Here is a 115,343-nt window from a genome sequence, read left to right on the forward strand (position 1 = left end):
GCCGGGCATGCGGAACGCCCAGACGTCGTTGATCAGGTCGGCGCCCGCGTTCAACGCGCTCCGCATCACTTCCGGCTTGTAGGTATCGACCGACAACGGCACGTTCGCGCCACGCAGTTGCTCGACGAGCGGTATCACGCGCTCGAGCTCTTCGTCGAGCGGCACCGGCGGCGCGCCAGGACGCGTCGATTCCCCGCCGATATCGATAATGTCCGCGCCCGCGAGCATCATGCGCTCGGCCTGGCGCAGCGCATCGCCGCGCATCGCGTACAAGCCGCCATCGGAGAAGGAATCGGGAGTGACGTTCAGGATGCCCATAACCAACGGGCGTTCAAACGTCAGCTTGAAGCGGCCGCACTGCAGCGGCTCTGGAAGGGGTACGGAAGAAGAATCGACTTTCGACACGTAGCAATGCTTCACTTTGAACGGATAAATGCAAAACGGGCCGGTGTGTAGCACACCGGCCCGCACTTTCTACTGGCTACCTATCAGGCCGGCGCGGTCGCGCTGCCCGGCTTGACTTCGGTGCCTGCGCTGCCGCCCGACGAGGCGTCGCTAGCGGACGGCGGCGAGCTCTTGGGCGAACGCGGCGGCCGGCCTGCCATGATGTCGTTGATCTGATCTGCGTCGATCGTCTCCCACTCCATCAGTGCGGCGGTCATCGCTTCGACCTTGTCGCGGTTTTCTTCCAGCAGGCGACGCGCGAGATTGTACTGCTCGTCCAGCACGCGACGGATTTCCGCGTCGACCTTCTGTTGCGTCGCTTCCGAAATGGTTCGCGTGAACCCGCGGCCGAACGGCGAAGCGTCGTTTTCGTCGTCGACATAGACCATCGGTCCCAGCGCATCCGTCATACCGAAGCGGGCAACCATCGCGCGAGCCGTCTGGGTCGCCTTGTTGAAGTCGTCCGATGCACCGGTGCTGATCAGGTTCAGGAACAGCTCTTCCGCGACGCGGCCACCGAACAGGATGGCAAGACGGTCGAGCAGATAGTCCTTCGAGTATGTTTCGTTGTCATGCTCCGGCAACTGCCACGTGACTCCCAGCGCACGGCCGCGCGGAATGATCGTGACCTTGTGCACCGGATCAGCTTTCGGCAACAGCTTCGCGATCACCGCGTGACCCGATTCGTGATACGCGGTCGCACGCTTCGATTCTTCGCGGATGACGGCCGACTTGCGCTCGGGACCCATGAAGATCTTGTCCTTCGCGTCCTCGAAGTCCGTCATTTCGACGATGCGCTTGCCGCGCCGCGCCGCAAAAAGTGCTGCTTCGTTGACGAGGTTCGCGAGATCGGCGCCCGAGAAACCCGGCGTGCCGCGCGCGATCACTGCCGCATCGACGTCGTTCGAAATCGGTACCTTGCGCAGGTGCACCTTCATGATGTGCTCGCGGCCGCGGATATCGGGCAGACCGACGTACACCTGACGGTCGAAGCGGCCCGGACGCAACAGCGCCTTGTCGAGTACGTCAGAGCGGTTCGTCGCGGCGATCACGATGACACCCGAGTTCGCCTCGAAGCCGTCCATTTCGACGAGCATCTGGTTCAGCGTCTGTTCACGCTCGTCGTTACCGCCGCCCATGCCGGCGCCGCGATGACGGCCGACTGCGTCGATTTCGTCGATGAACACGATACACGGCGCGTGCTTCTTGGCCTGCTCGAACATGTCGCGCACGCGAGCCGCGCCGACGCCGACGAACATTTCCACGAAATCCGAACCCGAAATGCTGAAGAACGGCACCTTCGCCTCGCCGGCGATAGCGCGCGCGAGCAGCGTCTTACCGGTCCCCGGCGGGCCAACGAGCAGCACACCGCGCGGAATACGACCGCCCAGCTTCTGGAATTTCTGCGGATCGCGCAGGAAGTCGACGAGTTCCGACACTTCTTCCTTGGCTTCGTCGCAACCGGCGACATCGGTGAAATTGATCGCGTTGTTGTTCTCGTCGATCAGCCGCGCGCGCGACTTGCCAAACGAGAAGGCGCCGCCTTTGCCGCCCCCCTGCATCTGTCGCATCATGTAGAACCAGAAACCGATGATCAGGATCGTCGGCCCGAGGTAATACAGCACGGACATCAGTGCATTGGGTTCGTCGTCAGCCTTGCCGCTCACCTGTACGCCATACTTCATCAGATCGCCGACCATCCAGATGTCACCGGGCGACACGATCTGGTACTTCTGGCCGTCTGCTGGAGTGACCGTGAGGTTCCGCCCCTGGACAATGACGTTCTTGACTTTGCCGTTCTTCGCGTCGTCCATGAACTGCGAATAGGAAACGCCTTCCTGGACACGGGGCTTGTCGAACTGCTTGAACACCGTAAACAGCACCAGTGCGATTACCAACCACACTGCTGCTTTCGAAAACATATTGTTGTTCAAAGCACCACTCCTTCACTTAGACGGGCGCCTACATTTGCCTTGCGGCACCACGAAAGCATTCTAATCCAGTCCGCAGACCCCTGCCATAGCGTTTCACTACCACGGAAATAGGGTAGCGGGCCAGCTTAACGCCAGTCTCTGACGCATCGGCCTCATTATTGGCAGAAATGGAACCGGCTCGCCGTACCCCTATGCGGGACGCTTCAAATGCTTACCCAAAATAAATGTTTCTGACGATTTATCCCGCGACGCCTTCGGCTTGCGGGCCGCCACCACCTTGAATTGGCGCTTGAACTTTTCGACAATCTGACTATATCCGCTGCCGTGAAAGCATTTGACTAAAAGGGCACCATCCGGCTTCAAGTGGCTTTGTGCGAATTCGAGCGCGAGATCGCATAAATGCTCGATCCGCGCCGCATCCGCGATCGCCACACCGGACAGGTTGGGTGCCATATCCGAAATTACAAGGTCTACCTGGCGCGCACCGACCAATTCTTCGAGCTGGACCAGCACCGAGTCTTCGCGGAAATCGCCTTGGATGAAGTGCACGTCGGCTACCGGCTCCATCGGCAGAATGTCCAAAGCGATGATCGTGCCGTCGATGCCACCTTCGCGCTCCGCATTGCGCTGCGAGCCGCCGGCAAGCTTGTTACGCGCGTACTGGCTCCAGCTGCCCGGCGAGGAACCGAGATCGACAATCACCTGCCCCGGGCGGATCAGCTTGTCCTGCTCATCGATTTCCTTGAGCTTGTAGGCCGCGCGGGCACGATAACCTTCCCGCTGCGCCATTTTGACGTACGGATCGTTGATGTGGTCGTGCAGCCACGCGGTATTGAACTTGTTTTTTGCCATTAAAAATTGAACTATTGCTGCGTCGGGTCGCGCTTTAGGGGATAATACGCGGTTAATTCGCGCGGCCACCGCCAGACTGGCGGCCATCCGCGATTCTGTTGTTCTGACGCGCGCCTGCTGAATCAAGCCGCCCGAATCGCTTGGCGATCGGACGAAAAACGCAGGAGCCGCCATTTTAGTCGAGTCTTCCACTTTCCATGCCAGCCCTCAAAGTCTCCTCCGACCAACGCGCCGAGTTGCGCTCCCAGGCACATGCGCTCAAACCGGTCGTGCTCGTCGGGGCCGAAGGCCTGACCGACGCTGTGCTCGCCGAAATCAAAGTACACCTCGCTGCGCATCAGCTGATCAAAATCCGCGTGTTCGGTGATGAGCGCGAAGAGCGCCTCGCCATCTACGAAGGAATCTGCGACACGCTGAACGCGGCACCGATCCAGCATATCGGCAAGCTGCTCGTGATCTGGAAGCCAGAAGCGGCACAGCCGGCGGCAAAAGCGAAGCGCGGCGCGTTGCCGAGCGCCCGGGAGGCGGCAGCCGAAGGAGCCCGGCCGGCCAAGGGACGCGCACCGCGCATCGTCAAGGTGGTCAAGCCGACCGACGTGCCGATGCGCAAGCCCCGAGCGAAAGCAGTGCTGGTGCGCGGCAACGAACGCGTGACGCAGGGCGGCAACATCAAGCGCGCGAAGAAGCGTCAAACCAGCGCGAAGCGTTCGCATCAATCGAAGTAAGAGAACACGCGGCCAAGGTGCGGACCGGCTCCGCACCGCGCGTTTGTGCGCAGGGCCCGAAGCAGCGCAGCGCGCATGAACCGTAGCAGATCACCGGAATCGCGACGATTCGTCGCAACATGAAGTTCATCGCGGGCATCGGCATCGACCGGCGGACATAGCGCCGCGTCACACCACCGGCCACTCGCAAGCTTCAGCCGGCCACCTTCCCCGTGACCGCGCGCGCGCCCTCTTCGTCGGCCGCAGTGCCGACATGCGCCGGCAGTAGCCAAACGAGCGCAACACCTAGCACGCTCTCGATCAGATAGAACAGACTCGACACGTCATGCAGGATGCCGAAGCGCGTCGCATAAACGGAATGTCCGACGTCGCCGCCCGCCTCGAGCGCGGCGACGCGCATCGCGTTCATGAACGGCTGCAACGCGAAATAGCCGATCAGCACGCATACGAGCATACCGGCGAGCAGCCAACGCAAGCGGCGATACGCGCCACTACCGCGCCGCACGAGCAGATTGGCAAGACCGAGCAGGAGGATGCCGCACACGACGCCGATCACACCCTGAATCCGAAACAGCTGCGCGGCAATGGCACCCGCCGTCATGCGGTCGAGCGACGTGAACAGCACGGGCGCAACGGCATAGCCGATAGTCAACAGACTACCGACCCACACCACCGTCAACAGGCGGAAAAAACGATGCGGCATCAGAGACACCGGCGCCATCCTCAGATGTAGCTGACCGCGATGATTTCGTATTCGCGGATGCCGCCCGGTGCCTGCACCGACGCGACGTCGCCTTCCGACTTGCCGATCAGCGCACGCGCGATCGGCGAGCTGATCGAGATCAGGCCGTGGTCGATGTCCGCCTCGTCGTCGCCGACGATCTGATATTTGACGGATGCGCCCGACTCGAGGTCTTCGAGCTCGAGCGTCGCGCCGAACACCACGCGGCCGTCCGCTTCCACTTGCGACGGATCGATCACCTGCGCGCCCGCAAGCTTCGACTCGATTTCGGCGATGCGGCCTTCGATGAAGCCCTGCTTTTCCTTCGCAGCGTCGTATTCAGCGTTTTCCGACAGATCGCCCTGGGCGCGCGCTTCCGCGATCGAGTTGATCACGGCCGGACGCTCGACCGATTTCAAGCGCTGCAATTCATCGCGCAGCATGTCTGCTCCGCGCTTCGTCAATGGAATAGTGCTCATAAACAACTCTGGAGGCAAAAAACGGCCATAAAAAAAATCACCGCGGTTAAGTGCATTCCGCGAAAGCCGCCGCCCATGGACAGACCCGGGCCGCAGCACCTGCGGAACGCCGCTTAACCGCGGCACTTACATCTTGGACAGGTATCGAAGCCTTAGTTTAGGCGAGCGTGGAGTCCTTGTAAATCATAGACTTCCAGGTTCTTCAGATAACGAAGACCCTCCACCGCCGCGCGTGCGCCCGACATCGTCGTGTAGTAGGTAACCTTGTTCGCCTGCGCGCTCATACGAATCGAACGCGAGTCGGCAATCGCCGCGCGCGTTTCGTCGACGGTCGTAAAGACGAGTGCGATCTCGCCGTTCTTGATCATATCGACGATGTGCGGACGGCCGTCCTTCACCTTGTTGACGACCTTGACCGGCACGCCGGCCGCTTCGATCGCGGCAGCCGTGCCCTTGGTCGCGACGATCGGGTAGCCGAGTTCGTGCAGCATGCGCGCGACTTCGACCGCCTTCGGCTTGTCGGCGTCCATCACGGTCAGCAGCACCGTGCCCGACTCCGGCAGACGCGAACCCGCCGCGAGCTGCGACTTGAACAGCGCTTCGCCGAACGTCTGGCCCACGCCCATCACTTCGCCGGTCGAACGCATTTCAGGTCCGAGCACCGGGTCGACCGTCGGGAATTTGACGAACGGGAATACCGCTTCCTTCACGCTGAAGTACGGCGGCTCGACTTCCTTCGTCACGTCTTGCGCGGCAAGCTTCTGGCCGACCATCGCGCGCGCCGCGATCTTCGCGAGCGGCAGGCTGGTCGCCTTCGACACGTACGGCACCGTGCGCGACGCACGTGGGTTCACTTCGAGCACGTAGATGATGTCGTCCTTCGAGCCGTCAGCCGCATTCGTGGCGGAAGGCACCTGCTGGATCGCGAACTGCACGTTCATCAGGCCGATCACGTTCAGAGCCTTCGCCATCGCGGCGGTCTGGCGCTTCAGTTCGGCAACCGTCTCCTTCGACAGCGAATACGGCGGCAGCGAACAGGCCGAGTCGCCCGAGTGCACGCCCGCCTGTTCGATGTGCTCCATCACACCGCCGATAAACACGGCATCGCCATCGGAAATGCAATCCACGTCGCATTCGATCGCGTCGTTCAGGAAGCGGTCGAGCAGCACCGGCGAATCGTTCGACACCTTGACGGCCTCGCGCATATAGCGTTCGAGGTCGCGCGGCTCGTGGACGATTTCCATCGCGCGGCCGCCCAACACGTACGACGGACGCACGACGAGCGGATAGCCGATTTCGTCGGCGAGCTTCAGCGCTTCGTCTTCGGTGCGCGCTGTGCGGTTCGGCGGCTGACGCAGACCGAGGTCTTGCAACAGCTTCTGGAAACGCTCGCGGTCTTCGGCCGCGTCGATCATGTCCGGCGACGTGCCAATGATCGGCACGCCGTTCGCTTCGAGATCGAGCGCGAGCTTCAGCGGCGTCTGGCCGCCGTATTGCACGATCACGCCGACCGGCTTTTCTTTGTCGACGATTTCGAGCACGTCTTCGAGCGTCAGCGATTCGAAGTACAGACGGTCGGAGGTGTCGTAGTCGGTCGACACGGTTTCCGGGTTACAGTTGACCATGATCGTTTCATAGCCGTCTTCGCGCATCGCGAGCGCGGCGTGCACGCAGCAGTAGTCGAACTCGATACCCTGGCCGATCCGGTTCGGGCCGCCGCCCAGCACCATGATCTTCTTGTTGTTCGTCGGATTCGCTTCGCACTCTTCCTCGTAGGTCGAGTACATGTACGCGGTTTTGGTTGCGAACTCAGCCGCACAAGTGTCGACGCGCTTGTACACCGGACGCACGTTCAGTTCGATACGACGCGCGCGCACGTCCGCCGGCTTCGCGCCGAGCAGCTTCGCAAGGCGACGATCCGAGAAACCACTCTGCTTCAGATACTTCAGCTCATCCTTCGACAGGCTCGCGAGCGTGCGACCGGCCAGCGCCTTTTCCTTCAGCACGATCTGTTCGATCTGTGCGAGGAACCACGGGTCGATCGCGGTCTCTTCGAAGATTTCCTGTGCGCTCATGCCGGCACGGAACGCGTCGCCGACATACCAGATGCGGTCCGGACCGGCTTCGCCGATCTGGCGGATGATCTCGTCGCGATTGGCGGTCTTCTCGTCGAGACCGTCGACGCCGACTTCGAGGCCGCGCAGCGCTTTCTGGAACGACTCCTGGAACGTGCGGCCGATCGCCATCACTTCGCCGACCGACTTCATCTGCGTGGTCAGGCGCGAATCGGCTTCGCGGAATTTCTCGAACGCGAAACGCGGGATCTTCGTGACGACGTAGTCGATCGTCGGTTCGAACGATGCCGGGGTCTGGCCGCCGGTGATTTCGTTCTTGAGTTCATCGAGCGTGTAGCCGACCGCGAGCTTCGCCGCGACCTTCGCGATCGGGAAGCCGGTTGCCTTCGACGCCAGCGCCGACGAACGCGACACACGCGGGTTCATTTCGATCACGATCATCCGGCCGTCTTTCGGATTGATCGAGAACTGCACGTTCGAGCCGCCCGTGTCGACGCCGATCTCGCGCAGCACCGCCAGCGACGCGTTACGCAGGATCTGATATTCCTTGTCGGTCAGCGTCTGCGCCGGTGCGACCGTGATCGAGTCGCCGGTATGGATGCCCATCGGGTCGAGGTTTTCGATCGAGCAGACGATGATGCAGTTATCCGCCTTGTCGCGGACCACTTCCATCTCATACTCTTTCCAGCCGAGCAGCGACTCTTCGATCAGCAGTTCGCGCGTCGGCGACAGGTCGAGACCGCGCTTGCAGATCTCTTCGAATTCGTCGCGGTTGTACGCGATACCGCCGCCCGAGCCGCCCAGCGTGAACGACGGACGGATCACGACCGGATAGCCGCCGCTGCCGGTTTCCGCAGCGATCTTCGCCTGCACCGCGAGCGCTTCTTCCATCGAATGCGCGGTGCCCGACTTGGCCGAACCGAGGCCGATCCTGGTCATCGCGTCCTTGAACTTCTGGCGGTCTTCCGCCTTGTCGATCGCTTCGGGTGACGCGCCGATCAGCTCGACGTTGTACTTCGCCAGCACGCCGTGCGCGTGCAGATCGAGCGCGCAGTTCAGCGCGGTCTGGCCGCCCATCGTCGGCAGGATCGCGTCCGGGCGCTCCTTCGCGATGATGCGCTCGACCACTTCCCACGTGATCGGCTCGATGTAGGTCACGTCGGCCGTGTTCGGGTCGGTCATGATCGTCGCCGGATTGCTGTTGACGAGAATGACCTTGTAGCCTTCCTCACGCAGCGCCTTGCATGCCTGCGCGCCCGAGTAATCGAACTCGCACGCCTGGCCGATGATGATCGGACCCGCGCCGATGATGAGGATGCTCTTGATGTCTGTCCGCTTGGGCATAACGCTCTCGCTAATGTATTCCTGAATTCTTTCCGTCGGCGCGCGCCGTTTTCACGTTGCGCGCGCTGTTTGCTGCGCGCCCGCCGCATCGTGCCGCGGGCCGCAGCGGCCGCCGCGAGCCGCTTTCGTTTCCGTCTCCGGCTGGCTTGTGCGGCCGGCCTTTACTGCTTCAAGCCGCTGCGCTGTTGCCGCTCTTCTGCGCGTCCATCAACGCGGTGAAGCGGTCGAACAGATACGCGATGTCGTGCGGACCGGGCGACGCTTCCGGGTGGCCCTGGAAGCAGAATGCCGGCTTGTCGGTCAGCGCGAAGCCTTGCAGCGTGCCGTCGAACAGCGATACGTGGGTCACGCGCGCGTTCGCGGGCAGCGTATCGGCATCGACCGCGAAGCCGTGGTTCTGCGACGTGATCACCACGCGGCCGTCTTCGAGATCCTTGACCGGGTGGTTCGCGCCGTGGTGGCCGGTCTTCATCTTCATGGTCCTCGCGCCGACCGCGAGGCCCATGATCTGGTGGCCAAGGCAAATGCCGAAGGTCGGAATGCCGCGCTCGATGAACTCCCTGGTCGCGGCGATCGCGTAGTCGCACGGCTCCGGGTCGCCGGGGCCATTCGACAGGAATACGCCGTCCGGGTTGAGCGCGAGCGCGTCAGCGGCGCTCGCTTGCGCCGGCAGCACGGTGACATGGCAGCCACGCTCGGCCAGCATGCGCAGGATGTTCTGCTTGACGCCGTAATCGAATGCGACCACGCGGTACTTCGGCGCCTTCTGCTCGCCGTAGCCCGTGCCGAGACGCCATTCGGTTTTGGTCCACTCGTAGGTTTGCTGGGTCGATACGACCTTCGCGAGGTCCATGCCGGCGAGGCCCGGGAACGAGCGCGCGAGCTCGATGGCCTTTGCTTCGTCGTCGGAACCAGCGAGGATCGCGCCGTTTTGCGCGCCCTTGTCGCGCAGCAGGCGGGTCAGCTTGCGAGTATCGATGCCGGCGATGGCGACCACGCCTTCGTCCTGCAGATATTGCGGGAGCGTACGCTCCATGCGGAAGTTCGACGCGAGAACCGGCAGATCACGGATGATCAGGCCGGCGGCATGGACTTTCGTCGCCTCGACGTCTTCGGCGTTCACGCCGACGTTGCCGATATGCGGATACGTGAGGGTCACGATCTGGCGCGCGTAGCTCGGGTCAGTCAGGATTTCCTGATAGCCGGTGATGGCGGTGTTGAACACGACTTCACCGATGGTATGCCCGGGGGCCCCGATCGAATAACCACGAAAGACCGTGCCGTCGGCGAGCGCGAGAAGAGCGGGAGAAAATGACGGCAACACGGGAGACTCCTTGGGGGAACACCCTGTTGCCACCTGTCTATCCGATTTCGAGCCGCAGCGGAACACATTCTCGATGCGCGCGCAGACTCGCTCGCGAGCTGCCGGTAACGATGCAAGGGGCGCGATGAGTCCATTGTGTGGACGACTCGGCTGGGTGCGGGGCCCTTCTTGCTACGCCAATGGCGCGCGGCGGATGAACGGTATGGGGGAGGTAGGCGCTAGGGTGCGGGTTGATAAGCTCAAACCTTGAAATTATAGCCTGAAACCGCCCTTCCTTCCAAATCTGAGATAGGACGCGGACTTGGGCCGGCGTGCCGTGCGGCCGTTCAGGCCTCCTGCTCCGCTCGCATCTCGCCCGACCGGGCAAGCTGCCGACCCGGCAATACGTACCAGATTGCGCTCAGCACCTGCAGTCCGACAAGGATTTCCCACGCGCTCAGATGCGCGACCGCCGGATAATGCCCGCCGCTCGACGGCCAGTGAGACAGCACCGCGCCAACGCCGATCTGAAAACCGAAGATCAGCAGAAAAATAATCAGCGTCAGCGTCGTGTTGACCCGGCCGATCATTTGCGGCGGGAAATGTCGCGCCATCACCGCGTAGCTCAGAATGCCGGTGCCACCGAAAATTCCGTACGCGGCCCACAACAGGCTCGCCGGCAGCGGCGCATTGAACATGATCAGCATCTGCGTCAGCACGTATAAGGCCATGCCGATGCCGCAGAACGCGTACAGCGAGAGGCCGCGCCGCTCGAGGCTACGCGCCGCCGCGCCGAAACCGACGCACCCCGCCATCATCGCGAAGCCGAGAATCGACACGAGCGCCGCCGCCTGGTGCGGCTCGAAGCCTTGTACGTCGCGCAGCCATGCTCCAACCCACAACGACTGCATTGCGTAGAAAACGCCCTGCGTAACGACCGAGAACGACGCGATTTTCCAGAATGCCGTGCTGCGCAGGATGTGCCACGTGCCCTTGAACTGCGCGACGAGGCTCGTCTGGCGATGCGTTTCGCGTGCGTCCGGCGCGAGCGTCCATTGCGCAAGCGCGACCACCACCGTCAGCACCCCGAGCCCGACGCAGACCGCGCGCCAACTGGAGAAGCCCAGCACCCACGTGAGCGGCGAACCGACCATCACGCCGCCGAAACCGCCGACGGCCATCACGAGTCCGTTCATCAACGGCAGACGCGCCACCGGAAAATGCTGCGCGAGCGCCTTGAACGCGGCGCCGAGGCACACCGACACGCCGACGCCGATCAACAGCCGTCCGACCATCATCATGCCGAGACTGTGCGCGGCGCCGAACGCCCAGATACCCAGCGCAGCGAACAGCAGCGTGACGGCCGTCACCCGACGCGCGCCGAAGTGGTCGAGCAGCACGCCAGCGGGGATCTGCGCGCCCGCGAAACCAAGGAAATACAGACTCGTCAGCACACCCAGATCGGCGGCTGACAGACCGAGATCGCGCGTGATGAACGGCGCGAAACCAAGATTGACGCCGCGAAACACGTAAGAGACGAAGTAGCCGGCGGAAAAAAGCAGGAAGACACGCAGTTGGGTCGACGACATAAATCAGGAAGAAAACCTGGCAATGGACCTAATGAACCTGACCCGAGGTTCGCACGGATCAGGACAGAACGGCGTCCCGCGGCCAACGCGGCCGAAGCACGAACAATAAATTAAATACGGCAAACCCGCAGGAATCGTCGGCGCAATGAAAAACGCCGTCACCCTGAGGTGACGGCGTTGGATGAACACGGTGCGTGATCGGAGCGCAATCCATGCGCTGCCCCCGCAACGCATGTGGTCACTACCGTGAGAGCCGCTATTGGTCTATTTACCCTTCTTCTTCGCGTTGGCCACGGTCTTCGGGCGGCTCTCAGCCGCGGCCTTCGACGCCTTGCCGGGCACCGGGGCCGACACCTTCTCGACCTTGCCCTTGCTGGCGGGCGCCGCCGCTTTGTCACCCTTGCCGCCCGGCGCGGAGACCTTGACGATGGCAGAGTGGCCGCGCCCTTTCTTTTTATCGTAGCGCGAATCGCCGCGAGTGTCTGCGGCATGGACTCCGATCTTCTGCACACTGCCGCCTTGCACATCGGCGGCGATCTTTTCCGGACCCGGCTCGCTCGGTACCGGCTTGCCGACCGGCACGTGCAGCACGACCACCTGGCCGCGCGAAACCTGATCGCGATGTGTCTTGTTCCACGCCTTCAACTGACCGACCGACACGCCGTAGCGCAGCGCGATGGCGGCCATCGACTGATTGCGGCGCACGCGGATCAGCATCTTGCGCGTGTCGGGCACGTCGGGTTCCATCGCGAGCACCGCGCTTTCGGCGATGTCGGCGCTGATGTCCTCGTCGTCGTCCGAGCCGCGCGGCACGACAATCGTCGAGCCCGGCTTCAGGCGCATGCCGACCGGAATCTTGTTCACTTCCATCAGCGTGTCTGCGTCGACGCCGATCTTCTGTGCGATCGCCGCGGGTGTCGCCCGTGCGTCGACGGTGTAGGTGGTCCAGGAAGACAGCGAGCCCGAGTACGTTTTCAGATTGCGCTCGAACGCGGACGCGTTGTCGAAAGGCAACAGAATCTGCGGTTGCGTCGCACCGAGAATCACCGGCTTCCTGAACGACGGGTTCAGCGAGCGGAACTCGTCGGTCGACATGTTGGCAAGCCTTGCGGCGACGTCGACATCGATATCGTGCGAGGTTGTGACCGTCACGAAGTATGGGTGGTTCGGAATCGTCGGCAGCGTGAGCCCGTACATCTGCGGGTTCGTCACGAGGTTCTTGACCGCCTGCAGCTTCGGCACGTAGTTGCGCGTTTCGTTCGGCATACGCAGGCTTAGGTAGTCGGTCGGCAGACCCGCCGCCTCGTTGCGCGCGATCGCGCGCTGCACGTTGCCCTCACCCCAGTTATACGCGGCGAGCGCGAGTTGCCAGTCGCCGAACATATCGTGCAGCTTCGACAGGTAGTCGAGCGCGGCGCTGGTCGACGCGAGCACGTCGCGGCGCTCGTCCTGCCACATGTTCTGCTTTAGGTTGTAGGTACGGCCCGTGCCCGGCATGAACTGCCACATGCCCGCCGCCTTGGCGACCGACAAAGCCTGCGGACTATACGCGGACTCGATGAACGGCAGCAGCGCGAGCTCGGTCGGCATATGGCGCGACTCGAGTTCCTCGACGATGTGATACAGGTATTTCTGCGAGCGCTCGGTCATGCGCTGCACATAATCGGGACGTTGCACATACCAGTTGAGCTGCATGTCGACGAGGTCGCTCTGCAGATCCGGCATCTGGAAGCCACGGCGAATGCGGCCCCACAGATCGGCGTCCTGGCTCGTCAACTGATTGACGGAGCTCTGGTCGACATTGATGGTTTCTTTAGCGGTGGCGTTCTTGCGAAGGGCGTCGGCTACGGCTTGCTGGCTGGCGGGGTTATTGGCGGTATTCGTCGTCGGTCCCTGACTCGCGCATGCGGCGAGTGTCAGGACCAATAACGCGCTTAAGATAAATCGCATGAACGTCTCGGTTTCCACAAGGGCTGGAATTTGCAGCCGATAGTACGAAACGTCAACGTTTCCGTCAATTGGAAAATCAAGAAAAAAATCAACCAAATCTGGGGCTTGGCGAATTTTTCCGATTCATCGCGTGAAGAACTGCCGAATGCGCTCCGGATCAACGGAAGCGGTTCTTCCATTCGCGCATCAATGTGAAGGCCTTCAGCCTGTCAGACACTGTTTCGTGCAATTGTGCTTCGAGGTTCGACTGGATCGCCGGCTCGTCTGCGCGAAGGAACGGATTGACCGCGCGCTCGTGCGCGATCGTGGTCGGCAGCGTCGGCTGGTGGCGGGCGCGCAGCTCATTCGCCTTGTCGCGCCACGCCTGCAGTTCGGCGTTGTGCGGCTCGCAAGCGAGCGCGAAGCGGATGTTCGACAGCGTGTATTCGTGAGCGCAATGCACTTCCGTTGCGCCGGGCAGCGCGGCGAGCGCATCGAGCGAGTTCAGCATCTGTTGCGGTGTACCTTCGAAAAGGCGCCCGCAACCGCACGCGAACAGCGTGTCGCCGCAAAACACGTGCGGGGTGCCGCCCGTATCGGCCGCCTGGAAATAGGCAATGTGTCCGCTCGTGTGACCGGGCACGTCGAGCACGCTGAATTCGAGTGCGGGTGCCGCGATCGTCACGTGATCGCCGCTTTTGAGACGATGCGTCAGGCGCGCGATCGCTTCGCTGGCGGGGCCGTAGACCGGCACGTCCTGGCCGTTCAGCAGATCGGCCACCCCGCCGACGTGGTCTTGATGATGGTGCGTGAGTAAAATAGCGCTCAGCCGCCAGCCTCGTTGTGCCAGACAGGCGCGCACAGGGGCGGCTTCGCCCGGATCGACGACGACCGCGTGGCGTCCGTCGGCAATGACCCAGATGTAATTGTCTTCAAACGCCGGGACCGGCACGTACTCGAGCGCATTCATAGGCGACGCATTTTTAATATGACTGACCGAGCGATTATAGACTGGCCCGCCTGGACCGATTCGCCGCCAGGCCGCTACGTGCTCGACTGGGAGCAAACCCAGCTCGATCGCGTGGTGTCGGACGTGTTCGGCTATCATGCGCTGCAACTCGGCCTGCCCCAGCTCGACGCGCTGCGCGAGAACCGCATGCCGTGCCGCGGCCTCGTGCTCGACGCGGCGAGCGGCGCGAGCGCGCCGTACACGTATCCCCCTCCGGCACCTCGTGGCAGCGTCAGTGGGATCAGCGGCGCGGGCAACCGCGGCGACGATCCCGCCAACGCGGCGCCAGGCGCGCCAGGGCTGCATGCGCCGGCCGGGCGCAGCGCAGTCTGGTGCGACCTGCTCGATCTGCCGTTCGAAGCGCAAAGCGTCGATCTGCTCGTGATGCCGCATACGCTCGAATTCACCAGCGACCCGCATCGGCTGCTGCGCGAAGCCGAACGCGTGCTGGTGCCCGAAGGCCAACTGATCATCCTCGGCTTCAACTCGTTGTCGCTGTGGGGCGTACGGCAGTCGATCGGCAAAATGACAGGCCGCCCGTTCGTGCCTTCGGCCGTCGACCTGATCGCGTTCACGCGTCTGAAGGACTGGATCAAGCTGCTCGGCTTCGACCTTGAACGCGGGCGCTTCGGCTGCTATCGTCCGCCGCTCGCGAGCGATCAATGGCTCGCACGCTACGGCTTCATGGAAGCCGCCGGCGACCGCTGGTGGCCGATTTTCGGCGCCACCTACATGATCAAAGCGATCAAGCGCGTGCGCGGCATGCGTCTTGTCGGGCCGCTCAAAGTGAAAAAGCCCGTGCTCGCGGCAGGCCTCGCGCCCGCCGCCACCCCGAACACACGTAACCACACCGAATGACTCCGGATCACATCGACATCTATACCGACGGCGCCTGCAAGGGCAATCCCGGCCCTGGCGGCTGGGGTGCATTGCTGCGCTTCGGCAGCCAGGAAAAAGAACTGTTCGGCGGCGAGGCCAACACGACCAACAATCGCATGGAGCTGATGGGCGTGATTTCCGCGCTCGAGGCGTTGAAGCGCCCCTGCAAGGTGATCGTGCACACCGATTCGCAGTACGTGCAGAAAGGCATCAGCGAGTGGATTCACGGCTGGAAGAAGAAAGGCTGGGTCACCGCGGCGAAGCAGCCGGTCAAGAACGCCGATTTATGGAAGCGGCTCGATGCGCTCGTCGCGCAGCACCAAGTCGAATGGCGCTGGGTGCGCGGTCACAACGGCCACCCGGAAAACGAGCGCGCCGATCAGTTGGCCAATCGCGGCGTGGCGTCGCTCGCCGAGATGTAAAAGGCGTGCGCGCATCGGCCAACGACGCGCGCCGCCCTCTTCGCTTTTTTTCTGCACTTTTTTCGAAGCAGGCTATTCCGACATGCGTCAACTGATCCTCGACACCGAAACTACCGGCCTGAATGCCCGCGGCGGCGACCGGATTCTCGAACTCGGTTGCGTCGAGCTGGTGAACCGCCGGCTGACCGGCAACAACCTGCACTTCTATATCAACCCAGAGCGCGACAGCGATCCGGGCGCGCTCGCGGTGCACGGCCTCACGACGGAATTTCTGAGCGACAAGCCGAAGTTCGCGGAGATCATCGACCAGTTCCGCGACTTCATCCAGGGTGCGGACCTGATCATCCACAACGCGCCATTCGACATCGGCTTTCTCGACGCCGAGTTCGCGCTGCTCGGACTGCCGCCGGTGAGCACGCACTGCGGCGAGATCATCGACACGCTCGCGCAGGCCAAGCAGATGTTCCCCGGCAAGCGCAACTCGCTCGATGCGCTGTGCGACCGCTTCGGCATCAGCAATGCGCACCGTACGCTGCACGGCGCGCTGCTCGACTCGGAATTGCTCGCCGAGGTCTATCTGGCGATGACGCGGGGCCAGGAAAGCCTCGTCATCGACATGCTCGGCGAAGCGCAGGCCGGCGGCGATACAGATGCGCCGCGTGTCGCGCTCGACTCGCTGGAATTGGTCGTGATCGCCGCGAGTGACGACGAAAGCGCCGCGCACGAAGCCGTGCTCGACGATCTCGACAAGGCGATCAAAGGCGCGAGCGTATGGCGTCTTGAACCCGCGCCAGCAACTGATGAGCAAACTGCTTAAAAAAGACTAGACGAACTCCAAATTCCCTGACATAATTTCAATCTCTTCGGGTGGTTAGCTCAGCGGTAGAGCACTGCCTTCACACGGCAGGGGTCACTGGTTCGATCCCAGTACTACCCACCAGATTCTTGGTGTGTCGATCACCGAAGACAAAAGGGCTTACGCAGCAATGCGTAAGCCCTTTTTCTATTTGCCGCAAAACAATCCCGTGCGCAGCACGAGATTCCACTGGCTGTAGAACCACGTCGTTCCGTAGGTTGGCGAGCGCCCCGCACTGTTGCTATAGTCAGCGGACGGGCATTCACCCGGTCCGGCTCCGTCCGGTTTCTCCATCTTGAACCATCTCAGGGAGGCGCCACATGTTCGCAGTGCATCGCGCGCTCCCTCGCATGGTCCCACGCCCGTCAGCCCGTCCGCCACGAGCGATGCGGCCTTAAAAGCCGCAGCCTCGTAGCTGATGCGCAGTCCGCCTCGACAGGCGCGCCGCGTTCACTTCAGACAGTCCCTGCGCGCATTCCGGCTTCCGCTGGCTGTCTACCTTTTTCGCTTCTGACTGGAACCTCGGCGCGCTCGTGCGTCGCCGGGTCGAAAGCAAATGGCCAACAAAAAACTCGACTTTCGCGGACAAGCCTTCAAGGATGTCCTCGGCTTCACCTTCCGTCACTGGGCACAGCAGCCGTGGCGCATCGTCGTGATTGCGACGCTCGCGCTGTTCACGGCAGGCGCGGACATTCTGACGCCGGTCTTCGCCGGACGTCTCGTCGACGCGATCGCGGCCGGCCCGGCGTCGTCGGCGCCCGTCTGGCATCACGCGCTCGAGGCCTTCGGCGTGCTCGCCGCGCTCGGGCTCACCGCGACGCTGTTGCGCCAGGGCGTGTACTTCAACATCATCCGCTTCACGCTGAAGATGATGAGCGAGATCGCCGCGGGTGCGTTTCATCGCGTGCAGCGCTTCTCGACCGACTGGCACGCGAACAGCTTCGCCGGCTCGACCGTGCGCAAGATCACGCGCGGCATGTGGGCGCTCGACCTGCTGAACGACACGCTGCTGATTGCGCTCTTGCCATCGCTGGTGATGCTGGTCGGCGCGACTCTGCTGCTCGGCTCGCGCTGGCCGATGATGGGCGTCGTCGTCGGCATCGGCTCGCTGCTGTACATCGGCGTGACCGTGACGGTGTCGCTGGGCTTTGTCGCGCCGTCCGCGCGTCTGGCGAACGCGTGGGACACGCGCATGGGCGGCGCGCTCGCCGATGCGGTCAGCTGCAACGGCGTCGTCAAGGCATTCGGCGCGGAAGCGCGCGAGGAAGCGCGCCTCGGGTACGTGATCGGCAAATGGCGGCAGCGCACGCGGCGCACGTGGGTGCGCGGCACGCTCAACGGCGGCCTCCAGGGCGGTATGCTGGCCGCGATCCAGGCTGCGATTCTCGGCGTGGCGCTGCTGCTGTGGGCGCGCGGTGAAGCGAGCGTCGGCGACATCACCTTCGCGTTGACGATGTTCTTCATGCTGCAAGGCTATCTGCGCGACATCGGCATGCACATCCGCAACCTGCAGCGCTCGGTCAACGACATGGAGGAACTGGTGTCGCTCGAAAGCCAGCCGCTCGGCATCGAGGATCGTCCCGGCGCCGGCCCGATCGCGATCCGCAACGGCGAAATCCGCTTCGAGCATGTGTCGTTTCACTATGGCGCGCACAGCCGGCCGCTCTACGACGACTTCTCGATCCGCATCGCGCCGGGCGAGCGCGTCGGGCTGGTCGGTCATTCCGGCTCGGGCAAGACGACCTTCATCAAGCTGATCCAGCGCCTTCACGACATTTCAGGCGGGCGGATCACGATCGACGGCCAGGACATCGCGCAGGTCCAGCAGGCGTCGCTGCGCAGCCAGATCGCGATCGTCCAGCAGGAGCCGGTGTTGTTTCACCGCTCGCTTGCCGAGAACATCGCGTATGGACGGCCCGGCGCGAGCCGCGTCGACATCGAACGCGCCGCGCGGCTCGCCAGCGCGCACGACTTCATCGCCGCGCTGCCGAACGGCTACGACACGCTGGTCGGCGAACGCGGCATCAAGCTATCGGGCGGCGAGCGTCAACGCGTCGCAATCGCGCGGGCGTTTCTTGCCGACGCGCCGATCCTGATTCTCGACGAAGCCACGTCGAGCCTCGACAGCGAAAGCGAAGTGCTGATCCAGCGGGCGATGGAGCGGCTGATGCAGGGGCGCACCACGCTGGTGGTCGCGCACCGGTTGTCGACGGTGCGCGCGCTCGACCGGCTGCTCGTGCTGGACAAGGGCAAGGTGATCGAGGAAGGCAGCCACGACGCGCTGATCAAACGCGACAACGGCTTGTACCGTCGTTTGTTCGAGCGTCAGGCGCTGGAGTTGATCAAGGGTCTCGGCGAGCCGGAACTCGTGCGCGAGTCGGCAGAGGTAAAAACCGACCGGGTCGACGATTCCGGCTTGCTGGTCGGCTAGCGTCGCAATGAAAAGAAGGCCCGCCCCGCTACACGGCGCCGGCGGGCAGCCCGATGCCGCGTGCCATTCCGGTCGCCGCAAACACCATCAGAACCAGCAGCACCGTCTGGATCACGCTGAAATGCGCGTAGGAACGCGCCTTCTTCAGATTCGGCGCCGCGCCGCTGCGGATCGACGCGCGCCAGCGCATCAGGCCGAGCATCGTGGGCACTTCGAGGATCAGGATCAGCACCAGCAACGTCATCTTCACGTGAAAGAGCGGCTCGTGCAGGTAGTAGTCGGCGCCCTTCTCATAGCCCCCGAACACGCGCATCAAGCCGGTCACGATCAGCACCAGCGCGGCGATGCCCCAGCGCGAATCGGCGCGAAACACCGAACGCAACGCGGCGGGCACTGACGCGCGACGCAGCGACCACGTGCGTCTGAGAATCGACGCAAGCGCAAAGCCATAAGCAAGCAGATGAAGGGCGGCAATCAACCAGCGAACCAGCATAGCGACTCCTGCGAAAGGCGCGATACGATCGATGAGTGTTCCACTCGCCCGCCTGCAAGCCGGGCGACTTGATTGCATTATCGACGAAGCTTCGCTTCGGGATGCGTGCAATGGCCACGCGATGTGACCGATAGCACAAAACGTGCTGCGCTACACCTGGCGCAGCGTCGTGTCGAGCGCGCGGGCGGCGACGCGATCGCCTTCAGTTGTCAGCGCGGCGCGGAAAACGGTCTGCCGGTTATGCCCCGCGGCGGCCGGCGAATCCCACAGCAACTCGACCTTCGGACGAACGCCGAACGTGCTGCGCGCCAGCGAGGGCGCCGCGACCGACGGCATCGGCGCTGCCGACGCCCCAGCCTCGCCCGCCGCGCCGAACACGACTGCGGGCGTGGGTGCCGGCGTCGCGCGCGCATCGGAACCGCTCGCCCAGCGCACCGACAATTCGCGCGCATCGTATTGCCCCACCTTGCGCCGCTCGGCCCACACCACGACGGTACGCGTCACCGGATCGAGCGACACCGCATAGCGGCCGATCGCAAAGCGCCGCGCCGCCACATTGGTGCGCCACAACGGCAGCGGCCGGCAGATCCACAAGACGATCGCATACAGCACCGGCGCCGCGACGAGCCAGCCGTTGGTGGCCGCGACCGCCTGCATCGCGCGACGCCAGCCCGCGGTCGCGACGAACGCGCCGACCGACCACAGCGCAAACAGAAAGCCGAGGAACGCAAACAGGCGCAGCGCCTGACGCAGCCATTGCGGGAGCGGATGGAATGGACGCTCGGCGACGGCGCGCGCGCCCGGCAGGAAGATCAGCAGGAACAGAAAGACGAGATTGATACATGCCCACGGTGATGACGCCATCGCGGTCAGCGCGGTGGTCAGCCTCATCTCGGACATCGAGAAAAGCCAGCGGGCGGCGAGCACGAGACCGATGGCGCGCAACGTAAAAATCGTTCCGGCGCCGGGCGCGGCGTTCGCGCGCGTCTCTTTCGTTCTCGCCAAGGCATCCTCCTGTCGTCGGCGGCACCGCAGCCCAATTTGCGGCACGGCAATTATAGGGATATTACCGAGCCTGGCTCGTTCGCGCCGCGCGGAAACCCGCATTTTCAGCTGTGCACCGACGAAAAACGCGGCGCGCATGCAACAACGCCCCGCCGACGACGTGCCGGCGGGGCGTTCAGAGCAGCAAAAGAAGCGTGGTTCCTGCTGCCAGCGTCTCATCTACCGCGAAACAACCGCGGCAAATCAACCGCCAATCAGCCCGCGTTGACTTCGCGCAGCGCCGTGCGATGCTTGCTGCGCAGCAGGTCTTCGTAGACGGCGACGTAGTTCTTCGCCATCACCTTCGACGTGAAACGTGCTTCGAACGCCTTGCGCACACCGGCGCGCGGCAGCGTGTGCAGACGCTTGAGCGCAGCGACCGCGCTGATTTCGTCTTCGACGACGAAACCCGACACGCCGTTCTCGATCACTTCCGGCACCGAACCGCGATTGAACGCGATCACCGGCGTACCGCAAGCCATCGCCTCGATCATCACCAGGCCGAACGGCTCCGGCCAGTCGATCGGGAACACCAGCGCATGCGCGTTGCCGAGGAACTCACGCTTTTCGGCTTCGCCGATTTCGCCGATGTACTCGACATGCGGGAGCGCCATCAGCGGCTTGATCACTTCTTCGTAATAGGCACGGTCGGCCTTGTCGATCTTGGCGGCCACCTTGAGCTTCATGCCTGCCTGGCCGGCGATGCGGATCGCGCGGTCGAGACCCTTCTCCGGCGAGACGCGGCCGAGGAATGCGAGGTAGCCCGGTTCGACGTCGGGGATCGGCGTGAGCACGTTTTCCGGCAGACCGTGGTAGACGGTTTGCAGCCAGTTCGCCTGTTGCAGCGGGATGCGCTGGTTGTCGGAAATCGACACGACCGGCACGTCCTTGAACGTATTGAAGATGGGCTGCAGTTCCGGCAGATCGAGACGGCCGTGCATCGTGGTCAAAAACGGCACCGGCTGACGCGCGAACAGCGAGAACGGGTAGTAGTCGATGTGGAAATGCAGCACGTCGAATTCGTCCGCGCGGCGGCGCACTTCTTCGAGCAGCAGCATGTGCGGCGCCATCACGTCGCGGATCGTCGGGTCGAGGCGCAGCGCCTGCGGCCAGAAGGCTTCGAGCTTCGCCGAGGTTTGCGAATCACCGCTTGCAAACAGCGTGACGTCGTGGCCCTGCTCGACCAGCGCCTCGGTCAGATTGGAGACCACACGTTCCGTACCACCGTACAGCTTGGGAGGAACCGCCTCGTGCAGCGGAGCGATTTGAGCGATTCGCATATTGACGAACTCCTAGTAAAAAATCAGGCAAAAGTACTGCAATTGGAAAAAGCGACTCGCTTGCTCGCCAGGGCAGTCTGGCCGGAGATCCCGGCGCGGGCCTGATTCTTTTGAGAAATCCTGCGATGGATCGCTTGGGTAACGAGCCCAGACAAGTGGATCAGCGTCTGCGCATGTGCGAGTAAACGCGCATGAGGCACCTACGTTGACAAACTGTCAGAAAATTTGCCGGGGCTAACGAGCATGCATTATCGATGCCTGAATTGTTGCCGCACCCCAACATTTCAAAGTCTTTACGTTGTTACAAACGCGAAACACTTTGCAAACCCTTGTTTTCAAAGACAGTTCTACAGTATCGACGAAGGTTCAGCGAGGCACGGCGTATCGAGTCGGTGAGTTCTCGCGCATCAAGCGTTGCCGGTAGAAATTGCAAAATTGCCACGGCCCGCTTGAATGCAAACTGTAAGTATATCTCGAAATTTTCCGCAATCTGCCTGCATGGCCCGTCGGCTGGTGTGTCGAGACGACGCAGATCGCGGAGGTCCATCGCGAAATCAGTCGCGTCAAAGCCCGGATACACAGGGCGCAATCGCCTTTGCATGTTTACAATGCGAAGCATCGGCTTCACGGAGAGCCATGCTTGTCCGTGTGGTCCGCGCTTTGCATGCACAACCCGCAACACATCGATCTCAGCTCAATTGGAACACTTGACCATTGCCCAGCGAAACGCCCAGAACGCAAAGCTCGCGAGCTATGCGCACCGGCCGCTTGCGTTTCTCTTCCGCTTTATCCGCCGCCATCCGGTCGCGCACGCGATCGTGTTGTGCAGCGTGTTTGCGGCCGTGGGCTGTGCACTCGCTTCGCAATACGCGATCAAACATCTGATCGACGTGCTCGCCGGTGGCCGCCATCATCCCGGGCCGCTGTGGGGCGCGTTCGCGATCCTCGTCGGGCTGATCGCAGCGGACAACCTGTTATGGCGAGTCGGCGGCTGGTTCGCCGCGCACACCTTCGTCGCCGTGACGGGCGATTTGCGGCGTGACCTATTCCAGTATCTGAGCGGCCATTCGCCGACCTACTACGCCGAAAAGCAGCCCGGCATGCTGGCAAGCCGGATCACCGCGACCTCGAACGCCGTCTACACCGCCGAAAACACCACCGCGTGGAACGTGCTGCCGCCGTGCATCGCGGTGCTCGGCGCGATCGTGATGATCATCTCGGTGAACCCGCTGATGGCCGGCGGCCTGATGCTGTGCTCAGCGATCCTGGCCGTTGTGCTCTACAAGCTCGCGGGCCGCGGCTCCGCGCGTCACCATAATTTCGCGACCAAGGCGGCATCGGTCGACGGCGAGCTCGTCGACGTGATCAGCAACATGGGCCTCGTGCGCGCGTTCGGCATGACACTGCGCGAACAGCGGCGGTTTGCGTCGACGGTCAAGGCGGAAATGGACGCGCGCCAGCAAAGCCTGCTGTATCTGGAAAAGCTGCGTTTGCTGCACGCCGTGATCACCGCGCTGCTGTCGGCCGGCCTGCTCGGCTGGGCGCTGTGGCTGTGGGACCAGGGCCGCGCGACCTCGGGCGACATCGTGCTCGTCAGCTCGCTCGGTTTCACGATCCTGCACGGCACGCGCGATCTCGCGGTTGCGCTCGTCGACGTCACACAGCACGTCGCGCGACTTGCGGAGGCGGTGCGCACGCTGCTCGAACCGCACGGCATGCCCGATCGCGACGACGCGACCGAACTCGTGCCGCAGGGCGGCCGCGTCACGTTCGACGGCGTCACGTTCGCGTATCCGCGCCGCCGGCCGATTCTCGATCACTTCGACCTCAATATCGAGCCGGGCCAGCGCGTCGGCCTGATCGGCAAGTCGGGCGCCGGTAAATCGACGGTGCTCGCGCTGTTGCAGCGTTTCTACGAAACCCAGGGCGGCGCGATCAAGATCGACGGCCAGGACATCGCGTCGATCACGCAGGACAGCCTGCGTCACGCGATCGCGCTGGTGCCCCAGGACATTTCGCTGTTCCATCGCACGGTGTACGAGAACATCGCGTACGGCCGCCCCGAGGCGAGCCGCGAGGAAGTGCTCGCCGCGGCGCGCGAGGCGCGTTGCGCGGACTTTATCGAAGCGATGCCGGAAGGCTACGACACGATCGTCGGCGACCGCGGCGTGAAACTGTCGGGCGGCCAGCGCCAGCGCATCGCGATCGCGCGCGCAATTCTGAAAAACGCGCCGATCCTGCTGCTCGACGAAGCCACGTCGGCGCTCGACAGCGCGTCCGAGGAAGCGATCCAGAAGGCGCTCGACCGGCTAATGGTGGGCCGCACCGTGATCGCGATCGCGCATCGTCTGTCGACGCTGAACAATTTCGACCGGATCATCGTCATGAGCGCCGGCAAGGTCATCGACGACGGTTCGCCCGAAGAACTGCGTCAGCGTCCGGGCCTCTATCGCGACCTGCTCGCGAAGCAGTATGGCAAGGGCCAGACGCTGCATATCGGCGGCAAGAAGGTCGACGAGCAGCACGTAGCCTGACGCCACGCAGAGTCCAGGCGCGCTGCGCGTCGCATGCAAAAAGCCGCTCCAAGGAGCGGCTTTTTGCTATCTGGCTTTGCGGCTGGCTTAGCCGGTCACGCTCTCGCGCGCCGCCCTCTTCCGCCCGGCGCGAGCCGCACCCGTGGCCGCGGGCGCCTTCCCGCTTCTAGCGCGCTTCGCGCCACCGAGGCCCGCCAGATCGCGCATGAAGTTATCGCGCCACACCGACACGTTGTTCTCGCGCAGCTGCGCCATCATGTCGCGATAGCGCGCCTGGCGCTCGGCGAGCGGCATGTCGAGCGCCTGCGCCAGCGCTTCGGCCATGCCGTCGATGTCGACCGGATTGACGATCAGCGCACCATCGAGCTCCTGCGCCGCGCCGGCGAAGCGCGACAGCACCAGCACGCCGGGATTTTCCGGATCCTGCGCCGACACGTATTCCTTCGCCACGAGATTCATGCCGTCGCGCAGCGGCGTCACATAGCCGACGTGCGCGGTACGGAACAGCGCCGCCAGCACCGAGCGCTCGTACTGCTTGTGGATATACAGAATCGGCGTCCAGTCCAGCTCGGCGAAGCGGCCGTTGATCCGTCCCGACTCGCCTTCGAGTTGCAGCCGGATGTCCTGATACGCGTGCAAGTCGGCGCGCGTCGGCGGCGCGATCTGCAGGAACGACACCTTGTTGCGCTGCGCGGCCGTATGCTCGAGCAGGCGCTCGAACGCGCGGAATCGCTCGACCAGCCCCTTCGAATAATCGAGCCGGTCGACGCTCATGATCAGCTTGCGCGAATGTAGCGTCGCCTTCATCGTGCGCACCGGCTTGCCGCGCTCGCCCGCCTTCGCGAGCTCGGCGATCTCGTCCGGATAGACGCCGATCGGATATGCCGACGCGCGCAGCGTGCGGCCGAACGCATGCACGGTGAGCGGACCTTTCGGCGACGCGTCGATCGAGCCGCCCGCCTCGTTGATCACGTAATCGCAGAACGCACGCAGATCGGGGCCGGTCTGGAAGCCGAGCAGGTCGAACGAACACAGCGCCTCGACGAGCTCGCGATGCGGCGGCACCGTCAGCAGCACTTGCGCGGCCGGAAACGGAATGTGCAGGAAAAAGCCGATGCGGTTCTTCACGCCTGCCGAGCGCAGCGCCTGCGCGAACGGGATCAGATGATAGTCGTGCACCCAGATCACGTCGTCTTCGCGCAGGAGCGGCACGAGTTGCTGCGCGAGCCACGCGTTGACGCGGCAGTAGCCTTCGAAGTCGTGCCGGTCGTAATGCAGCAGGTCGGATCGATAGTGGAACGCGGGCCACAGCGTCGCGTTCGAGAAACCGCGATAGTACTGGTCGTAATCCCGGCGCATCAACGGGACGGTCGCGAAGGTGACCGGACCGCGCTCCTCGAGCTTGATTTGCGGCTGGCCGGAGCTGAGTACGTCGCCGCTCCAGCCGAACCACATGCCCCCGGTCTCCTTCAGCGCGTCGTACACGCCGACCGCCAGACCGCCCGCCGCCGGGCCGCCCTCCGAAATGGGCGCCACCCGGTTCGAAACAATGATCAGTCGGCTCATGAAGCGCGATTCCCGATGCAGTATGTTGTTTTCGTTGAACGAGGCGCCGGCGTCATGCGCCGCGCGCCGCCGCGACAATCGTTTCGAGCCAGTCGAGCAGTGACGACACCGACTCGACGCGCGTGCGCGCCATCGTTTCGCCCGCGCCAACCTTGATCGACAGACCGCCACGTTCGTTGACGACCGCGAAGCCCTTCTCGTCGGTCAGATCGTCGCCGGCGAACACAGGCGTGCGGCCGGTGAACGGCAGCTCGTCGAGGAACGCGCGCGTCGCGCGACCCTTGTCGACGTCCTTCGGCTTGATCTCGTAGACCATCTTGCCGGGCTGCAGTACGTACGACGTGGGGTAATCGGCGACGAGCCGCTCGGTTACCTCGCGCGCGACCGGCTCGCGGTCCGGCGCATTGCGGTAGTGCAGCGCGAGCGCCGCGCCCTTGATCTCGAGCAGCATGCCCGGGTGCTCGTTGACGACCTGCGCGAGCACCTGCTCCATGCGCAACAGGCGCTGGTCGTGAAAGCCGATGCGCTGCGTGTCGCCATTCGCATCGCGCCGCTCGGCGCCGTGCAGACCGGCGACCGGCAAATCGGGCATGCCGAGAAAACTGTCGATGCTGTCGATGCCGCGCCCCGACACCACCGCGACCGCGCCATTCGTCAGACTGCGCAGTTCGCGCAGCAGGTCGATCACGCGCGGCTGCACGAGCACGCCGTCCGGCGTGGGGGCGAGTTCGACGAGCGTGCCATCGAAGTCGAAGAAAAATGCCGTCTCGCTTGGAGACAGAACAGCCGGAAGTGCTTGCATTGCCTGGGTTCGCCTTTCAGCCATCTGGGGCCGGAAAAGTGTGCGCATCTTACCGCGCATCGGTCAATTTTTCGAGAAAGTAAGCCGGGACTCAAGCGCGGCGGGCCGTTTGCCCGCTCGCTCGCGGTGATTGCATTCAGAAGCGCAACGATCGAACTTCACCAGACTTTCAGCCTGCTGCGTCAAATTGCCTCGCAAATCGTACGCCCGGCGCGCCGCGCGACGCTGGCGCCAATTTTGCGTTACAGTCGCTGCCACACGGACCGTCGGCGTGACGGACATCGTTGCACGCTGTCGCTCAATCGCGTGTCGCGCGCGAATCTCGCGCGGCATGACCGGGCGACGGTGCGCCTTCTTGCTCCATCGATTCGCGTTGCCTGCTCTTCAATCGAGTCATTGAACCCTGCTTTGTTCCCGATCTTCGCGCCCCGGCGCCCGCAGCCAAAGCTGTCCCGCTCACGACGCGACCGGCCCATGCCCCGGTCGAAGCGCCGGGTGGCACGCCGGTTTGCGGCGGCAGCGGCGTTGGGTACGCTGGTCGCGCTCGCCACACTGACCGGTTGCACGCAGCGCGCCGAGCCGTGGCGGTTGACGAATGTGACCGGGCACCTCCCGGATCTGGACTTTAGGTTGACCGACGACACCGGCCGGCCCGTCGACGCCGCTTCGTTCAAGGGCCGCACGTCGCTGGTCTACTTCGGCTACACGCATTGCCCGGACGTCTGCCCCGAAACGATGGGACGTCTGGTGCAGGTGCTGGGCAAGCTCGGCCCCGAGGCGCAGAAAGTGCGCATCCTGTTCATCACCGTCGATCCCGCGCGCGACACGCCGCGGGCCTTGCACGACTATGTCGGTGCGTTCGACGCAAAGCACGCCGAAGGGCTGACCGGCACCGACTGGCAGATCGAGTCGCTGGCGAAGCGCTATCGTGTTGCGTATCAGATGGAAAAGCGCGACCCGAACGGCAACTACGAGGTCACGCACAGCTCCGCCGTCTATGTGTTCGACAGCCAGGGCCGCGCGCGCCTGCTCGCCACCGATCACGACACGCCCGATGCGATTGCGCAGGATCTGCGCCGCATCATCGATGACCAATCCTGATTCTTCTTTTGATCCCACTCCATTCCATCATGACGATCAAGCTCAAACCATTCGCTTCCCTCGCCGGCGCGCTCGTGCTGTCTTTCGGCGTCGCGTCGACCGCGCACGCGGCCGATGCTCACGCGATCAGCATCAAGGACGCGTGGGTTCGCTGGCTGCCGAACAACCTGCCCGCGGCCGGCTATGCGACGCTCGTCAATACGAGCGACAAGCCGATCGACCTCGTTGACGTATCGAGCGACGACTACGGCGACGCTATGCTGCATCAAACCGTATCGAACGGTTCGACTCAGAAGATGGTGATGATCGACAAGCTGACGGTGCCCGCGCATGGTCAGGTCGCGATCACGCCGGGCGGCTATCACCTGATGCTCGAGGACGCGAAGCACAAGGTCGCGCCGGGCGACACCGTGCATCTGACGCTGAAGTTCTCCGACGGCGAAACGCTGAGCGCGCCGTTCGCGGTCAAAGCGCCGGGCCAGGCCAAGTAGGCGGCAACACGGGCCGCCGCCACCGCACACGCGATCGCCATGAACCTGCTCTACTGGCTCGACCCCTGGGAGTTTTCGCCGACGGTCGTGATCGGCTTGCTGATTCCCGCGATCCTGTTCGTGCGCGGCGCGCGCAAGGCGCGGCTGTCGGTCGCGCGGCGTCTGTCGTTCTGGTTCGGGCTGGTCGCGCTGTATGTCGTGCTGCATACGCGGCTCGATTATTTCTTCGAGCATGAGTTTTTCATGCATCGATTGCAGCATCTGGTGCTGCATCACCTCGGGCCGTTCTTCATTGCGCTGTCGTATCCGGGCGCGGCGTTGCGCGCGGGAATTCCACCGCGCTGGCGACAACGCTTCGTGCGGCCCGCGCTGCAAACTCCGCTCGTGCGCGGGGTGCTCGACGTGGTCATGCACCCGGTCGTGGCGGTCACGCTATTCGTCGGGCTGATCTATTTCTGGCTGCTGTCGCCGATCCATTTCGTCGCGATGCTCGACTGGCGGATCTATCGCGTAATGAACTGGAGCATGGCGATCGACGGCCTGCTGTTCTGGTGGCTCGTGCTCGATCCGCGTCCGGCGCCGCCCGCGCGTCTGTCGCCGGGCAAGCGCGTGCTCGTCGTGATCGCGGCGATTCCGCCACAGATCATCCTCGGCGCGTTCATCTTCTTTACGCCGCACGAGCTGTATCCGATCTATTCGATTTGCGGCCGCGCGTTCACATGGCTGAGCCCAATGCGCGATCAGCAGATCGGCGGGCTGTTGCTATGGATTCCGGGTTCGATGATGAGCGTGGTCGGCGCGCTGATCGCGCTGCGTCACTGGATGCGGCTGTCGGCGCGCGGACGCCTGCGCGCCGAGCGTCGTGTGAAAGCGGCGCGCGGGCTCACGCATGCGGCGTCGACGACCGCGCACGGAAATCGCTGACCCGCGCGCGTTCAGAGCGAGCGCATCCACACATGCGGGATGCCGTCTTCGTCGTGAATCTCCGAGACCGGCTCGAAGCCGAACCCACCGTAAAAGCCTTGCAGATGCGCCTGCGCGTGCAGACGGATTGGGGTACCGGGCCACTGCGCGCGGATATGCGCGAGCGCGCGATCGAGCATCGCATTACCGAGACCGATGCCGCGAAACAACGCGGTGGTCAACACCCGGCCGATGCGTACGTCGGCATCCGTCGCATCGGGCAACAACACGCGCAGATAGCCGGCCAACGGCGGCAGCGCCGCTTCGCCACCGGTGCCATACGCAAGCAGATGCCAGGCTTCGACGTCGAGCCCATCGATATCGCCATACACGCAGCTCTGTTCGACGACGAACACCGCGCTGCGGGCGGCCAGCATCTCATACACTTCGACGCTCGTGAGGTCCGCAAACGGCTTCCAACGCCATTCGAGTTGGGCGAGCCGCGCGGCGGCGGTGTGCTGCAAATCAGTCATCGGTAGGTTTCAGGGTCAGTGCGCGACAGCGCGGGCAACGATCCGCAATTATGCCGCGCGTGCCTGTGTTGGGCCACCGCGCGGGTCGCCGGGAGATTGGCCGAGAGTCGGCCACCCGTCAGTGCCGTTGCGCGGAGCGCGCCTTCGACGCCTGCTTGTGGCTATACATCGCCGCATCGGCCGCGGCGAGCAGTTCGGCGACCGTGCCGTGGCGCGTCGGCTCGTACGTCACCTGGCCGACGCTGAAGTGGATCTGATAGCCGCGCAGCAGCTCTGCATTGCGCTGATCGAGGAGGTCCTCGAGACGCTGCGTCACCTCATGCGTCTCAGCGTGGCTCGCGCCGGTCAGCAGCGCGACGAACTCGTCGCCGCCGAGCCGTCCGATCACGTCGCTTTCGCGCAGCGCGGTACGCAGCACCTCGGCGAAGGTTTGCAGCGCGCGGTCGCCCTCGGCGTGTCCGAGCGTGTCGTTGATCTGCTTGAAGTCGTTCAGATCGAAGAACAGCAGTGAGGCCGGCTTGTCCATGCGCCTACAAACGTTCAGCGCATGTTGCGCGAGCACTTCGAAACCGCGCCGGTTCGACAGCAGCGTCAGGTCGTCGAGCGTGGCCAGCTGGATCGCGGCTAGCTCCTGTTCGGCCATGCGCGTGAGGTCGCGCAGCAACGCGCGATCTTCGTCATCGAGCATCCGCGGCTTCGTGTCGAGCAGGCACAGCGTGCCGACCTTGCCACCGTTCGCAACCTGCAGCGGACAGCCTGCGTAAAAGCGGATGTGCGGCTCGTCGGTGACGAACGGATTGTCGTTGAAGCGCGGGTCGGCGAGCGTGTCGGGCACCATGAAAATATCGTCGCCGAGAATGGCGTGCGCGCAAAACGACACGTCGCGCGAGGTCTCGCTCGCCGCGAGGCCGACGCACGATTTGAACCACTGCCGGTTCGCATCGACGAGACTGACGACGGCAATCGGTACGCCGAACAGCCGTCGCGCGAGGCGGGTCAGGCGATCGAAGCGCTCTTCCGGCGGCGTGTCGAGAATATGCAGTGCGTGCAATCCGTCGAGACGGGCGCTTTCAGTGCTGGGGGTCGGAGGGACAAGCATGAAGTGAGGTCGGCGGGCGTCGGATGTTCCAGGTGGTAAGAATTAGTGTATAGCGGCATTGCGACGCGTGGAATTGAGGGAACGGCGAGTCGTTCGGGCGATCGGCACGGCTGTGTACAGTCGCGAAATCCGCGCAAGCGCTCAGGACACCGCTTGCACCGGCCGCGCGAGACAATCAGGCAGATTCTCGGGGCCACACAGATGCAGCGCGCCGACGACCACCAGCGTGCGCTCGCGCACGTCCGGCAATTCGTTCAGCCGTGCGGCCCATGCACGATTGCGGACGTCGAGGATCGCCTGACGGATGCCGGGCAGATTGAACATCGGCGATTCGACGGCGATCTGCTGAATAGCATGCAGATCGCCCTCCAGCCACGCCGCGTGCATCCGTTCGAGCGTACGCTGCGGCTCGCCGCGATCGGCCATCAGCATGTCGAGCGCGGCGGCAATGGCTTCGAGTGGAATCGATTCGAGCGTGGCTGCGACGTCGTGCGCGGACTCGAGATAGCGATACGGCTTCGCCTGCCCGATCGCCGAGCGCAACATGCGCGGCTCGACACCCTCGACGACCTGCTGCAGCAGCGTCGGCGCGACGATCAGCGCGGCCCACGGTCGCAGTGTTTCAAGTGGCGCGAGCAGACCATCGGTTGGCCATAGCGCCTGGAGTTGCGTCCAGGCTTCGTCGCGCATCATGGGCCGCAGTTGTGCGGCATCGGGGTGTGCGTCGGCTTTTAGAAACGGCAGGATCGTCGCTGGATCGGACTCGAATACGAGCGTGTCAGCCCAATCGAACGCCTCGGCGACCCACGGCGGCGTTCGACGGCTCGTCGCGGGAAACAGATGCATCGAACCGAGCAAGCGGATCCGGGTGCCAGTGAGTTGGAAATACATGCGGCTTCAATGAGACCAGGCGATGACGATGCTGTGATTCTATCGTCCGATCCGGATGCGGCGCGCGGGCGTAGGTTGTCCCGTTTCCGCGTGCCGGACACGATGTTAATCGGGATGCGCTGCTCACGCGTGAGCCGAAATCAAACGGGACGATAGAGATGCGGTCGCGCATCAAACGCCTGAACACGGATTATTGCCCGCGTTGTTGCAGGCCATTCGCGCATGGGCAGCCGACAGCATGCTCGGAGGTAGCACGACCGACTACCCTTGTATTACCAGTGAGGAACAGAAAAAAGAAAAGCCCCGACAAGTCGGGGCTTTCGCTTTACATCAAAGACTGGAGGCGCGAGCCGGAGTCGAACCGGCCTAAACGGCTTTGCAGGCCGCTGCATAACCGCTTTGCTATCGCGCCGCAAGCGGACTGGAACCTAGACACGGGTTCGCAGATTTATCTGGTGATCACCAGAAGAACCGAAGCTCTGGAAAGTTCAGAACGACCGGCCTTCCAAACAAAAAGGGAAGCGTTGCTTCCCCTGATGTATGGAGCGGGAGACGAGGCTCGAACTCGCGACCTCAACCTTGGCAAGGTTGCGCTCTACCAACTGAGCTACTCCCGCATTGAACTGCTTCACACCGCGCTGCTTTTTTTACTTCGCCAAACAACGCGATGCTTCGAAAACTGGAGCGGGAAACGAGGCTCGAACTCGCGACCTCAACCTTGGCAAGGTTGCGCTCTACCAACTGAGCTATTCCCGCGTCGTACTGCATTTACTGCTACTGCTTGACTGCGTCTCCGGTGTTTCGCGTTGCGTGCATCGGAGAAACGAGATTATGGAGAATCGACTGAAACGTGTCAACCCCTTTTGACCATCTGCTTTAAAGAAAATAATTCGCTCGTAGTGGCGCGGGGTTCGAACACACATTTGCGCCCCCCGCGCCTTTTATTCCACCATCACGCTACGCCACCGCGCTCGCGAATCTCCGGCCACGCGAGCTTCATGTAGTACAGCATCGACCAGATCGTCAGGAACGCGGCCAGATAGATCAGCCACAGGCCCCAAACGCGCGTGTCGACCGTCACGCCGCCGCCGAGGGGCAGCGGACCATAAAACAGCAGCATCGGAATCGCGACCATCTGACACGCGGTCTTGAACTTGCCGAGCGAATTCACCGCGACGCTCTTCGACGCGCCGATCTGCGCCATCCATTCGCGCAGCGCCGAGATCGCAATTTCGCGTCCGACGATCACGAGCGCGATCGCCGAATCGATCCGCGCGAGCTGCAGGAGTACGAGCAGCGCCGCGGTCACCATCAGCTTGTCGGCGACCGGATCGAGAAACGCGCCGAATGCCGAGGTCTGATTCCATTTACGGGCCAGAAAGCCGTCGAACCAGTCGGTGAGCGCCGCCAGGATGAAGATCGTCGCGGCCGCGAGATTGCGGTGCGCCGGGCTCATCATCATGTCAGGCAAATAGAACACACCGACGACGAGCGGAATCAGCACGATCCGCAGCCAGGTCAGAAATATCGGGAAATTAAACGGCATGGGGGCAGGCGCAGCGTCTGACGAGTGAGTTGCAATTGTGCCGTGTCACAAGGCCTGCCACAAGCAAGCGGCCCGGGCATGGCCAGGTGGGAACGGCAAGCGGGCCGCACCCGGCGCGTCGTCGCTGACCCTGCGCCAGCCGGCGCATCCGCTGCGCGACGCGCCAGCTCCGGCGAGCCGTCGTGCCGATAACAGCGCAACGCGGCCCGTCGATTCAATGCAGTTGCCGGTAGATCTGCTCGGCAAGCGCCTGCGAAATACCTTCGACGCTCGCGAGATCCTCGACGCTCGCCGCCACCACACCGCGCAAGCCGCCAAAGCGCGCCAGCAGGCGCTGGCGCCGCTTCGCCCCCACGCCTTCGAGTTCTTCGAGCCGCGAGGTCTGGCGCGTCTTGCCGCGCTTGGCGCGCATCCCGGTGATCGCGAAGCGGTGCGCTTCGTCGCGGATCTGCGCGACCAGCATCAGCGCGGCGCTTTCCTTGCCGAGTTCGAGCGGCGTGCGGCCGTCCGCAAAAATCAGCGTCTCGAGACCGACCTTGCGCCCCTCCCCCTTCGCGACGCCGACCAGCATGCCGGTATCGAGCCCTAACTCCGTGAACACCTGCCGCGCGATCTCGACCTGCCCCTTGCCGCCGTCGATCAGCACGATGGTCGGCAGGACGCCGCCGGCCGCGGCCGGCTCGGCGGCATCGGCGGCGAGCGACGGATCGGCGGCCGCGTCGGTTTGCGATTCGGCGGCTTCGTCGCTCGCATTCGCGGCGGCTTGCGCGACCATCTTCTCGTAGCGGCGCGTGAGCACCTGGCGCATCGCGGCGTAATCGTCACCGGGCGTGATGCCGGTGATGTTGTAGCGCCGATACTCGGACGACTGCATCTTGTGATGGTGATAGACGACGCACGACGCCTGCGTCGCCTCGCCCATCGTGTGACTGATGTCGAAGCATTCGATGCGCAGATGCGCGAGGTCGTCGCACTCCATGCCGAGCGTGTCGGTCAGCGCGCGTGTGCGCGCCTGCTGCGAACCCTGCTCGGAGAGCAGCCGCGCGAGCGCGAGCCGCGCATTCTGCTCGGCCATCGCAAGCCACGCGCGCCGCTGTCCCTGCGGTTGGCGCAGCACGCTCACCTTGTGGCCCGCCTGCTCGATCAACACGTCGATGAGTTCGCGCGCCGGCGCGTGGCTGACCACCAGCACCGGCGGCACGCGATTGCCGAGGTAATGCTGCGCGATGAACGCTTCGAGCACCTCGGATTCGACGCCGCCGGGCGCGCGGCCTTTGCGGCCCTTTGCCGCCGGGCCGGATTCCGGGTTCGCGTCGGCGCCTTCGTCCACGCCTTCGTCGCTGATGGCGTCCGCGGTCGCTTCGGTAGCCTCGTCGAGCGCTTCTTCGTCACTACCATCGGTGTCTTCGTCTTCCGATGGCATGTCCTGCGCGATCGCGAGCGCATCGGCGGTGGCCCTCGCCGCTTCGGCCGACGGCGCGACCGCTCGCGCATCCACCGCTGCATCGTCCTGAACGCCGTCTTCTTCGAGCCCGCCTTCCTCCGCCGTCAACGCGCTCTCCACGTGCGTGGGAAAGTATGCCTTGTCGCCGAGATGCCGCCCGCCGCGCACCATCGCGAGATTTACGCACACGCGGCCGCCTAGCGCGACCACCGCGAGAATGTCGACGTCGCTATCGCTGCCGACTTCGATCGCCTGCTGATGCAGCACCGTCGACAGCGAGCTCATCTGATTGCGCACCGCCGCGGCCTGCTCGAATTTCAGCTCGCTCGCGAACGCATGCATCTTCTGCTCGAGCTCCTTCATCACCTCGCCCTGGCGGCCGAGCAGGAAGCGTGACGCGTTGGCGACGTCGCGCGCGTAGTCCTCTTCGCTGATATTCGCGACGCACGGCGCCGTGCAGCGGCCGATCTGATGCAGCAGACACGGCCGGGTGCGGTTGTTGAACACCGAGTCCTCGCAGGTGCGCAGCTGAAACACGCGCTGCAGTATCTGGATGCTCTCGCGCACCGCCCACGCGCTCGGGAACGGACCGAAGTACTGGTTCTTGCGATCGACCGAGCCGCGGTAATAGGCCATGCGCGGAAACTTGTGACCGGTCAGCTTCAAGTACGGGTACGACTTGTCGTCGCGAAACAGGATGTTGTACCGCGGCGTGAGCGCCTTGATCAGGTTGTTTTCGAGCAGCAGCGCCTCGGCCTCGGAACGCGTGACCGTCGTCTCGATGCGCGCAATGCGCGTGACCATCATCGCGATCCGCGGCGACAGCTGCGTCTTCGTGAAGTAGCTCGATACGCGCTTCTTAAGATCGCGCGCCTTGCCGACGTAGAGCACCACGCCGCTCGTGTCGTAATAGCGGTAGACGCCGGGCAGATGCGGCAGTTGGGCGAGCACTTTTTTTGGCTCGAAGGTGTCGGGGGCGTCGGTTGCTTCGGAGTCGGTCATGCGGGATCGATTGGGATGGGACTGTCTCGCGCTGCCTCGTCGTTTGCACCGATTGCGCCGATTTGCCGGCGAGTGGCCGGCATCGCGTGTCGTGCCATGCGGCCCGCGCGGCGGGCAAACGGCGCGCGCGATCGCGAGCGAGGCTTTAGAATCGCCAGTTTAGAACATTCCGCGTTCGTTCGAACCCGCTCCGGGTCGCCGGAGTCACCGAGCCAGCCGAGCCGCCATGTCAGCCGTCGCGTCCGATTCCGGATCACCCGCCACCCCCGCCGACCCGATCGCCTGCGATATCTTCTGCGCGGTGATCGACAACTTTGGCGACATCGGCGTGTGCTGGCGCCTCGCGCGCCAACTCGCGCACGAACATGGCTGGCAGGTGCGCGTGTTCGTCGACGATTTGCACGCGTTCAAGAAGCTGTGCCCGTCGCTCGTGCTCGAGCGTGCGCGGCAGACGCTCGACGGCATTATCATCGAGCATTGGCGCGAGCCGTCCCATGCGGGCGATACGCTCGAAGTCGCCGACGTCGTGATCGAGGCGTTCGGCTGCGAACTGCCGCCCGTCTATATCACGGCGATGGCCGAGCGAGCTCGCGCGCCGCTGTGGTTCAACCTCGAATATCTAAGCGCCGAGGACTGGATCGCCGATTTTCACTTGCGGCCGTCGCCGCATCCGCGCTACGCGCTCAGCAAGATCTTCTTTTTTCCCGGCCTCGGCCCCGGCACCGGTGGCGTCTTGAAGGAGCGCGGTCTCGACGCGGCGCGCGCCGCGTTCGAAGGCTCGCTGGCCGCGCGCACCGACTGGTGGCGCAACCTCACGGGCCACGCGCCCCCGCCCGCCGACGCGACGGTCGTGTCGCTGTTCGCATACGAAAACCCGGCGGTCGACAGTCTGCTCGAACAATGGCGCGACAGCGCAAGCCCGATCGTGCTGCTGGTGCCCGAAGGACGCATTTCCGGCGCGCTCGCGCGTTTTTTCGGCCTCCCGTCGTTTGCAGCGGGCACCCATGCGACGCGCGGCAACCTCAGCGCGCACGCACTCGCCTTCACCGAACAGCCGGGCTATGACGCACTGCTATGGGCGAGCGACATCAATTTCGTCCGCGGCGAGGATTCGTTCGTGCGCGCGCAGTGGGCCGCCAAGCCATTCGTCTGGCACATCTATCCGCAGGCCGACGACGCCCACCTGCCAAAGCTCGACGCCGCGCTCGCGCATTACACGCGCACACTGTCCAAGGACGCACGCGCCGCGCTCGGGCGTTTCTGGCACGCGTGGAACGGCACCGGTCAGCCGGACTGGGCGGAATTCCAGCGCCACTACCCCGCGCTTAAGCGGCGCGCCGCCGCCTGGGCGGTCGAACTCGCGCAAGTCGGCGATCTCGCCGGAAATCTGACCTCGTTCGCAAAAACTCAGTTAAAATAAGCGGTTATCCAACGGCCGACGACGCAAGCGCGGCCCGATTCGAGCAATAACCCCATGGTCAGCCTGTCTGACCGGTCCCGTCGAAAAACACCGCACGTGTCCCAATCTCCTGGTCGGGCACGCGAATGTCAAAAAAGGGACGTATGCTTGGGCGTGTTGCAGATCGGCGCCACTCGTGTACACGCCCGAACAGGGTAAAACTCAGGTAACGGACAGGTGGAAACGCCGAGGCATCACGCCGCGGAATTTCGCCGTGAGCCGGTCCCGTTTCACACGCATCCGGGCTGCGGTCGCTTCGAGCGGCGCGCGGCAGGCGGTGGGCGAAACGCCGAAGCCGCTTGGCACCTATGCCGTTGAGCAACAGTTAAGCTATTTATCTCGTACAGGACAGTTTTATGAAGACCGCACAGGAACTCCGCACCGGCAACGTCGTGATGATCGGCGCAGACGCAATGGTCGTGCAAAAGGCCGAATACAACAAATCGGGCCGTAACTCCGCCGTCGTCAAGATGAAGTTCAAGAACCTGCTGACCGGCGCAGGCATGGAAGCCGTGTACAAGGCGGACGACAAGTTCGACGTCGTCGTGCTCGAGCGCAAGGAAGTGACATACTCGTACTTCGCCGACCCGATGTACGTGTTCATGGACGCCGACTACAACCAGTACGAAGTCGAAGCCGAAATGATGGGCGACGCGATGAACTACCTCGAAGACGGCATGGCCTGCGAAGTCGTGTTCTACAACGAGAAGGCGATCTCAGTCGAACTGCCGACTACGCTGGTTCGCGAAATCATCTACACGGAACCGGCCGTCAAGGGCGACACGTCGTCGGGCAAGGTCCTGAAGAACGCCAAGCTGAACACCGGCTTCGAACTGCAAGTGCCGCTCTTCTGCAACATTGGCGACAAGATCGAAATCGATACGCGTACGCATGAGTACCGCAGCCGCGCTTAAGCGGCCGCCTGCGTCACCCCGCCAGCGCCGGCGCCCTGCCGGCCTGCACAAAAAGCGCTCAATATTTGGGCGCTTTTTCTTTTCTGTCGCGCCGTGTACGGTTGAGGAAAACTTTACCGGCAAATTTCTCAAAATTGCCATCGCGACATCCTGATTTCGCGTCGCACGCGCCGCAGGCCCTTGATCCATTTCGTCTAAGCTCTTTGGCACGATCCCTGCTAGGTGGAGAGAGTTACGCGAGTACCGCTCAATTTCCACTTGGGGAGACGCACGATGAACATCGCTGAAGGCAAATGGAGACAGATGCTCGGCAAGGCGAAGGCCGCATGGGGCGAACTGACTGACGACGAGCTGACCAAGGCCGAAGGCCGGGCCGACAGGCTCGCTGGTCTGATTCAGGAACGCTACGGCAAAACCCGTGAACAGGCGGAACTCGAAGTGCGCCGGTTTTTCGATAGCAACCGGGATTTCTGACAGGACCAGTGAAGGAACTACAGGCGCCGGCCCGCGCCGCTCAAGACGCAGTGCCGGCGGCTGTCGTTTTTTCACCGCCCAAGGACCGTTCGTTTAGCCCTGTCATCGAGCCCTCAAGAGCCCGCGGTGCGCGCCATCAGCGTTGGCGGCGCGCCGGGCATTCAACCCATCCATAAAATTGCGCTCGCCATGCCACACGCTCTGATTGTTGAAGACGATCCCAATAGCCTGTCCGGTCTGTCGGCAATCCTCGCCGCCGATGGCTTTTCAGTCGACACCGCGACCACGCTTGCCGAGGCCCGCGGCGCATTGACGCGCTTCATTCCCGACGTCGTGCTCGTCGACCTGAATCTGCCGGACGGCAGCGGCCTCGATCTGTTGCAGCATTTGCCCGCGCATCCGCCAGGCGGCGCGCTTCCGGTGATCGTGATGACCGGCAATGCGACCGTCGAGAGTGCGATCGAGGGCTTGCGGCACGGTATCTGGGACTATCTGCTGAAGCCGGTCAACATCCCGCGTCTGCGCAGCCTGCTCGCGCGCATTCCGCGGCCTTATGAGCTGACCGAGGAAGTCCAGGCGCTGCGCGCATCGCTGCGTCAGCTTGGACGCTTCGGTTCGATGCTCGGCCGCAGCAGCACCATTCAACACGTGTACGACACGATCGAGCGTCTCGCGCCGACCGAAGCGGCGGTACTGATCTCCGGCGAAGCCGGCACCGGCAAGGAGATCGCCGCGCGCACGCTGCACGACATGAGCCGCCGTCGCAAGGGCCCGTTCGTCACGTTCGATTGCCGCGGCGCGGCCGCCGGTGGCCTCAATCGCTCGCTGGACAGCATGCTGTTCGGCCACGAGCGCGGCGCGTTCGGCGGCGCCGAGCAGCGCGAGCCAGGCCTCTTCGAACAGGCGAGCGGCGGCACGCTGTTCATCAATGAAATCACCGAGCTGCCGCGCGCGCAGCAGGAAGCGCTGTTGCGCGCGCTCGATTCGCAGACCTTCATGCGCGTGGGCGGCACCAACCAGATCGTGACCGACTTCCGGCTGATCGCGTCGACGCGCAAGCCGCCGCGCGCGGCGGTCGCGGACGGCTCGCTGCATCAGGATCTCGCGCTGCGTCTCGAAGCCGCCGCGGTCAACCTGCCGCCGCTGCGCGAGCGCGGCGAAGATCCGGTGCTGATCGCCCAGGCAGTCGTCGACGAACTGAATGTGGAAGCGACCGCGCGCGGCACGGCCGAGGTCGCGAAGCAGGCGGGACCGAACTTCCTGCGCGAATGCCTTGCGTACGACTGGCCGGGCAACGTGCGAGAGCTGCAGGAACGCGTGCGGCGCGCGTACCAGGCATCGGGCGACGTCATCGAATCGTTGCGCGCCGACGAAGCCGGTACGGCCAATGGCCGAGATCTGAACGGCAGCCGCGTGCAGGTGACGGTCGGCACACCGCTCGCGGACGTCGAAGAAATGCTGATTCGCGCGACGCTCGACGCGGTCGGCGGCACGCGGCATCGCGCGGCGTCGTTGCTGGGAATCAGCCCGAAGACGCTGTACAACAAGTTGCAGCGCATGCGCTTGAACTGAGCGATGCTCGACGGCGGTTCGAACAAGTCGAAGCTGACAAAAAAAATGGCGCCTTGAATTGCTTCAAGGCGCCATTTCCGTTTATGCAAACGTACTGCGCACCAGCCTCTGCGCTTCGGCGTACCGTGGCTCGGCCATCAGCTTGCTCCACGTGAGCGCCTTGCCGCGCGGCCGCATACGCTTCAGCCGCCGCCGCGATTCCTTCGACGGCGTCACGCGCAGCGCGTCGAGCACCTTCTCCGCTTCGTCCGGCTGGTTGCAGATCAGCACCATGTCGCAGCCGGCCTCGAGCGCGGCTTGCGCGCCTTCGGTCAGCGTGCCGCCCTGGCGCGCGGCTTCCATGGACAGGTCGTCGCTGAAGATCGCCCCTTCGAAGCCCAGCTTGCCGCGCAGGATGTCCTGCAACCAGATGCGCGAGAAGCCGGCCGGTTTCGCATCGACCGCCGGATAGACCACGTGCGCGGGCAGCACCGCGCCCAGCGACAGACCGAGCCAGTCGTACGGCGCGACGTCGTTGCCGAGGATCTCGTCGAGCGGGCGTTCGTCGACGGGCATCGCGACGTGCGAATCGGCCTGCGCGAATCCGTGCCCCGGAAAATGCTTGCCGCAGTTGCTCATGCCGGCTAGCGCCAGACCATGGTTCAGGCTCTTCGCGAGCAGCGCGACCACCCGCGGGTCACGATGGAACGCGCGATCGCCGATCACCTGCGAGTGCCCATAGTCGAGATCGAGCACCGGCGTGAAGCTCATGTCGATACCGCACGCGCGCAGTTCCGCGGCGAGGATGTAGCCGACCGCGGTCGTCACCTTCGTCGCGTGCAGCACGTCCTGGTCCCACAGGGCGCCGAGCTTGCCCATCGACGGCAGCACCGTGAAGCCGTCGGTACGAAAGCGCTGCACGCGGCCGCCTTCGTGATCGACGGCGATCAGCAGATCCGGGCGAATCGTACGGATCGCATCGGTGAGCGCGACGAGTTGCGCGCGGCTCTCGTAGTGGCGCGCGAACAGGATCACGCCGCCGGTCATCGGGTGCGCGAGACGCCTTTTGTCATCGCGGTTCAGCGTTTTGCCGACCACGTCGAGCATCACCGGTCCGGGTGTGGTTTTCATCGAATTCCGCTGGAAAAGAGTCTGACGCAAAGACAAACGCGACCGTCAGCGGCCGCGTTCAACGTTTTTATTCGGTGGCGGAATGCGCGGACGAAGCCCGCGACGCCGACGCTGCAAACGAACCTTCCGTCTCGTCCGGCCGCTGCGTTTCGGCGATCACGAACGACACCGCGTAGTCGCGCTCGTCGCTGATCGTCACGCGCGCCGTGATACCGCGCGCGTCGAGCCAGTCGGCCAGTTCACCGGAGGCGACCACCATCGGCTCGCCGCTCGGGCGGTTCAGCGTCTGCAACGCGCGCCAGCTCATCGGCCAGTGCATGCCGAGGCCGATCGCCTTCGAGAACGCCTCTTTTGCCGAAAAGCGTGTCGCGAGAAACGCGAGACCGCGCGCCGCCGAACGGGCGTGGCGCGCGTGGTAGACGCGTAATTCGTCGGGACCGAGCACCTTCTCGGCGAAACGGCCATTGGTGCGAGTCATCACCGCGGCGACACGGCTTACCTGAACGATGTCGGTGCCGATTCCGTAGATTGCCATGCGTGCGTCCGTCGCGAGATTGGGTTACGCACGCGCGCCGAGACGCGCGGCGACCATGATCGCCTTCATCTCGCGCACCGCGTTATCCCAGCCCGCGAAGATCGCGTGCGCGACGATCGCATGGCCGATGTTGAGTTCGACGATGCCGTCGATAGCCGCGATCTGCTGCACGTTCGTGTAGTGCAGGCCGTGGCCTGCGTTCACCTTGAGGCCGAGCGTCGTGCCGAAGTCGACCGCGCGCACGATGCGCTCGTATTCGCGCTGCTGTTCGGCGGGATCGTGCGCTTCCGCGTAACGGCCGGTGTGCAGCTCGATCACCGGTGCGCCGGCTTCGTGCGCGGCGCGAATCTGCGTTTCGTCGGGATCGATGAACAGCGACACGCGCGAGTTGGCATCCGCCAGTTGCTTGCATGCGGCGCGCACCGCCTCGAACTGTCCGGCGACGTCGAGACCGCCTTCGGTCGTCAGCTCCGCGCGTTTTTCCGGCACGAGGCACACGTCGTGCGGCTGCACCTGGCACGCGATGTCGAGCATTTCGGCGGTGACCGCGCATTCGAGATTCATGCGCGTTTTCAGCAGCGGACGCAGCTTGTGCACGTCCGCGTCTACGATATGCCGGCGGTCTTCGCGCAGATGCAGCGTGATCGCATCGGCGCCGGCTTCCTCGGCCATCAGCGCGGCGCGGATCGGATCGGGATATGACGTGCCGCGCGCGTTGCGCAGCGTGGCGACGTGGTCGATATTCACGCCGAGGTCGATCACGGTCGGCGAAGTCAGGAAGAAGCTCATAAGTTCTGCAGGTCGATCAGGATCTGGCGGGTAGCAAGCGGCGCACCGCCGAGATAGGTGTTGAGCAGGAAGCGCATCAGCGTTTTGCTTTGCGCGACGGTCTGCGCTCGATGGTAATCGTCCTTTTCCATATCGAGCAAGGTCTGTCCCGCCACCACCGGCCATTGCGCGGGCCATTCGTCCGATGCCTCGCGCACGCCGCGCTCGGGATCGAACACGTAGCGGCCGTCGGCGAGCACGGCCTTGCGCGCGACCGTGCGGTCGAGCGCCATCGCGTAGCCGGTCTCGCGCAACAGCACGCGTTCGAACGAGCGCAGCACCTGCACCGGCGGCTCATCGTGCGCAAGACGCGTCAGCGTGACGACGTAGTGATGGAACAACTGCGGATGCGGGTCTTCGCGCGCGCAAAAGCGCACCAGCAATTCGTTGACGTAGAAACCGCACAGCAGCGCGTCGCCGGTCAGCGGCAGCATGCCGCCGACCCATTCGGCGCCGGTCAGCGTGCGCATTTCGGATTTGCCCGACCATGCGAGCGACAGAGGCTGGAACGTTTGCAGCACGCCGCGCAGCGCGGAGTGCGGGCGCTTTGCGCCCTTCGCGACGAGTGCGAGACGACCGTGATCGCGCGACAGCACGTCGATGATCAGGCTGGTCTCGCGATACGGGTAGCTATGCAGCACGAACGCGGGCTGCTCGGTGATCCGGTATTCGGATGTGGAGGTGCGCGGCGCGCGACGCGCCGGCGTTTTGCGCGGCTCGCCGTCGTCGACGGGCGCGCTTTTCGCGCCTTTTGCCTGAGCCGACGATTTCCTCGCGCTACGCGCGGGCCGCGACGGTTCGTGCTCCGGTTGGTCCGGAGCCTCGTCTGAATTGAGCGTCATCCACGCGTCATTCGTACCCATACGCACGAAGCCCGGCTTCGTTGTCGGCCCAGCCGCTCTTCACCTTGACGAAGGTCTCGAGATACACCGGCCCGTCGAACAGCTTCGCCATGTCGAGGCGCGCCTCGGTGCTGATCTGCTTCAGCTTCGCGCCCTTCTGGCCGATGATCATAGCCTTGTGCGTGTCGCGATCGACGAGAATCGTCGCGAAGATACGGCGCAGACGCCCTTCGGTTTCGAACTTGTCGATCAGCACGGTGCTGGTGTATGGCAGTTCGTCGCCGGTCCAGCGGAAGACCTTCTCGCGCAGAATTTCGGCGGCAAGGAAGCGCTCGCTGCGATCGGTCAGGTCGTCCTCGCCGTAGATCGGCTCGCCTTCCGGCAGGAACGGCTTGATGGTCGCCATCAGACGTTTGATGTCGTCGGTATTTTTCGCCGATAGCGGCACGATCTCGTTGAACTCGCGCAGCGTGCTCATCTGCTGCATGAACGGGAACAGCGAATCTTTATCCGACACGCGATCGAGCTTGTTCGCGATCAGCAGCGTCGGCACCTTCGCTGGGATCAGGTCGAGTACCTTCTGGTCATCGGGGCCGAAGCGGCCGGCTTCGATGACGAACAGGATCGCGTCGACCGAGGTCAGCGTCGACGTGACAGCGCGATTCAGCGAGCGGTTTAGCGCGCCGCTGTGCCTGGTCTGGAAACCGGGCGTGTCGACGAAGATGTACTGGGCGTCTTCGAGCGTGTTGATGCCGGTGATGCGATGACGCGTGGTCTGCGCCTTGCGCGACGTGATGCTGACTTTCTGGCCGACCAGCGCGTTCATCAGCGTGGACTTGCCAACGTTCGGGCGGCCGACGATCGCGACCATGCCGCAGCGAAAACCAGTGGGAGTGGGAGCGTTCATATTCGGACTACGGCAGGTTCAGGTCGGCGCGCGCGACGCGCACGCCGATGGCAATCAATGGCCCGCATCGGCGACGCGCGTTTGCACCGCGCCGGCAACGCCGGGTTCGTGTTCGGCAGGTGCCGGGGCCGCCGAGACAACCGACGCCGGCGCGGCGGAAACGCTCGATGAGACAGTGCCCGGCGCGGCCTCGCGGTTGCGCTGACGCTCTGCGCTGCGTGCGTGGGACGGTGCGTCGGCTTTGAGCTCGGGGGTTTTGTCCGCTGCGGGTTTTTCGGCCGACTTGTCGACAGGTTTCTCGCCTGCGTGGACCGAAACCTTGTCGGTTCTCTCCGCCTTTTCGGACCTCTCGGCGCGTTCCGGCTTGTCATGTCCGCTGTTCTCCACATGCGCGGCCCGGATGACAGCCAGCGGCGCACCGGCGGGACCCGGCGCGGCACGCTCGGCTGCAGGTCTTTCAACGGCTGATTTTTCCACGGCAGACTTGTCGGCGTGGCCTTCCGCCGCACCAGGCGCGCGCCCTTCGCCGCGAGCGCTCTTGCGATCCGGCGTGCGTAAATCCAGCGCGGCCTGTACCCCGGTCACGCCCGGCACGATTTCCTGCTCGGCGTTTTTCGCGGCGCGCGCGCTTTTCGAACGCTTCGGCTTCGCAACCACGGCGGGCGCCGCGGCCATGACTTCGTCGAGCGCCTTCTTTGCGGCCGCCTGCTCCGCCGCGCGACGGCTCGCACCCGAGCCGGACACCTTGACGTCGAGCTTTGGCACCGTGCATTCGACTTCGAATTGCTGATTGTGCGCCGCACCATGAGTAGCGACGACCGTATACGTAGGTAACGCAATCTTGTGGCCCTGCAGATACTCCTGCAGCAGCGTCTTTGCGTCCTTGCCGAGCGTACGGGGGTCGATGTGGTCGAGGATCGGCACGTAAAGGCGCTTGATGACCGTCTGGGCGGCGTCGAAGCCACCGTCGAGAAATATCGCACCGAGCACCGCCTCGAGCGTATCCGCGAGGATCGACGGCCGGCGGAAGCCGCCGCTGCGCAACTCGCCCTCACCGAGGCGCAGGCCTTCGGAGATATTGAGTGCCTGAGCAATCTCATAGAGGGACTGCTGTTTGACCAGATTGGCGCGCACACGCGACAGGTCGCCTTCGTCGAGTTTGCCGAAACGTTGGAACAAAAGCGCAGCCACCGCGCAATTCAGAACGGAGTCGCCGAGAAATTCGAGCCGTTCGTTATGCGTGGAGCTATGACTGCGGTGTGTTAAAGCCTGGCGCAGCAATTCCGCATTGCGAAATTCGTAGCGCAAACGGCTTTCCAACGGAGATAGAGGCATGGGCAGAGTATAACGCGGGCGCCTGACCCGGCGGAAACGCGGGGCGCCAGAGGAAAAAGCGTGGTGAAGCGACGTTACCGCGAGTTCTTAAAGTAGCATGACAACACGCCGCGACCGAGGTAACCCGTCGGTTATTCGCGCGGCGTGTGATCGCTCATGAGGTGGTCACGACGCGATCGATGCGCACGACTCACTGGAAGGAGCCGATGCGTCGCAGATCGCTGAAGTTCATCCAGATGAAAAATGCCCGGCCGACTATATTGCGTTCAGGCGCAAAACCCCAGTACCGGCTGTCCGCGCTGTTGTCGCGGTTATCGCCCATCATGAAGAAATTGCCCGGCGGCACTTTGCAGATCACGCCACGCGCGTTGTACTGGCAGTTGTCGCGATACGGAAAATCTTCGGCACCAACAATGAACGGCGGCACCGCCGGATTATTCAGAATCGCGTTCTTGCGGCCGTCGATATCTTCCTGGAACTGCTTCGCATAGCCGAGTCGCTCTTCGTCGAGATAATCGGGCAGCGGCGTTTCTGGCACCGGTTTGCCGTTGACGGTCAACTTCTTGTCCTGATACTCGACCACATCGCCCGGCAGACCAATCACGCGCTTGATGTAGTCGACCGATTCGTCTTTCGGATAACGGAACACCACCACGTCCCCGCGCTGGACCGGACGGCCCTGCGTGATCCTCGTGTTGGTGATCGGCAAACGAAGACCGTATTCGAATTTATTGACGAGGATGAAGTCGCCCACCAGCAGCGTCGGCACCATGGAGCCCGATGGGATCTTGAACGGCTCGACTACGAACGAGCGCACGACGAACACCACCAGAATCACCGGAAAGAAGCTCGCCGTATATTCAAGCCACCACGGCTGACGCAGTTTGTCGTCGCGCAAACGCGCGCGCGTTTGCGCGGCGTTTTCATCGGCGAAACGCTCGCCGATGCGTGCCTGCTGACGATCGAATTCGGCGACTGCGGCTTCCGCCTCGCGGCGCCGTTTCGGCAGGAAAACCAGTTTGTCCGCGACCCATGCGACACCCGTCAAAACGACGAGCACAAAAAGAATCAGCGCGAAATTCATAGGGTTCCGTTATTCAACTTATTTGTCTTCGACACGCAGAATAGCGAGGAAAGCCTCTTGCGGGATTTCGACCGAACCCACCTGCTTCATTCGCTTCTTGCCTGCCTTCTGCTTTTCAAGCAGCTTCTTCTTACGCGTAATATCACCGCCGTAGCATTTTGCCAGCACGTTCTTACGCAACGCTTTAATATTTTCGCGCGCGATAATGTTCGAACCGATCGTGGCTTGAACCGCGACGTCGTACATCTGACGCGGAATCAGCTCGCGCATTTTCGCTGCCACTTCGCGGCCGCGATACTGGCTTTGCGAACGATGCACGATCACCGACAGCGCATCGACCTTGTCGCCGTTGATCAGCATGTCGACCTTCACGACGTCCGACGCGCGGTATTCCTTGAACTCGTAATCCATCGACGCGTAACCGCGCGAAATCGACTTCAGACGGTCGAAGAAATCGAGCACAACTTCGCCCATCGGGATTTCGTACGTCAGCTGGACCTGACGGCCGTGATACTGCATGTTGATCTGGTTGCCGCGCTTCTGCGTACACAGCGTGATCACCGCGCCGACGTAGTCTTGCGGCATGTACAGGTTCACGGTGACGATCGGTTCGCGCACTTCCTCGATCTTCGATGGCTCCGGCATCTTGGCCGGATTCTCGACCATCAGGGTCGTGCCGTCGCGCTGCAGGACTTCGTAGACCACCGTCGGGGCCGTCGTGATCAGGTCCATGTCGAACTCACGTTCGAGACGTTCCTGCACGATTTCCATGTGCAACAAACCGAGGAAGCCGCAGCGGAACCCGAAACCGAGCGCCTGCGACACTTCCGGCTCGTACTGCAGCGACGCGTCGTTCAGCTTCAGCTTTTCGAGCGAGTCGCGCAGCGCATCGTACTGGTTCGCTTCGACCGGATAGAGACCTGCGAACACCTGCGGCTTCACTTCCTTGAAGCCCGGCAGCGGCTCGGCCGCCGGCTGGTTCACCAGCGTAACCGTGTCGCCGACCTTCGCCGCCGCGAGTTCCTTGATGCCGGCGATGATGAAGCCCACCTGCCCCGCCGACAGCGATTCGAGATTCTTCGACTTCGGCGTGAACACGCCGATATGTTCCACCGGATACTGCGCGCCGGTTGCCATCAGGCGGATCTTGTCCTTCGGACGTAGCGTGCCGTTGACGATGCGCACGAGCATCACGACGCCGACGTAGTTGTCGAACCACGAGTCGATGATCAGCGCTTGCAGCGGCGCTTCCGGATCGCCCTTCGGCGGCGGCACTTTCGCGATCAGCGCTTCGAGTACGTCTTCGACGCCGAGGCCCGTTTTCGCGCTGCAATGTGTCGCGTCGGTCGCGTCGATGCCAATCACGTCCTCGATTTCGGCGATCGCGTTTTCGGGGTTCGCCGCGGGCAGATCGATCTTGTTCAACACCGGCACCACTTCGACGCCGAGTTCAATAGCCGTGTAGCAGTTGGCGACGGTTTGCGCCTCCACGCCCTGGCTCGCGTCGACGACGAGCAGCGCGCCTTCGCACGCGGACAGCGAGCGGCTGACTTCGTACGAGAAGTCGACGTGCCCCGGGGTGTCGATCATGTTCAGGTTGTAGACGCGGCCGTCGCGCGCGCGATACGACAACGCGGCGGTTTGCGCCTTGATGGTAATGCCGCGCTCGCGTTCGAGATCCATCGAGTCGAGCACCTGAGCTTCCATCTCGCGGTCGGACAGACCGCCACAAATCTGGATGATGCGATCGGCGAGCGTCGACTTGCCATGGTCGATGTGCGCAATGATCGAGAAGTTACGAATATGATCCATTCAGTGCCGATCAAGCGAAAAGGCGCGCCCGGACAATAGCGGAGCACGCCTTGTAAGTAGGTGAAAAACCTATCTATTTTAGCCGAAAAGCCTCTCGGCCGGCGCATCTTGCATAGCGGCGGCCTCGAGACGGCGTAGAGGGTGCGAGAAATTTACCGTGCGCGTCGCAGCAAGTCGCGGCAAACACGCGCATGGATCGCGGGAATCACCATGCCGCGCGGATGCAAATCATGATGCCGCCGCGACACGCGACGCACGCGCGGCCAATGCTGCGCGCACTCGTGCTTCGTCGAGATGGTAGTGGCACAACTCGACGCCATCGCAAATCAGCACCGGCACCAATTCGTTGTAACGCGCTTCGAGCAACGGGTCGCTGTCGACGTCGATCACCGCCAGCTGCGCTCCGAACTCGGCCAGCAACGGCTCGAGCGCGGCGCGCATGTCCTCGCACAGATGGCACCACGCGCGCCCGAAGAGCGTGAGCGATGCCGTCTTCGTCATTTCTGCGGGCTGCGCGGACGGATCGGCACAAACTGTGTGTTGTCGCCGCGACGAACCAGCAGCGCGACCATCTTCTGCGAATCGAGGTGTGAGGTCAGCTCGTCGAACTGTTTCGCGCTCGTCACATCGGTATCGCCAACCCGCAGGATGATGTCGCCCTTTTGGAGCCCGAGACGGGCTGCCGGACCGTCGACCGCGTCGATCTGCACGCCGTTCGAAATCTTCAGCGCTTTCTGCTGATCGGCGGGAATGTCGCTGACCGCGATGCCGAGGGCGTTGGTCGCGCGCTGCTTCGGTGCCTGCGGTTTCTTCTGATCCGCCTTCGCGACCTTGTCCGGCTGCATTTCTGCGATCGTGATCGGCAGTTCGCGCGTCTGACCCTTGCGCCAGACCGAGATCGACGTCTTCGTGCCCGGCTTCGTATCGCCGACCATGCGCGGCAGGTCCGTCGCGGTGTCGACCGAATGACCGTTGAACTTCAGGATGATGTCGCCCGGCTGCACGCCGGCCTTGTCGGCCGGGCCGCCCGGCTCGACGCTGCTGACGAGCGCGCCCTGCGCCTTCGGCAAACCGAGCGAATCGGCGACGTCCTTCGTCACTTCACCGATCGCCACCGCGATGCGGCCGCGCACCACCTTGCCGGAACTTTTCAGCTGATCGGCCACGCGCATCGCTTCATCGATCGGAATCGCGAACGAAATGCCCATGAAACCGCCGGTGCGGCTATAAATCTGCGAATTGATGCCGATTACTTCGCCCTGCATGTTGATCAGCGGACCGCCCGAGTTGCCCGGATTGACGGCGACGTCGGTCTGAATGAACGGCAGATAGTCGCCGGTGTCGCGTCCCTTTGCGCTAACGATACCGGCCGTCACCGTGTTTTCGAGACCGAACGGCGAACCGATCGCGACGACCCATTCGCCGACGCGCACCTTGTTCGAATCGCCGATCGTGATGGTCGGCAGATTCGACGCGTTGATCTTCACGACCGCGACGTCGGTACGGTCGTCGACGCCGATCAGCTTCGCCTTGAATTCGCGCTTGTCGGTCAGCGTCACGTAGATCGTATCCGCGTCGTCGACCACGTGCGCGTTGGTCATCACGTAGCCGTCCGCCGACAGAATGAAGCCCGAGCCTACCCCACTGTTCTGTTCGGGGTCGGTGTTGTCCTGTGAATCCGGGCTACCGCCGCTGCCGCCGCCCCCTCCACCGCCGTTATCACCACCGCGCGGCGATTGTGGTGACTGCGGCAACGGAATCCCGAAGAAGCGCCGGAAGAACTCCGACATATCGCCGTCGTCCATACCCGGCGGCAGGCCGCCGCGGGAACTGCTGTTCGACACGCGCGTTGTCGTGCGAATGTTGACGACCGCCGGCCCGACCTTGTCGACGAGGTCAGTGAAGTCGGGCAGATTGGCAGCGGGAGTCGCCGATGCCATATGCGGCAAAAGCGGCAAACACGCCGCCACCACTACGGCCGCGAGGAATTTGCGCACCGAGAAAGTCGTCATATCGTAGCAAGCCGAGGGATTTCAGGATTCGGAAGGGTTACTTCGGAGCTTTGTATTCTATGGCAGACGCGAATTGCTGCAATGTGGTTTGGGGCACCTCACCGAGCAGGGTAATCCAGAAGTCACCCTGACGCTTGACCAGGACGTGCGTCGCGCCGCTATCGCCCGTGCCCTCTTTGCGCGTGTTGTTCTCGACCGGTTCGACGAAGACCGAAATCGCCGCGAGGCCGTCGGAAAAGACGGCCTGGTCGACCGGGATCGGCGGCTGCCCCGCTTCGCGCGACGCCATCGGACGGCGCAACTGACGGATGATATGGAAGCCCCGCACCGACGGATTGATTTGCCAACCCTGCGCGGCCATGTCGACCGGCTCGACTGGCGGACGCACGACTGTCCAGCCCGTAAGATTGCGGATGCCGTTGACGATGCCCGCCTTGTCGACCGGCACACCAATGCGGACCTGCGAAAACGACAGTTGCTCGAGCACCTGGCCGGTCGGGTCGAGCGTCTGCGCGCGCAGCAGCAGCCCGGTCTTTTTGTCGGCCCATAGCTTGTACGCGAACCGGTACGCGTCTTTCGGATCGAGTTCCATCACGAGACTGTCGACGCCCGCGACGCGGTCATCGCCCAGCATCTTCGGTTCGTAGACGGATAGTACCTGCTCGCCGTTCACGGACAGCAGCGCGGGGAATGAATCCTTGTTCTGCCGCTTTTCGAAGACCACGATACGCCGCTCCGGCAGGAACGTGTACATATCGTCGTTGTGGCGCAGCATTTTGCGCGGCTTGCCGTCGAGGCTTTCGAGCTGCTCGAACTCGCCGTCCGTATGCGTGGAGTAATGCGCGATGCGCGACGTCTGCACGAAATTGCCGCGCTGATAGACGAAGGCGCCCTCGTAGTTCTGCTGCTGGGCGGCCTGATGGATGCGGTCGAGCAGTTCCGCGGCCGTGCGACGGGCGACGACCGGATCGTCTTGAGCGAAGACCCGCGGTGTAGCGGACAACAACACGGCTGCGCAGAACAGAAATGCCGGCAACCGCCCCCAGATAGTCGTTTTATTGAACCGCGGAGTCTGCATCAAACTATTGGCCCTGCGTGGAAATTGAGGCAGCGCGAATCACCGGCATCGAGCCTGCCATCGCCGGTTGTTGCGCGAACTGCTGATGAGCTTCGAGGTATTGATCGAGGCTCACGTCGCGAATGATGTTGGAATCTTGGGCGGCCACCGAGGCCATGGCCACACGCTGCACCGGGTCGCCGTGCGATTGGAGCGATGCGAGCTGGGCACCCGGACCACCCGGCACGCCCTGCAACTGCGGCACGACGATCCAGGTCAGCGTAGCGGCCGCGGCGGCGACGGCAAAAGCCGGCACGACTCGCCGGCGCAACCCGAGCAGGCGGCGCGTGACCGATGCGGCCGCGGCGGCTGGCGCCAGCACATGCGGCTCGCTTTCGAGGCGCGCGGCAAAACCGCTCAGAAAGGCGCTGCTCCGTGCGGGGCTGACTACCAGATCGTCTGAACGTAGCGCGTCGCCGATCAGGTGGTAGCTCGACCAGGCGGCGCGATCATCGCCGTCTAGTTCCCCAAGAAACTTGTCCAGATTCAGATGCTCTTCGCCGAACAATTCACCGTCGACAAAAGCGGACAGACGCTCGCCGTGCGAACCCGCTTGCGATTGCATCGAGATCGACCCCATGATGCTCCCCATTCTTCCAAATACCCCGTAGTGACACCACTAATCCAGATATTGCACCGCTGCCCCGCCAAGCCGGCTGGATGTTCAGAAACGTCTACCAGCGCTTGCCTTCGGGTGTGTCAAGCAACGGCCGCAATTTTGCCGCAATGGCTTCGCGAGCGCGGAAAATTCGTGATCTGACTGTGCCAATTGGGCAACCCATCATCTCAGCGATTTCCTCGTAGCTCAAACCCTCAATCTCTCGAAGAGTAATGGCGGTGCGCAATTCTTCCGGCAAAACCGCCATCGCAGCATTGACCGTCTCGGCGATCTGCTTGCTCATCAACATCGACTCAGGCGTGTTGATATCCCTTAGTTGGTCGGCGTCGGAGAAAGTTTCAGCTTCTTCAGCATCCGCTTCGGTCGAGGTCGGCGCACGCCGGCCCTGGGTGGCAAGGTAGTTCTTCGCGGTGTTGACCGCAATCCGGTACAACCACGTATAAAACGCCGACTCGCCGCGGAACTGCGGCAACGCGCGATACGCCTTGATAAATGCATCCTGCGCGACGTCTTCTACCTCCGCGGGGTCCCGCACGAGACGCGAGATTAGCCGGAGAATCTTGCGGTGGTATTTGGAGACCAGAAGCTCGAACGCGGCCTTGTCGCCCTTCTGGACGCGCTCGACCAGCACCTGATCAATTTCTTTTTCGCTCACCTGATAAATCCGTTAACTATAGGGCGCATGGCGGGGGACCATTGTAGCGTCCCCCTCGTGAGGGCACGTTACTACGGTAACAGCGGTTACAGTCGTTACAGTCAGGCGCCGGCCGCACGCCGGCCCAGCACGGAAAGTTCGCGAAAGATATTGGGCGGCAGCGCGTCGGCGGCGAGCAGCAGGGAGCGGGCGCGGCCCGGCGGCGCACGCAAGAGGCCTCGCCTTCGACCACCCTCGGGCTCGAGCGCGAGCACCAGCAAACAGCTGCTCGACTGCGCGCAACCGACGACGCGACCTCGCGCGAGTAATTCACCCGCGTGATTCCAGGCGGAAATCTCGCCCATCGCGATATGTAGCGCGGCGGGCTGTGCCGCGTCATGCCTCGCCGCGCACAGTGCAAGCAGCGCTGCGACGGCGAGCGTCAACGGAGCGGCCTGCCACGCGCCCAAGCGCGGCGCGAGGCAGGTATAAACAGCTAACGTCGCAATCAGCACGAACGCCCCGGCCGCGGCACGCATTGCAACAGAGCGACGCAACGCAATCCGCTGCGTCGCCCTGCCCAACGTTGCCGGTGCGGGGGAAAGCGCCGGCGAAGCCGGCGTCGTGAACTGATGCGTCACCCGGTGATCAGGCGCGCTTGAACACCAGCGTGCCGTTCGTGCCGCCGAACCCGAACGAGTTCTTCAGCGCGACGTCGATCTTCATGTCCCGCGCGGTGTTCGCGCAGTAATCCAGATCGCAGGCCGGGTCCTGGTTGAAGATGTTGATGGTCGGAGGCGAAACCTGATGATGCACGGCGAGCACCGTGAACACCGACTCCAGACCGCCGGCGCCGCCCAGCAGGTGACCCGTCATCGACTTGGTCGAATTGACGACCATGTCCTTCGCGTGGTCGCCAAACGCCCGCTTTATGCCGGTCGTTTCCGCCAGATCGCCGAGCGGCGTGGACGTGCCGTGCGCGTTCAGGTAGTTAACCTGACCTACGTTGATGCCCGCGTTCTTCAGCGCTGCGAGCATGCAGCGGCGTGCGCCGTCGCCGTCTTCGAGCGGCGCGGTCATGTGATACGCGTCGCCGCTCATGCCGTAGCCGCCGATTTCCGCGTAGATCTTCGCGCCACGCGCCTTCGCGTGCTCGTATTCTTCGAGCACCATCACGCCCGCGCCTTCGCCGAGCACGAAGCCGTCGCGGTCTTTGTCCCACGGACGGCTAGCGGTTGCCGGATCGTCGTTGCGTTGCGACAGCGCACGAGCCGCCGCAAAACCGCCGATACCGAGCGGAGACACGGTCGATTCCGCGCCACCGGCAATCATCACGTCGGCGTCGCCGTATTCGATCAGGCGCGAAGCTTCGCCGATGCAGTGCAGGCCGGTCGTGCACGCGGTGACGATCGACAGATTCGGACCCTTGATGCCGAACTTGATCGACAGGTGGCCGGAGATCATGTTGATGATCGAAGCCGGCACGAAGAACGGCGAAATGCGACGCGGGCCGCGATTGAGCAATTCGGTTTGGGTGATTTCGATCATCGGCAGACCGCCGATGCCCGAACCGACCACCACGCCAATGCGCTCCGAATTCTCGTCGGTGACTTCGAGGCCGCTGTCCTGCATCGCCTGGATGCCCGCGGCCACGCCGTAGTGGATGAACGTATCCATGTGGCGCGCTTCCTTACCGGGGATGTAGTCCTCGATATTGAAGCCCTTCACCTCGCCGGCGAAACGAGTCGAGAAGTTCGACGCATCGAACTTCGTGATATTTGCAATCCCAGACTTGCCGGCGACCAGATTGGCCCAGCCATCGGCAACATTATTGCCAACAGGCGAAATCAGCCCCAGGCCTGTAACAACAACACGACGGCGGCTCACGGTAACCTCTTTTTCATAGATGACAAAAAGCAAAAGCCACAGCGGCCACAGGAATCGCCCTGTGTGCCCTGTGGCTGTTTAAGTCGGCAATCGCGCGGAAAGTTGCGCTGTCAACATCGCTGGCTCCTGCGTGGCAAGCGGCGCGGCGTATGGTGTGCCGATGGACACGCCCCATAGCGCCAACCCTGCTGGCGCCGGCAAGCGGCACGGCAGGGCGTCATGCGCGCTCCGTGCAGAAACGCAGGCGCGAATGACCTTAGGCCTTGACGTTCGCGCGAGCGTAGTCGATCGCTTGCTGAACGGTGGTGATCTTCTCGGCTTCTTCATCCGGAATTTCCATGCCGAATTCGTCTTCGAGGGCCATCACGAGCTCAACGGTGTCGAGCGAGTCGGCGCCGAGATCGTTCACGAACGACGCTTCGTTCTTGATTTCCGCTTCCGCAACGCCCAGTTGTTCCGCGACGATCTTCTTGACGCGCTGTTCGATATTGTCCATTACCCCTCCAAGGGAAAAGAAGTTCAAAAATACAGGTGCGCGCATTTTATCAGGTTTGACCCGGCAAAAAAGCGGCGCTTCGGGTTCCTGTCAACGCATGCGCCTCGTGCTTCTGCGAACGCATCAAGGCGCGGATAGTAACCGAATTTGCTTACTGCATGTACATGCCGCCGTTCACGTGCAGCGTCGTGCCGGTGATGTAGCCCGCTTGCGGCGACGCGAGGAACGCGACCGCGTGCGCGATGTCTTCCGGGCTGCCGAGACGCCCGAGCGGAATCTGCGTTTTCAGCACGGTCTGCTGCTCTTCGGGCAGCGCCTTGGTCATGTCAGTATCGATGAAACCAGGCGCCACGCAATTGACCGTGATGCCACGGCTGCCGATCTCGCGCGCGAGCGCGCGCGTCATGCCCGCGACGCCCGCCTTCGCGGCCGCGTAGTTGATCTGGCCAGGGTTGCCGGCCGAGCCGACCACCGACGTGATGTTGATGATCCGGCCGCCCTTCGCTTTCATCATCGGGCGCAGCACCGCACGCGACAGACGGAACACCGACTTCAGGTTGGTGTCGACCACCGCGTCCCAGTCGTCGTCCTTCATGCGCATCGCCAGTTGATCCTGCGTGATGCCGGCGTTGTTCACCAGCACGTTCAGCGCGCCGAATTCCTTGACCGTGCCGTCGATCAGCGCTTCGGCCGCGGCCGCGTCGTTGACGTCGAGCACCGCGCCGCGGCCGTTCACCCCGGCCGCCTTGAACGCCTCGGTGATGGCCGTCGCGCCGCTTTCGCTGGTTGCGGTGCCGATGACCGTCGCGCCCTGACGCGCGAGTTCCATCGCGATCGCACGGCCGATGCCGCGCGACGCGCCCGTCACGATTGCGATCTGCTTGTCGAGAGTCTTTTCCATCTGTCAGTCCGGATGCCCTTCAAGTAGGGCTGATTGATTCTTGTTGATTCGTCTGTCAAGGGATGTCGCGCCAGCGCGGCACTGCTCTGCCGATACTCGCTTGCGGAAGCGCGCTCAGCCTGCTGTAACGAGCTTCAGCGTTTCTTCGAGCGATGCCGGATCGAACACCGACGTGCCGACGAGACTGCCGTCGATGCGTTTGGTCAGGCCCGCAAGGACCTTGCCCGGGCCGCATTCGATCACGTGCGTGACGCCCTGCGCGGCCATTGCCTGCACGCATTCGACCCAGCGGACAGGACCAGCCGCCTGGCGCACCAGCGCGTCCTTGATTTTGGCCGGCTCGTTGACCACGGCGACGTCGACGTTGTTGATGACCGGAATCGACGGCACTTGCACATCGATGCTCGCGAGGTATTCGCGCAGTTGATCCGACGCCGGCTTGAGCAGCGACGAGTGGAACGGCGCCGACACCGGCAGCGACAGCGCGCGCTTCGCACCCTTCGCCTTCGCGACTTCGCAGGCTTTCTCGACCGCGGCCTTGTGGCCCGCGATCACGACTTGCGCCGGCGCATTGAAATTGACCGCTTCGACGACGCCCGCCACCGACGCTTCCGCGCAGACCGCGCGCACCGTGTCGTCGTCGAGGCCGAGAATCGCGGCCATGCCGCCCTCGCCCACCGGCACCGCGGTTTGCATCGCCTGCGCGCGGAAACGCACGAGCGGCACCGCGTCCCGGAACGCCAGCGCGCCGGCCGCGACGAGCGCCGTGTATTCGCCAAGGCTATGTCCGGCGACGATCGCCGGCGTCCGGCCGCCCGCCTGCTGCCACGCCCGATAGACAGCGTAGGCCGCGGTCAGCATGACCGGCTGGGTGTTGGTGGTGAGATTGAGATCTTCGGCGGGGCCTTCGGCAATCAACTTGCCGAGGTCCTGGTTGAGTGCGTCGGAGGCTTCCTGAACCGTCTCACGCACGACAGCATGATCGGCGAAAGCGTTGAGCATGCCGACTGCCTGCGAACCCTGCCCAGGAAAAACGAACGCGAATTTCATATCGTCCCCAAAATCTGTTTGATCGGATGTGACGGCCGGCTGCGACTGCCAGATGGCGCGCGGCATTACTCGGCCGCACGGTCGCCGCCAGCGACGCCCCGCGATGCGTCGTCGCGCTCAGTAGCGAATGACCGACGCGCCCCATGTGAAGCCGCCGCCGACGCCTTCGATCAGCACGTTCTGGCCGCGCTTGATGCGGCCGTCGCGCACCGCGACGTCGAGTGCAAGCGGAATGGATGCCGCCGACGTATTGCCGTGCTCGCCCACCGTGACGACCATGCGCTCCTGCGGCAGGCCGAGCTTGCGGCAGGTGCTTTGCATGATGCGGATATTGGCCTGATGCGGAATCAGCCAATCGATCTGCTCGGGCTTCAGTTCGGCTTTTTCCAATGCTTCGATTGCGACCCTCTCGAGCACGTTGACGGCAAGCTTGAACACCGCCTGACCGTCCATGTGCAGGAACGCGCTGCCGGCGACCACGCCGCCGTTCACGTTGCCCGGGGTGCACAAAATGTTCGAATGGCTGCCGTCCGCGTGCAGCGCGCTCGAGAGCACGCCAGGTTCGTCGGAGGCCTGCAGGATCACCGCGCCGGCGCCGTCGCCGAACAGCACGCAGGTGGTGCGGTCGTTGAAATCGAGAATGCGCGAGAAGGTTTCCGCGCCGACCACGAGGGCCGTGCGATGCTGGCCGGTGCGAATCAGGCTGTCCACCGTCGCGACCGCATAGGCGAAGCCGGAGCAGACCGCCTGCACATCGAACGCGGCGCCCTGATTCTTGATGCCGAGCTTGTTCTGCAGCAGACAGGCGGTGCTCGGGAACACGAAGTCCGGTGTAGAGGTGGCGACGACGATCAGGTCGATGGACTGCGGATCGATGTCCGCCGCTTCGATCGCACGCTGCGAGGCGATCAATGCGAGGTCGCTGGTTGTGACGTCCGGATCGGCGAAGTGACGCGCATGGATGCCCGTGCGCGCGACGATCCATTCGTCGCTCGTTTCGACACCTTGCCTGGCGAGACGTTCGGCCAGATCCTGATTGGTGACGCGGTTGGGCGGCAGGCAGCTGCCGGTGCCCAGCACGCGGGAGTAGATTGTGGATTGAGCCATTATGCCTTCGAGGATTGCGCAGCGTAGGGCTCGGCCGGCTGGCCGGCGATCGGGCTTGCGTGACCCGCACCGCTTGCGTCGCGCGCTGCCTGTTCGAGAGAACCCGCGTTCTCTTCCATCGCTCGCGCAAGGCGCTCCAGCACGCCGTTTTTGACGGCATCATACCCGCGTTTGATAGCCCACTCAAACGCGTAGGCATCGGCGGAGCCGTGGCTTTTGATCACGAGACCGCGCAAGCCGAGCAGCGCGGCGCCGTTGTATTGCCGATGATCGACGCGTTTCTTGAAGCGCATCAATACCGGCAGCGCGAGCACCGCCATCACCTTGGTCAGCCACGAACGGCCAAACTCTTCCTTGATGATATTGGACAGCATCTGCGCGAGACCTTCCGACGTCTTCAGCGCGACATTGCCGACAAAGCCATCGCAGACGATCACGTCGACGGTGCCCTTGTAGATGTCGTCGCCTTCGACATTGCCATGAAAGTTCAGTGTACTCGCACGCAGCAGTTCACCGGCGCGTTTGATGATGTCGTTGCCCTTGATGACTTCTTCGCCGATGTTGAGCAGGCCGATGGTGGGCCGCTCTTTCCCTTCGAGCGCGGACACGAGCGCGTGCCCCATCTCGGCGAACTGCAGCAGGTGCTGCGGCTCGCAGTCGACGTTGGCGCCCAGGTCGAGCATCATCGTGTAGCCGGTGGGATTGGGCAGGGCGAACGCGATAGCCGGGCGTTCGATGCCCGACAGCGTTTTCAGCACATAACGCGAGACCGCCATCAGCGCACCGGTGTTGCCGGCGGAAATGCAGGCTTGCGCCTCGCCTTCTTTGACGCGGTTCAGCGCCACGCGCATCGACGAATCTTTTTTCTTGCGCAGCGCGACCTCGACCGGATCGTCCATCGCGACGACCTCGGTAGCAGGCACGACGGTCAGCGCCGGCAGATCTTGAGCCTTGAGCTTCTTAAGCTGCGCACGAATCGCACTTTCAATGCCGACGAGCAGCAACTGCGCATCGGGATGCGAACGAACGAAGTTGACGGCAGCGGGAACGGTCACGGACGGGCCGTGGTCGCCTCCCATGCAATCTATCGTGAGCTTTACTGTCATGGAGTGCGACGAATTTCAGACACAAAAAAGCGGCAGTTGAATGCCGCCTTTTTGCCGAACCGGGAAAATGTCAAGCGAGCCGATCGCCACGCGAAACGCCACAGGGCGCATCGCAGTCAACGATTAGTCGTTCTTCGTCTTGACGACTTTCTTGCCGCGATAGTAGCCGTTCGGGCTAATGTGGTGACGCAGATGCACTTCGCCCGTGCTCGGCTCGACGGCCAGCGGCGCTGCCGTCAGGAAATCGTGCGAACGGTGCATGCCGCGCTTCGACGGCGACTTCTTGTTTTGTTGAACTGCCATGACTAAAACTCCAAAAAATTTTCCGAATTCTAACACAGCCCGATACGGACTTAACCACTGGCCGAATGGCCAATGCGCCCACATCGCGCCCCCTGCAACTGTTCAGTGCTTCTTGCCGCCCGGTTCGTCGCGTTTCAGACTTTCGAGCGCCGCGAACGGATTGCGCCGTTCGCTGGACTGATCCGGCTCGCCGACACCGCCAGCTTCGTCCTGCGCGGCTTCGTCGCCCTCGCCTTCGCTGCCGTCCGCGCCCGAGACGAGGCTCTCGTGCACTTCAGGACAGACCTCGTGTTTGGGCACGAGCGGCAAGGAAAGCAGCAACTCTTCTTCGATCAAGTCGATGAGATCGAACTGGCGCGAGCCCACGATCACCTCGACTTCATCCTCGTCGAGCGGAAACTCTTCGGCTTCCGCCTCCGTATTGACGACACGGTAAATTGCATCGACGTTGAAGGCCTGCGAATACGGCGTCAAGCACCGCTGGCATTCGAGCCACGCGGCGCCATGAATCGCCAGCCGCAGATAAGGCTGGGGACCTTCGGTGCCGTCGTCCTGCAATTCCGGCTGTGTCGTCCCTTCGGCCTGCCATGTGAACGCGGTCTCGCGATCTGGCGCTTCCGCCGGGACTTCGTTTAACATGCGCGGCAGTTGCGAGACGCGCACGACACCCGCGGCCTGACGTCCGCTCCGCGCAAATTCGAACAGATCGAGTTCATGCGGGTCGGACAGACCTGCAGGTTTGCCAGGATGTTGAGTCATGTGCGCTCCTGCGTCGGCAAGCAAGTTGCCGGGGTGATTCGCGAAGGACGATCAAATCCGCCGCGAAGATATCCGGCGTGCGAGGAAGCCAGTGGGGGTCAGCGGCCGTTCCGTTCAACCCTGCCGGGCTTTCTTCGACCTTCCGAATGCCGAAAGCCGCTGAACGCGCCGAGACCCTTCAAGCGCAAGCATACCGTGAAAAGCCCAAAATCATATCCGTTTTGTCTTTTCGAGTCAAACACTTAAGCCCGTACGCACACGAGCCTCGCGCGACCCCGTACGACCCGCCTCTTCAGTTGCCCGCAAACCATGCCTGATTCCTCCAAACGCCCGCCACGCCTGATTCTGGCGTCGAGTTCGCAGTATCGCCGCGAGTTGCTCGAACGCCTGCGCGTGCCGTTCGACATCGTCGTACCTGCGATCGACGAGACGCCTCTCGCCGGTGAAATGCCCGAAACCACCGCGCTGCGCCTCGCCGAAGCGAAAGCCCGCGCGGTCGCCCAAGGCCTCTCCGCCGCCGAACGCGCCCTCGTGATCGGCTCCGACCAAGTCGCCACCTATGACGGCCTGCAGATCGGCAAACCCGGCTCACACGACAAGGCGCTCGCGCAATTGCAGGCGATGCGCGGTCGCGAGGTGCTATTCCATAGCGCGCTGTGTCTGTTCGACAGCGCGACGGACAGCGCGCAAACCATCGACGTGATCACTCGTGTGCGCTTCCGCGACCTGCCTGATGCGGCACTCGACGCCTATCTGCGCGCGGAAACGCCATACGACGTAGCCGGCAGCGCGAAATCCGAAGGACTCGGCATCGCGCTGCTGGAGGCGATCCATTCCGACGACCCCACCGCGCTCGTCGGCCTGCCGCTTATCGCGTTGTCGCACATGCTGCTCGCGGCCAACTATCCGCTTTTGGGGACACGATGACTGGTACGCTCTATCTGATTCCGAACACGCTCGGTGAAGGCGACGCAAGCGCCCTCGAACTGGTGTTGCCCGTGCCAGTGCGCGCCCGCGCGGCGTCGCTGCACTATTACATTGGGGAAAACGCGAAAACCACTCGCGCGTTCCTGAAAAAAGTCGGCACCGAACGGCCGATTCAGGAAATCGAGATTCGCGAACTGAACGTCAGTACGCCGGCTGGCGAAATCGACAAACTGCTCGCGCCGCTGCTCTCGGGCACCGACGCAGGCCTCGTCTCCGAGGCTGGCTGCCCGGCAGTTGCGGACCCGGGCGCGCTACTCGTGCGACGCGCGCACGAGCGCGGCGTAAAGGTCGTGCCGCTGGTCGGACCGAGTTCGATTCTGCTCGCGCTTATGGCGTCTGGACTGAACGGCCAAAGCTTCGCGTTTCACGGCTACCTGCCCGTCGACGCCGCCGAGCGCGCCAAACGTCTGCGCGATCTCGAGCAACAGTCGCGCAAGAGCAAACAGACGCAGATATTCATCGAAACGCCGTACCGGAATCGTGCGTTGCTCGATACGTTGCTCGCGACCTGCGCACCGTCGACGCTGGTCTGCGTGGCGGTCGATCTGACGCTGCCGAGCGAAGTGATCGCAAGCCGGAGCGTTGCGGACTGGAAAAAGAAGCCGGAGATCGACCTGCATAAGCGACCGGCGATCTTTCTGATTCTGGCGGCGTGAGCGCGGGCCCCCGCCAGCCAGCGAAGAGTTGGCAGCATCGAAACCCGCATGAGATAAAGCCCACGCGAGCGGCCACCAGCCGACTCCGCGGGCTTCTCTCAATACGGCGAGTTCAATGCAGATTGATTTTCGCGCCAAGTGCCATCGCCCGAACCGCGCTGGCGCCGACCGCCGCGCCGAATTTGCGGGCAACGCGGTCAGTAATGCTCTCTTTTACTGTGTAATCGACGATATCGGGTGCCTTGAAGATCTCGCGCGCGACGTAATTCGTATCGCCAAAACCATCCGCGAGGCCCAGTTCGACGCTTTTCTGCCCCGTCCAAAACAGACCTGAGAACATGTCCGGCGTCTCATGCAGACGCTTGCCGCGCCCCTGACGCACTGCGTCGATGAATTGCGCGTGGATTTGATCGAGCATGGCCTGCGCATGTTCGTCCATCTTCGGCGTTTCCGGCGAGAACGGGTCGAAAAAACCCTTGTTCTCACCCGAGGTATGCAGCCGACGCTGAATTCCCAGCTTGTCCATCAGGCCGGTAAAACCGAAGCTGTCCATCAGCACGCCGATCGAACCGACGATGCTCGCCTTGTCGACATAAATCTTCTCCGCCGCCGCTGCCGCGTAGTAGCCGCCGGACGCGCACATATCGCCAACTACGACATACAGCGGAATAGACGGATATTTGCCGCGCAATCGCCGCACTTCGCTATTGATAATGCCCGCCTGCACCGGACTGCCGCCCGGGCTGTTGCAATACAGAATCACGCCGGCGGTATTCGAATCCTCAAATGCGGAATCGAGGGCAGTGTTGACATCTTCGGCGTTCGCATTCGAATCCGCTGCGATCTCGCCATCGATCGACACCATCGCCGTATGTCGGCCAGTCGTGGCGACCCGCTCGCCCGAAAAACTCAGCGCTCCCCACACTACCAGCGCGAGCACTCCGAGAAACAGGAAGCGGAAAAAAATCCGCCAGCGTCGCGCGGCGCGTTGCTCGTTGATCGCGGCGAGCGCGATGCGCTCGAGCGCGGCGCGCTCCCAGCCGGGCTGATCGGCGGGCACACCGGAGCGGCCTCCCGAGGCAGGGTCCTTTTCGGGGGTCAAATTGTCGGACATGCGGACAGTGGAAAATTGAAGAGAAAATCAGCGCGTGACCGGCAGCAATTCGCCGTCAGGCAACCAGAATACCGCACGGCCCTCGGGCGTATCTCGTTCCTCGACCTGCACGGGACGCAATCTGCCCCCGCGACACGGACCACCGACGCATTTGCCGGTATCCGGCGCGTAAATCGCGCCATGTGTCGCGCACATCAAGTATAAGCCGGATGATTCGAAGAACTGCCCTTCCTGCCAGTCGAGCTCCATCGGCACATGAGCGCAGCGGTTCAGATAGCCGTACGGGCGGCCATCATAGCGGACGAAGAAAACCACCGCATCCTGCCCCCCGAGCCGTGCGTCGCGCCGGATGCCTTCGCCACCGTCGACCAGCTCCTCGGCCGCGCAAATGCGCACTGCCTGCGCGGCCGCGGCAGTCGCAGCATTCACGCCGTCGGCGCTCATGCGTTCTCTCGCAGCCAGTTGGACAAGTCGCTGACGCTCGAAGCAACGAACCTTGGCGACATCGCATTCAGCGAATTCGCCGGATGCGCGCCATAAGTCACTCCGATGCCCGCCACGCCGGCGTTCAGCGCCATCTGCAGATCGTGGGTCGTATCGCCGATCATGACCGTGCGCGCCGTATCCTGCCCCAATTCGCGGGTGAGTTCGTGCAGCATTGCCGGATGCGGCTTCGAGAAGGTTTCGTCAGCGCAGCGCGTGCCGTCGAACAGGCTCGTCAGCCGTGCCTGATCGAGCGCGCGATTAAGTCCGACGCGACTTTTGCCGGTCGCGACCGCGAGCAGATAGCCGACATCGCGCAAGTCCTGAAGCATCTCGCGCACGCCGGGGAACAGCTCGGTAGTCTGGTCCTTTACCAGAAAATGAAAGCGATAACGCTCAGAAAGCCGGGAATAGTCGGCCGGATCGAGCGTCGGCGCGGCAATCTGCAGTGCGTCGCGCAGGCCCAGGCCGATTACATAGCTCGCGGCTTCGTCGGCGGGGACCGGCAGGCCGAGATCGCGACACGCCGCCTGGATGCTGCGCGTGATATGCGCGGTCGAATCCATCAGCGTGCCATCCCAGTCAAACACGATCAGGTCAAATTGTTCTCTAGCCATGCAAGGTCGTCTCCGGGTTGGACCCAGTGCGTAGTTCGTTGAGTTGTTCTATAAAGCCGCGGCAGTCGGCTGGCAGCGGCGCCTCCAGTTGCAACGGCGCGCCGGTGGCCGGATGCGTGAGCTTGAGCCGGTAAGCGTGCAGAAACATACGCTTGATCCCGGGCTTCGCGTTGGCACGAGCCAGAGCCTTGTTAAGCGCGAAATCACCGTATTTAGCGTCGCCGACGATCGGCAGTCCCAGATGCTGCAGATGCACGCGAATCTGGTGCGTGCGCCCCGTCTTCAGTTCGGCCTCCAACAGCGCGTAGTCCGGCCAGCGGTCGACCAGATTGAAGATCGTGTGCGAAGCGAGCCCATCGGTCTGCACGCGCACGCGGCGCTCGCCGTCGGAGGTCAAATATTTGTGCAGCGGCTCCTTCACCGCGCGACGGCGCCCCCAATCGCTTGCCCATTCGCCGTGCACACACGCGTAGTAGCGCTTGTCCATCCGGTTGTCGCGGATCTGCTCGTGCAGATTGACGAGCGCCGCGCGCTTCTTTGCGAGCATCAGGATGCCCGAGGTCTCGCGATCCAGCCGGTGCACGAGTTCGAGGAATTTTGCCTGCGGTCGCGCTTCGCGCATCTGCTCGATCACGCCGAACGCGACTCCGCTGCCACCGTGGACCGCGACGCCGGCCGGCTTGTCGATCACCAGCAAATGCTCGTCTTCGAACAGAATTTGAAAGCCCGCCGCGGGCACGGGCACGTGGGCTGCCGCCTGATTCGACTGGGCGACGCGGATCGGCGGCACACGCACCAGATCACCCAGCTCGAGCCGGTATTGCGCATCGATGCGACCCTTGTTCACGCGCACCTCGCCGCTGCGCAGGATGCGGTAAATATGACTTTTCGGCACGCCCTTGCAGACGCGCAACAGGAAATTATCGATGCGCTGACCGGCCGATCGGTCGTCGATTTCGATCAGCGACACCTGTTCGCTTGAAACCGAGCCTTCGACCGCGCCTGCAACCGATCTCTGGGATGTTTTGCCTAACTCTTTCATTCTGAATATAATTTGCCCAGCAGTCCGCGACGGCCGGCGCAGTGTCCGCACAGCGTCCGGAATGCGGGTGGATTGCGCGAGCGCAAGCGATAAACCGTTATTTTACTTGCGCCGGGGTCTGGTTGCTCGCCCTGAAAATGAGATGCAACAAGTTGCACGCACGAAGTCCGCACCCGGCAGGGACGGCGCCCGCAGGCGCGTTCGGTCAAGTTCGGCTTCGACGGTAACGGAATTTTGGTAAAAAAGAATTTAGCTTCCAGCTTCGTGATCCGGGTGGTATGACGCCCTGCTGGACGAAGCTGCAAGTCGCGAAAATACGGCGTGCGCCCGAGGCGTCTTGTAGAAAGTACAAGACATGGCGACGTCAAAAGAAAGGCGAGACACCCCCAGCAGGAAAAGACGCGCCGCCTGCGCGAACTTCCCGTTGCGGCACGACCGCGGACTTCGGCCCTTCGCTCGTGCGCCCAGTTGGCGCGCCGGCTGCATAGGACGAAGACTTGTGAAGGTCTGCCGGCTAAACGCGGCGTGTCAGGCCATGATTTGAAGCCGTGTTCGCATGCGCCCTGCGGCACCGTGCCCATTTTTTAATCGGGCCGGGCCCCCTCAGGCAATTCTCCCGCCATCTTTCCTGCTCCAGCGTGCTTGTGAAAACACAATAAGACGCGGCACGCCTGCCCTTTACGCTCTCGCGACTGACAACCGCGCAGCTGGGCCGGCGAGGCCGCTCTGGAGCCGTTCAATGAAACGAATGTTGTTCAATGCGACGCAGCAGGAAGAGCTGCGCGTCGCCATCGTCGATGGGCAAAAACTCATCGATATCGACATCGAAACCGCCGGCCGCGAACAGCGCAAAGGCAATATTTACAAGGGCATCATCACGCGCATCGAGCCGTCGCTCGAGGCCTGCTTCGTCAACTACGGCGAAGACCGCCACGGCTTCCTGCCGTTCAAGGAAGTCGCCCGCCAGTACTTCCGGGACGGCGTCGACATGCGTTCCGCACGCATTCAGGACGCGCTGAAGGAAGGTCAGGAACTGATCGTCCAGGTCGAAAAGGAAGAACGCGGCAACAAGGGCGCAGCTCTGACCACGTTCATCTCGCTCGCCGGCCGCTATCTGGTGCTGATGCCGAACAACCCGCGTGGCGGTGGCGTGTCGCGCCGGATCGAGGGCGACGACCGTCAGGAACTGCGCGAAACCATGGCGCAGCTGCAACTGCCGGAAGGCATGAGCATCATCGCGCGCACGGCCGGCATCGGCCGCAGCGCCGAAGAGCTGCAATGGGACCTGAACTACCTGATGCAACTGTGGCGCGCAATCGAAGCCGCGTCGCAAAGCGGCACGGCCGGCCAGCCGATGCTGATCTATCTCGAATCGAGCCTCGTGATCCGCGCGATTCGCGACTACTTCCAGCCCGATATCGGCGAAATCCTGATCGACACCACCGAAATCCATGACCAGGCGCGCGCCTTCATGGACATCGTGATGCCGGACAACGTCGGCAAGGTGAAGCGCTACCACGACGACGTGCCGCTATTCTCGCGCTTCCAGATCGAGCACCAGATCGAAACCGCGTACTCGCGCACGGTGCCGCTGCCGTCGGGCGGCGCGATCGTGATCGACCACACCGAAGCGCTCGTCGCAATCGACGTGAACTCGGCGCGCGCCACCAAGGGCGCCGACATCGAGGAAACGGCCGCGCGCACGAACCTCGAAGCCGCGGACGAAGTCGCTCGCCAGCTGCGTCTGCGCGACCTGGGCGGCCTGATCGTGATCGACTTCATCGACATGGAATCGGCCAAGAGCCAGCGCGAAGTCGAGCAGCGTCTGAAGGACGCGCTGAAGCACGACCGCGCCCGCGTCCAGATGGGCAAGATTTCGCGCTTCGGCCTGATGGAGCTGTCGCGCCAGCGTCTGCGCCCGGCGCTGTCAGAAGGCAGCCACGTCACGTGCCCACGTTGTAACGGCACGGGTCACATCCGCGATACGGAATCGTCCGCGCTGCAAGTGCTGCGGATCATTCAGGAAGAAGCGATGAAGGAAAACACCGCGGCGATCCACTGCCAGGTGCCGGTCGAAGTGACCGCCTTCCTGTTGAACGAGAAACGCGCCGAAATCAACAAGATCGAGTCGCGTTTCAAGGTCAATGTCGTGCTGATCCCCAACAAGCACCTTGATACGCCGCACTACAAGCTCGAGCGTCTGCGTCACGACGACGCGCGCCTCGACGATCCGCGCGCATCGTGGAAGATGGCCGAAGAAGCGGCCCGCGAGCTCGAATCGGAAACCGGCTACAGCAAGCGCGCCGAGGAAGTGAAGCCGAAGCAGGAAGCGGCGGTCAAGGGCATCACGCCCGAGAAGCCGGCTCCGAGCGCGCCGGTACGCCCGGCGGCTACCCCCGCTCCGGTCGCGGTGACGCCGGCCAGCGGCGGTTTCATCGGCTGGCTGAAAAATCTGTTCGGCATGCAGCCGGCTGCTCCGGCACCTGCCGCGCCAGCCACGACCGACAAGCAAGCCCGTCCGCAACGCGGTGAACGCACCGAGCGCGGTGAGCGCACGGGCGAGCGCGGCGCCGATCGCAACCGCAATCGCCGTGGCGGCGCAGGTGGCCGCGACGTGGCAGCGCGTGGCGAAGGCATGACCGGCGGCCGTCAGGCGCAAGCTCAGCAGCCGTCGCAGCGTCGCGAGGAACGCGAAGGCCGCGAGGCACGCGAGGGCCGTGAACCGCGCGCGCCGCGTGAGCAACGCGAACCGCGTGAGGCTCGGGAGCCGCGTGAAGCACGCGAACCGCGCGAGGCTCGCGAACGCGGCGCCGAGCGCGCCGAAGCCGCCGAAGGCACGGCACGCGCCGAACGTCAGGAACGCGGCGAGCGCCGCGAGCGTGGCGAACGCGCTGAACGCGTCGAACGTGGCGAGCGTCGCAAGCCGCAGGCGGAAGCCGCCGCAGCGCTGACGCAAACCGACACCCAAGCCGCCGACGAACTCGCGCGCAACCGCGCCGCAGCCGGTGAAAACGGCGTGCCGGTCGATCAGGAAGCGGTCGCGCGTGACGGTGAAGAGCGTCGTCGTCGCCGTCGCGGCCGTCGCGGTGGTCGTCGCGAGCGTGAAGAGGACGTGAATGGCAACCTCGCGGCGGACGTCGCGGAAGGAGAAGGTGACAACGTTGCCGCCAGCGACGAAGCGCCGGTGCGTACCCAGCAGCCGGTCGAGCACACGCCCGCAGCCAGCGAAGCGAAGGACGTGACCCCGGTCGAAGTGGTGGTCGCCGCTGTCGCAACGCAAAGCGCCGTCGTGACCGAACTGCATGCGGCAGCCGAAACGCCGGCTCTCGCCGCGGAAAATGCCGCGAAGACCGAAAAGGTCGTGCCGGTCGAACAAGCTCCGGTGGCGGCGCAACCGGCTATCGAAACGCCGGCGCAAGCAGAGCAAGCCGCGCCGGCCGCGAGCGAACCGGTGGCGCCGGTTGCCCCGATCGAACCGGCCGCGCATTCCGAATCGCCGGCAGTCGAGCCGGCACTGGAAGTCCAGCCGACCTTCCCGACCGAGCCGCAAGCTACCCCGGCTGCGCTCGAAACCGCGGCTCCGGCCACGATCGTCGAGGCACCGGCAGCCGTGCCGGCACCGCAGGCCGAGATCGTCGAGCCGCAACCGGTCGTCGCACCGGAACCGGCCGTAGCCGAACCGGCGCCCGTCGCCGCGGCCCCGCAGCCGGCTCCCGTCCGCAGCGCAGCGCCCGCCGCTGCATCGGCCGATGCATTGCAGCCGATCCTCGAGCAAGCGGGCTTGATCTGGGTGAACACCGACGCCGACAAACTGCGTGCCGCGCAGGAAGCGGCGGCGCAGACGGTCAAGCCGCCGCGCGTCGTCCGTGAGCGCAAGGCGCTGCCGCCGGTCGACAGCACGCCGATGCAGCAGGTCGAAACGATCAAGCATCCGCAGTAACCCGCGTCGTTGTATGTGAAAAAGCCCGCCTTTCCCGGCGGGCTTTTTTTTGGGGCGTTCTGTCGTGGCCGTGAGCCGCGTCGCGTCGCTCCCCGTATACCCCGACAACGCGCGCCCTCCGCCTGCCATCGCGGGCATTTCCGATAGAATTAATTATTCGCCGTCCGTTAAAGCCCCTGACGAAGCACTTCATGTCACGACGCATCATCCCTGTTGCCGATCTCAGCGCGGCGCCGGTCATCACCGGCCCAGTGCAGACGCCTAGCGGCGCGCTGCACGATGCGCTCGCGCGTCCGCTGCATGATCTACGCATCTCGGTGACGGACCGCTGCAACTTCCGCTGTGTCTACTGCATGCCTCGCGCGGTGTTCGACAAGGACTATGCGTTCCTGCCGCACAGCGCGCTGCTGAGCTTCGAAGAGATCGAGCGGCTCGCGCAGCAATTCGTCGCGCATGGCGTCGAGAAAATTCGCCTGACGGGCGGTGAGCCGCTGCTGCGCAAGAACCTCGAATTCCTGATTGACCGGCTCGCCCGCTTGACCACCCCCGCCGGCCGTCCGCTAGATCTCACGCTGACCACCAACGGCTCGCTGCTCGCGCGCAAAGCGCGCAGCCTGAAGGACGCCGGCCTCACGCGCGTGACCGTCAGCCTCGACGCGCTCGACGACGCTCTGTTCCGGCGCATGAACGACGCCGACTTCGCGGTCGCCGACGTTCTTGACGGCATCGCCGCCGCTCAAGGGGTCGGGCTCGCGCCGATCAAAGTGAACATGGTCGTCAAACGCGGTACCAACGACGGCGAAATCGTCCCGATGGCGCGTCATTTCAGACGCACGGGCGCGGTGCTGCGCTTCATCGAATACATGGACGTCGGCACCTCGAACGGCTGGAACATGACTGAAGTGCTGCCTTCCGCCGACGTCGTCGCGCGCATCGCCGAGCATTTCCCGCTCGCTCCGCTCGAAGCGCACAGCGCCGCCGAAACCGCGCAACGCTGGGGCTATGTCGACGGCGGAGGCGAGATCGGCGTCATTTCGAGCGTCACCCGCGCGTTCTGCGGCAATTGCACGCGCGCGCGTTTGTCGACGGAGGGCAAGCTGTACCTGTGCCTGTTCGCATCGAGCGGGCATGACCTGCGCGCGCTGTTGCGCGGCGGCGCGAGCGATGCCGAGATTGCCACCGCCATCGCCGAAATCTGGCAGGGCCGCAGTGACCGCTACTCGCAGCTGCGCGGCAGCCAGCCGGCCGATTCGAGCGAGCCGGCCGGGCGTCGCGTCGAAATGTCCTACATCGGCGGCTGAGCGGCCGGCGCATGTCCATCCCCCGCGAACAGATCACCGGTCTCGTGCTTGCGGGCGGCCGCGGCGCACGCATGGGCGGCGTCGACAAAGGACTGCAGCAGCTGCACGGCGAACCGCTCGCCGCTCATGTGCTACGACGTCTCGCGCCGCAGACCGGCCCGCTGATGATCAGCGCGAACCGCCATCCCGACATCTATGCCGCGCTCGGCGCGCCGTATCGCGCGACGGTCGTCGCTGATACGCTCCCCGACTTTCCGGGCCCGCTCGCCGGCATGCTCGCCGGACTGCGTGCCGCCGGCACGGGCTACCTGCTGAGCGCGCCCTGCGATTCGCCGTGGCTGCCGTCCGACCTCGCCGCGCGCCTCGCTGATGCGCTCGACGCGAACCACGCCGACATCGCGACCGTCACCACCGTCGACATCCGTGGCGAAACTTCGCTGCACCCAGTGTTCGCGTTAATGCGCACCGCCATCGCGGACGACCTGGCCGCGTTTCTCGCCGCCGGCGAACGCAAGGTCCGCGCGTGGTACGCGCGCCACAAGACGGTCGAAGTCGCCTTTGCCGACGAGTGCGCGTTCTACAATGCCAACTCGTTACAAGAACTCGCCGACCTCGAACGTAATCGAGGCCCCGGCTGACATCCGCTCCGGCCGCACGGCAATAGCCGCGCCCGTCTCCGGTCGCGGCGCCCAGCCATTCATGACCACGCTCAACGACTTTTCACGCTGCGTCGCGCAGTACGATCCTCATGCGCTACCCGTCCCGGCCGCTCAGGCGATCGTCCGGCAATGGGCGACGCCGGTCGCGGCCGTCGAGCGCGTGGCGTTGCGCGATGCGCTCGAACGCGTGCTCGCCGCCGACATCGTGTCGCCGATCGACGTGCCCGCGCACGACAACTCCGCGATGGACGGCTACGCGTTCAATCACGCGGCGCTCGCGGCCGGTGCGCGAGGCGGCACGGAAAGCGTCGAGCTGACGGTCGCCGGCAAGGCGCTCGCCGGCCATCCGTTCACGGGCCGCGTCGCGGCGAACCAGTGCGTGCGCGTCATGACGGGCGCCTGCATGCCCGCTGGCTGCGACACTGTCGTGCCGCAAGAGCGGGTCGAGCGCGACAGCACTGATTCCCCTTCGATCCGCTTCGCGGCCAGCGCGGTCTCGGCGGGCGCGAACCGCCGGCGCGCCGGCGAAGATCTCGCGCAAGGCCACGTCGCGCTGCATGCCGGGCGCATCGTGCGCGCCTCGGACCTCGGTCTGCTCGCGTCGCTGGGCATCGGCGAAGTCAGCGTGCGGCGGCGTCTGCGCGTCGCGTTCTTTTCGACCGGCGACGAGCTGCGCTCGCTCGGCGAGCCGCTCGACGCCGGCTCGGTCTACGACAGCAACCGCTACACGCTATTTGCGATGCTGCGGCGCCTGAACTTCGACGCGCTCGATCTCGGCGTCGTGCGTGACGAGCCGGCCGCGCTCGAAGCCGCGCTGCGCAGCGCCGCGGCCAATGCCGACGTGGTGCTGACTTCGGGCGGCGTGTCGGTCGGCGAAGCGGACTTCACGAAGCAACTGCTGCAGACTTTCGGCGACGTCGCCTTCTGGAGTCTCGCGATGCGCCCTGGCCGGCCGCTCGCGTTCGGCCGCCTATGGTCCGGCGCACAGCCCGGGCTCGGCAAACCTGCGCTATTCTTCGGCCTGCCCGGCAATCCGGTCGCCGTGATGGTGACGTTCTATCAGATCGTGCGCGAAGCGCTGCTGCTGATGGCCGGCGCGACGCCGCGGCCGCTGCCGGTGATTCACGCGACGAGCCGCGTGGCGGTGGACAAGCGCCCGGGCCGCACCGAATTCCAGCGGGGCGTCGCCGAACAGGACGCGCACGGACACTGGCACGTGAGCCCGACCGGATCGCAAAGCTCTGGCGTGCTCAGCTCGATGAGCGAAGCGAACTGCTTCATCGTGCTCGGCCACGACGAGGGCGAAATCGACGTCGGCGATCGCGTGTCGATCATGCTGTTCGACGGTCTCATCTGACGTTCCAGGGCGGCGCATCGATCGCACGACATCGGCATTACATCAGCACCGGATCCGCACTCCACCCACTACCACTACTAAGACACACTGGGGTTTGACTTACATGAAAAAACAGATCTCGTTCATCGCACCAGGACAGACAGCCAAAGCGCTGATCCTCGTGTATCTGACGTTCTCGGTGCCGATCGTGCTGCTCGGCGTGGTGGTCGCGTTCGTGCGCTATGGCTCGGTGGAGCTGAGCACGGTGTTCAGCGCGCTGCTGTTGAACGCAATCCTCGGCTTCGTGCTGTTGTGGATCGCGTGTCACGCCTACAACTGGGTCGCGTCGCGCTTCGGCGGTATCGAAATCCATCTGGCCGACGCACCGGAAGAGGCGTAATGTCCGCGCGCACATCTTCGCCGCGACGGAAGACAGCTTGCGCAACGCGCCGTTCGGCGCGCGCGCGGGACGGGCGATGCGCTGGAACGGCCCGCTGAAAGGGCCTGAATTCCAGCGCCTCGCCCCTCATTGTTCATCGGGCTCAACACCCGACAGCGCATCGCCGAGCAGCCCGCTCGCCTCCTCGCCCGGTAACGCCTCGACATCGCGCAGCTTGCGGTTCATCATGCGCGTGCGCGTTTCGGCGGCCTCGATCGACCGCGTGACGGTTTCGAGTTGTGCCTTGGTCTTCGCGAGCACGTCGCCGAATTTGCCGAACTCCGTTTTCACCGCGCCGAGCACCTGCCACACCTCGCTCGAACGCTTTTCGATCGCGAGCGTGCGGAAACCCATCTGCAGGCTATTGAGCAATGCGGTCAGCGTGGTCGGCCCCGCAATCGTCACGCGATAGTCGCGCTGCAGCAGATCCGTGAGCCCCGGCCGGCGCAGCACTTCCGCATACAGTCCTTCGGTCGGCAAAAACAGCAGCGCGAAGTCGGTCGTATGCGGCGGCGCCACGTACTTCTCGGCGATCGTGCGCGCCTCCGCGCGAATCCGCATTTCGAGCGCGCGCGATGCTTCCTCTACCGCAACCGGATCGGCGCGCTCCTGCGCTTCGATCAGCCGCTCGTAGTCCTCGCGCGGGAATTTGGCGTCGATCGGCAGCCATACCGGCGTATTCGCGCCGCCCGGTTCCGGCCGCCCTGGCAGACGAATCGCGAACTCCACGCGATCGACGCTCTTCGGCACCGTCGCGACGTTCTTCGCGTATTGATCGGCCGTCAGCAATTGTTCGAGCAAGGCTTCGAGCTGCACTTCGCCCCATGTGCCGCGCGTCTTGACGTTGGTCAGCACGCGCTTCAGATCGCCGACGCCGGCCGCCAGCGTCTGCATTTCGCCGAGGCCGCGATGCACCTGTTCGAGCCGGTCGGACACGAGCTTGAACGACTCACCGAGCCGCTGTTCGAGCGTCGCATGCAGTTTTTCGTCGACGGTGCGGCGCATCTCCTCGAGCCGCGTCGCGTTGTTCGCCTCGATGTCCTTCAGACGCTGCTCGATCGTCGCGCGTACTTCGGCGAAGCGCCGGTCGTTCGCCTCGGTCAGTTGCCCGAGCTGCAGGCTCAGCGTGTCGCCGAACTGCTTCAGCGAGCGGCCCTGCTCGTCGCGCGCCTGCTGCGCCTGCGCCTGCAGGCTGTGACGCACGGCGTCGAGCTGCTGCGCAAAGCCGTCGATCTTGCCGCCCTGCACCGTTGTCATGCTGCCGAACTGCGCGGCGAGGGTTTGCTGAAACTGCGCGAAGCCGCCGCTTTGCTCGGCGCGCGACACACGCGCGGTCTCGGCGATGTCGTTGCGCAGTTGCCGCTCGAGCCGTTCGGCGGTATGCACCTGGGCGTCGACGACGGCATCGACGCGCTCGTTCAGCATCTCGAACTGCTCGTGCTGCTCCGTGCGGTCGTGACCGCGCATCAGCAAGGCCAGTGCGATCACGAGGGCGACCGCCAGCACCGCGACGGCCGCCACCAGAATCATCGTCATGAACGCGCCTTGCCGATCACGTCGGGGTTGATCGGATTCGGCGGCTGACCGGCGCGCGGTCCTGCGCCGAGCCCGGCGATCAGGTTGTCCGCGGCGAGATTCGCCATCGCGCGGCGCGTGGTTTCGGTCGCGCTCGCGATGTGCGGCGTCAGCACCACGTTCGGCACGCTGAGCAGCGCCGGATTCAGATTCGGTTCGCCCTCGAATACGTCGAGACCAGCGGCCGCGATGCGCCTGTCACGCAGCGCGTCGGCCAATGCCGCATCGTCGACGATGCCGCCGCGCGCGATGTTCGTCAGCGTCGCGGTCGGCTTCATCAGCGCGAGTTCGGCCTCGCCGATCGTGTGGTGGTTGTCTTTGGTGTACGGCAGGACCAGCACGACGTGGTCGGCGCGCCGCAGCAGATCCTCTTTCGACACGTACTCCGCGTTCAGGTCGGCCTCGATTTGCGGTGCGACACGCGAGCGGTTGTGATAGATGACCCGCATGTTGAAGCCCTGCGCGCGCCGCGCGAGCGCCTGGCCGATGCGGCCCATGCCGATCACGCCGAGCGTCGAGCCGTACAGGTCGTTGCCGAGGAAGCCGTCGTAGCTCCACTTTTGCCAGAGCCCCGCGCGCAGCCAGTGCTCGGATTCGGCGATGCGGCGCGCGGCGGCCATCATCAGCGCCCAGCCGAAGTCGGCAGTCGATTCGTTCAGCACGTCAGGTGTGTTGGTGCCGAGTACGTTCGCTGCGTTGAACGCGGCCATGTCGAAGTTGTTGTAGCCGACCGCCATGTTCGACACGACGCGCAGACGCGGTGCCGCGGCGAGCACGCCCGCGTCGATCATCTCGCCGGCCGTGAGCGCGCCGTCCTTGTCCGCGAGACGGCGCTTCAGCTCGTCGGCGGGCAACACGTCGCCCTCGTTCCAGTCGACGTCGAAGTATTGTTTGAGCCGGTCGATCACATCGGGAAAGATCGAACGGGCAACGAGGATTTTCTGCATTGCAAGTCTCCGTATCGCACGTCGAGGGATTGCCTCGGCGTTGCAGAGTCAGCGTCCAAAAAAGAGCCAGCCGGTCAGTGCGAACAACGGCAGTAACATCGCGCCGGACCAGCCCATATACGCGAAGAAGCTCGGCATGGGCACGCCGCGCGATTGCGCCATCGCCTTCACCATGAAGTTCGGCGCGTTGCCGATATAGGTGTTGGCGCCCATGAACACGGCGCCGGCCGAAATCGCCGCGAGCGTGGTTGCTCCGGTGGTCATCAACGTCTGCGCGTCGCCGCCAGGGAGGTTGAAGAACACCAGATAGGTCGGCGCGTTGTCGAGAAACGAAGATAGCAGGCCGGTCGCCCAGAAGTACATGATGTCGCGCGGCTCGCCGGACGGATCGTTGACCAGATGCACGATGCCCGCGAACGCGCCGGCTTGTCCCGCGCGCAGCATCATGATGACCGGCACGATCGTCACGAAGATGCCGGCGAACAGTTTGGCGACTTCCTCGATCGGCGCCCAGTTGAAGTCGTTGCCCGCACGGGCCGCGCGCGGCGTCCACGCGAGCGACAGCAGCGTGACGATGATCAGCGCGGCGTCGCGCACGATGTTTTGCAACTCGACCTGAGTGCCGAGCACGTCGAAGGTGATTTGCAGGTGCCACAGTCCGCTCATCAGCACGAGCGCGATCACCGCGGCGAGCAGCACGAAATTGATCTTGCCGTCGATGCCGAGCGGCGCGCCGTCGGGCGTCGGATCGAGGAAGACCGATCTCTGCTCCTCACGCTGGTGAAAGTAGTACGAGTCGAGCGCATAGAAAGCGGTGAGCAGCACGCCGCTCACGAACAGCATCGGACCCGCGAGATGCGTGGTGGTCCAGAAAAAACTCACGCCTTCGAGAAAGCCGAGGAACAGCGGCGGATCACCGAGCGGCGACAGTGCGCCCCCAATGTTCGCGACGAGGAAGATAAAGAACACAACCACGTGGGTCACATGACGGCGATTGTCGTTTGCGCGCAGCAACGGGCGGATCAGTAGCATCGCCGCGCCGGTCGTACCCATCACGCTCGCGAGCAACGTGCCGAGCGCGAGAATCGCGGTGTTCAGGCGCGGCGTGCCGTGCAGATTGCCGCGCACGCAGATGCCGCCCGCGACGGTATAGAGTGCGGTCAGCAGAATTATGAACGGGATGTACTCGTCGAGCATGACATGCGCGAGTGCGCCTAGCGCGGCGCTCGCGCCAAAGCTGAGCGCAAATGGCGCAATAAACGCGAGCGCCCACGCCGCGGCGATCTTGCCGTAATGGTGATGCCAGAAGGCTGGCGTGATGAGCGGAAGGATCGCGATCGACAAAAGCATACCCGCGAAGGGCAAGCCCCACAACGCCGACAAGCGCGAACCGTCGAGCGTCGCGGCCTGTACCGACGGCGCGCACAACGCAAGCGTGGAGGCGACGGTGAGCCACAGACGCCCGCGACCAGCCCGCGAACTCACGCCGATACAGGACGTGCGACGGTTTACCAACGCACGCACGGCGTATACCGCGTCTGTCGCATATGCGTTAGCACGCCGCCGCGCGACGCCTTCAAGCATCCTGCACGACGATCGCATGCACCCGGTAGGGGCCGTGCGCGCCCAGCACGATGGTCTGCTCGATATCGCCGGTGCGCGATGGCCCCGATACGAAATTGACCGCGCGCGGCAGCTCGCCGCGTTCCTTGCGGATCAGGTCGAACGCCTCTTCATGACCTGCGACGATGCGCGACGCCGGCACGATCGCGATATGCGTCTCCGGCAGCAGCCCGGCCGACGCATACGTCTCGGGTCCGGACAGCAACACGAGCGTGCCGGTCTCCGCGGTCGCACAGAAGCAGCCGGTGAGACCGACTACGTCGTTGTCTTGGGGTTTGCGAAATTCGACGGCGAGGCCGGCTTCGGCCCACGGCAGATCGCGCAGCGTTTGCCACGCGATGGCCTGCAACGGCAAGCCATGTTGCGTCAGATAGCGATGCGCGGCGGCGGGTACATCGGCGAGGGTTTGAACGGTGTCGACGGTGGTCGCCATTTTTTGCGCTTCTTCGATGAACTGCGCGCGCAGATCGGCGGGAATGTCCGGACGGGGACCGGCGGGATGACGCGCGAGATAGTCCGCCGCGGCTTCGCGCTCGGCGGCGCTCGGCTCGGGCTCGCGCCCCTGCGCGGCGCGGATGCGCGCCAGGATGTTGCGGCGGGCAATCGATGTGTCCATGGGCGAAATCCTCGTGTCGACAGCCGTGCGATATGGCGAGGATTATACCGGCGGCCTTGCACGCAAACACCCTGGCCGAACGGCATATTGCAGGGCGTCGGGAGTGCGGCGACACTGTTCGCCACATCACCCCGCACGCGAGCAGATCATGAACAGGCGATGAACCGAACAGCAGGCCGCGAAGCGCGCTACCTGGCCGCCTCTTCTTCCGGCTGCGCGATGCCGAACACCTGCCGCAGATACGCGAGATACGCCTTGTCCTCGCACATGTTCTTGCCCGGCGAATCGGACAATTTCGCGACCGGCTGACCGTTGCAGCGAACCATCTTGATCACGATTTGCAGCGGGTTGTAGCCGAGGTCGTTGGTCAGATTGGTGCCCACGCCGAACGCGAGCTTGCAGCGGCCGCGGAAGCGCTCGTACAGCTGCAGCACCTTCGGGATGTCGAGCGCGTCGGAGAACACGAGGACCTTGGTGCGCGGGTCGCAGCGATTCGCCTCGTAGTGCTTGAGCAGGCGCTCGCCCCAGTCGAACGGGTCGCCGGAATCGTGGCGAGCGCCGTCGAACAGCTTGCAGAAGTACATGTCGAAGTCGCGCAGGAACGCCTGCATGCCGTACACGTCGGAGAGCGCAATCCCGAGGTCGCCGCGATATTCCTTCGCCCACATCTCGAAGCCGAAGATTTGCGAGTCGCGCAGCCGCGGACCGAGCGCCTGGCAAGCCTGCAGGTACTCGTGCGCCATCGTGCCGAGCGGCGTCAGGCTGTGCTTCATCGCGTAGAAGACGTTGCTCGTCCCGGCGAACTGCTCGCCGAGGCCATCTTTCAGCGTGAGGATCACCTCTTCGTGCCATTGCTTCGAGAAGCGGCGGCGCGTGCCGTAATCGGCGATCTTGCAGTCGGCGTATTCCGGACGCGCGCCGAGCAGTTGGATCTTGTCGAGCAGACGGCCGCGGCCTACGTGATAGTCGGGCGTTTGCTGCGTGTTGCGGAAATAGACTTCGTTGACGATCGCGAGCACCGGGATTTCGAAGAGGATCGTATGCAGCCACGGCCCCTTGATGTCGATGTCGATTTCGCCATTGCCCTTCGGCGACGGCGTGATCGAAATGTACTTCTCGTTCAGATGAAACAGCGCGAGGAACTCGATGAAGTCGCCCTTGATGAAGCGCATACGGCGCAGGTAGTCGAGTTCGTCGTCGGTGAAACGCAGTTCGCAGAGCTTGCGCACTTCGTCGCGAATCTCGCCGATGTACGGCACCAGATCGACGTTCGGCGTGCGGCAGCGGAAGCGGTACTCCACGTTCGCGGCGGGGAAGTGATGCAACACCACCTGCATCATCGTGAACTTGTACAGATCGGTATCGAGCAGCGAAGTAATAATCATGATGGTACGAACTGGACCGCTGAAAAAACGAAAAGGGCTCACAGCACCCTTGCAACGGACACGCTGAACCGAGCGGCGCGCCAACCTGACGCATGTTACCCGAATGCGTCCGCATCCATCGTGCCACCGGCCTGCACCGGCTGTCCGGGGCCGCCCGCGGCACCCCATAAACTAATCACAAAAACATATAAGACGCATGGGCCGATGCTTCATCTGCCTCTTAACGTTAAGTTACAATAACTCTTTTGGCGTCCGCGCCTTCCCTGATTCTGCATGCAGGAGCTGCCTGAATGACTCACGTTGTGACCGAAAGCTGCATCAAGTGCCGCTATACCGACTGCGTCGATGTGTGCCCGGTGGACTGCTTTCGCGAAGGTCCCAACTTCCTCGCGATCGACCCCGACGAATGCATTGACTGCGCTGTGTGCGTAGCCGAGTGCCCGGTGAATGCCATCTATGCCGAAGAAGACGTGCCGGGCGACCAGCAGGACTTCATCGCGCTGAACGCCGATCTGGCGAAAGCGTGGCCGAGCATCACGAAGACCAAGGCTCCGCTGCCGGAAGCCGAGGAATTCAAGGACGTGAAGGAAAAGCTCGCGCTGCTCGTGCGCTGAGCACGGCCGCCTGTCGCGCGCCCCGCCCACTCAGATTTAATATGAAGATGAACGCGGGGGTATTGACAGGCGTTTAAGCCGCCTCTACAATTTCGCTTCTCTGCTGTTGTTGTTCTGTTCCTCGATAGCTCAGTCGGTAGAGCGCCGGACTGTTAATCCGTAGGTCCCTGGTTCGAGCCCAGGTCGAGGAGCCAAGAATTGCAAAAGCCCGTTAACCAAGACGGGTTTTTTTATGTAGATTAAGTTGTACTGCTGTTCCTCGATAGCTCAGTCGGTAGAGCGCCGGACTGTTAATCCGTAGGTCCCTGGTTCGAGCCCAGGTCGAGGAGCCAAAAAATTGAAAGGCCCGCTTCCGTGCGGGCCTTTTTGTTTTTGCGCCCCGATCGGCAACCTCACGCGTGCGGCACGCCGTTATACGATGGCGGCTTCACGGCGCACGTTTCACTCTGCTCTGGCGCCGGCCCACTCCAGACACTCAACCGGCACGCTCATGAAATCCACCTCGCTACTCATCGCGCTCGCGGCGATCGGCGCCCTGCTGCTCTCTTCGGCGCGCGGCGAAGAAATCGCCAGCGTCAATACAAATTTTCACGTCACTGGCTCCGACCGCGTGGTCGTCGAAGCCTATGACGATCCTGTCGTGCAAGGCGTCACCTGCTACGTGTCGCGGGCGCGGACCGGTGGCGTCAAAGGCACGCTCGGCATCGCCGAAGATCCGACCGAGGCATCGATCGCGTGTCGGCAGGTCGGGGAACTGCATTTCACCGGACCCATCAAGCAGAAGGATGACGTGTTCTCGGTCAGCATGTCGCTGATCTTCAAGTCGCTGCACGTGGTGCGCGTGGTCGACACGAAGCGCAACGCGCTGGTCTATCTGACATACAGCGACCGCGTCGTCAGCGGCAGCGCGAAAAACAGCGTGAGCGCCGTGCCGATGCCGACCGGCACGACCATTCCGCTCAAGTAACGCAAGCTCTGGCAATTGACGACGCCAGCGGCACGCGGCGCGACGCAACGCGCCAGCGCGCCCACTGCCGTCCATGCCCACGACGCCACGACGCGTTAAACTGACCCGTTCAGTTGGACTTTCGTCATGACCGCCACCCCTCGTTTCCGCGATTCCGCCCGCTACTGGCGCACACCGCTACTGCCCGGCGCGGATCTTCTCACCGCCGAATACCATGACCACGAGTTCGCGCCGCATTGGCACGACGCCTACACGATCCCGGTGATCGTCGCGGGTGCGGAATGCTATCGTTATCGCGGCGAGAACCATGTCGCCGAGGCGGGCAGCGTGCCGATCATCAATCCGGGCGAGTTGCATACGGGGTCGAAGGCGGTCGAGGCGGGCTGGCGGTATCGCGTGATGTATGCGCCGGTCGAGTTCCTCCGCGCCCTTGCCGACGAAGTCGCCCGCAAGCCGCAGGCCTTGCCGTGGTTTGCGCCCGGCGTGATCCGCGATCCCGATCTCGCGATGCGGCTCGCGCACGCGCACCGTCTGCTCGAAGCCGGCGACGACGCGCTCGCCGCCGAAGCCGCGATGCTCGACGCACTGTCCACGCTGCTGGTCCGCTATGCGCAGACGCGCCCCGCCACAGCGCGCGTCGCCACCGACGACACCCGCGTCGCACTGATGCAGGAGCGGCTGACCGGCGACCTCGTCGAACCGGTGACGCTTGCCGAGGTCGCGAAGGCAGCGGGTCTGTCGCCGTTCCACGCAGCGCGGCTATTTACACAATCGACCGGCCTGCCGCCGCATGCGTGGCGCAATCAGATGCGCCTGCAGCGCGCGCTCGCGCCGTTGCGCGCCGGCGTCCCGGTGACCGACGTTGCCGCCGCGAGTGGCTTCACCGATCAGAGTCATTTCACCCGGCATTTCCGGCGCATGTTCGGCGTGCCGCCGGGCCAATGGCAAGGAACGCAGCGCGGCTCGTAACGCGATGCGGCACCGCCGGCACCTGCGCCGCGCGCGCAGTGAGCCTCCCGCCGCAATTCACCAGCCTTCGCCAGCCCTTCATCAGTCATCCCCCTCCCCCCCGCTACGCCGTAGCACCCACCAGCAACCCGCCGCAAGAACGTACAAGTCCGTATGCCCGTCAGTCGCTATGCTTCGCAAATCAAGGAGGCTCAGATTGACCGATTCCACCCAAGGCCAGCCCACCCAGGGCAGCCATCTGAAAGAATTCGCCACCGGCGCGCGCGACATCATCCCGATGATGGTCGGTGCCGCGCCGTTCGGCGTCATTTTCGGCACGCTCGTGACGTCCGGCCCGCTGCATCCGTGGCACGGCCAGCTGATGTCGCTCGTCGTCTTCGCGGGCTCCGCGCAGTTCATCGCGCTCGGGCTGATCGCCGGACATGCGAGCTTCGCGGTGATCTGGGCAACCACGCTGGTCGTCAATCTGCGTCACGTGCTGTATAGCGCGACGCTCGCGCCGCACGTCGCGCATCTGCCGAAGCGCTGGCGTTGGGCGCTCGGCGCGCTGCTCACCGACGAAGTCTTCGCGGTCGCGTGGGAGCACTACCGGCATCGTGAACCGGGCACCGTCGGCCCGTACTATTTCTTCGGCGCCGGCGTCGCGATGTATCTGAACTGGCAGCTGTGGACCGTCGCCGGCCTGCTGTTCGGCGCGGCCTTCCCGGGCCTGCAGTCGCTCGGCCTCGACTTCGCGATGGTCGCGACGTTCATCGCGATCGTCGTGCCGCAACTTGTCGCGCTGCGCTATATCGCGGCAGCCGTCACCGCCGGCACGCTGGCGTTTTTCTGGCAGGCGTGGCCGTACAAGCTCGGCCTGCTCGGCGCCGTGTTCGCGGGAGTCGCGGTCGGCGTGCTGCTGTCGATGTCGCGTCTGAACCTGCGTGGCGCGCGCCGTCCGGTGGAGGCCACACGATGAACTACGTCGTTCTGATCGTCGGCATGGCTGCGATTACGTGGTTGATCCGCGCGGCCGTGTTCGTGCTCGGCGACCGCCTCGTGTTTCCGCCGCTGATGCGCACTGCGCTCAGCTTCGTGCCGGTCACCGTGCTGACCGCGATCATCGTCCCGATGGCCGTGTCGCCGCACGGCAACAACGCCGAGTTGACCTGGCGCAATCCGCAGCTGATCGGCGCGCTCGCCGCGATCGTCGTCAGTGCCGTGACGCGCAGGCCGCTGCTGACGATCGCAGTCGGTCTCGTCGTGTTCTTCGTGTGGCAGTGCGTGGTGCTGAAGTAAGCGCGCCCTTTCTCAACGCTCATCGACTCATCAGCGGTCCGTCGGCACATCGCGGACCGTGCTCCCTGTCCCAGCGGCAGCGAGGCGCGCAAGCGCCCGAAGCATCCCTCCAAAGCCCGCACCCGTCGCCGGGCGCCCCTCAAGTTTCCCGCCACCCCGCCGATATGCAGTCGAGGTCCGCTCATCGGGAGTCGTCCCGTTGGTTACGCGGCAACAGCTTGAAATCAAACGCGTCGGCAACCGGCGTCGCGTCGCCTCGGTCCGCGAGTGACCGGACGACCGTGCGACGGTGCGCCACACGCGGCCGCATTAAACGGGATAACACATGGGTCAAATCACCCTGAAACTGAAGGACGAGACCGTCGCGTCGCTGCGCAAAGACTTCGAGGCCTTTTTGCGGGTCTCGCTGAAGCTCGATCCGCAGTTCGCGACGCCGTCGTTCGAAGATTTCTTGCGCGCGAAGCTGCTCGACAACATGGTGCCGCTCACCGAGCACGCGGTGCAGCGGATGCTGCAAGGCGGCCAGTACGCGTGGGCCAAACGCACGTTAGACAAAGAGTTTCCCGACGTCGTGTCGATCCTGATGCGCCAGGCGAGCGAGTTCGGCTTCGGTTTCGCGGCGCGCTCGGAATGGACGCCTGAGGAGCTCAGCAAGCAATGCCGCGACTGGGCCGCCGCGATCGTCAAGGAAGCGGAAGGCGACGCAACGCTGGTCGATCCGCTCGCCGCGCAGATCAAGAGCACGGTGCAGGACATCCAGGCGCTCGAGGAAGTGATGCAGACGCCGGCATGGCGGCTCGTCGAATCGCTGCGCCAGCGCGTCTACGAGGCGAAGGTCGCGTGCGAGACGAGCGTGGGCAGCACCGCGCGCGAGAAGCTCGGCGAACTGCGTGGGCTGTTGCGGCTCGGCATTTCGCACGGCACGTTCCAGAAGCAGGAAGCGCAGCAGATCATGGAGTATCTGCGGCTTTTGAAGCCGGAGATTTTCGTCGAGGAGCCATACGACGTGTTCTCGCGGCTCGCGGCATGGCTGCGTAATTTCTTCGTGCCACCGCCTGCGGTCGCGCAGCAACAGCAGCGGCAGCCGCGTTGAGCTTCCACTGACACGAGCGGCGCTAGCCGCTCAATCCCACATCTTCCTCAGCTTCGCCGCGATCTCTATCTTCGCCTGCGCGGCGGCGGCGAGCCCCGCCGCGCTCGGCGCGCTCGCCACCGGTACGCGCGGCCATGCGTAGGCGTCGAACAGCGGCAGCATCGGCGTGGCGATGAAGCGGGTGCGCGACGCCCACACATGGCGGTCGCCCAGATGCGTCTGGTTGTGCACGTAAAAGCGCTGCGGCACGACGATATGCAGGTCTTCCTTCGCGCGCGTCATCGCCACGTAAAGCAGGCGCCGCTCCTCGTCGATTTCCTCGTCGCTGCCGGTGCCGAGATCGGACGGAATGCAGCCGTCGACGCCGTTCAGCACGAACACGTTGCGCCACTCCTGGCCCTTCGCCGAATGGATCGTCGACAGGATCAGGTAGTCCTCGTCGATCAGCGGCACGCCGGATTCGTCGCTGGTGGCGTCGGGCGGGTCGAGCGTCAGCTCGGTCAGGAAGCGCTCACGCGACGGATACGTCCCAGCGATGCTTTCCATCTGCAGCAGGTCCGCGTGACGGATCGCGGCGTCCTCGTGATTGCGCTCCAGATGTGGCTCGTACCAGCGCCGCACCATCTCGAACTCGGCGGGCCACGGCGTTTGTCGGCCATACACGCTCGACATCAGCTTGACGAACGGATGCCAGTCTTCCTGCGCGCGCGCGGGCGCGGCAAACGCGGCCAGCACACCGCCCGCGGTCGCGACCGGATCGCCGCCGTCGGCGCGCGCAACGATGTCGTCGAGCACCTTCGCCGCAGTGGCCGGACCGACGCCCGGCAGCAACTGCACGACGCGAAAGCCGGCGACACGGTCGCGCGGATTCTCGGCCCAGCGCAGCACCGCGAGCACGTCCTTCACGTGCACCGAGTCGAGAAATTTGAGCCCGCCGAATTTTACGAACGGGATGTTGCGGCGCGTGAGTTCGATCTCGAGCGCGGCGCTGTGATGCGCCGCGCGAAACAGCACCGCCTGCGACTTCAGCTTCACGCCCTGCTCGCGCGCTTCGAGCACCTGCTCGACGACGTAGCGAGCTTGCGCGGCATCGTCGGCGACCGTGACGAGTCTCGGGCGCTGCGCCGACGCCTTGTCGGTCCACAAATTCTTCGTGTATCGCTCGCTCGCGAGTTCGATCACCGCGTTCGACGCGGCGAGAATCGGCTCGGTCGAGCGATAGTTGCGTTCGAGCGTGACCTGCTTCGCTGGCGGCTCGAATTGCGTGGGGAAATCGAGGATATTGCGCACGGTCGCGCCGCGAAACGAATAGATCGACTGCGCGTCGTCGCCGACCACGGTCAGGCCGCGGCCGTCCGGCTTCAGCGCGAGCAGGATCGACGCCTGCAGGCGGTTGGTGTCCTGGTATTCGTCGACCAGCACATGGTCGAAGCGTGCCGACAAATCCGCCGCGATGCTGGGCTCGGCGGCCATGTGCGACCAGTAGAGCAGCAGATCGTCGTAGTCGAGCACGCTCTGCTTCTGCTTGGCGTCGACGTACGCGGCGAACAGCCGGCGCAGGTCATCCTCCCACTCGCGACACCACGGAAACGCGCTGTCCAGTACCTGACCGAGAGATGCACCCGTGTTGACGACGCGCGAGTAGATCGCGAAGCAGGTGCCCTTCGCCGGAAAGCGCCGCTCCTTCGCGGACAGTCCGAGCTCGTGGCGCACGAGGTTCATCAGGTCGGCGGAGTCTTCGCGGTCGTTGATCGTGAACGCGGGCGCGAGGCCGATCAGATCCGCGTATTCGCGCAACAGCCGTGCGCCGACGCTGTGAAACGTGCCCGCCCACGTCAGCCCTTGCGCGAGCGCGGCGCGTGCGCCGACGCTGGTGGCCGCGGCGCCGGTGATACGTGTCACGCGGCGGGTCATTTCGAGCGCCGCGCGGCGCGAGAAGGTCAACAGCAGGATGCGCTGAGGATCGGCGCCCTTCACCACCAGATTGGCGACGCGGTGCGCGAGCGTGTTGGTCTTGCCGGAGCCGGCGCCCGCGATCACGAGCAGCGCGCCCGGCAGCGCATCTGGCGTGTCGGTCCCGTATTCGACGGCTTCGCGTTGGGCGTCGTTGAGCTTGGCGAGCCAGGCGGCGGTATCGAACGACGGAGCGGATTCGGCGACGGTGGACACTGAGCGGTTTTGCGGGTTGGATGGATTTTCAGGATGCGACGCATACTGTATATCCATACAACCCCATGCGACAAGCGCCCTTTTTTTGGGCGCCTGCCCGGCGGTCTACACCGCGCTACTGCTTCTTCGCGTCCTTCACATTGGCATCAGCGGCGGCCTTGTCGGCGTCGGCCTGCGCGTCGGTTTTGGTCTTGTCCGCCTTCGCCTGTGCGACCGCGGCTTTCTTGTCGGCCTTCGCCTGTTCCTTCGCGGCCTTCTTGTCCGCGTGCGTGGCGGGCGCCGAAGCCGGGTCCGCGGTCTGCGCGAACACGGCCGACGACAGGCAAGCCGCGATCAGCGCGGCGTAAATACGGTTTCGGCTGGAACGATTGATGTTCATTTGATATCTCCCTGAGGCACAGCCTGGAAAGCGACAGACGCCCGCGGCGCGCGAGCCTCGCAGACCCACGCGCCGCGGCATCCAGCAGGGCTTAGTGTTTGACGTCCGCGCCGTCGGTCTGCGCGGCAGCCTGCCCTTCCATGTTCATCTTCATTTCGTTATCGGCGCTCTGTTTGTCCGCCTTCTGGTTCAGCTTCGCGCCGCGCACCTGCTCCTTGTATTGGTCCTTCGCCGCCTTTTGCTCAGCCTTCAATTCCGCCTTCGAGGACTTCTTCGCCGCGCGATACTCGGCGTTGGCCTTCGCGTCGGCGTCGCGCTTCTGCACGAGCGGGTCGGTCGAGCCCGAAGCCGTCAGACGGCCCGGCGGCGGCGCCGCGACGCCTTGCGCGGCGGGCGCGCCGGGGACCTGCTGCATGCCTTACGCCGACGGCGGCACCTGCATGCCTTGGGCGCCGGCCGCGGACGGCGGCGTCATCCCGGCGGCCCCTTGGCTCTGGATCTGCGCCTGACCGCCGATGCCTGTTGCCGGCTGCGCGGTCTGCGCGACGGCGGCCGTCGCGGCAAAAGCGGTGAGGGCGGTACCGATCAGGAGCGTACGAATCTGGGTCATGGCTATCCTCTCTAGACTAGTTGTGACACGGGCGGACTCTCTGGCGTCGTGACGACGGACCCGCCCGGTCTATGCGTCGCTGGATGGGTGGCCGGGAGTGATCCCGGACTGCCAGCGGGCTTTGCTGCTGAGGTGCACTTTAGGAGTGAAATCCGTCCGGTGCGACCAGCGTTACGGAACGTTTCACTTTCCGACAACTGAATAACATCTACTTTCATTTGCTTGCGCGATGGCTCGCGGGATGCATCCGACACAACCGAGACGGCCCCGCACCGCCGCGCCGCCGTGTACTTGCTTTATGATGCGAACCCCCAACGCGACCCGTGCCCAAGGTGCAAACGCCATGCCCAATCTCAATTTCACGCTGACCGGCGAGTACGTCGAACTCCACAATCTGCTGAAGATCACGGGCCTCGCGGACAGCGGCGGTTCCGCGAAGATGATGGTCGCGGACGGCGCCGTGATGGTCGATGGCCGGGTCGAGACCCGCAAGACCTGCAAGATCCGCGCGGGGCAGGTCGTGCTGCTCGGCGATACACGGATCGCGGTCCACGAAGGCTGACGCTACTCCGGAAATTCGCAGGACGCCGCGCACCGGAACTGTGCGTTGTCCATCGACATCGCCCGGGCGAGGCAATAAGCTGTCGGTTTCGACAGGTAAACGACGGATCGCGCCACGGGCGTGGAGTCGGCTGACCGGCCCGCCGCCGCGCCGCGGATTTTCCCCGCAGGTTGCCCCGCCGCTCCAACGCGCGTCGGAGCGCGCGGCGCGATGCAATGCGGCGCCGCTTGCGCCCGCCTCTCGCTGTCGCCACTGCGGTTGCCACCGCAGTGGCCAACTTTCGCCGCCAGGCATTCGATGACCCAACCCAGCTTCGCCCACGCGGCCAGCCGGCCGCCTACCCTATCCCGTCACGCGGCCGACACCGCACGGCTCGCCGCGCCGCTCGCGATCGCGCAACTGTCGCAGATGGCGATGAGCGTCACCGACACGATCCTGCTCGGCTCGCTCGGCCCCGACGCGCTCGCCGCCGGCGGCCTCGGTGCAAACCTCTTTTTCGTCGTCGTCACGCTGCTGCAAGGCGTGCTGACCTCGGTCAGCGTCAGCGTCGCGCACGCGCGCGGCGCGCAGGACGACGGCCGCGTGCCGCATATCTACTGGACCGGTTTCCTGCTGTCGGTGCTGCTGGCGGTGCCGGCGTTCATCCTGTTGTCGTTCGCCTCGCACATCCTGCTCGCGTTCGGCGAGCCGGGCCTGCTCGCGCACAACGTCGGCCAGTACGCGGCGGTGCTGCGCTGGGGCGCGCCAGCCAGCCTGATCGGCGTCGGCCTGATGCGCTCGTTCCTGCCGGCGATCGGCGCGGCGCGGCGGCTGTTGTGGGTGTCGATCGTGAGCGTCGTTGTGAACGGCTTCCTGAACTACGGGCTGATTCACGGCGCGTATGGGCTGCCGCGACTCGGCTTTCTCGGCTCGGCGGCCGCGACCACGATCACCGTGTGGCTGACCGCGCTCGTGCTGATGGCGCTGCTGCATCTGCGGCCGCGCTTCCGGCATTTCGTCGTCGCGACGCGGCCGAAACTGCTGCTGATGGGCGAGCTGTTCGGCATCGGCTGGCCGGTCGCGATCACCTACGGCGTCGAGTCGACGCTGTTCCTTGCCACCGGCCTGATGGTCGGCCTGCTCGGCGAATCACAACTGGCCGCGCATCAGATCGCGCTGAATGTCGCGTCGGTCGCGTTCATGGTGCCGCTGTCGATCGGTCAGGCGGCCAATGTGCGCGTCGGCTACTGGGCCGGCGCCGGCCAGCCGCTCGCCGCGCGCCACGCGGGCTTCGTCGCGCTCGCGCTCGGCGTCGGCTTCATGTCGATGTCGGGTCTCGTGCTGATCACCGCGCCGCATTGGATCGTCGGCCTGTATCTGCATCTCGACGATCCGGCCAACGCGCCGACCATCGCGCTCGCGAGTTCGCTGCTCGGCGTGGCTGCGATCTTCCAGATCGTCGACGGGATGCAGGCGGTGGGCTCCGGCTGTCTGCGCGGCCTGAAAGATACCCGCATCCCGATGATCGCCGCTGCGTTCGGCTATTGGGTGATCGGTTTTCCGACCGGCTATCTGCTCGCGTTTCACGCCGGCCTCGGCGCGCGCGGCTTGTGGTGGGGGCTCGCCGCGGGCCTCGCGAGCGTCGCGCTGCTGATGACGCTGCGTTTTTACAAGCTGAGCGGGCGGCAGCCGTCGACGGTGGCATCGGCCACACCGCCCGCACACTCGGTTTGAGCGACATCGCGGCAAGCGCCACTCCTGAAGCATTCCCTGTAAAAGGTAAAATGCCCGCCGCTGCACGCGAGCGCTAACCCACGCTCACGCGCCACGAACCGCACGACGGCGCGCCTCACGAAGGCAGGCGCCGGACTGGCGCCGCCGGAGCACCCACCATTGCCCGCGACGCGTGCGGCTTCAATTGGTCGCCCGTGTTTGCGGTGCTTTCGCCACGCCGATTGCCGTAGCCGCTTCAGCCGCTTCAGCCGCTTCGGCGCGGCAAACGCCGCAACGCCAGCCGACACCCGGCCGCGCCGCGGCCCCCGCTTTCTCGCGATACAACATAACCAAGGACCACCCCTCATGCTTGCCCGCGTCACCCGACTGTTCCCGCTCTGGGCCGTGCTCGTCTCGGTCGCCGCGTACTTCTCGCCGGCCTCGTTTTCCGGCGTCGCGCCGCACGTCACCACGCTTCTCACGATCATCATGCTGGCGATGGGCGTCACGCTGTCGGCCGGCGATTTCCTGCGCGTGTTCACGCGCCCCGCGCCCGTGATCGCAGGCATCGTGCTGCACTACCTCGTGATGCCGCTCGCCGCATGGGTCATCGCGAAGGCGCTGCGCATGCCGCCCGACCTGACCGCCGGCATGGTGCTGGTCGGCAGCGTCGCGAGCGGCACCGCGTCGAACGTGATGATCTATCTCGCGCGCGGCGACGTCGCGTTGTCGGTGACGATCAGCGCGCTGTCGACGCTCGTCGGCGTGTTCGCCACCCCGCTGCTCACGCGCCTTTACGTCGACGCGTCGATCGCCGTCGACGTGCACGGCATGCTGATGAGCATCCTGCAGATCGTCGCGCTGCCGATCGTCGTCGGTCTCGTCGTCAATCATCTGTTCGGCAAACTCGTGCGCAAGATCGAGCCGATCCTGCCGCTCGTGTCGATGGTCGCGATCGTGCTGATCATCGGCGCGGTGGTAGGCGGCACGCAGAAGAGCATCGCGTCGGTGGGCTTCCTCGTGATGATCGGCGTCGTCCTGCACAACGGCATCGGCCTGCTCGGCGGCTACTGGGGCGGCCGTCTGCTCGGTTTCGACGAAGCCGTGTGCCGTACGCTCGCAATCGAAGTGGGCATGCAGAACTCCGGCCTCGCCGCGACGCTCGGCAAGCTCTACTTCACGCCGATCGCCGCGCTGCCGGGCGCGTTGTTCTCGGTCTGGCATAACCTGTCGGGCTCGCTGCTCGCGGGCGTGTGGGCGGGTCGTCCGGCGAAAGGCTCGACCCATCCCGAAGGCGAGCGCGCGCTTCACGCCGAGCGCGTCTGATCTGGCGTCGGCGCCGTGGTTCGCCGCAGGTGATGGATCACCGAACCGAACCGCGGCGCCCTCCACCAACGCGCGGCACGCGCGTTTGCCCACGAGCGCCGAACCCGCGCCCCAATTCCCTTAGAATGGTTTTCTCGACAGCGTGCGCGGGCCTTCGCTGCCGCCACGCGAAAAGCTTGCAAAACAAGGGGAAAACAGCGTGCAGGGCCAATTCGAACAACATCGGCGGGCCGCGCGCCGCCGCTCGATAGTCAGCACGACGAGGCAAGTTTTGCTGCTGTGTTGCGCGACGGCTTTTTTGACCGCCTGTGCGACGAAGCCGCCCGCCACCGCGTTCGACCGCCAGGTCACGCACGCGCTGCCCGCCACCGCCGATACGCCGCTGCGCGAAGCGCTCGCGCCGCTCGCGGCGAAGCATCCGGAACAGTCGGGCTTTCGCGTGCTGGCGAACGGCACCGACGCGCTGCAGATGCGCATCGCGCTCGCGCGCGCGGCGACCAAAACCCTCGACATGCAGTACTACATCGCCAACGAGGACACCACCGGCAAGCTGCTGCTCGGCGCCGCGTTATATGCGGCCGATCACGGCGTGCGGGTGCGCATGCTGGTCGACGATCTGAACTTCAAGGACATCGACCGCATCATGGCGGGGCTGAATACGCACGACAACATCGAGATCCGCGTATTCAACCCGTTCGGCAGCGCGCAGGAAGGCATGTTCGAGCGCACCGCAAACGTGTTCACGCAGATCGGTCACTTCACGCGCCGCATGCACAACAAGGCGATGATCGCCGACAACCAGCTCGCGATCGTCGGCGGGCGCAATCTGGGCGACGAGTATTTCAGCGCGAGCGAAACGCTGCAGTTCCGCGACCTCGACGTGCTCGCGGCGGGCCCGATCGTCGCCGACGTCTCCGCGAGCTTCGACGACTACTGGAACAGCGAGCTCGCCTATCCGCTGCGCGCGCTGAACAAGCAGAAATTCGACCAGAAGGAACTCGATCAGACGCGCGACGACCTGCGCCACCACTGGCGCACCAACGCCGATCCGTACAACGCGAAACCGCTGAACGCGACGCCGCTTGCCGCGCAGATCACGAGCGAGCAGCTCGGCCTCACGTGGGCGGACGCGGAATTCAGGGTGGACCTGCCGGAGAAGATCGCGCATCCGTCGCCGGACTACGTGAGCCCGCCGCTCGCGCGGCTGCGCGAACTGATGCGCGACGCGCAGCACGATTTCCTGATCGTGTCGCCTTACTTCGTGCCGCACGCCGCGGGCGTGCAGGCGGCCAGCGAGCTCACGCATCGCGGCATCCGTATCGCGGTGCTGACCAACTCGCTCGCCGCTACCGACGCGGTCGCCGTGCAGGCCGGCTACAGCCCGTTTCGCGTGCCGCTGCTGAAGGCCGGTGTCGAACTGTACGAATTCAGGCCGCGCCAGGAAACGCCGAACGTCGGGCTGGTCGGCTCGCGTTCGCGCGCGAGCCTGCATGCGAAAGCCTACGTGATCGACCACCAGATCCTCGTGATCGGCTCGATGAACCTCGATCCGCGCTCGGCCAATCTGAACACCGAGCTGGCGCTCGTGATCCACAGCCCCGAACTGGCGAATCAGGTCGCGAGAATCTTCGAGCGCGGGACCCAGCCGGAGCAGAGCTACCACGTAACGCTCGCCGACTCGGCCCAGCTCGCCTATCTGCGCTCGATCGGCGCGCCGCTGTCGCCGCTCGTCTGGACCGACGTCGAGAACGGCGAGACACGCACCTACATTTTCGATCCGCAGGCCGGTTTTTACCGGAATGTGCTAACCGGTCTATTCTCCTTATTGCCTGTCAACTCGGAACTTTGAGAAGCGGAGTCAACCATGACTGAAGACGTACGGATGGAGCGCGACACCTTCGGCGAAATCGCAGTGCCGAACGCCCGCCTGTGGGGCGCGCAGACGCAGCGCTCGCTGCAGAACTTCAAGATCTCGACGGAAAAGCAGTCGCCCGAACTGATCACCGCGCTCGCGGTGATCAAGCGCGCGGCCGCCGAAGTCAATCTCGCCCTCGGGGTGCTCGACGAGCAGAAAGCCCGCGCGATCATGCAGGCAGCCGACGAGATTATCGACGGCAAGCATCCGGGCGAATTTCCGCTCGCCGTCTGGCAGACCGGCTCGGGCACGCAAACCAACATGAACCTGAACGAGGTGATCGCGAACCGCGCGAGCGAGCTGCTCGGCGGCGAGCGCGGCGAAGCGCGCAAGGTGCATCCGAACGACGACGTGAATCGCGGACAGTCGTCGAACGACGTGTTCCCGACCGCGATGCACGTGGCCGCCGCGGACGCGATCGTCAAGCATCTGCTGCCCGCGCTGAAAACGCTGCGCGATACGCTCGACGGCAAGGCCAAAGCGTTCACCGATATCGTCAAGATCGGCCGCACGCACCTGCAGGACGCGACGCCGCTCACGCTCGGCCAGGAATTCTCCGGCTATGTCGCGCAGCTCGAGCACGGCATCCGGCACGTCGAGTCGGCGTTACCGCATCTGTACGAGCTTGCGCAGGGCGGCACCGCGGTCGGCACCGGACTGAACGCGCATCCGAAGTTCGCCGACAGCGTCGCCGCCGCGATCGGCAAGCTGACCGGTCTGCCGTTCGTATCGGCGCCTAACAAGTTCGAGGTGATGGCTGCCGCCGACGCGCTGGTGTTCGCGCACGGCGCGCTCAAAACGGTGGCTGCGAGCCTGAACAAGATCGCCAACGACATCCGCTGGCTCGCGAGCGGCCCGCGCTGCGGTCTCGGCGAGTTGTCGATCCCCGAAAACGAGCCGGGCAGCTCGATCATGCCGGGAAAGGTCAATCCGACCCAATCCGAAGCGCTGACGATGCTGTGCGCGCAGGTGTTCGGCAACGACGTCGCGGTGAACATCGGCGGCGCGAGCGGCAACTTCGAGCTGAACGTGTTCCGTCCGATGATCGCGCACAACGTGCTGCAGTCGGTGCGCCTGCTCGCCGACGGCGCGCAGAGCTTCAACGACAACTGCGCGGTCGGCATCGAGCCGAATCACGAGCGCATCGATACCTTGCTGAACGAATCGCTGATGCTGGTGACGGCGCTCAATCCGCACATCGGCTACGACAAGGCCGCGCAGATCGCGAAAAAAGCGCACAAGGAAGGCACGACGCTGAAGGCGTCGGCGCTGGCGCTCGGCTACGTCACCGAGCAGCAGTTCGACGAGTGGGTGCGCCCGAAGGATATGGTCGGACGCACGGCATGACGATGCGCGAGGCGGCGTGACGGAAGGCGCGCAAACGGGCGCGCCGCCCGCCGCCCCGCTGCGCTCAGATCTTTCCCTGCGCGACTTCTTCCGGCTTCAGCTCGACGATCGCGTCGAGCGCTTCCTTCACGTCCATCGCGTACTTGGCGAGGCGCTTCTGCTCCTCGGTCTCGGGCAGGAAGGCGGGCACCGGCACCGGATGGCCGTTCTCGTTGACGGCCACCATCACGACGAGACAGTCGGTAGTCTGCCGCAGCTCGCCGCCCTTCGGGTCGCCCGCGTGCACCGACACGTGGATGTGCATGCTGGTCCGGCCCGTGGCGACCACGCGTGCGCGCAGCTCGACCAGATTGCCGACGAGAATCGGCCGACGAAAACGGATATTGCCGACGCTCACCGTCACGCAATAGCGCCCCGACCAGACGGCCGCGCATGCATAGGCGGTTTCGTCGATCCACTTCATCAGCGCGCCGCCGTGCACTTTGCCGCCGAAGTTGACCGAGGTCGGCTCGGCGAGAAAGCGGAAGGTGGTTTCCGAACGGTCCAGCGGTGCTGTGCGAACAGTGCTCATCTTGACTCCGGTCAATCGGATGCATTGAAAGGAGGCGATTATACGAGCGCAATATTGCGCGCGGCGCGGCGTCGAATGGGAGACGCGGCGCGAGGCGCGCCGATGGGCCGGCGATCGGCCTAGTTGTGGACCGTGATCCCTTCGTCGATGATGCCGTACATGCTGATGCTGCCGCTGCCGGCCGAGCCCGAGCCGGCTCCGCCCCCTGCGCAGGCGGTGAACAGCAGAACCGTCGCGGCGACGGCCAGAAGAGTTTTCATCACGTCGTATTCCTGCAAAGACAGGCTTCGATTCTAGCCTGGCCACACGAGACGACGCGGGAATGCGGGCGAGCGTGACACGTCCGTCACATTGATTGTTCACGCAAAGCTGAAACATCGAATACCGGATGCGCGTAGACTAGGAATCGCGGCGGCGCCCTTTGCCGCTCATTCAGGAGACGCGCCATGACCGCCCCCCTCTTAGACGACCAGAACCACTTTCCCGGCCTGAGCCGCATCGGCGCGCTACTCGCCGATCCCGGCCGCGCCGCGATGCTGTGGGCGCTGATGGACGGCAGTGCGCGCCCCGCGGGCGAACTGACGATGATCGCGGGGCTGTCGCCATCGGCGGCGAGCGCCCATCTCGGACGGCTCACCGACGGCGGGCTGCTCGCGCTCGAAGTGCGCGGCCGGCATCGCTATTTCCGCATCGCGTCGGCGGACATCGCCGCCTCGATCGAAGCACTGGCGAACGTCGCGCAAGTCAGCGCGCCGCAGCGCTCCGTGCCGCGTCCGGCGCGCACCGTGCCGGTAGAAATGCGCTTTGCGCGCACCTGCTACGACCACATGGCCGGCGAGCTGTCGGTGCGGATGTTCGAGCGCATGCTCGAACGCGGGCTGCTGACGCAAAACGGCGCATCGCTCGAGGCGACCGCGCAGGGCGCCGCCCGCTTCGCCGACTGGGGCATCGACCTTGCCGCGCAGAAGACCCGGCGGCGGCGCTTCGCCTGCACCTGCCTCGACTGGAGCATGCGCCGGCCGCATCTGGGCGGCGCGCTCGGCGCGGCGTTGCTCGACGCGTGGTCGGCGCATGGCTGGGTCGAGCGGACCGAGCGGCCGCGCGTGCTGCGCGTCACGCCGGCCGGCCATCAGCAATTCGATGCGTTTCTGGCTGGATAGACCGTTGAACCGGCGGTGCTGCGGAGCCGCGAGACCCGCGCGAGACCTTTTGTTACAGGGCAGCGAATCCACCTTACAAATGTGCGTGCCCTGAAACATAGGCGGCAGGTACAGTGACTGAACGGACCCGGCCGATTGCCGCGTCCGTCGGAGATCAGTCATGACACACGCCAAGCAATCCGGGCGGCAAGCCGGGACCTATCGCCGGATAAGCGGCTATGCGCTGATCGCGGCCGCAGTCGTCGCGCTCGCCGCGCAAACCGCTGTCGCGCAGGAAGCGCCATCCGCGCCGCGAACCGCGGCGTCCATCGGGTCGGGCGGCGAACCGGTTGGCGGCGATCCGCCGGGGCGCATCGCGCGTCTGAACTACACGGCCGGCGCCGTGACCACCGAGCCCGCCGGCGCGACCGACTGGTCGTATGCCCAGATCAACCGGCCGCTGACGACCGGCGACCAGCTGTGGAACGACCAGAATGCACGCTCCGAGCTGCACATCGGCTCGACCGCGGTGCGCCTCGGCCAGAACACGAGCCTCGACGTGCTCAATCTCGACGATACGACCGCGCAACTGAAAGTCGCGCAGGGCACGCTGTCGACTCGTGTGCGCGAACTCGCGCCGGGGTCGTCGTATGAAATCGACACGCCGAACCTTGCGCTCGGCGTGAATGGTCCCGGCGACTACCGCGTCGACGTCGCGCCCGACGGCAGCAGCACGACGGTCACCGTGCGCAGCGGCAGCGCGATCGCTTATGGCGATGGCGGCCAGATGCCGGTCGCGGCGGGTCAGCAGATCCGCTTCGCCGGCACCAACCTGCAGCAACTCGCCGACAACCGCGCGCCCGCCGCCGACGAACTAGACCAATGGGCCGCCAGCCGCGACGCCACTGAAGACCGCTCGCTGTCGGCGCGCTACGTGTCGCGCGACATCCCCGGCTACGCGGACCTCGATGCCAACGGCACCTGGCGCGAGACGCCGCAGTACGGCGCGGTGTGGGTGCCGAACACAACGCCGGCCGGCTGGGCGCCGTATCACGACGGCCACTGGGTCTGGCAGGCGCCTTGGGGCTGGACCTGGGTCGACGACCAGCCGTGGGGCTTCGCGCCATACCACTACGGCCGCTGGGCCGAGATCGACGGCACGTGGGCCTGGGTGCCCGGTCCGCTCGACGCGGACGTGGCGCCGGCCTATGCGCCGGCGCTGGTCGCGTTCGTCGGTGATGACGACGGCGGCGCCGACTGGGGTGTCAACCTGGTGGTCGGCGGCGTCGTCGCGGCGGGGGTCGCGTGGTTTCCGCTCGGGCCGGGCGAGCCGTGGCATCCGCATTGGGGCGGTCACGATCGCTGGAGCGCCGGGTATTACAACCGCGTGAACCGGGCGACGATCTTCAACGACTACCACCGCAACGTGAACACGTACGTGAACTATCGCGTGCCGGGCTGTGTGACGGCCGTGCCGGCGACCGCGTTCGTGCACGGGCAGCCGGTCCGACGCTTCTCGCAAAAGGTCGACCCGGCGCAGTGGCGCAACGCGCGGATCAACCCCGGCGCACCGGGGATCGCGCCGGTGCGAGAAAGCTTCGGGTCGGATCTGCGGCGCGCGAACTATCGGCCACCGGCGAACGTCGTCGGCCGGCCCGTAGTCGCGACCCGCAATCCCGTCACGCCCGCCGCTTTTCACGACGAACTCGCGCAGCGCTTCGCGCAAAGCGGCGGTCGGGTGCCCGGCGGCGGCCAGCCGGTCGTGCGCACCTCGGTGCCCGCGCATATGTCCGGCGCACCGGGCGCGCTGCCGATGGCGAACGTGCGGGTCGTGCAATCGCACGTGCCGGGACGTCCGCCGGGGATGGCGGCGGGTGCGCCTGGTACACCTGGCGCAATAGGGGGCAACGCGCCGCATGGCATCGAGCAGGGCGGCCAGCGGCCCGGCGAGGTGGGCGCCGTGGGGCCGCGTGGCGCAGTGCCGCCGCAAGCGCGTCCGGGCATGCCGCCGCAGATGATCGGCAACGGGCGTCCGCCGCAGCCCGGCGAAAGCGGGATGGCGGGCAATATGGGCCATCCGTCGAACGGTGTGCCGCGGCCGCCGCAAGCAGCTGGCGGTAATCCCGCCGACGCGGCGGCGCACGCACGGCAACACGGTGCGCAGCAGGAATGGGGCGCCGTCGGCAGGTCTCAGCCAGCATGGACGCAGCCGCATCCGCCGATGGCGCAGCAGGCACCGCGCATCGAACAGCCTGGCCGACCGCAACAGCCCAGCTTCGCGCCTCAGTCCGGTGTGCCGCATCCGCCTGAAAACCTGGCCGTGCAGCAACAGGCGCCTGCGTCGAACTGGCATCCGCCTGCGATGCAACAGGCGCCGCGCGCCGTCCCGCCGCAGCAAGCGCGGGCCGAACCACAGATGCAGCAGGCGCAGCAGCCGCATTTCGAAGCGCGTCCGCAGCCGATGCCGCAAGCCCCTCGGCCCGCGCCGCAGTTCCAGCAGGCCCAGCAGCCGCATTTCGAGCCGCGTCCGCAGCCGATGCCGCAAGCCCGGCCGGAGCCGCGTCCGCAGATGCAGATGCCGCAGCCGCGCCCCGAACCGCGGCCTCAGCAGGTGCAGCAGCCACGTCCGCAGCCCCAGCCGCAACCGCAACACGTCGAGCAACACCAAGGCGGAGGCAATCGCGACGAGCATCACAGAAGCTGAGCAGGACACTTGCCATTCAGGCAAAAAAAAACCCGCGATGCGAACCATCGCGGGGCTTTTTCTACCATATTCGACGAGGGCGAACGCTATCGCCCCGCTTCCACCGGCGTCAGATCAGATCGCCATCGGCGCCGTCAGCGGCTCGTGATGCTGATAGCCGACCAGCGAGAAATCCGCCGGCTCGATCTTCTCGAGCCATTCGGGCTCGTACACGCCGGTCTTCGCATAATCGGGCACACGATCGGAAATCGCGAGCCGCGGACTCTCGTACGGCTCACGCTTGAGCTGCTGCTGCAGCATATCGAGCTGATTCTCGTAGATATGCGCGTCGCCGATGAAATAGCTGAACCAGCGCGGCGTATAGCCCGTCAGCCGTCCGACCAGATGCAGCAGTGCCGCCCCCTCGGTCAGATTGAACGGCGTGCCGAGCCCGACGTCATTGCTGCGGATATACAGGCACAGCGAAATTTCGCGGCGCGTGACGTTCGGCAGAAACTGGTACAGCAGGTGGCAAGCCGGCAGCGCGATCTGATCGAGCACGGCCGGATTCCAGGCATGGAACAGAATCCGTCGATCGGCGGGGTTCTGCATGATCGTGTCGAGACACTGGCGCAGCTGATCGATCGCCTTGTAAAGCAATACCTTCGAGCGGCCATCTTCGTCGAACTGCGTGATCACGCGAAAACCGCGCGCCTGCGCGTCGGCGAGCTGCGCGCTAGCGCTGGCGTCGAGCACCTTGTAGGCCGGCCATTTGCGCCATTGCACGCCGTAAACATCACCGAGATCATCCGGGCCCTCGCGATACGGATTCGCGAGCCACTGCGCGTTCTGATTCGCGTTGCCGTCCCACACCTTGCAGCCGAGCTCGCGGAAATCCGCGGCGCTGCGCGAAGCGCGCAGAAACCCGACCAGCTCGCCGATCGCCGACTTGAACGCGAGCTTCTTCGTCGTGACCGCCGGAAAGCCTTGCTGCAGATCGAAGCGCAGCATCGCGCCGGGCATGCTGATGGTGCGGATGCCGGTACGGTTTTCCTGCCACGTGCCGGTGTCGAGAATCGTGCGGACGAGGTCCAGGTATTGTTTCATGCGGTTTCCTTCGACGCGGCGCGAACCCGATCAGGCGCGCTCACGGAATTGAGCAAAGCCCGATTCTAACAAGCGCGACGGGACGACGCCGGAGCATGGCGCGACGCGTGGGAAATAACGAGGGGGATTTCAGACGGGAAGGAAAACGCTGCGGTACGCGGCATACGATCGGCAAACACGTGCACGCAAAAGTGCTTCGAGGCGACGCGCCAGACCTTCAGATGCCGCGTCGCCAGCCTCGCCACTTACAGATGCTGCACCGACGCTGGCAAATCGCCGTGCGGCGCCGACATCGGCTCGCCTTCCATATGACGCATGCCGTGCGAGCACAGCAGCCGGTACAGCGTCACCCGCGAGATGCCGAGCTCCTGCGCCGCGTCTCCGAGCCGCCCGCGATGGCGCAGCAACGCAAGCTCGATCGCCTGACGTTCAGCCGCTTCGCGCGCCTGCGCGAGCGATACCGGCACGATCTCGACGTATTCGGCGAGTTCGAGGTCGCGCGCGGTGATCGCGCGTCCCTCCGACATCACGATCGCGCGCCGCACCCGGTTGATCAGCTCGCGCACGTTGCCGGGCCAGCCGTAGTTATGCAGCGCGGCGATCGCATCGGGCGCGAAGCCACGCAGACGGCGGCTTGCATCCTTCTTGAAACGTTCGAGCATGTGCCGCGCGAGCAGTTCGATGTCCTTGCCGCGCGCGCGCAGCGGTGGCTCGTCGATTTGCAGCACGCAGAGGCGGTGATACAGGTCGGAACGGAAGCGTCCTTCGATCATCGCCGCGGTCATGTCCACGTGTGTAGCCGAAATGATGCGCACGTCGACGTCGATCGCGGTATGTCCGCCGAGCCGCTCGACCTTGCGCTCCTGCAGGAAGCGCAACAGGCTCGCCTGACTTTCGAGCGGCAGATCGCCGATTTCGTCGAGAAACAGCGTGCCGCCGTTGGCCGCCTCGACGCGCCCGATCTTGCGCTGGTTTGCGCCGGTGAACGCGCCGCGCTCGTAGCCGAACAGTTCCGATTGCAGAAGATGCGGCGGAATCGCGCCGCAATTGATTGGCACGAACGGCGCGTTGCGCCGCGCCGAGCGTTCATGAATCGCGACCGCTGTCAGCTCCTTGCCGGTGCCCGATTCGCCGGAGATAAACACCGGCGCGTCGGTCATCGCGACTTTGCGGATCGAGCGGAACAGCGCGAGCATCGCGTCGCAGGAGCCGACCATCTCGCCCTCGGCGCCTTGCAAGCCTTCGTGCGAGGTCGTGTCGCTCAGCGAGATCATGCCGTACGCATGACCGACCGAGTCGACGATACGGTCGCCAGAAGACGGCACCGTCACGTAATCAAAACAGTAGTCGCGCACGAGCCGGCGCAACGCCGCGTCTTGCAGTTGGCCAGGCGCGGTGGCAGCCACCCAGCCGACGTTCGGCATGGTCAGACAGGATTCAAAAGCGGCGATTTCGTGCGGCTGGAAATCACTGGACAAATCGAGCAGGCCACCAGCTGCCGAGCCGGTGCGCACTGCCCGGCGCGCATCGCGCGCCGATCCCACGACTTCCACATGCCAGCCACGCTGCATAAAACGCGTATTCAGTTCCGCGCTCGGGTCACGCGAAACGTAAATCAGTTGCCGCGTTGCGGGTTCCATTATTCAGATCCTCTCGTCAACGAACGTTAAGGACGACGCATGCACCTGAAACTGCGGTTCAGACACGCTGACTCGTTCGGGATTCGCGAATCGCAAAACCCGAACGGCCATTCCATTCCGTGCGGACAGCTGATCCCCAAGAAAGCGGCGTGTGTGTTTGAGACGGCCTGATATGGGCCTTTTTTAAATCTGAAGCTGTTTTCGAGAGCTTACTATACGTGCGCCGCTTCGAAAACAATTATGCGAATTTAATCGATGGACCCCTTGCCCATCATGGCTTAGCGGCCAATCGCGATTTATTCAGCCGACAAATAAAACATTAGTGGAAGCGCTTTTCGTGGCGTTGTCGCGACAGTAGTTCGTACCTCGGCGATTAGCGAATTATAGGTATTTTCTGCTGACCCGTTTCAGTGCTGCAACGTTTTTTCCCGATTTGGAACACATTAGTCGTCTTTCCGCTGGTTGGCGCCCGACGCATCAATGGATTGCGAGCGATGGCACATGTTTCGCTAATTGGCGAGCACCAGGGAGATACATCATGCGACTTGCATTCCGCATCGATCTGTTAAGCCGCCGCGCCCCATTCTTCGCGATTTGCGCAGCCCTTGCACTCAGCGCGCTGCCGGCGAGTGCAGGCACCCCAACAGCGCAAGCCGCCCCGACGCGATCCGTCACGCTGGCGGATTCCAACGATGCCTCGGACCCCGCCCCCGCCACCCTGCGAGCAATCACACCGCTTGCCGCCGAGGACGACAGCCAGCTTGACGCCAACGCGTCGAACCCGGCGGCCGATGCTGCATCCATGAACGATATTTCGCTCGACGACCAGGTGCTGTCGCGGCAACGCGGCGGCGCGGTCGGCATGTTGATGGTCGCCGCGACGCCGCAGCTGATGCAAAGCGGCGGCAACCAGGTGACGTTGTGGGACGAGATCGCCCCACCGTCGCCGCTGCCCGTGCCCGTCGATGCCGCGCGCGCCGCCCAGGGCAACGTCGCGACATACCAGCGCAAGTAAGCAAGACGAAGCATCGAACCGATAGCACATAACCAGCGAAATGCGGGACCGGTGGCCGCGCGAGAAGCAGCGCCCCACGACGGCGGGACACAAGCAACAACAGAGAAGGGACCGGGACATGAGTACCAATGACCAGACGCCGCACGCCCCCGGGCTGCCGGCGGCGTCGTTCAGCAACGCTCCCGTCTTGTCGCGCGCCGCTTCGGCCAGCACCGCCCTCCTCGCGAGCGTCCTCATCAGCGCCTGCTTCGCGAGCCATGCCTATGCCGAGCAGGTCGCCAATCCGGGCGACATCATCGTCGAGCGCAGCGTCACGCCGCGCGACGCGTTCGTCCCCGTGCCGCGCGACCAGGACCCGGTCGCGGTGCGCGCCACCACGTTCCCGGCCAACTCGTTCGACCCGACGATCGCGACGCTCGTCGGCGACACCGACCTGACCAACGCGCACGGCTCGAATGGCGTCGCCGCTGGCGGCGTGCTCGGCGGCACCGGCATGCAGGCCGTCACGCAGATCCTCTCCGGCAAGGCGACCGGCAGCACGATCCCAATGAACGCGGGCGGCATCGGCGGACCGGCGACGGGCGTCGGCGGCACGATCAGCTCGTCGGTGACGGGCGCGCTCGCGCCGTTGTCGAACGTGCTCGGCGGCGCGCTCGGAGGTCTGAAATGAGCACACGCCTGCGCCCCTCGCTGCAATCGCTCCCATCAGTGCACTTCACTGCGGCGCGCACTGCCCTGCGCGTTTGCGCGTGCCTGTGCATGGGCGTCGCTGTGCTCGTCGCCGGCGAGGCCCACGCGCAGTCGCCGGCGGTGCCCGTCGTCGGCGCCACCGCGACGATCGGCAGCGGCGCGGGCATGGGTGCGACGGGCGCGCTCTCGGTCAACGAAACCGCCGGCCTCGACAACGCGCAGGCCAACCAGATCACGGTGACGAAAGGCGGCGCCGTCGGCAACGCGAACACCAGCGTGCAGAGCGCGTCGGTGGTCGCGAACGTGCCGCGCGCGCAAGCGTCGATCGAGGTCAATGCGTTTTCGAACACCTCCGGCGCGGTGCTGGTGAACCAGTCGGCCGGAGCAGGGAATCTGCAGCGCAACAGCACCCAGATCGGGACTGCGGCGCTCGGAGTCGAGACCGTCTCGGATGGGGAGCTATCCGCGACGGCCCCGAAAAACGGCAGTTCGGGGCAGTCGAACGCGATTCACAGCGTGCGCGAGGCAAGCATTTCCAGCCATGCCTTCCGTAACGCGAGCGGAATCGTGCAGATCAACCAGGCAGCCGGCGCCGGTAATGCCACGGCAAACAGCTTTGTGCTCCGTCCCCCGGCGGGCACTTTTTTTAACTGACCACACTTAAGTATCGGAGCGAATCATGAAGCGCACTCTTATTGCCACGGCCGTTCTCGTTGCCGCATCCGGCAGCGTGCTTGCCGCGCCGCAGAAGGCCTACCTGTTCAATACGACGGTCGTCGGCGAGATGGTCGGCGTCGAAGGTATGGTCGGACTGTTTGGCTGCGTGCATGTCTCCAGCGCGGCTAACGCGGTGATCAACAACAATCAGATGGTCAACGTCAACGCGACGCTCGATCCGCAGGCGCAGACCTACACCAGCGGCAGCGTGACCACGACCCTGAACAACAGCAGAACGTCGGTCAGAGGCGGCGGCTCGGCATTCGCGTTCACGACGCAAAACCATGCGTCGTCGAGTTCGAGCTCGCAGGGCTTCGAAGCCTCCGGCGGCTATGCGTACGGCAATCAGAGTGCGAGCGTAACGAGCGGCGGCTATCAAACGAGCCAGCAGGCAGCCCACATCGCGGGCAGCTTCTCGCACACGAGTCAAAACTCGGGCGGCCATATCTCGGCGGGCGGCTCGATCGGCGGCAGCTACAGCTATCAGGACCACAACACGTTCTCGCACGGCAGCGGCTCGTTCAGCGCCCGCGGCGGCCTGCAGGCCGGTTATCGCGAATCGGGCTACTCGAACTCGTCGGGCGTCGCCGGCGCCTTCGAAGCGAGCGAAGCGTCCGGGCAAAGCCGCTCGTGGGGCTTCAAGGCGAGCGAAGGCTCCGGCTATGCGATGGTCGGCGAGCAATCGTCGAGCTACTCGCGCAGCCGCTCGTCATCGAGCGACTCGTATGGTGCCGCATGGGGTGTCGACGCGGGCATGACGACGACCGACGTCACGACGCGCGGCTCGATCACGCAGCACATCAACAACGAAACGGCCGCCACGCTGAACGCGACCACCGGCACCAACGCGGCCAGCAACGTGTCGGGCAACCTCGGCATCAACATCGCGGAAGGCATCGACAACGCGCAGAGCAACGACGTGTCGCTCGCGTCGGTCGACGTCGGCAACGTGTTCGGCAACGCGCAGGCCTTCAACGTGCAGTCCTCGGGCGGCAGCGCAACGATCCACAACTTCAATCTGAACGCGTCGGTCGGCAACGGGTCGCTGTCGGGCGTGACGGGCAACGTCGGCGTGAACATCGCCTCGGGTATCGGCAACGCGCAGGACAACGCGCTTGCCGGCGCGGTGACGACGACCTCGCCGGGCAAGGCGCTGACGACCGCGATGGATGCGACGGATGACAACTCGCAATCCGCCACGATGGTCGTTCACGGGCAATTCCAGGGCACCGCGAGTCTGGGTGCCGATACGTTGAAAGGCGCCTCCGGCAACATCGGCGTGAACATCGCCGGCGGCGCGGGCAACTTGCAGCACAACGGCCTTGCCATCGCGGCGCTTAACAGCGGCAAGTAAGCCGACGACGCGACGACCGCGGGCAAGCAGAAGAAGCACAAAGCAGTCGGTAGGGCGCGCCGGCAGCCATAGAAGCTGCCGGCGCGGATCGGGCAGGAGACCAGCATGACCGGGTTCAACGGGTTCCCCGCGCTACCGTTCGCCGTAGCGCTGGCAGGCTGCGTGCTGTGCGCGGATCACGCCGCCGCACAGTCGAGCATCGACACGTCCGCGTTCGCCGGCGTGCCATTGACGAAGACGGTCCATTCGATGAAGGACCTGCGCTACAACCACATCGTCAATCAGCAGTTCGACTACAGCTGCGGCGCGGCGGCGCTCGCCACCCTCCTCAAGTACGGCTACGGCATCGATATTCCGGAAACCGAACTTATCCGCCGGATGATGTTCTTCTCGACGCCCGAAGTCGTCGTCAGGAACGGCTTCTCGATGCTCGACATGAAGCACTTCGTCGAGACCATCGGACTGCGCGGCCGCGGTTTTCGCGTCAGCGTCGACGCGCTCCACCATCTTCAGATCCCCGTGATGGTCCTGATGAACCTCGACGGCTACGAGCATTTCGTGATCGTCAAGCACGCGCAGGACGGCCGCGTGTTCATCGCGGACCCGGCGCTCGGCAATCGCATCGTGCTCGAAGAGGACTTCGCGAAGACCTGGAACGGTCTCGTGTTCGCGGTCCTCGGCAAACCCTTCAGGGAGGATTCTCCGCTGTTGCAGGACAACGAGTCGCTCGCGCTGAAGCTGCGCGCCGCCGCGCTGGCGGCCGGCACCGCCGCGACGCCCTTTTTCGAGTACGGCTTGAACAAGGCAGACATGTTCTGATCCCGTCATGAAGTCACACTTCACACAGCTTGGCTTCGTGCTTTGCGCCGTCAGCTGCGGCGCAAGCAGCGTTGCCCATGCTTCGGAGGGCGCCGCCTCGCCACCGGCTCCCGAACTTTCGATACGGTCCGAGCCGGGCGCCGAGCCGCTGCGAGTGCAGCTGGTCGGCGACGACGTGCTCGCGACCCAGACCGGCAAATACGCCGGCGCGACGATGATTTCCGGCTTCGTGCTGAACGTCATTTCGCAATGGCACTTGCCCAATGGCGCGAACGCGCTCGCTCAAGGCTCGCTAAGCGCGGTGCAGAACGGCAGCGGCCAGCTCACGAGTTCCGTCAGCACGTTCGCGAGCGTGAGCGGCGGCGCGCACGGCCATGCGGACGATTCGGGCGCCTACCCAAATGCCCGCGCGCGCGGCGGCCAGAGCATCGGCGTCAACGGCGTGTCGCAGATCACCCAGGTCGCGGGCGATCGCAACAGCGGCACCAACTCCGCGCTGATCGACTTCAACAACAGCGCCCCGACGCTGACGGGCTCCGCCAACGCGCCGTCGGCATCGGCCAGCAATTCGACCGGCTCGGTGAAAGCCGGCATTTCGTTCGGCAGCAACGGCGTGAATGTCGCGCTGCGGACACCCGCTGGGCTCGCCACCCAGACCATCGCGCCGAGCAACGGGCAGATCGCCCAGTTGCTGCAGATCGCAGGCAACAACCAGCAAGTCGCCAACGCCCTGCAACTGCATCTGCAAACCCAGCAGATGTCGGCTTCGATGCTTCGTCAGTTAGGCGTACTGCAGGCACTGCAAAACAGGAGATAACGGCGCGGGCCGCCACCCGCCAGTTGCACCACAAGCAGTAAAGAGACGGCCGCGCAGTCGGCACCGCGCGGCCGGACCACCGGGGGAGCAAAAAATGAAAAAAGTGTCATCGACCAGGGCCCCGCGCATGGCTCTCGCGGCCATTCCGGCCGCCGTCATGCTTGGGGCTCTTTCTCAGCCGGCGAGCGCGCAGGCGCTCGCCGGTCAATCCGTGGAGGACCGTCTGAACACGCTGATGCGCGTCGTCGACGAGCAGCAGCGGCAGATCCATTCACTCGAACGCCAGGTCACAGAACTCGAGATGGCGCAACGCGGCCGCGGCGTGCCGGGCGCCGGCGCTCCCGCGGGCAGCGGCACGGTGGCCGAGCAGCCCGGCGCCGACGGCCTGCCGGTGCCGCTACCGCCGCTCGCGCAGATCGCGCCTGGCGCGCCCGCGCCGGCGGGCACCACCGGCACCGCGACCGGCGTGCCGGTCAATCCGCCGACGCCGGACGGCAGCAACGCGGGCACCGCCAGCGCCGGCGGCCTGCCCGCCGCCACCGACGGCAGCGGCGCGGTCGGTCAGACCCAGCGCGCGAACGAACCGGTGCGCACGCAGGCCGAGCAGGCGGTCGTGCAGCGCGAGCATGCGCCGCTGTTCGACCACAAGCTGACGATGGACTTCGGCATCAGCGACACCTATTACGACCGTCGCCAGTTGCAGTTGTCGGGCTTCCTCGCGCTCGACGCGATTTTTCTCGGCAACATCAACCTCGGCCAGACCAAGTCGCACCAGGTGATGGCGGACCTCGACACGCGCTACGGCGTGTCCGACCGCATCAACGTCGACGTCGACGTGCCGTACGTGTACCGGCGCAGCACCTTCATCGTCGGCGGCGCGGGCGGCGCGGCGAGCACGCTGTCGGACGCGACGGTGTCGAGTCACGACATCGGCGACGTGAACTTCGGCATCTACTACCAGTTCGTCAGGGAAACCAACGCGCTGCCGGACGTGGTCGGCAGTCTGCGCGTGAAGGCGCCGACCGGCAGCTCGCCGTTCGGCGAAAAAGTCGTGCAGGTCGACGCCGACAATACCAACCTCGTCGCGCCGACCAGACTGCCGACCGGCACCGGTTTCTGGAACATCACCGCGGGTCTGTCGGTGCTGAAGACCTACGACCCGGTCGTGCTGTTCGGCAGCGTTTCCTACACCTACAACATCGCGCGTTCGTTCGCGGACATTTCGTCGGTGCAGGGACAAACCGAACCGGCGACGGTCAAGCTTGGCGATATCGTCCAATTTGGCGGCGGCGTCGCGCTCGCGTTCTCCGACAAGGATTCGGCCAGCGTGTCGTTCACGATGGCGCTCGAACCCGAGTCGAAGACCAAGGCGCCGGGCGGCAGCTACCAGAAAGTGCCGGGCAGCGAAACTACGGCCGCGGCGATGAATTTTGGCCTGAACCACGTCGTGAACAAGCACCTGACCATCAACGGCTCGGTATCGATCGGACTCACACCCGACACGCCGAACTTCGTGGTCGGCGTGCGCTTTCCGTACACCTTCTGACGTGCCAACGATACGAGGTCGAACGTGCGTGAATCACCTCATCTGAGCAGCGTGGCTGCCGTCGCGGCAGCGGGATCGCATCTGTCGCTCGCGGTGCCGAAGCAGCGCGCCGCCGGGTCAGCCGCCGGGGCCGCGGCGGCGCCGGCCGTCGAACCAGCGCCTGGCAAGCAGACCGGCGCCCCGGCGAGCGCGGCGATGCGCGGCGTCGCGCGACACTTGCTGTACGTCGCGCGCACCCCTGACGAAACGCTGATCGCGCATCTGAAAAGCCGCGGCTGGCAGGTCGCGGCCGCGCGCTCGGCGCACGAACTCGGGCGGCTTTTGAAGCCGGACCTCGCGTGCGCGGGCATCGTCGATCTGGCGAGCTTCGCGCCGCGCGACATCGGCGGGCTCGAGGCGAGCCTGCGTCAGCAGCAGATCGGCTGGATCGCGCTCGCGAGCAACGAGCGGCTCAACGATCCGCTGGTGCGACGCCTCGTGCGCCACTTCTGCTTCGACTTCGTGAAGCTGCCGGTCGCGCACGCGACGATCGACTATCTGGCCGGCCACGCGTTCGGCATGGTCACGCTGTGCGACCCGGAACTCCCGCCGCCCGCCAGCGAAGCAGGCGACGAGGAAATGGTCGGCACCTGCGAGGCGATGCAGCAGCTCTTTCGCACGATCCGCAAGGTCGCGAATACCGACGCGAGCGTGTTCATCGCGGGCGAATCGGGCACCGGCAAGGAGCTGACCGCGCTGGCGATCCATGAGCGCTCGCCGCGCCGCAAGGCGCCGTTCATGCCGATCAACTGCGGCGCGATTCCGCATCACCTTCTTCAATCCGAACTGTTCGGCTACGAGCGAGGCGCCTTTACCGGCGCGAATCAGCGCAAGATCGGCCGAGTCGAGGCGGCCGACGGCGGCACGCTGTTTCTCGACGAGATCGGCGACCTGCCGCTCGAAAGCCAGGCGAGCCTTTTGCGCTTTCTGCAGGAAGGCAAGATCGAGCGGCTCGGCGGACGCGACTCGATTCCGGTCGACGTGCGCATCATCTCGGCGACCCACGTCGATCTCGACGGCGCGATGCGCGACGGCCAGTTCCGCGCCGACCTGTTTCATCGCCTGTGCGTGCTGCGCGTCGACGAGCCGCCGCTGCGCGCACGTGGGCGGGACATCGAGATTCTCGCGTACCACATCCTGCACAAGTTCAAGACCGACAATGCGCGCAAGATTCGCGGCTTCACGCCGTCGGCGATCGAGGCGCTCTACAACTACAACTGGCCCGGCAACGTGCGCGAGCTGATCAACCGCGTGCGCCGCGCGATCGTGATGGCCGAGAGCAAGCTGATCTCAGCCGACGACCTCGACCTCGCGGGCAACACCGAGCAGCAAAGCATGACGCTCACGCAGGCGCGCGAGGCCGCCGAGAAGCGCGCGATCGAGGCCGCGCTGCTGCGCCATCGGCACCGCTTGAACGAGGCGGCGGTGGATCTGAACATTTCGCGCGTGACGCTGTATCGGCTGATGGGCGTGCACGGTTTGCGCGAACCGGGTGGCGCCGACGACAAGGAAGAGCTCGCCACCGACGGCCCGGCGCGGAGGTGAGCAACGGGCGGACACCGGTGCGCATCCGCGCGTCGGGTAGAATCGCCCGGTTACCCACCTCTTTCCATTCGATGACGACGCTCACCCTGATCGTCGCTCGCGCCAGCAACGGCGTGATCGGCCGCGACAACCAGTTGCCCTGGCGACTGCCCGAAGACCTCAAGTTCTTCAAGCGCACGACGATGGGCGCGCCCATCATCATGGGCCGCAAGACGCATGAATCGATCGGCCGGCCATTGCCGGGACGCCGCAACATCGTCGTCACGCGCGATGCCTCGCGGCGCTTTCAGGGCTGCGACACCGCGACCAATCTCGACGAAGCGCTCGCGCTCGCCGCGCAGGACCAGGCGCCGCAGGCGTTTCTGATCGGCGGCGCGGAGTTGTACGACGAAGGGCTGCGCCACGCGGACAAGCTGATCGTCACCGAAATCGCTGCCGACTTCGTCGGCGACGCGACCTTCCCGGCGATCGACCCGCACGTGTGGGAAGAAATCGCGCGCGAAGCGCATCACTCGAATGCGCCGAACGACTTCGATTACGCATTCGTCACGTATCAACGCAAGGACGTCTGACGGCACGCGCCACGCATGCAATAAAAAACGCCACGCAACGTTGAGCTGCGTGGCGTTTTCGTTTGATACGGGGCGGCGCCAGAACGCGCCACGCGGCTTACTGCCCCGCGATCGTCATCCGCTCGATCAGCACCGAGCCGGTCTGCTTGGTGCCGCGCGTGATCGTATCCGCACCGATCGCGACGATATGGCGGAACATCTCCTGCAGCGTGCTCGCGACCGTGATCTCCTCGACCGGATACTGGATTTTGCCGTTCTCCACCCAGAAGCCCGACGCGCCGCGCGAGTAGTCGCCGGTCACGTAGTTGACGCCCTGCCCCATCAGCTCGGTCAGCAAGAGACCCGTGCCGAGCTTCTTCAGCATCGCCTCGAAGTCGTCCTCGGGACGCGTGTTCGAGCTGAGCAGCGACAGGTTGTGCGAGCCGCCCGCGTTGCCGGTGGTCTTCATGCCGAGCTTGCGCGCCGAGTAGGTGGACAGGAAGTAGCCTTCGACGACGCCGTCCTTCACGACCGAGCGCTGGCGCGTGCGCACGCCTTCCTCGTCGAACGGCGCGCTGCCCATCGCGCGCGCGACGTGCGGATCTTCGACCACCTGCACGTGCGGCGCGAACACCGGCTTACCGAGACTGTCGACCAGAAACGAGGTCTTGCGATACAGCGCGCCGCCGCTCGTCGCCTGCACGAACGCGCCGAGCAGGCCTGCCGCGAGCGGCGCTTCGAACAGCACCGGGACCTTGCGCGTATCGAGCCCGCGTGCGCCGATGCGCGCCAACGCGCGCTGCGCCGCGTAACGGCCGACGGCTTCCGGATCGGCGAGTTCGTCGGCGCTGCGCGTCGACGTGTACCAGTCGTCGCGCTGCATGTTGCGGCCGCTGCCGGCGATCGGCGCGCACGCGATGTAGTGGCGCGAATACGGATAGCCGGCGAGGAAGCCGCGCGAGGTCGCCAGCACGAACTGCGAGTGCTGCGCCGACACGCTCGCGCCTTCGGAGTTCTTGATCTGCGGATCTGTCGCGAACGCGGCGTCTTCGGCGCGGCGCGCGATTTCGACCGCTTCGTCGGCCGACAGATTCCACGGGTGATACAGGTCGAGGTCGCGCGGCGCGGTTTCGAGCAGCTCGGCTTCGGCGAGGCCCGCGCAATCGTCTTCGGCGGTGAAGCGCGCGATGTTGTAGGCGGCCGCGACCGTGTCCTTCAAGGCCTGCGGCGAGAAGTCCGAGGTGCTCGCGTTGCCGCGCTTGTTGCCGATGAACACCGTCACGCCGACCATCTTGTCGCGGTTGTGCTCGATCGTCTCGACTTCGCCGCGCCGCACGGAGACGGACAGACCGTCGCCCTCGGAGATTTCGGTTGCGGCGTCGGTGCCGCCGAGCGCCTTCGCGTGACGGAGGATGTCCGAGGCGATTTCCTTCAGCTCATCCTGGGTATGCGGAAAAAAGCGCTGCTTGACGTCCATGTCTGCTGCCATTGTGGTTGCCGTCCTGTTGGGGCCGCGCGGCCCTTTGTATGCGCACCGTGTTCGGCGCGAGGCGCGCGGGTGCGGGATAAATGCATCCCGCGATCATAGCAAGGTACGCGCCGCCGCGGGTCGGGCCGGCGCGGCAAGTTACAATACCGGCATGACACGCAAAACCCGCATTCAACCGATCGAATCCGTCGTCACGGAAGTCGATGAAAACGGCTACGATCGTCCGAGCAAGTCCCAGGTCAAACGCGAAATGCAGGCGTTGCAGGATCTGGGCGCGGCGCTCGTCGCGCTGCCGAAAGACGCGCTCAAGCGCATGCCGATGCCCGAAAAGCTCGACGAAGCCGTGCGCGAAGCGCGCCGCATCACTGATCACGAGGGCAAGCGCCGCCAGATCCAGTACGTCGGCCGCGTGATGCGCTCGCTGCTCGACACCGAAACCGCCGCACTGCGCACCGCGCTCGACACCTACAACGGCGTCAACAAGACGGAAACGGCTAAGCTCCACTGGATCGAGCGCACCCGCGAAAAGCTGCTCGCCGACGACGCCGCACTGACCGAGTTCATCCGCCAGCACCCAGCCGCCGACCCTCAGCAGGGCCGCACGCTGATCCGCAACGCGCGCAAGGAAGCGCAACAGAGCAAGCCGCCGCGCTACTTCCGCGAGCTGTTCCAGTGGATCAAGAACGCGGCCGGCGCAGGCGACGAAGCCGAAGACGCGCACGAAGCCAACCTCGTTCCCGAAGACGACGATGACGACCGCGACGCCTGATCAACGTAAAAAGCAACGCAACCACCCCGACGAAATCGTGATCGGCCTCGTGTCGATCAGCGACCGCGCGTCGATGGGCGTGTACGAGGACAAAGGCATTCCGGCGCTGCAGGAGTGGCTCGGCGCGGCCTTGAGCTCGCCGTGGCAGGTCGTCACGCGGCTGATCGCCGACGACGCGCCGACCATCTCGGCGACGCTGATCGAGCTGGTCGACGAAGTGGGCTGCGATCTGGTGTTGACGACCGGCGGCACCGGCCCGTCGCGCCGCGATGTGACGCCCGAGGCAACGCTAGCGGTCGCGACGAAGGAGATGCCGGGCTTCGGCGAGCAGATGCGCCAGATCAGCCTGAATTTCGTGCCGACCGCGATCCTGTCGCGCCAGGTCGCGGTGATCCGGGAAACTGAACAACACGCCGCGCTGATCATCAACCTGCCCGGCCAGCCGAAATCGATCCGGGAAACGCTGGAAGGCCTGCGCGATGACGGCGCGGTCAAGGTGCCGGGAATTTTCGCGGCGGTGCCCTACTGCATCGACCTGATCGGCGGGCCTTACGTGGAAACCAACGCCGATGTCGTGAAGGCGTTCCGGCCGAAGAGCGCGCAACGCGCGCCGCGGCAGGACTGAGGTTCGATGATTAGGGCCTGCAGGTGCAGGCCCGCGCTTTATTTAGCGCTCGCGGCGGCGTCGGGCGCCGATGGCACGAGGAAATGCTCGCGGTAGTACTTCAGTTCGTCGATCGACTCGTGAATATCGGCCAGCGCGGTGTGCATCGCGCGCTTCTGAAAGCCCTTGTAAATCACCGGCTGCCAGCGCCGGCACAGCTCCTTCAGCGTGCTCACGTCGAGGTTGCGGTAGTGGAAGAAGCTCTCCAGATCTGGCATCCAGCGCGCCATGAAGCGGCGGTCCTGGCAGATCGAGTTGCCGCACATCGGCGACTTGCCCGGCGGCACGTACTGGCCGAGAAACTCGCGAATCTGCGCGGTCGCGTCCGCCTCGCTGACCGTCGACACCTTCACGCGATCGATCAGCCCGGAGCGGCCATGTGTGTTCTGGTTCCACTCGTCCATCTTCGCGAGCGTCTCATCGCTCTGATGAATCGCGAGCACCGGACCTTCGACCATCCTGTCGAGCGTCGAATTCGTCACCACCACCGCGATCTCGATGATGCGATCGGTGTCGGGCTCGAGCCCGGTCATTTCCATGTCCAGCCAGACGAGATTCATGTCGCTGCGCACGAGCGGCGGCTGTTCGGTGGATGCGAGGATGTCAGTCATGAAGGCAACCCTGAGGGCCGCGCCGCGGGCTTCGCTGGAAACCCGCGCGGCGCGGCATGTGTTCGTTTGAAATGGAATCGCGCGGTTCGAGCCGGGCCGGCCGCGCTGAAGCGCCGACGTGAACTGCTGCCCGGGGCTAATGCGTTAAACCGTCGCGTTAAACCGTATCTCCGCCCTGAGGCGGGAAGAAACATATAATTCTCGCATAGATACCACGGAATCCTCGGATGCCTACCCTGTACTTCACCGCCCTGTTCATCGTCGCCGTCGTCGCGATGGTCGGCACCAAACTCTGGCTCGCGTCGCGGCAGATCCGCTTCGTCGTCGCGCATCGCGAACAGGTGCCCAGCCAGTTCGTGAACACCATCGCGCTCACCGCGCATCAGCGCGCGGCCGACTACACGGTCGAGCGCACGCGGCTCGCGATGGTCGAGATCGTCGTCGGCGCGGCCGTGCTAATCTGGCTCACGCTGCTCGGCGGCGTGCAGATGCTCGATCTCGCAATCTCCGACCGGCTCGGCCGCGGCTACGTCGGCCAGATCGCGCTGGTTGCCGCAGTGATTGCCATCACGAGCGCGATCGACCTGCCGTTCGAGTACTACCGGCAGTTCGTCATTGAGCAGCGCTTCGGCTTCAACCGCATGAGCAAAAGCCTGTTCTTCCTGGACCGCCTGAAGGGCGCGCTGCTCGGCATCGCGTTCGGCCTGCCGCTGCTGTTCGTCGTGCTGTGGCTGATGAACCGCGCGGGCAATCTGTGGTGGCTGTGGGCATGGGTCGTGTGGGTCGCGTTCCAGATGTTCGCCCTGCTGATTTTCCCGACCTTCATCGCGCCGCTCTTCAACAAGTTCGAGCCGCTGAAGGACGAAGCGCTCGTGACTCGCATCGAGGCGCTGATGAAGCGCTGCGGCTTCGCCGCGAAGGGTCTGTTCGTGATGGACGGCAGCCGCCGTTCGGCGCACGGCAACGCGTACTTCACCGGCTTCGGCGCGAGCAAGCGCATCGTATTCTTCGACACACTGCTCGCGCGCCTGTCGGGCCGTGAGATCGAAGCGGTGCTTGCACACGAGCTTGGCCACTTCAAGCGCCGTCACTTGATGAAGCGCATGCTCGTCACGTTCGCGATCAGCCTCGCGATGCTCGCGCTGCTCGGCTGGCTGACGCAATGCGTGTGGTTCTACGAAGGGCTCGGCGTGCGGCCGTCGCTCGTTGGCGGCAACAGCGGACTCGCGCTCGTGCTGTTCTTCCTCGCGCTGCCGGTGTTCATGTTCTTCGTCACGCCGCTCGGCAGCCTCAGCTCGCGCAAGCACGAGTTCGAAGCCGACGCGTTCGCCGCGACGCAAACCAACGCGCAC

General features: G+C 64.5%; 104 protein-coding genes, 6 tRNA genes and 1 pseudogene (2 of these 111 running past the window's edge). 48 read left to right on the top strand and 63 right to left on the bottom strand.

Annotated elements, in window-relative coordinates; genetic code table 11:
- The 3 genes from folP to BC1002_RS10450 all read right to left on the bottom strand — a co-directional run.
- A protein-coding gene (folP, locus tag BC1002_RS10440; protein WP_157874662.1) for a dihydropteroate synthase crosses the window boundary here: on the bottom strand, positions 1-318 show its 5' end (the start). The gene continues 495 nt to the left of window position 1, outside the view; the window shows 318 of its 813 coding nt (coding positions 1-318); it begins with the start codon at positions 316-318; the stop codon falls past the left edge of the window.
- Between the two features lie 170 nt (positions 319-488).
- Entirely contained in the window at positions 489-2,378 is a 1,890-nt protein-coding gene (ftsH, locus tag BC1002_RS10445; RefSeq protein WP_013090008.1) for an ATP-dependent zinc metalloprotease FtsH, read from the bottom strand.
- Positions 2,379-2,567: 189 nt separating this feature from the next.
- Complete coding sequence (locus tag BC1002_RS10450) at positions 2,568-3,230, bottom strand: RlmE family RNA methyltransferase (protein WP_013090009.1); 663 nt, start codon at positions 3,228-3,230, stop codon at positions 2,568-2,570.
- Between the two features lie 197 nt (positions 3,231-3,427).
- Between BC1002_RS10450 and BC1002_RS10455 the strand changes: the two genes are divergently transcribed.
- Complete coding sequence (locus BC1002_RS10455; RefSeq protein ID WP_013090010.1) at positions 3,428-3,955, top strand: YhbY family RNA-binding protein; 528 nt, start codon at positions 3,428-3,430, stop codon at positions 3,953-3,955.
- Between the two features lie 193 nt (positions 3,956-4,148).
- Here BC1002_RS10455 and BC1002_RS10460 read toward each other — a convergent pair whose 3' ends face one another.
- The 7 genes from BC1002_RS10460 to gloB form a co-directional block, all read right to left on the bottom strand.
- Positions 4,149-4,658 (bottom strand): DUF4149 domain-containing protein, encoded by a 510-nt coding sequence (locus tag BC1002_RS10460; RefSeq protein WP_193373022.1) that lies wholly within the window; start codon positions 4,656-4,658, stop codon positions 4,149-4,151.
- Positions 4,659-4,678: 20 nt separating this feature from the next.
- Positions 4,679-5,155, bottom strand: coding sequence for a transcription elongation factor GreA (gene greA, locus BC1002_RS10465; RefSeq protein ID WP_026228283.1), 477 nt, complete (start codon positions 5,153-5,155; stop codon positions 4,679-4,681).
- A gap of 152 nt (positions 5,156-5,307) precedes the next feature.
- On the bottom strand, positions 5,308-8,574 hold the full coding sequence (gene carB, locus BC1002_RS10470) for a carbamoyl-phosphate synthase large subunit (RefSeq protein ID WP_013090013.1): 3,267 nt from the start codon (positions 8,572-8,574) through the stop codon (positions 5,308-5,310).
- Between the two features lie 169 nt (positions 8,575-8,743).
- Positions 8,744-9,898, bottom strand: coding sequence for a glutamine-hydrolyzing carbamoyl-phosphate synthase small subunit (gene carA, locus BC1002_RS10475; protein WP_013090014.1), 1,155 nt, complete (start codon positions 9,896-9,898; stop codon positions 8,744-8,746).
- Positions 9,899-10,224: 326 nt separating this feature from the next.
- Positions 10,225-11,466, bottom strand: coding sequence for an MFS transporter (locus BC1002_RS10480; RefSeq protein ID WP_013090015.1), 1,242 nt, complete (start codon positions 11,464-11,466; stop codon positions 10,225-10,227).
- A gap of 264 nt (positions 11,467-11,730) precedes the next feature.
- A complete protein-coding gene (locus BC1002_RS10485; protein ID WP_013090016.1) occupies positions 11,731-13,416 on the bottom strand; it encodes a transglycosylase SLT domain-containing protein in 1,686 nt (561 codons plus the stop codon).
- 157 nt (positions 13,417-13,573) lie between these two features.
- The gene (gloB, locus tag BC1002_RS10490; RefSeq protein WP_013090017.1) at positions 13,574-14,365 is read right to left on the bottom strand and encodes a hydroxyacylglutathione hydrolase; all 792 of its coding nucleotides are present in this window, start codon (positions 14,363-14,365) and stop codon (positions 13,574-13,576) included.
- A gap of 18 nt (positions 14,366-14,383) precedes the next feature.
- On the opposite strand from gloB, the gene BC1002_RS10495 reads away from it, so the two are divergent.
- The 5 genes from BC1002_RS10495 to BC1002_RS10515 all read left to right on the top strand — a co-directional run bounded on the left by BC1002_RS10495 (position 14,384) and on the right by BC1002_RS10515 (position 18,992).
- Complete coding sequence (locus BC1002_RS10495; protein ID WP_013090018.1) at positions 14,384-15,262, top strand: class I SAM-dependent methyltransferase; 879 nt, start codon at positions 14,384-14,386, stop codon at positions 15,260-15,262.
- Positions 15,259-15,705, top strand: a complete 447-nt coding sequence (gene rnhA, locus BC1002_RS10500) for a ribonuclease HI (RefSeq protein WP_013090019.1) — start codon at positions 15,259-15,261, stop codon at positions 15,703-15,705. Before BC1002_RS10495 ends, rnhA begins: the two co-directional genes overlap by 4 nt.
- Positions 15,706-15,787: 82 nt before the next feature.
- Positions 15,788-16,522, top strand: a complete 735-nt coding sequence (gene dnaQ, locus BC1002_RS10505; protein WP_013090020.1) for a DNA polymerase III subunit epsilon — start codon at positions 15,788-15,790, stop codon at positions 16,520-16,522.
- Between the two features lie 48 nt (positions 16,523-16,570).
- Positions 16,571-16,645: transfer RNA gene (locus tag BC1002_RS10510), tRNA-Val, on the top strand.
- Between the two features lie 472 nt (positions 16,646-17,117).
- A complete protein-coding gene (locus tag BC1002_RS10515) occupies positions 17,118-18,992 on the top strand; it encodes an ABC transporter ATP-binding protein (protein WP_013090022.1) in 1,875 nt (624 codons plus the stop codon).
- Between the two features lie 28 nt (positions 18,993-19,020).
- Here the strand turns inward: BC1002_RS10515 and BC1002_RS10520 are convergent, their stop codons facing one another.
- The 3 genes from BC1002_RS10520 to BC1002_RS10530 all read right to left on the bottom strand — a co-directional run bounded on the left by BC1002_RS10520 (position 19,021) and on the right by BC1002_RS10530 (position 21,809).
- Positions 19,021-19,485 (bottom strand): DUF2214 family protein, encoded by a 465-nt coding sequence (locus BC1002_RS10520; protein WP_013090023.1) that lies wholly within the window; start codon positions 19,483-19,485, stop codon positions 19,021-19,023.
- A 150-nt stretch (positions 19,486-19,635) separates the two neighbouring features.
- Positions 19,636-20,490 (bottom strand): hypothetical protein, encoded by an 855-nt coding sequence (locus BC1002_RS10525; RefSeq protein ID WP_013090024.1) that lies wholly within the window; start codon positions 20,488-20,490, stop codon positions 19,636-19,638.
- A gap of 254 nt (positions 20,491-20,744) precedes the next feature.
- The gene (locus BC1002_RS10530; RefSeq protein ID WP_013090025.1) at positions 20,745-21,809 is read right to left on the bottom strand and encodes a glycosyltransferase family 4 protein; all 1,065 of its coding nucleotides are present in this window, start codon (positions 21,807-21,809) and stop codon (positions 20,745-20,747) included.
- Between the two features lie 698 nt (positions 21,810-22,507).
- On the opposite strand from BC1002_RS10530, the gene BC1002_RS10535 reads away from it, so the two are divergent.
- A complete protein-coding gene (locus BC1002_RS10535) occupies positions 22,508-24,343 on the top strand; it encodes an ABC transporter ATP-binding protein (RefSeq protein ID WP_018433440.1) in 1,836 nt (611 codons plus the stop codon).
- Positions 24,344-24,430: 87 nt separating this feature from the next.
- On the opposite strand, the gene otsA is transcribed toward BC1002_RS10535, so the two are convergent.
- Complete coding sequence (gene otsA / locus BC1002_RS10540; protein WP_013090027.1) at positions 24,431-25,909, bottom strand: alpha,alpha-trehalose-phosphate synthase (UDP-forming); 1,479 nt, start codon at positions 25,907-25,909, stop codon at positions 24,431-24,433.
- 52 nt (positions 25,910-25,961) lie between these two features.
- On the bottom strand, positions 25,962-26,711 hold the full coding sequence (gene otsB, locus BC1002_RS10545) for a trehalose-phosphatase (protein ID WP_013090028.1): 750 nt from the start codon (positions 26,709-26,711) through the stop codon (positions 25,962-25,964).
- 366 nt (positions 26,712-27,077) lie between these two features.
- Between otsB and BC1002_RS10550 the strand changes: the two genes are divergently transcribed.
- The 3 genes from BC1002_RS10550 to BC1002_RS10560 are packed head-to-tail and all read left to right on the top strand — an operon-like array spanning position 27,078 to position 29,227.
- Complete coding sequence (locus tag BC1002_RS10550) at positions 27,078-27,812, top strand: SCO family protein (protein ID WP_420798752.1); 735 nt, start codon at positions 27,078-27,080, stop codon at positions 27,810-27,812.
- A 29-nt stretch (positions 27,813-27,841) separates the two neighbouring features.
- Positions 27,842-28,303: a copper chaperone PCu(A)C gene (locus tag BC1002_RS10555; protein WP_013090030.1), complete on the top strand. Its 462-nt coding sequence runs from the start codon at positions 27,842-27,844 to the stop codon at positions 28,301-28,303.
- A gap of 39 nt (positions 28,304-28,342) precedes the next feature.
- Complete coding sequence (locus BC1002_RS10560) at positions 28,343-29,227, top strand: cytochrome c oxidase assembly protein (RefSeq protein WP_013090031.1); 885 nt, start codon at positions 28,343-28,345, stop codon at positions 29,225-29,227.
- A gap of 11 nt (positions 29,228-29,238) precedes the next feature.
- On the opposite strand, the gene BC1002_RS10565 is transcribed toward BC1002_RS10560, so the two are convergent.
- The 8 genes from BC1002_RS10565 to uvrC form a co-directional block, all read right to left on the bottom strand.
- Entirely contained in the window at positions 29,239-29,739 is a 501-nt protein-coding gene (locus tag BC1002_RS10565; protein ID WP_013090032.1) for a GNAT family N-acetyltransferase, read from the bottom strand.
- A gap of 118 nt (positions 29,740-29,857) precedes the next feature.
- A complete protein-coding gene (locus BC1002_RS10570; RefSeq protein WP_013090033.1) occupies positions 29,858-30,838 on the bottom strand; it encodes a sensor domain-containing diguanylate cyclase in 981 nt (326 codons plus the stop codon).
- Between the two features lie 141 nt (positions 30,839-30,979).
- On the bottom strand, positions 30,980-31,729 hold the full coding sequence (locus BC1002_RS10575) for a TraB/GumN family protein (protein ID WP_013090034.1): 750 nt from the start codon (positions 31,727-31,729) through the stop codon (positions 30,980-30,982).
- A 338-nt stretch (positions 31,730-32,067) separates the two neighbouring features.
- A tRNA-Cys gene (locus tag BC1002_RS10580) sits at positions 32,068-32,141 on the bottom strand.
- Positions 32,142-32,270: 129 nt separating this feature from the next.
- Positions 32,271-32,346 (bottom strand) — tRNA-Gly (locus tag BC1002_RS10585).
- A gap of 63 nt (positions 32,347-32,409) precedes the next feature.
- Positions 32,410-32,485: transfer RNA gene (locus BC1002_RS10590), tRNA-Gly, on the bottom strand.
- Between the two features lie 196 nt (positions 32,486-32,681).
- Positions 32,682-33,275, bottom strand: coding sequence for a CDP-diacylglycerol--glycerol-3-phosphate 3-phosphatidyltransferase (pgsA, locus tag BC1002_RS10595; RefSeq protein WP_013090035.1), 594 nt, complete (start codon positions 33,273-33,275; stop codon positions 32,682-32,684).
- A 214-nt stretch (positions 33,276-33,489) separates the two neighbouring features.
- Positions 33,490-35,721 (bottom strand): excinuclease ABC subunit UvrC, encoded by a 2,232-nt coding sequence (uvrC, locus tag BC1002_RS10600; RefSeq protein WP_013090036.1) that lies wholly within the window; start codon positions 35,719-35,721, stop codon positions 33,490-33,492.
- Between the two features lie 226 nt (positions 35,722-35,947).
- Here uvrC and earP point away from each other — a divergent pair, with 226 nt between their 5' ends.
- The 4 genes from earP to BC1002_RS10620 all read left to right on the top strand — a co-directional run bounded on the left by earP (position 35,948) and on the right by BC1002_RS10620 (position 40,140).
- The gene (gene earP, locus BC1002_RS10605) at positions 35,948-37,141 is read left to right on the top strand and encodes an elongation factor P maturation arginine rhamnosyltransferase EarP (RefSeq protein ID WP_013090037.1); all 1,194 of its coding nucleotides are present in this window, start codon (positions 35,948-35,950) and stop codon (positions 37,139-37,141) included.
- A gap of 395 nt (positions 37,142-37,536) precedes the next feature.
- Entirely contained in the window at positions 37,537-38,094 is a 558-nt protein-coding gene (gene efp, locus BC1002_RS10610) for an elongation factor P (protein WP_013090038.1), read from the top strand.
- Positions 38,095-38,367: 273 nt separating this feature from the next.
- Positions 38,368-38,568, top strand: a complete 201-nt coding sequence (locus tag BC1002_RS10615; RefSeq protein ID WP_013090039.1) for a CsbD family protein — start codon at positions 38,368-38,370, stop codon at positions 38,566-38,568.
- 189 nt (positions 38,569-38,757) lie between these two features.
- Positions 38,758-40,140 carry a sigma-54-dependent transcriptional regulator gene (locus BC1002_RS10620; RefSeq protein WP_041734674.1) on the top strand — a complete coding sequence of 461 codons (1,383 nt, stop codon included), beginning with the start codon at positions 38,758-38,760 and terminating at the stop codon, positions 40,138-40,140.
- A gap of 81 nt (positions 40,141-40,221) precedes the next feature.
- Here the strand turns inward: BC1002_RS10620 and nagZ are convergent, their stop codons facing one another.
- The 22 genes from nagZ to BC1002_RS10730 all read right to left on the bottom strand — a co-directional run bounded on the left by nagZ (position 40,222) and on the right by BC1002_RS10730 (position 60,584).
- On the bottom strand, positions 40,222-41,250 hold the full coding sequence (gene nagZ, locus BC1002_RS10625) for a beta-N-acetylhexosaminidase (protein ID WP_013090041.1): 1,029 nt from the start codon (positions 41,248-41,250) through the stop codon (positions 40,222-40,224).
- A gap of 67 nt (positions 41,251-41,317) precedes the next feature.
- The gene (gene acpS, locus BC1002_RS10630) at positions 41,318-41,785 is read right to left on the bottom strand and encodes a holo-ACP synthase (protein WP_013090042.1); all 468 of its coding nucleotides are present in this window, start codon (positions 41,783-41,785) and stop codon (positions 41,318-41,320) included.
- Between the two features lie 24 nt (positions 41,786-41,809).
- Positions 41,810-42,574, bottom strand: coding sequence for a pyridoxine 5'-phosphate synthase (pdxJ, locus tag BC1002_RS10635; protein ID WP_013090043.1), 765 nt, complete (start codon positions 42,572-42,574; stop codon positions 41,810-41,812).
- On the bottom strand, positions 42,571-43,476 hold the full coding sequence (recO, locus tag BC1002_RS10640) for a DNA repair protein RecO (protein ID WP_013090044.1): 906 nt from the start codon (positions 43,474-43,476) through the stop codon (positions 42,571-42,573). Before recO ends, pdxJ begins: the two co-directional genes overlap by 4 nt.
- Positions 43,463-44,362, bottom strand: coding sequence for a GTPase Era (gene era / locus BC1002_RS10645; protein ID WP_026228279.1), 900 nt, complete (start codon positions 44,360-44,362; stop codon positions 43,463-43,465). The genes recO and era overlap by 14 nt, the downstream gene beginning before the upstream one ends.
- Positions 44,363-44,416: 54 nt before the next feature.
- Positions 44,417-45,697, bottom strand: a complete 1,281-nt coding sequence (gene rnc, locus BC1002_RS10650; RefSeq protein ID WP_013090046.1) for a ribonuclease III — start codon at positions 45,695-45,697, stop codon at positions 44,417-44,419.
- 190 nt (positions 45,698-45,887) lie between these two features.
- On the bottom strand, positions 45,888-46,781 hold the full coding sequence (gene lepB, locus BC1002_RS10655) for a signal peptidase I (RefSeq protein WP_013090047.1): 894 nt from the start codon (positions 46,779-46,781) through the stop codon (positions 45,888-45,890).
- Positions 46,782-46,799: 18 nt separating this feature from the next.
- Positions 46,800-48,593: a translation elongation factor 4 gene (gene lepA, locus BC1002_RS10660; RefSeq protein WP_013090048.1), complete on the bottom strand. Its 1,794-nt coding sequence runs from the start codon at positions 48,591-48,593 to the stop codon at positions 46,800-46,802.
- A gap of 228 nt (positions 48,594-48,821) precedes the next feature.
- Positions 48,822-49,094 carry a glutaredoxin family protein gene (locus BC1002_RS10665; protein WP_013090049.1) on the bottom strand — a complete coding sequence of 91 codons (273 nt, stop codon included), beginning with the start codon at positions 49,092-49,094 and terminating at the stop codon, positions 48,822-48,824.
- Positions 49,091-50,605, bottom strand: coding sequence for a DegQ family serine endoprotease (locus BC1002_RS10670; protein WP_013090050.1), 1,515 nt, complete (start codon positions 50,603-50,605; stop codon positions 49,091-49,093). Before BC1002_RS10670 ends, BC1002_RS10665 begins: the two co-directional genes overlap by 4 nt.
- Positions 50,606-50,642: 37 nt before the next feature.
- Positions 50,643-51,683, bottom strand: a complete 1,041-nt coding sequence (locus BC1002_RS10675) for a MucB/RseB C-terminal domain-containing protein (RefSeq protein WP_013090051.1) — start codon at positions 51,681-51,683, stop codon at positions 50,643-50,645.
- A gap of 4 nt (positions 51,684-51,687) precedes the next feature.
- Complete coding sequence (locus tag BC1002_RS10680; RefSeq protein WP_013090052.1) at positions 51,688-52,302, bottom strand: sigma-E factor negative regulatory protein; 615 nt, start codon at positions 52,300-52,302, stop codon at positions 51,688-51,690.
- Between the two features lie 94 nt (positions 52,303-52,396).
- A complete protein-coding gene (gene rpoE, locus BC1002_RS10685; RefSeq protein ID WP_006051939.1) occupies positions 52,397-52,996 on the bottom strand; it encodes an RNA polymerase sigma factor RpoE in 600 nt (199 codons plus the stop codon).
- A 101-nt stretch (positions 52,997-53,097) separates the two neighbouring features.
- Positions 53,098-53,514: a hypothetical protein gene (locus BC1002_RS10690; RefSeq protein WP_041734390.1), complete on the bottom strand. Its 417-nt coding sequence runs from the start codon at positions 53,512-53,514 to the stop codon at positions 53,098-53,100.
- Positions 53,515-53,623: 109 nt separating this feature from the next.
- A complete protein-coding gene (fabF, locus tag BC1002_RS10695; RefSeq protein ID WP_013090054.1) occupies positions 53,624-54,862 on the bottom strand; it encodes a beta-ketoacyl-ACP synthase II in 1,239 nt (412 codons plus the stop codon).
- A gap of 256 nt (positions 54,863-55,118) precedes the next feature.
- Positions 55,119-55,358, bottom strand: a complete 240-nt coding sequence (acpP, locus tag BC1002_RS10700; protein ID WP_004197638.1) for an acyl carrier protein — start codon at positions 55,356-55,358, stop codon at positions 55,119-55,121.
- 151 nt (positions 55,359-55,509) lie between these two features.
- Positions 55,510-56,259 carry a 3-oxoacyl-ACP reductase FabG gene (gene fabG, locus BC1002_RS10705; protein WP_013090055.1) on the bottom strand — a complete coding sequence of 250 codons (750 nt, stop codon included), beginning with the start codon at positions 56,257-56,259 and terminating at the stop codon, positions 55,510-55,512.
- A gap of 114 nt (positions 56,260-56,373) precedes the next feature.
- The gene (fabD, locus tag BC1002_RS10710) at positions 56,374-57,309 is read right to left on the bottom strand and encodes an ACP S-malonyltransferase (RefSeq protein ID WP_013090056.1); all 936 of its coding nucleotides are present in this window, start codon (positions 57,307-57,309) and stop codon (positions 56,374-56,376) included.
- 117 nt (positions 57,310-57,426) lie between these two features.
- Positions 57,427-58,416: a beta-ketoacyl-ACP synthase III gene (locus BC1002_RS10715; RefSeq protein WP_013090057.1), complete on the bottom strand. Its 990-nt coding sequence runs from the start codon at positions 58,414-58,416 to the stop codon at positions 57,427-57,429.
- Positions 58,416-59,522 (bottom strand): phosphate acyltransferase PlsX, encoded by a 1,107-nt coding sequence (gene plsX, locus BC1002_RS10720; protein ID WP_013090058.1) that lies wholly within the window; start codon positions 59,520-59,522, stop codon positions 58,416-58,418. Before plsX ends, BC1002_RS10715 begins: the two co-directional genes overlap by 1 nt.
- 123 nt (positions 59,523-59,645) lie before the next feature.
- Positions 59,646-59,825, bottom strand: coding sequence for a 50S ribosomal protein L32 (gene rpmF / locus BC1002_RS10725; protein ID WP_006401275.1), 180 nt, complete (start codon positions 59,823-59,825; stop codon positions 59,646-59,648).
- A 102-nt stretch (positions 59,826-59,927) separates the two neighbouring features.
- Positions 59,928-60,584 carry a DUF177 domain-containing protein gene (locus BC1002_RS10730; RefSeq protein WP_013090059.1) on the bottom strand — a complete coding sequence of 219 codons (657 nt, stop codon included), beginning with the start codon at positions 60,582-60,584 and terminating at the stop codon, positions 59,928-59,930.
- Positions 60,585-60,893: 309 nt separating this feature from the next.
- On the opposite strand from BC1002_RS10730, the gene BC1002_RS10735 reads away from it, so the two are divergent.
- The gene (locus BC1002_RS10735) at positions 60,894-61,511 is read left to right on the top strand and encodes a Maf-like protein (RefSeq protein ID WP_013090060.1); all 618 of its coding nucleotides are present in this window, start codon (positions 60,894-60,896) and stop codon (positions 61,509-61,511) included.
- On the top strand, positions 61,508-62,227 hold the full coding sequence (locus BC1002_RS10740; protein WP_013090061.1) for an SAM-dependent methyltransferase: 720 nt from the start codon (positions 61,508-61,510) through the stop codon (positions 62,225-62,227). The genes BC1002_RS10735 and BC1002_RS10740 overlap by 4 nt, the downstream gene beginning before the upstream one ends.
- Positions 62,228-62,339: 112 nt before the next feature.
- Here BC1002_RS10740 and BC1002_RS10745 read toward each other — a convergent pair whose 3' ends face one another.
- The 4 genes from BC1002_RS10745 to BC1002_RS10760 are packed head-to-tail and all read right to left on the bottom strand — an operon-like array spanning position 62,340 to position 65,483.
- Positions 62,340-63,341 (bottom strand): S49 family peptidase, encoded by a 1,002-nt coding sequence (locus BC1002_RS10745; RefSeq protein ID WP_013090062.1) that lies wholly within the window; start codon positions 63,339-63,341, stop codon positions 62,340-62,342.
- A gap of 27 nt (positions 63,342-63,368) precedes the next feature.
- Complete coding sequence (locus BC1002_RS10750) at positions 63,369-63,785, bottom strand: Rieske (2Fe-2S) protein (RefSeq protein ID WP_013090063.1); 417 nt, start codon at positions 63,783-63,785, stop codon at positions 63,369-63,371.
- Entirely contained in the window at positions 63,782-64,441 is a 660-nt protein-coding gene (locus tag BC1002_RS10755) for an HAD-IA family hydrolase (RefSeq protein WP_013090064.1), read from the bottom strand. Before BC1002_RS10755 ends, BC1002_RS10750 begins: the two co-directional genes overlap by 4 nt.
- Positions 64,434-65,483: an RluA family pseudouridine synthase gene (locus BC1002_RS10760; RefSeq protein WP_013090065.1), complete on the bottom strand. Its 1,050-nt coding sequence runs from the start codon at positions 65,481-65,483 to the stop codon at positions 64,434-64,436. The genes BC1002_RS10755 and BC1002_RS10760 overlap by 8 nt, the downstream gene beginning before the upstream one ends.
- Before the next feature lie 739 nt (positions 65,484-66,222).
- Between BC1002_RS10760 and BC1002_RS10765 the strand changes: the two genes are divergently transcribed.
- The 5 genes from BC1002_RS10765 to BC1002_RS10785 all read left to right on the top strand — a co-directional run bounded on the left by BC1002_RS10765 (position 66,223) and on the right by BC1002_RS10785 (position 73,119).
- Positions 66,223-69,423, top strand: coding sequence for an Rne/Rng family ribonuclease (locus BC1002_RS10765; RefSeq protein ID WP_013090067.1), 3,201 nt, complete (start codon positions 66,223-66,225; stop codon positions 69,421-69,423).
- Between the two features lie 191 nt (positions 69,424-69,614).
- Positions 69,615-70,724, top strand: a complete 1,110-nt coding sequence (moaA, locus tag BC1002_RS10770) for a GTP 3',8-cyclase MoaA (protein ID WP_013090068.1) — start codon at positions 69,615-69,617, stop codon at positions 70,722-70,724.
- 11 nt (positions 70,725-70,735) lie between these two features.
- A complete protein-coding gene (gene mobA, locus BC1002_RS10775; protein WP_013090069.1) occupies positions 70,736-71,362 on the top strand; it encodes a molybdenum cofactor guanylyltransferase MobA in 627 nt (208 codons plus the stop codon).
- Between the two features lie 61 nt (positions 71,363-71,423).
- Positions 71,424-72,740, top strand: coding sequence for a molybdopterin molybdotransferase MoeA (moeA, locus tag BC1002_RS10780; RefSeq protein WP_041734391.1), 1,317 nt, complete (start codon positions 71,424-71,426; stop codon positions 72,738-72,740).
- A 103-nt stretch (positions 72,741-72,843) separates the two neighbouring features.
- A complete protein-coding gene (locus BC1002_RS10785; RefSeq protein ID WP_008923126.1) occupies positions 72,844-73,119 on the top strand; it encodes a hypothetical protein in 276 nt (91 codons plus the stop codon).
- A 126-nt stretch (positions 73,120-73,245) separates the two neighbouring features.
- On the opposite strand, the gene BC1002_RS10790 is transcribed toward BC1002_RS10785, so the two are convergent.
- The 5 genes from BC1002_RS10790 to pncB form a co-directional block, all read right to left on the bottom strand.
- Positions 73,246-74,694 (bottom strand): DNA recombination protein RmuC, encoded by a 1,449-nt coding sequence (locus BC1002_RS10790; RefSeq protein WP_013090071.1) that lies wholly within the window; start codon positions 74,692-74,694, stop codon positions 73,246-73,248.
- Positions 74,691-75,680: a 2-hydroxyacid dehydrogenase gene (locus BC1002_RS10795; RefSeq protein WP_013090072.1), complete on the bottom strand. Its 990-nt coding sequence runs from the start codon at positions 75,678-75,680 to the stop codon at positions 74,691-74,693. Before BC1002_RS10795 ends, BC1002_RS10790 begins: the two co-directional genes overlap by 4 nt.
- A gap of 48 nt (positions 75,681-75,728) precedes the next feature.
- On the bottom strand, positions 75,729-77,264 hold the full coding sequence (locus tag BC1002_RS10800; protein WP_013090073.1) for a sodium:proton antiporter: 1,536 nt from the start codon (positions 77,262-77,264) through the stop codon (positions 75,729-75,731).
- Positions 77,257-77,919: a LutC/YkgG family protein gene (locus tag BC1002_RS10805; RefSeq protein WP_013090074.1), complete on the bottom strand. Its 663-nt coding sequence runs from the start codon at positions 77,917-77,919 to the stop codon at positions 77,257-77,259. Before BC1002_RS10805 ends, BC1002_RS10800 begins: the two co-directional genes overlap by 8 nt.
- A gap of 188 nt (positions 77,920-78,107) precedes the next feature.
- Positions 78,108-79,304 (bottom strand): nicotinate phosphoribosyltransferase, encoded by a 1,197-nt coding sequence (gene pncB / locus BC1002_RS10810; RefSeq protein ID WP_013090075.1) that lies wholly within the window; start codon positions 79,302-79,304, stop codon positions 78,108-78,110.
- 290 nt (positions 79,305-79,594) lie between these two features.
- Between pncB and fdxA the strand changes: the two genes are divergently transcribed.
- From fdxA to BC1002_RS10850, 8 genes are all read left to right on the top strand, one after another.
- A complete protein-coding gene (gene fdxA, locus BC1002_RS10815; protein ID WP_008923132.1) occupies positions 79,595-79,918 on the top strand; it encodes a ferredoxin FdxA in 324 nt (107 codons plus the stop codon).
- Between the two features lie 118 nt (positions 79,919-80,036).
- Positions 80,037-80,112 (top strand) — tRNA-Asn (locus tag BC1002_RS10820).
- Positions 80,113-80,174: 62 nt separating this feature from the next.
- A tRNA-Asn gene (locus BC1002_RS10825) sits at positions 80,175-80,250 on the top strand.
- 158 nt (positions 80,251-80,408) lie between these two features.
- On the top strand, positions 80,409-80,885 hold the full coding sequence (locus tag BC1002_RS10830) for a CreA family protein (protein ID WP_013090076.1): 477 nt from the start codon (positions 80,409-80,411) through the stop codon (positions 80,883-80,885).
- Between the two features lie 126 nt (positions 80,886-81,011).
- On the top strand, positions 81,012-81,854 hold the full coding sequence (locus BC1002_RS10835) for a helix-turn-helix transcriptional regulator (protein ID WP_013090077.1): 843 nt from the start codon (positions 81,012-81,014) through the stop codon (positions 81,852-81,854).
- Between the two features lie 196 nt (positions 81,855-82,050).
- Positions 82,051-82,812, top strand: coding sequence for an AzlC family ABC transporter permease (locus BC1002_RS10840; protein ID WP_013090078.1), 762 nt, complete (start codon positions 82,051-82,053; stop codon positions 82,810-82,812).
- Positions 82,809-83,132 carry an AzlD domain-containing protein gene (locus tag BC1002_RS10845; protein ID WP_013090079.1) on the top strand — a complete coding sequence of 108 codons (324 nt, stop codon included), beginning with the start codon at positions 82,809-82,811 and terminating at the stop codon, positions 83,130-83,132. The genes BC1002_RS10840 and BC1002_RS10845 overlap by 4 nt, the downstream gene beginning before the upstream one ends.
- 325 nt (positions 83,133-83,457) lie before the next feature.
- Entirely contained in the window at positions 83,458-84,225 is a 768-nt protein-coding gene (locus tag BC1002_RS10850) for a DUF4088 family protein (protein WP_013090080.1), read from the top strand.
- A 30-nt stretch (positions 84,226-84,255) separates the two neighbouring features.
- Here BC1002_RS10850 and BC1002_RS10855 read toward each other — a convergent pair whose 3' ends face one another.
- From BC1002_RS10855 to BC1002_RS10865, 3 genes and pseudogenes are all read right to left on the bottom strand, one after another.
- On the bottom strand, positions 84,256-86,451 hold the full coding sequence (locus BC1002_RS10855) for an ATP-dependent helicase (protein ID WP_013090081.1): 2,196 nt from the start codon (positions 86,449-86,451) through the stop codon (positions 84,256-84,258).
- Positions 86,452-86,509: 58 nt separating this feature from the next.
- A complete protein-coding gene (locus tag BC1002_RS10860; protein ID WP_013090082.1) occupies positions 86,510-86,773 on the bottom strand; it encodes a hypothetical protein in 264 nt (87 codons plus the stop codon).
- A 91-nt stretch (positions 86,774-86,864) separates the two neighbouring features.
- Positions 86,865-87,383 (bottom strand): annotated as a pseudogene (locus BC1002_RS10865) (hypothetical protein).
- Positions 87,384-87,726: 343 nt separating this feature from the next.
- Here BC1002_RS10865 and BC1002_RS10870 point away from each other — a divergent pair.
- From BC1002_RS10870 to fumC, 5 genes are all read left to right on the top strand, one after another.
- Positions 87,727-87,945: an RNA-binding S4 domain-containing protein gene (locus tag BC1002_RS10870; RefSeq protein ID WP_013090085.1), complete on the top strand. Its 219-nt coding sequence runs from the start codon at positions 87,727-87,729 to the stop codon at positions 87,943-87,945.
- A gap of 297 nt (positions 87,946-88,242) precedes the next feature.
- On the top strand, positions 88,243-89,658 hold the full coding sequence (locus tag BC1002_RS10875; protein ID WP_013090086.1) for an MATE family efflux transporter: 1,416 nt from the start codon (positions 88,243-88,245) through the stop codon (positions 89,656-89,658).
- 345 nt (positions 89,659-90,003) lie between these two features.
- The gene (panS, locus tag BC1002_RS10880) at positions 90,004-90,963 is read left to right on the top strand and encodes a ketopantoate/pantoate/pantothenate transporter PanS (RefSeq protein ID WP_013090087.1); all 960 of its coding nucleotides are present in this window, start codon (positions 90,004-90,006) and stop codon (positions 90,961-90,963) included.
- Positions 90,964-91,210: 247 nt separating this feature from the next.
- Positions 91,211-92,812 (top strand): phospholipase D family protein, encoded by a 1,602-nt coding sequence (locus BC1002_RS10885; protein ID WP_184139639.1) that lies wholly within the window; start codon positions 91,211-91,213, stop codon positions 92,810-92,812.
- Between the two features lie 15 nt (positions 92,813-92,827).
- Positions 92,828-94,225: a class II fumarate hydratase gene (fumC, locus tag BC1002_RS10890; RefSeq protein WP_013090089.1), complete on the top strand. Its 1,398-nt coding sequence runs from the start codon at positions 92,828-92,830 to the stop codon at positions 94,223-94,225.
- 64 nt (positions 94,226-94,289) lie between these two features.
- On the opposite strand, the gene BC1002_RS10895 is transcribed toward fumC, so the two are convergent.
- Positions 94,290-94,796: an acyl-CoA thioesterase gene (locus tag BC1002_RS10895; RefSeq protein ID WP_013090090.1), complete on the bottom strand. Its 507-nt coding sequence runs from the start codon at positions 94,794-94,796 to the stop codon at positions 94,290-94,292.
- A gap of 119 nt (positions 94,797-94,915) precedes the next feature.
- A complete protein-coding gene (locus BC1002_RS38420) occupies positions 94,916-95,056 on the bottom strand; it encodes a hypothetical protein (protein WP_013090091.1) in 141 nt (46 codons plus the stop codon).
- Between the two features lie 186 nt (positions 95,057-95,242).
- On the opposite strand from BC1002_RS38420, the gene BC1002_RS10900 reads away from it, so the two are divergent.
- Positions 95,243-95,956, top strand: a complete 714-nt coding sequence (locus tag BC1002_RS10900) for an ArsR/SmtB family transcription factor (RefSeq protein WP_013090092.1) — start codon at positions 95,243-95,245, stop codon at positions 95,954-95,956.
- A gap of 160 nt (positions 95,957-96,116) precedes the next feature.
- Positions 96,117-98,639: a DUF6600 domain-containing protein gene (locus tag BC1002_RS10905; protein ID WP_013090093.1), complete on the top strand. Its 2,523-nt coding sequence runs from the start codon at positions 96,117-96,119 to the stop codon at positions 98,637-98,639.
- 114 nt (positions 98,640-98,753) lie between these two features.
- On the opposite strand, the gene BC1002_RS10910 is transcribed toward BC1002_RS10905, so the two are convergent.
- Together BC1002_RS10910 and BC1002_RS10915 are read right to left on the bottom strand one after the other, a co-directional pair.
- Positions 98,754-99,725, bottom strand: a complete 972-nt coding sequence (locus tag BC1002_RS10910; RefSeq protein WP_013090094.1) for a thymidylate synthase — start codon at positions 99,723-99,725, stop codon at positions 98,754-98,756.
- A 245-nt stretch (positions 99,726-99,970) separates the two neighbouring features.
- Entirely contained in the window at positions 99,971-101,365 is a 1,395-nt protein-coding gene (locus BC1002_RS10915) for a sigma-54 dependent transcriptional regulator (protein WP_013090095.1), read from the bottom strand.
- A 538-nt stretch (positions 101,366-101,903) separates the two neighbouring features.
- On the opposite strand from BC1002_RS10915, the gene BC1002_RS10920 reads away from it, so the two are divergent.
- The 9 genes from BC1002_RS10920 to BC1002_RS10960 all read left to right on the top strand — a co-directional run bounded on the left by BC1002_RS10920 (position 101,904) and on the right by BC1002_RS10960 (position 110,479).
- Entirely contained in the window at positions 101,904-102,380 is a 477-nt protein-coding gene (locus BC1002_RS10920; protein ID WP_013090097.1) for a hypothetical protein, read from the top strand.
- A gap of 118 nt (positions 102,381-102,498) precedes the next feature.
- Positions 102,499-103,050 (top strand): hypothetical protein, encoded by a 552-nt coding sequence (locus BC1002_RS10925; protein ID WP_013090098.1) that lies wholly within the window; start codon positions 102,499-102,501, stop codon positions 103,048-103,050.
- On the top strand, positions 103,047-103,724 hold the full coding sequence (locus BC1002_RS10930) for a hypothetical protein (protein WP_013090099.1): 678 nt from the start codon (positions 103,047-103,049) through the stop codon (positions 103,722-103,724). The genes BC1002_RS10925 and BC1002_RS10930 overlap by 4 nt, the downstream gene beginning before the upstream one ends.
- Positions 103,725-103,749: 25 nt before the next feature.
- Entirely contained in the window at positions 103,750-105,141 is a 1,392-nt protein-coding gene (locus BC1002_RS10935; RefSeq protein WP_013090100.1) for a serine-rich family protein, read from the top strand.
- Positions 105,142-105,246: 105 nt separating this feature from the next.
- A complete protein-coding gene (locus BC1002_RS10940) occupies positions 105,247-105,960 on the top strand; it encodes a C39 family peptidase (protein ID WP_013090101.1) in 714 nt (237 codons plus the stop codon).
- A gap of 7 nt (positions 105,961-105,967) precedes the next feature.
- On the top strand, positions 105,968-106,777 hold the full coding sequence (locus BC1002_RS10945; protein WP_013090102.1) for a hypothetical protein: 810 nt from the start codon (positions 105,968-105,970) through the stop codon (positions 106,775-106,777).
- A 94-nt stretch (positions 106,778-106,871) separates the two neighbouring features.
- Positions 106,872-108,323 (top strand): hypothetical protein, encoded by a 1,452-nt coding sequence (locus tag BC1002_RS10950; protein WP_013090103.1) that lies wholly within the window; start codon positions 106,872-106,874, stop codon positions 108,321-108,323.
- Between the two features lie 24 nt (positions 108,324-108,347).
- Complete coding sequence (locus BC1002_RS10955; RefSeq protein WP_013090104.1) at positions 108,348-109,907, top strand: sigma-54-dependent transcriptional regulator; 1,560 nt, start codon at positions 108,348-108,350, stop codon at positions 109,905-109,907.
- 71 nt (positions 109,908-109,978) lie between these two features.
- Positions 109,979-110,479 (top strand): dihydrofolate reductase, encoded by a 501-nt coding sequence (locus tag BC1002_RS10960; RefSeq protein ID WP_013090105.1) that lies wholly within the window; start codon positions 109,979-109,981, stop codon positions 110,477-110,479.
- Positions 110,480-110,576: 97 nt separating this feature from the next.
- Here the strand turns inward: BC1002_RS10960 and pmbA are convergent, their stop codons facing one another.
- Entirely contained in the window at positions 110,577-111,947 is a 1,371-nt protein-coding gene (gene pmbA / locus BC1002_RS10965) for a metalloprotease PmbA (protein ID WP_013090106.1), read from the bottom strand.
- Positions 111,948-112,098: 151 nt separating this feature from the next.
- Between pmbA and yjgA the strand changes: the two genes are divergently transcribed.
- Positions 112,099-112,716: a ribosome biogenesis factor YjgA gene (gene yjgA / locus BC1002_RS10970; protein WP_013090107.1), complete on the top strand. Its 618-nt coding sequence runs from the start codon at positions 112,099-112,101 to the stop codon at positions 112,714-112,716.
- Positions 112,697-113,341, top strand: a complete 645-nt coding sequence (gene mog, locus BC1002_RS10975; protein WP_013090108.1) for a molybdopterin adenylyltransferase — start codon at positions 112,697-112,699, stop codon at positions 113,339-113,341. Before yjgA ends, mog begins: the two co-directional genes overlap by 20 nt.
- Positions 113,342-113,379: 38 nt before the next feature.
- On the opposite strand, the gene orn is transcribed toward mog, so the two are convergent.
- Positions 113,380-113,991 (bottom strand): oligoribonuclease, encoded by a 612-nt coding sequence (gene orn / locus BC1002_RS10980; RefSeq protein WP_013090109.1) that lies wholly within the window; start codon positions 113,989-113,991, stop codon positions 113,380-113,382.
- A gap of 227 nt (positions 113,992-114,218) precedes the next feature.
- Here orn and BC1002_RS10985 point away from each other — a divergent pair, with 227 nt between their 5' ends.
- On the top strand, positions 114,219-115,343 hold the 5' portion of the coding sequence (locus BC1002_RS10985; RefSeq protein WP_013090110.1) for a M48 family metallopeptidase. Its footprint extends 135 nt past the window's final position; 1,125 of the gene's 1,260 nt are visible here — the first part of the coding sequence; it begins with the start codon at positions 114,219-114,221; the stop codon falls past the right edge of the window.

The organism is Paraburkholderia atlantica, assembly GCF_000092885.1.
Taxonomy (GTDB): Bacteria; Pseudomonadota; Gammaproteobacteria; order Burkholderiales; family Burkholderiaceae; genus Paraburkholderia; species Paraburkholderia atlantica.

Bases quoted from the DNA above. Each gene is read 5' to 3' on its own strand.
- mog (WP_013090108.1), top strand. From the start codon at position 112,697: ATGACGACCGCGACGCCTGATCAACGTAAAAAGCAACGCAACCACCCC.
- dnaQ (WP_013090020.1), top strand. From the start codon at position 15,788: ATGCGTCAACTGATCCTCGACACCGAAACTACCGGCCTGAATGCCCGC.
- BC1002_RS10560 (WP_013090031.1), top strand. From the start codon at position 28,343: ATGAACCTGCTCTACTGGCTCGACCCCTGGGAGTTTTCGCCGACGGTC.
- BC1002_RS10450 (WP_013090009.1), bottom strand. From the start codon at position 3,230: ATGGCAAAAAACAAGTTCAATACCGCGTGGCTGCACGACCACATCAAC.
- pdxJ (WP_013090043.1), bottom strand. From the start codon at position 42,574: ATGAGCTTCTTCCTGACTTCGCCGACCGTGATCGACCTCGGCGTGAAT.
- BC1002_RS10960 (WP_013090105.1), top strand. From the start codon at position 109,979: ATGACGACGCTCACCCTGATCGTCGCTCGCGCCAGCAACGGCGTGATC.
- BC1002_RS10920 (WP_013090097.1), top strand. From the start codon at position 101,904: ATGCGACTTGCATTCCGCATCGATCTGTTAAGCCGCCGCGCCCCATTC.
- orn (WP_013090109.1), bottom strand. From the start codon at position 113,991: ATGACTGACATCCTCGCATCCACCGAACAGCCGCCGCTCGTGCGCAGC.
- carB (WP_013090013.1), bottom strand. From the start codon at position 8,574: ATGCCCAAGCGGACAGACATCAAGAGCATCCTCATCATCGGCGCGGGT.
- lepB (WP_013090047.1), bottom strand. From the start codon at position 46,781: ATGAATTTCGCGCTGATTCTTTTTGTGCTCGTCGTTTTGACGGGTGTC.
- BC1002_RS10565 (WP_013090032.1), bottom strand. From the start codon at position 29,739: ATGACTGATTTGCAGCACACCGCCGCCGCGCGGCTCGCCCAACTCGAA.
- BC1002_RS10665 (WP_013090049.1), bottom strand. From the start codon at position 49,094: ATGACGAAGACGGCATCGCTCACGCTCTTCGGGCGCGCGTGGTGCCAT.
- BC1002_RS10765 (WP_013090067.1), top strand. From the start codon at position 66,223: ATGAAACGAATGTTGTTCAATGCGACGCAGCAGGAAGAGCTGCGCGTC.
- BC1002_RS10460 (WP_193373022.1), bottom strand. From the start codon at position 4,658: ATGCCGCATCGTTTTTTCCGCCTGTTGACGGTGGTGTGGGTCGGTAGT.
- BC1002_RS10790 (WP_013090071.1), bottom strand. From the start codon at position 74,694: ATGACGATGATTCTGGTGGCGGCCGTCGCGGTGCTGGCGGTCGCCCTC.
- efp (WP_013090038.1), top strand. From the start codon at position 37,537: ATGAAGACCGCACAGGAACTCCGCACCGGCAACGTCGTGATGATCGGC.
- BC1002_RS10875 (WP_013090086.1), top strand. From the start codon at position 88,243: ATGACCCAACCCAGCTTCGCCCACGCGGCCAGCCGGCCGCCTACCCTA.
- BC1002_RS10730 (WP_013090059.1), bottom strand. From the start codon at position 60,584: ATGACTCAACATCCTGGCAAACCTGCAGGTCTGTCCGACCCGCATGAA.
- BC1002_RS10575 (WP_013090034.1), bottom strand. From the start codon at position 31,729: ATGTATTTCCAACTCACTGGCACCCGGATCCGCTTGCTCGGTTCGATG.
- BC1002_RS10860 (WP_013090082.1), bottom strand. From the start codon at position 86,773: ATGAACATCAATCGTTCCAGCCGAAACCGTATTTACGCCGCGCTGATC.
- BC1002_RS10515 (WP_013090022.1), top strand. From the start codon at position 17,118: ATGGCCAACAAAAAACTCGACTTTCGCGGACAAGCCTTCAAGGATGTC.
- moeA (WP_041734391.1), top strand. From the start codon at position 71,424: ATGACCACGCTCAACGACTTTTCACGCTGCGTCGCGCAGTACGATCCT.
- BC1002_RS10925 (WP_013090098.1), top strand. From the start codon at position 102,499: ATGAGTACCAATGACCAGACGCCGCACGCCCCCGGGCTGCCGGCGGCG.
- BC1002_RS10845 (WP_013090079.1), top strand. From the start codon at position 82,809: ATGAACTACGTCGTTCTGATCGTCGGCATGGCTGCGATTACGTGGTTG.
- BC1002_RS10915 (WP_013090095.1), bottom strand. From the start codon at position 101,365: ATGGAACCCGCAACGCGGCAACTGATTTACGTTTCGCGTGACCCGAGC.
- gloB (WP_013090017.1), bottom strand. From the start codon at position 14,365: ATGAATGCGCTCGAGTACGTGCCGGTCCCGGCGTTTGAAGACAATTAC.
- BC1002_RS10895 (WP_013090090.1), bottom strand. From the start codon at position 94,796: ATGAGCACTGTTCGCACAGCACCGCTGGACCGTTCGGAAACCACCTTC.
- BC1002_RS10675 (WP_013090051.1), bottom strand. From the start codon at position 51,683: ATGCAGACTCCGCGGTTCAATAAAACGACTATCTGGGGGCGGTTGCCG.
- BC1002_RS10740 (WP_013090061.1), top strand. From the start codon at position 61,508: ATGACTGGTACGCTCTATCTGATTCCGAACACGCTCGGTGAAGGCGAC.
- pncB (WP_013090075.1), bottom strand. From the start codon at position 79,304: ATGATTATTACTTCGCTGCTCGATACCGATCTGTACAAGTTCACGATG.
- BC1002_RS10755 (WP_013090064.1), bottom strand. From the start codon at position 64,441: ATGGCTAGAGAACAATTTGACCTGATCGTGTTTGACTGGGATGGCACG.
- BC1002_RS10830 (WP_013090076.1), top strand. From the start codon at position 80,409: ATGAAATCCACCTCGCTACTCATCGCGCTCGCGGCGATCGGCGCCCTG.
- yjgA (WP_013090107.1), top strand. From the start codon at position 112,099: ATGACACGCAAAACCCGCATTCAACCGATCGAATCCGTCGTCACGGAA.
- BC1002_RS10520 (WP_013090023.1), bottom strand. From the start codon at position 19,485: ATGCTGGTTCGCTGGTTGATTGCCGCCCTTCATCTGCTTGCTTATGGC.
- BC1002_RS10795 (WP_013090072.1), bottom strand. From the start codon at position 75,680: ATGCAGAAAATCCTCGTTGCCCGTTCGATCTTTCCCGATGTGATCGAC.
- pmbA (WP_013090106.1), bottom strand. From the start codon at position 111,947: ATGGCAGCAGACATGGACGTCAAGCAGCGCTTTTTTCCGCATACCCAG.
- rnhA (WP_013090019.1), top strand. From the start codon at position 15,259: ATGACTCCGGATCACATCGACATCTATACCGACGGCGCCTGCAAGGGC.
- pgsA (WP_013090035.1), bottom strand. From the start codon at position 33,275: ATGCCGTTTAATTTCCCGATATTTCTGACCTGGCTGCGGATCGTGCTG.
- BC1002_RS10745 (WP_013090062.1), bottom strand. From the start codon at position 63,341: ATGTCCGACAATTTGACCCCCGAAAAGGACCCTGCCTCGGGAGGCCGC.
- BC1002_RS10785 (WP_008923126.1), top strand. From the start codon at position 72,844: ATGAAAAAACAGATCTCGTTCATCGCACCAGGACAGACAGCCAAAGCG.
- BC1002_RS38420 (WP_013090091.1), bottom strand. From the start codon at position 95,056: ATGAAAACTCTTCTGGCCGTCGCCGCGACGGTTCTGCTGTTCACCGCC.
- BC1002_RS10690 (WP_041734390.1), bottom strand. From the start codon at position 53,514: ATGCGTGCCGCGGCCGGGGCGTTCGTGCTGATTGCGACGTTAGCTGTT.
- greA (WP_026228283.1), bottom strand. From the start codon at position 5,155: ATGAGCACTATTCCATTGACGAAGCGCGGAGCAGACATGCTGCGCGAT.
- BC1002_RS10615 (WP_013090039.1), top strand. From the start codon at position 38,368: ATGAACATCGCTGAAGGCAAATGGAGACAGATGCTCGGCAAGGCGAAG.
- BC1002_RS10870 (WP_013090085.1), top strand. From the start codon at position 87,727: ATGCCCAATCTCAATTTCACGCTGACCGGCGAGTACGTCGAACTCCAC.
- BC1002_RS10805 (WP_013090074.1), bottom strand. From the start codon at position 77,919: ATGGACACATCGATTGCCCGCCGCAACATCCTGGCGCGCATCCGCGCC.
- BC1002_RS10940 (WP_013090101.1), top strand. From the start codon at position 105,247: ATGACCGGGTTCAACGGGTTCCCCGCGCTACCGTTCGCCGTAGCGCTG.
- uvrC (WP_013090036.1), bottom strand. From the start codon at position 35,721: ATGACCGACTCCGAAGCAACCGACGCCCCCGACACCTTCGAGCCAAAA.
- BC1002_RS10900 (WP_013090092.1), top strand. From the start codon at position 95,243: ATGACCGCCCCCCTCTTAGACGACCAGAACCACTTTCCCGGCCTGAGC.
- panS (WP_013090087.1), top strand. From the start codon at position 90,004: ATGCTTGCCCGCGTCACCCGACTGTTCCCGCTCTGGGCCGTGCTCGTC.
- BC1002_RS10800 (WP_013090073.1), bottom strand. From the start codon at position 77,264: ATGCTTGAAGGCGTCGCGCGGCGGCGTGCTAACGCATATGCGACAGAC.
- fumC (WP_013090089.1), top strand. From the start codon at position 92,828: ATGACTGAAGACGTACGGATGGAGCGCGACACCTTCGGCGAAATCGCA.
- BC1002_RS10670 (WP_013090050.1), bottom strand. From the start codon at position 50,605: ATGACGACTTTCTCGGTGCGCAAATTCCTCGCGGCCGTAGTGGTGGCG.
- otsB (WP_013090028.1), bottom strand. From the start codon at position 26,711: ATGCAAGCACTTCCGGCTGTTCTGTCTCCAAGCGAGACGGCATTTTTC.
- otsA (WP_013090027.1), bottom strand. From the start codon at position 25,909: ATGAGCCGACTGATCATTGTTTCGAACCGGGTGGCGCCCATTTCGGAG.
- BC1002_RS10715 (WP_013090057.1), bottom strand. From the start codon at position 58,416: ATGGCTCAATCCACAATCTACTCCCGCGTGCTGGGCACCGGCAGCTGC.
- nagZ (WP_013090041.1), bottom strand. From the start codon at position 41,250: ATGAAAACCACACCCGGACCGGTGATGCTCGACGTGGTCGGCAAAACG.
- BC1002_RS10935 (WP_013090100.1), top strand. From the start codon at position 103,750: ATGAAGCGCACTCTTATTGCCACGGCCGTTCTCGTTGCCGCATCCGGC.
- fabD (WP_013090056.1), bottom strand. From the start codon at position 57,309: ATGAAATTCGCGTTCGTTTTTCCTGGGCAGGGTTCGCAGGCAGTCGGC.
- acpP (WP_004197638.1), bottom strand. From the start codon at position 55,358: ATGGACAATATCGAACAGCGCGTCAAGAAGATCGTCGCGGAACAACTG.
- BC1002_RS10530 (WP_013090025.1), bottom strand. From the start codon at position 21,809: ATGCGAATCGCTCAAATCGCTCCGCTGCACGAGGCGGTTCCTCCCAAG.
- BC1002_RS10680 (WP_013090052.1), bottom strand. From the start codon at position 52,302: ATGGGGTCGATCTCGATGCAATCGCAAGCGGGTTCGCACGGCGAGCGT.
- era (WP_026228279.1), bottom strand. From the start codon at position 44,362: ATGAACGCTCCCACTCCCACTGGTTTTCGCTGCGGCATGGTCGCGATC.
- earP (WP_013090037.1), top strand. From the start codon at position 35,948: ATGTCAGCCGTCGCGTCCGATTCCGGATCACCCGCCACCCCCGCCGAC.
- BC1002_RS10480 (WP_013090015.1), bottom strand. From the start codon at position 11,466: ATGTCGTCGACCCAACTGCGTGTCTTCCTGCTTTTTTCCGCCGGCTAC.
- BC1002_RS10850 (WP_013090080.1), top strand. From the start codon at position 83,458: ATGGGTCAAATCACCCTGAAACTGAAGGACGAGACCGTCGCGTCGCTG.
- BC1002_RS10735 (WP_013090060.1), top strand. From the start codon at position 60,894: ATGCCTGATTCCTCCAAACGCCCGCCACGCCTGATTCTGGCGTCGAGT.
- BC1002_RS10495 (WP_013090018.1), top strand. From the start codon at position 14,384: ATGACTGACCGAGCGATTATAGACTGGCCCGCCTGGACCGATTCGCCG.
- moaA (WP_013090068.1), top strand. From the start codon at position 69,615: ATGTCACGACGCATCATCCCTGTTGCCGATCTCAGCGCGGCGCCGGTC.
- mobA (WP_013090069.1), top strand. From the start codon at position 70,736: ATGTCCATCCCCCGCGAACAGATCACCGGTCTCGTGCTTGCGGGCGGC.
- fdxA (WP_008923132.1), top strand. From the start codon at position 79,595: ATGACTCACGTTGTGACCGAAAGCTGCATCAAGTGCCGCTATACCGAC.
- BC1002_RS10905 (WP_013090093.1), top strand. From the start codon at position 96,117: ATGACACACGCCAAGCAATCCGGGCGGCAAGCCGGGACCTATCGCCGG.
- acpS (WP_013090042.1), bottom strand. From the start codon at position 41,785: ATGGCAATCTACGGAATCGGCACCGACATCGTTCAGGTAAGCCGTGTC.
- fabG (WP_013090055.1), bottom strand. From the start codon at position 56,259: ATGGAAAAGACTCTCGACAAGCAGATCGCAATCGTGACGGGCGCGTCG.
- BC1002_RS10945 (WP_013090102.1), top strand. From the start codon at position 105,968: ATGAAGTCACACTTCACACAGCTTGGCTTCGTGCTTTGCGCCGTCAGC.
- rpmF (WP_006401275.1), bottom strand. From the start codon at position 59,825: ATGGCAGTTCAACAAAACAAGAAGTCGCCGTCGAAGCGCGGCATGCAC.
- rnc (WP_013090046.1), bottom strand. From the start codon at position 45,697: ATGCCTCTATCTCCGTTGGAAAGCCGTTTGCGCTACGAATTTCGCAAT.
- lepA (WP_013090048.1), bottom strand. From the start codon at position 48,593: ATGGATCATATTCGTAACTTCTCGATCATTGCGCACATCGACCATGGC.
- BC1002_RS10555 (WP_013090030.1), top strand. From the start codon at position 27,842: ATGACGATCAAGCTCAAACCATTCGCTTCCCTCGCCGGCGCGCTCGTG.
- recO (WP_013090044.1), bottom strand. From the start codon at position 43,476: ATGGGTACGAATGACGCGTGGATGACGCTCAATTCAGACGAGGCTCCG.
- BC1002_RS10910 (WP_013090094.1), bottom strand. From the start codon at position 99,725: ATGAAACAATACCTGGACCTCGTCCGCACGATTCTCGACACCGGCACG.
- BC1002_RS10835 (WP_013090077.1), top strand. From the start codon at position 81,012: ATGACCGCCACCCCTCGTTTCCGCGATTCCGCCCGCTACTGGCGCACA.
- BC1002_RS10570 (WP_013090033.1), bottom strand. From the start codon at position 30,838: ATGCTTGTCCCTCCGACCCCCAGCACTGAAAGCGCCCGTCTCGACGGA.
- BC1002_RS10760 (WP_013090065.1), bottom strand. From the start codon at position 65,483: ATGAAAGAGTTAGGCAAAACATCCCAGAGATCGGTTGCAGGCGCGGTC.
- BC1002_RS10855 (WP_013090081.1), bottom strand. From the start codon at position 86,451: ATGGATATACAGTATGCGTCGCATCCTGAAAATCCATCCAACCCGCAA.
- BC1002_RS10930 (WP_013090099.1), top strand. From the start codon at position 103,047: ATGAGCACACGCCTGCGCCCCTCGCTGCAATCGCTCCCATCAGTGCAC.
- plsX (WP_013090058.1), bottom strand. From the start codon at position 59,522: ATGACAGTAAAGCTCACGATAGATTGCATGGGAGGCGACCACGGCCCG.
- BC1002_RS10750 (WP_013090063.1), bottom strand. From the start codon at position 63,785: ATGAGCGCCGACGGCGTGAATGCTGCGACTGCCGCGGCCGCGCAGGCA.
- BC1002_RS10950 (WP_013090103.1), top strand. From the start codon at position 106,872: ATGAAAAAAGTGTCATCGACCAGGGCCCCGCGCATGGCTCTCGCGGCC.
- BC1002_RS10620 (WP_041734674.1), top strand. From the start codon at position 38,758: ATGCCACACGCTCTGATTGTTGAAGACGATCCCAATAGCCTGTCCGGT.
- BC1002_RS10455 (WP_013090010.1), top strand. From the start codon at position 3,428: ATGCCAGCCCTCAAAGTCTCCTCCGACCAACGCGCCGAGTTGCGCTCC.
- BC1002_RS10485 (WP_013090016.1), bottom strand. From the start codon at position 13,416: ATGCGATTTATCTTAAGCGCGTTATTGGTCCTGACACTCGCCGCATGC.